This is a genomic window from Variovorax sp. YR750 (assembly GCF_900109805.1).
GTDB classification, from domain to species: Bacteria; Pseudomonadota; Gammaproteobacteria; order Burkholderiales; family Burkholderiaceae_C; genus Variovorax; species Variovorax gossypii.
In genome coordinates this window covers 1-114,255 of record NZ_FOBJ01000019.1, presented here as the reverse complement: position 1 = coordinate 114,255, position 114,255 = coordinate 1, and the positions used below count along the sequence as shown (strand labels likewise).

Here is a 114,255-nt window from a genome sequence, read left to right as displayed (position 1 = left end):
TTGCACGCTGCCGCTGCCGATGATCGAGTTGGAGGCGCCATGGCGCCTGCGCACCACCGCGCGCATGCGCGCCAGCAGTTCGGGCAGCTCGAAGGGCTTGAGCAGGTAGTCGTCGGCGCCGAGGTCGAGCCCTTCCACCCGCTGCCCGAGGCCGTCGCGCGCCGTGAGGATCAGGATCGGCGTGTCGTTGCCAAGGCCGCGCGCGTGGCGCAGCACCTCGACGCCGTCGAGCCCGGGCAGGCCCAGGTCGAGCAGCACGCAGGTGTAGTCGCCATCGGCCAGCGCGCTGCGCGCGAGCAGGCCGTCGCGAACCCAGTCCACCGCCCAGCCCGATCTCTCGAGGCCGCGGACCAGGCTGTTCCCGATCATTTCGTCGTCTTCGACAAGCAGCACGCGCACGCCGGCTCCCGTTGGTTCTTCGCTTGGTTGAGGCGCCGGGAAGTTAGCGCACGACCGTTAGCTCAACGTTAAAGCGAGCCGGCGCAACGGGCTCAGGGCAGCGGCCCGGTGTTGGCCGTGTCCAGCGGCAGCCGCGACACTTCTTCCAGCAGCAGCGCCAGCTGCCGCGCCGCAGCATCGATCACCGCCTGACCGTGCCCGGCCGTGGCGGCCGCCGCGTTGCCGGCGGCGCCGTGGGGGTTGTAGTCCTCGATGGACCAGCCGAGCTTGGCGCTCCTGCCGTTGCCGAGGATCGCGTAGCCGGCCGCGCGCTGCTCGGAGGTGGAGGGGAAATTCCGCGCCTCGTCCATGCGCACCAGCTGCGGCGCCAGCGCCAGCATCATCGAAGTCTCGATCTCGCCCGCGTGCACGCCGAAGCGGTGTTCGTGCGCGCTGAACTGCGCGCCCGCATCGCCCAGCGGCAGGTTGAACCAGCTCACGCTGTAGACGATGAGCCCGTGCGCCGCGCGCAGCTCGCGCGCCACGATGTCCATCGCGCCCACGTGGCCGCCGTGCGCATTGAAGAGCACCAGCTTCTTCACGCCCGCGCGCGCCACGCCGGCGCCGATCTCGCTCCACACGCGGATCAGCGTTTCGGCCGACAGCGTGAGCGTGCCCGCGAAGCGCGCGTGCTCGGGGCTCAGGCCGATCTGCTGGGTCGGCAAAAACAGCACCGGCAGCGCGGCCGGCAGCAGCGGCAGCGAGGCGGCGACGATGCCGTCGGCCAGCACCGTGTCGACGGCCAGCGGCAGGTGCGGGCCGTGCTGCTCGGTCGCGCCCAGCGGCAGCACCGCGACGGTAGCCGCCGGATCGAGCGACGCGAAATCGCGCGTGGTCAGCCCCGACCAGAAACGGGGAAGCGACGAAGGCGAAGGCGATGGGGCCTGGGGAGCGTTCATCACGCGATCTTAGGCCGGGCCCGGGTCGGGCGGACACCGGGCTCCTGGGCATCTGTCCGACAAAAGCGATCGGCGCAGGCGCCTAAAACGCGAATCTGTTCACACATACAACCGAATCCTCAGTCTTTTGTTTGCCCTTGTTAACAATGATGTCTAGAGTAATTCCAAATTTGAGAATTTGAGTTCTGAGGCTGCCGTTCTGTCACTCGGCAACCCCGGTCCTTGCGGCGGCGTCATGGGTTGCCCGGGATCGCATTTCGGATTTCCAAGGGAGCAAGGTGTTCATCCAGAAGAAAACTGGAGGCACGGTCATGGCTGCGCGCAAACCTGCGCTTGCCTGTTCGTTGCTTCGTCTGATCGCGCGGAACGCGCAAAGAATTCCCCCACTGCCACTGGCATGCACGCTGGCCCTCGCTGCGCCGGCGGCGCTTGCGCAGCCGGCGCCCAGCAACCCGCCTCCGGCCATCGGGCAGAGCGCAGCGTCCTCGTATGACGCAAGCCGGCACGACGCGCTGATCGTCGCGCGCCGCGAAGGCCGCATCGACGCGACCGAGGCGTTGAACCAGCTGACGGCCTGGCTCGCATCGCCGCTCGACGACGACGCACGCCGTCGCGTGGCCTCCGATGCGGTCGCGATCGCCTCCGCCGACGGCCGGTATGCCCAGGCCGTCGCGCTGGGCCGCCAGGCGACGCCTGCGAAGCTGGCCGACTACGCCCTGGCTCCTCTCGCGCTGGCCGCGCGGCGCGCCCACGATTCCGGCCTGCAGGGCGAAGTCGTCGGCGTGTGGCGCGCACGGCAGCCCGATGCCCGCGAGCCGCGCGTCCACGAAGCCTGGTGGCGCATCGAGAGCGGCGGCATCACCGGCGCAAAGGCGCTGTACCGCGCGCTGTCGCAGCCCGCGCCCACGCGAGTCGACGATCGCGTCGCGCTGCTGGAACTGCGCGGCGCCCTGGCGCGCGCCGACAAGGACCTGCTGCAGGCGCTCGGCGCCTACACCGAGGCCGGCGCGCTGCGGCCCGGGCGCCTCGACCTCCGGCGCGAGGCCGATTTCCTGCTCGCGGCCAGCGGCGCCGCGTCGAGCGCCTTCGAGAACGCGGAGGCCGCGGAGCGCGCCACGCCGGGCAGCTTCTCGCCGCTGGCGCTTTCCACCCTGCAGCAGGAGGCACTGGCGCAGCGGCTGCGCTGGGCGATCCGCGCGCGCGACCAGCGCCTGGGCGCGGAGCGCGTGGTTGCGCTCGACCGGGTGCTGGCCGACCAGGAAGCCGCGCTGGCCCGGCTCGACGCAGCCGCCCCGAAGGCAGAGCCCGGCGACGCCGATGCGTGGCGCACGGTGCGGGTGCGGCTGCAGTCCGACCGCCTGCTGGCGCTGGTCGAGCGCGGCCGGCCGGCCGACGCCATCGCGCTCCACGACACCCTGCGCGCCGCGGGCAACGAGCTGCCCGCCTACGGCCTGCAGGCAGCGGCCCGGGCGTTCGCGCAGGAGCGTCGCTCCATCGATGCCGTTCCGCTCTATGAAGCCGCCATGGCCAAGGGAGGCGCCGACATGCCGATGCCCGACGAAGTTCACTACGGACTGGTCTACGCCTACCTGGACGTGGGCCGCTTCGCCGACGCCGAAGCGCTGCTGGCCCGGCTGGAAGCCGCCACGCCCGCGCAGATGCGCCTCGCGCCCGAGGCGGGCCGACCGAACGGCGAGTACACCGAGGTCAGCGGCCTGCGCGGCCTGGTCCAGCTCTACTCCGACCGCCCCGCCCTCGCGCAGCGCAGCTTCTCGGTGCTGACGCGGGAAGCGCCGCTCAACGCCGGCTATGCCCAGGGCGCGGCCCTCACCGCGCGGCTGCGCGAGCACCCCGAGGCCGCGCTGGCGCGTTACGAGGCGCTGGCGGCCGACTCCCCCTACGACACCGGCGCGCGCATCGGCCATGTCGAGGCGCTGCTCGACGCGGACGAGTTCGCCGAGGCCCGCCGGCGCGCCGAATCGCTCGCGGCCGACCTGCCCGACTCGGTGCAAGTGCGCGAAATGGAGCGCAAGCGGCGCGCCCTCGTCGGCCCGAGGCTCGACGTGGACGCCGAGGCTTCCTCGGGCGGCGCGGCCATCGCCAGCCGCGAATGGCGCATCGACAGCCGGCTCAGCTCCGGGCTCATCGACGACCGCTGGCGCGTGTTCTACGAACAGTCGCTGGGCCGCGGAAGCACCGACATCGGCAACGCGAACTGGGCGCGCGGCGGCCTCGGCCTGGGCTGGCAGCAGGGGCGCTGGCTGGCCGAGGGCATCGTGCAGCACGCGAACGCGGGGCCCTACCGCAACAGCGTGGCCGGCCGGCTCGACTACCGCGCGGGCGACGCGTGGCGGCTGTCGGCCACCTACGACGGCGACAGCAAGGAGCTGCCGTGGAAGGCGCGCGTGGCCGGCATCGGCGCGCACGAGCTCGGCGCGAGCGTGGGCTACGTGGTCGACGAGTCGCGCCGCTTCGACCTGAAGTGGCAGCAGCTCGACTTCAGCGACGGCAATCGGCGCGACGGCCTGGACGCCAGCTGGCGCGAGCGCTGGATCAGCACGCCGGCCTTCCAGCTGGAGACCAGCCTCGGCGCCGGCGCGAGCCGCGGCCGCGCCGTCGAGGCGCCCTACTTCAATCCGTCGAGCGACTCCAGCGTGCAGCTCGGCGTACGCGCGCAGTGGCTCAACTGGAAACGCGACGACCGGCAGTTCTTCCAGGTCGTCGAGCTCGCCGGCGGCAGCTACCGGCAGGCCGGCTTCGGCAGCGGCCCGATGTGGAGCCTGCGCTACGAGCACCGCTGGAACTTCGGGCCGCGGCTCACGCTGCGCTACGGCGCGTTCGTCTCCGGCCATCCCTACGACGGCGTGCGCGAGCGACAGCGCGGCGTCTTCCTGAACCTCTCCACCCCCCTGCAGTGATGCGAACGACAAAGAAGAACACTCCCCTCGCCTTCCTGCGCGCGGCGCTGCCGTGGCTGATGCTGCTGGCCTTCTCGCTGCCGGCCCTCGCGCAGCCGCTGCCGGCCGCCGACGCCGACGACGGCCTGGGCTTTCGCGTGATCTCGTTCCACGACATCCGCTCCAACGTGCGCGAGAGCTTCGAGACCTCGCCCGACGAGACCGCCATGGACGAGCACACCTTCGCCGGCGTGCTCGCCTGGCTGCAGTACAACGACTACCACCCGGTGAGCCTGCAGCAGATCGTCGACGCGCGCTCGGGCGGCAAGCCGCTGCCGCCCAGGCCGGTGCTGCTGACCTTCGACGACGGCTACCGCAGCGCCTACACCAAGGTCTTTCCGCTGCTCAGGCGCTACAACTACCCGGCGGTGATGGCGCTGGTGACGAGCTGGCTCGAAGTGCCCGAAGGCCGGCAGGTGCACTGGGGCGACAAGCCCGCACCGCGCGAGAACTTCCTGCTGTGGAGCGAGGCCGCCGAGATGGCGCGCTCGGGCCTCGTCGAATTCGCGAGCCACAGCGACGCCATGCACACCGGCATCGTCGCCAATCCGCAGGGCAACCTGCTGCCGGCCGCGGCCACGCACCGCTACGACCCGCAGACCGGCCGCTACGAGGACGACGAGGCCTACGTGCGGCGCATCGAGGCCGACCTGCGCCGCAGCCGCGAGCTCATCGAGAAGCGCACCGGCGCGAAGGTGCGCGCGATGGTGTGGCCCTACGGTGCCTACAACGCGGCCACGCTCGCGGCATCGCAGCGCGCGGGCATGCCCATCACCTTCACGCTCGACGACGGCCCGAACTCGGCCGCCGTGCCGCTCTCGCGCATCCGCCGCGCGCTGGCGGCCTACGACAACGAGGCGCCCTCGTTCGACCGCATGCTGCGCAGCCCCGCGGGCGGCGAGGTGCGTCCGGTCAACCGCGTGATGCACGTGGACCTCGACTACGTGTACGACCCCGACCCGGCCCAGCAGGAGCGCAACCTCTCGATGCTGATCGACCGCGTGGCCACCGTGCGCCCGCGCGCGGTGTTCCTGCAGGCCTATGCCGACCCCGACGGCGACGGCGTGGCCGACGCGCTGTACTTCCCCAACCGCCACCTGCCGGTGCGCGCCGACCTGTTCGCCCGCGCGGCCTGGCAGCTGCGCAGCCGCGCCGGCGTGAAGGTCTACGCCTGGATGCCGGTGACGGCCTTCAGGCTGCCGGCGTCGAACCCGCTCGCCACGCACACGGTGATGGCGCAGGACGGCGCGGTGCACGCCGACCGCTACCACCGCCTCACCCCCTTCGACCCCGCGGTGCGCACGCTGGTCGGCGACATCTACGAGGACCTGGGCCGCCACGCCTTCTTCGAGGGCCTGCTGTTCCACGACGACGCGATGCTCTCCGACGACGAGGACGCGAGCCCCGCCGCGCTCGCCACCTACGCGAAATGGGGCCTGCCGCCCGACCTGGCCGCAATCCGCGCCGACCCGGCCTTGATGGCGCGCTGGACCACGGCCAAGACGCGCCACCTGATCGAGTTCACGCAGGAACTCGCCGCGCGCACCAGCGCCTGGCGGCCCGCGCTGGAGACCGCGCGCAACCTCTACGCCCGGCCCGTGCTCGAGCCCCAGGCCGAGCAGTGGTTCGCGCAGAACTACGCAGCCTCGCTCGCGGCCTACGACTACGTCGCGCTGATGGCGATGCCGCGCATGGAACGCGAGACCGACGCCGACGGCTGGCTCGCGCGCCTGGCCCGGCGCGCCGCCGACACGCCGCGCGGCCTCGACGGCACGGTGTTCGAGCTGCAGGCGCGCGACTGGCGCACCGGCAAGCCCGTGCCCGACGCCGAACTCGCGCGGCAGTGGACGCTGCTGCAGCGCGCCGGCGTGCGCCACCTTGGCTACTACCCCGACGACTTCCTCAACGACCAGCCTTCGCTGGAGACCGTGCGCCGCGCGATCTCGGTGCGCACGCTGCTGCCGCGGGCTCTGCGCGCAACCTCCAACGCCCAGGTACCAGCGCAGACCACGCCGAAGGAACGTTCGCAATGAGCCCCACCACCCAGTTCCTCGCGCAGACGCTGCCCTCGCTGCTGTTCGGCTTCGTCTTCTACTACCCGTTCTTCATGGCCTACGTGTGGATGGCGGGCGGCCTCTCGCATGCGATGGTGTTCGAGCGCAAGCGCGACGTCGACGTCAATCCGTTGGAGCTGCTGCCCTCGCGCCCGCTGGTCACGGTGGTGGTGCCCTGCTTCAACGAGGCGCCGCACCTGCGCGAGGTGATCGAGCAGCTCATGCGCACGCGCTACCCCTACTGCGAGGTCATCGCGGTGAACGACGGCAGCACCGACGGCACCGGCGAACTGCTCGACCAGATGACGCAGGAGTACGGCCGCCTGCGCGTGATCCACAACGCGAGCAACCAGGGCAAGGCCGTCGGCCTGAACACCGCCTGCCAGCTCGCGCGCGGCGAGTACATCCTGGGCATCGACGGCGACGCGCTGATCGACGAGGACGCCATCGCCTGGATGCTGCTGCCGATGCTGGCTTCGGAGCGCATCGGCGCGGTCACCGGCAATCCGCGCATCCGCACCCGCACCACGCTGCTCGGGCGCATGCAGGTGGGCGAGTTCTCCTCGATCATCGGCCTCATCAAGCGCTCGCAGCAGCTGGTGGGCACGCTGTTCACGGTCTCGGGCGTGATCGCCATGTTCCGCCGCCGCGCGGTGATCGACGTGGGCTTCTGGAGTCCCGACGTGCTCACCGAGGACATCGACATGAGCTGGAAGCTGCAGATCGCCGGCTGGCAGCTGCGCTTCGAGCCGCGCGCGCTGTGCTGGATATTGATGCCCGAGACCTTGCGCGGTCTCTGGAAGCAGCGCCTGCGCTGGGCCATCGGCGGCATCCAGACCATGCTGCGCTGCACCTCGCACATCCTGCGGCCGCGCCACTGGCGCATGTGGCCCGTGTACTTCGAGTACATGACGAGCATCTTCTGGGCCTACGCCATGGCCCTGGTGCTCATCATCAGCCTGGTGCGGCCCTTCCTGCCGTACGACTCGTCGTGGCACTCGGCGCTGCTGCCGCACTGGCAGGGAACGCTGCTGGCCATGACCTGCATCCTGCAGATGCTGCTGAGCCTGTGGATCGACCGCCGCTACGACCGCGACCTGATGCGCTACTTCGCCGGAACGATCTGGTATCCGATCGCCTTCTGGACCATCACGATGGCCACCACCGTCATCGCCTTTCCCAAAGCCCTGATACGCCGCCGGGGCAAACGCGCGGTGTGGACAAGCCCCGACCGAGGAGTTTCCGATGTCCCATGAGTCCGTCTTCCCCTCCAGCTACCCGCCCGACGCGCACGACGACGCCGCGCCGCCGAGCCGCCGTCGCTCCTGGGGGCAGCCCGCGGTGGACGAGCCGATCATCGACGCCGCGCGCATTCCGCTGCGCGCCTTCGGCAGCGGCCGCTCGCCGCAGCGCGCGCTGGCCATGTACCTGTGGCTGCGGCTGCTGCGCCCCGCCATCACCATCGCGATCTGGTTCTGGGCGGTCTGGTACGCATGGCCCTACGTGCTGGGCGCGCGCTCGCAGCCCGAGGTGCTGCACCTGCTGAGCCTGTACGGCCTGGTGATCTGCGCGATCCTGGTGTCGATGCTGATGATGGCGCCGTGGCGCCGCCGCCAGCACCGTCGCGAGGCCCGCCCCGAGAAGGAAAAGTCGTCCCTGTCCGCGCTGGCCACCTACATCGAGGTGCCGCCCGCGCGGCTGTCCACCTGGCAGCGCACGCGCCAGCTGCTGGTGCACCACGACAACAACGGCCACCTGCGCGACGCCATCGACACCACGCCGGCCACCCTCGAGCCCGAGCCGCAGCAGCAGCCACGCGGCACCGACCGGCGCTGACGGCAACCGGCTGCTCCTGGCGCTGGAGCGGGATACCACGGCGGCGCACAGCCGCGTGCGTGCAGGGGGTTTGGCGGCGGTGCTTCAATCGCCGCCACTCCCATCCCACCAGCAAGGACTCTTTCATGGACCTCCAGCTCCAGGACCAGCACGTACTCATCACCGGCGGCAGCAAGGGCATCGGCCTGGCCTGCGCGCTGGGCTTCCTGCGCGAAGGCGCGCGCGTGAGCCTCGTCTCGCGCGACCTCGCCAACCTCGAGCGGGGCCGAAGCACGCTGGTCGCCGCGTTCGCGCAGGCGGAGGGCCGTGTCTCCATCCACGCAGCCGACCTCAAGGACCCGGCCGGCGCAGTCGCCGCCCTAGACGCCGCCGAGAAAGCCTTCGGCCCCGTCGACGTGCTCGTCAACTCCGCCGGCGCCGCGCGCCGCACACCGCCCGACGAGCTGACGGCGTCGTCATGGCACGACGCGATGGACGCCAAGTACTTCACCTACATCCACATGATCGACCCGGTGGTCAAGCGCATGGGCCAGCGCGGACGCGGCGCCATCGTCAACGTCATCGGCCAGGGCGGCAAGGTCGCCAGCCCCGTCCACATGGCCGGCGGCGCCGCCAACGCCGCCCTCATGCTCGTGAGCGCCGGCATGGCCGCCGCCTACGCCGCCAAGGGCGTGCGCGTGAACGCAGTGAACCCCGGCCTCACCCTCACCGAGCGCCTGCAGGAAGGCATGAAGGCCGACGCGAAGCTGCAAGGCATCGGCACAGACGAAGCGCTGGAGCGAGCCAAGGCCCGCCTGCCCCTGGGCCGCATCGCCACCCCGGAGGAAGTGGCCAACACAGTGCTGTTCCTCGCGTCGCCGAAAGCGAGCTACGTGACCGGCGCCATCGTGGCGATGGACGGTGCGGTGACGCCGATGATCTGAGGAAGCAAGGCACGGCTCCATCGAACGCCGCAGCCCTCACCCCAACCCTCTCCCAGAGGGAGAGGGAGAAAAACAAGGCCGAGCGAAGCAAAGGCCCGTTCGTCTCCCCTCCCCTCTGGCTGCGCCGAGGAGCGCAGCGTTTCGCGGACAAGGGCTCGCAGCTGTCTGAGCGAAGCGAGTTCTGCGAGACCCCGCGAAACGCGAGCACCGCAGGTTGCCCGTAGCGAAGCGAAGGGTCGCAGACAGTGGGGTCGCCTTTCTTTTGCCTACTTTTCTTTGGCGAAGCAAAGAAAAGTAGGCCGCCCGCCGGGGCGAGTCCCGGCCCCGGAAACCAAACCTCAAGCCACAGCCAACAAAGCCTCGAACTTCAGAGCAAGAAAATCGACAAACGCCCGAACCCGAGCCGGCACAAACCTTCCACTAGGCAACAACGCATGCAACGGATAAGGCTCAGTCTCCCAATCCGCCAGCAACCGCACGAGCCTCCCTTCCCGAATGTCATTGCGCACATCCAAAGCAGACTTCAAGGAAATCCCATACCCCGCCACAGTCCACTCCCGCGCCAGCGAAGCGTCATCCACGCTGCGGTTCCCATTCACCCGCACCTCCGTCCACTGCCCGTTCTGCGCAAACCGCCAGACCCGGTGCCGCCGCCCCGACCGATTGAAGATCAGGCAGTTGTGATGCACCAGGTCCTGAGGCACCCGAGGCGCCGGATGCCGCCGCAAATAGTCGGGTGAAGCAGTCAGCAGCGGATTGGTCAGCGCAAAAGCCCTCGCCACCAGCCGCGAATCGGCCAGCGCCCCATACCGCAGCGCCACGTCGACCTCGTCGCGCATCACATCCAGCGGCCGATCCCCCACCGACAGCGACAACTGCACGCCCGGATGCAGCGCCAGGAACTCGTCGAACCAAGGCAGCAGCGTGCTGCGCGTGAGGTCCGACGGCGAGGCCACGCGCAATGTGCCGACCAGCTCCCCGCGATCCGCCGTGACCAGCGACTCCCCCTCGTCCAGCAGCTCGAAGGCGCGCACCGCGTAGTCGAGCAGCGTCTGCCCCTGCGGCGTGAGGCGCATCGCGCGGGTGGAGCGCTCGAAGAGCCGCGCGCCGAGCTGCGCCTCCAGCCGCTTGAGCGTGGCGCTGGCCGCGGCCGGCGTGATGCCCAGCGCATGCGCCGCCGCCGTCAGCGTGCCGGCGCGCGCCGTGTGCACAAGCACCTGCAGGTCTGAGATATTTTCAATCTTCATTTGAAACTGTTGCTGATTTCGGCTTACTTATCAAATCAGCCTTGCGATCCTACAGTTCAGTCATCGTTACTGAAAGGTGCATTCGCCATGAAAGCCGTCGGCTACTACCAGCCCCTCCCCATCGACAACCCCGAATCGCTGCAGGACATCGAGCTGCCGGCCCCCGTGCCCGGCGCGCGCGACCTGCTGGTGCGCGTGAAGGCGGTGTCGGTCAACCCGGTGGACACCAAGGTCCGCAAGAACGCCGCGCCCGAGGCCGGCCAGGCCAAGGTGCTGGGCTGGGACGCGGTCGGTACCGTCGAGGCCGTCGGCTCCGGCGTGAAGAACTTCAGGACCGGCGACCGCGTGTACTACTCAGGTTCGATCATCCGCCCCGGCAGCAACGCCGAACTGCACGCGGTGGACGAGCGCATCGCGGCGCTGGCGCCGAAGAGCCTCGACGACTCGCAGGCCGCCGCGCTGCCGCTGACCACCATCACCGCCTACGAGCTGCTGTTCGACCGCCTGCGCGTGCCCAAGGGCGGCGGCGAGGGACAGACGCTGCTGGTCACCGGCGGCGCGGGCGGCGTGGGTTCCATCCTCATCCAGCTCGCGCGCCAGCTGACCAAGCTGCGCGTGGTCGCCACCGCCTCGCGCGCCGAAACCCGCGCATGGTGCCTGGAGCTGGGCGCGCACACGGTCATCGACCATTCGAAGCCGCTCGCGGCCGAGCTCAGGGCCGCCGGTATCAATGAGGTCGACATGGTCGCCAGCCTCACGCAGACCGACCAGCACTACGCGCAGATCATCGAGAGCCTCAAGCCCCAGGGCCAGCTCGCGGTGATCGACGACATGAAGGTGCTCGACGCGATGCCGCTGAAGACCAAGTGCATCTCGCTGCACTGGGAAATGATGTTCGCGCGCTCGCGCTTCGAGACGCCCGACATCGCCGAGCAAGGCGCGCTGCTGGCCGAGGTGGCCGCGCTGGTCGACGCGGGCCGCATCCGCACCACCGCGAACGCGAGCTTCGGCACCATCAACGCCGCCAACCTGCGCAAGGCCCACGCGCTCATCGAGAGCGGCAAGGCGCAGGGCAAGGTGGTGCTGGCGGGGTTCTGAGCGCCCGCGCTAGCTGGACTGCCACGGCAGTCCGCGCATGCGCTCGCGCTTTTCCTCTTCGTCGAAGTGCGCGAGCGATGGCTTGATGAGATCGCTGCGCGCCACGATGCCGACGAGAGCGAGCGACTGCGCGTCCTTCACCACCGGCAGCCGCTCCAGCCTGTGGCGCGCCAGCCGCGTGGCGACGGCGCGGCAGTTCTCGCCCGGCAGCGCGAAGTAGAGCGGCGCGTCGGCGCAGGCATCGCCCACCGTGGCGATCGGGTCGCTCGTGCCGCGCGCGGCGAGCATCGCGCGATCGGCCACGCCGATCACCGTGCCGTTGCGCAGCACCGGGAACGCGCGATGCGCCTGCCCTTCGCCGAAATGCTCGAACAGCGCCTGCGTCACCGGCATGGCCGCGTCGATGCTGCGCACCTCGCGCGTCATCACTTCTTCCACCGAATGCCGCTCCAGCGGATCGATGCCGTACTCGCGGTAGATGTGATAGCCGCGGCGCGCGATCTTCTCGGTGAGGATCGAGCGGCGCATCGTCAGCACGGTGAAGCCGTAGGCCACGGCCGATGTGGCCAGCAGCGGCAGCAGCGCGTTGCTGTCGTGCGTGAGCCCGAAGGCGAAGATGGTGGCGGTGAGCGGCGCGCGCATCACGCCGCCCAGCGTGGCCGCCATGCAGACCAGCGGCCAGAGCATCGGATCGTTGCCGGGCAGCACGTGCGACAGCACCACGCCGAGGCCGGCGCCCATCATCAGCAGCGGCGCAAGCACGCCGCCCGAGGTGCCGGAGCCCAGCGAGATGGCCCAGATGACGGCCTTCACCGCCAGCAGCGCGAGCACCACGCCGAGCGCGAGGTGGTTGTGCAACAGGTCGCCGATCACGTCGTAGCCCACGCCCAGCGCGCGCGGCTGCAGCCAGCCGCCGATGCCCACGGCCAGGCCGCCGATGGCGGGCCACCACATCCAGTGCAGCGGTAGCTTGCCGAACCAGTCTTCCACCTTGTAGAGCGAGATCGAGAGCGACGCCGACAGCGCGCCGCACAGCACGCCCGCGATCACGCACGACAGCATGGCGAGCGGGCCGGGCACGGCCGTCTGCAGCGGGAAGAGCGGGCCCGGGTCCATCAGCAGCGGCCGCGCGAAGCCCGCCACCGCGCAGGCCACGGCCACCGGCAGCAGGCTGCGCGGGCGCAGCTCGAACAGCAGCAGCTCGACGGCCAGCAGCACCGCAGCCACCGGCGTGCCGAACACGGCCGTCATGCCGGCGGTGGCGCCCGCCACCAGCAGCGCCTTGCGCTCTGCGGCAGTGAGACGGAAGTGCTGCGCGATCAGCGAGCCGATGGCGCCGCCGGTCATGATGATCGGCCCCTCGGCGCCGAAGGGCCCGCCGCTGCCGATGACGATGCCCGACGAGAGCGGCTTGAGCAGCGCCACCTTCGGCGACATGCGGCTCTTGCCGAACAGGATCGCCTCGATGGCCTCGGGAATGCCGTGGCCGCGGATCTTGTCGGAGCCGTAGCGCGCCACCAGCCCGACGATGAGCCCGCCGATCACCGGCACCACGATGACCCATGCGCCCAGCGTGTGCGTGGCCGGCGAGCGCTCTGCCAGAGAGAAGGTCTGGAAGAAGAACAGGTTGGTGAAGAAGCGGATCAGGTCGAGCAGCACGCGCGCGGCCACGGTGCTGATGGCGCCGATGAAGGCGGCCATGACGGTGATGCGCATGAGCCGCGTGTTGAGCGCGAAGTCGCCGCGCGGCGGGTGGGAGGAAGCCTTGGTCGTCATGGTGCTCACGGGGCGTCGGGAAGATCGATCTGCGGCACGTCGAACACGCCCTTGAGCGAGCGCAGTTCCGCGCGGTGGAGTTCGGCCAGCCTCGACAGCAGCTTCTCGCCCTCGGCGAGCAGGTGCACCTCGACCTGCCGGCGGTCGGTTTCGCTGGGCCGGCGCTGCACGAGCCCGAGCGCCTCGCAGCGCGTGACCAGCGCGACCGCGCCGTGCGGCTGCAGCTGCAGGCGCTCGGCGATCTCGCCCACCGAGGCCCAGTCGCGCCCGGGCACGCCCTTGATGTGCAGCAGCACCAGGTACTGCTGCGGCGTGAGGCCCTCGCCCTGCGCGGCGCGTTCGGAAAAGCGCTCGAAGCGGCGCATCTGGTAGCGGAACTGGGAGAGCGCCTCGAAGTCCTTCTTGGCGAGCTTGCGGGGTGTGGGAGCCATGGCGGTGCGGTCGACGGAACGGCCGCGAATATATCACGTCATGACATATTTGCCGTGCGACACAATCGATGGCATGACTGCCGACATCATCGAATCCGACACGCCCCGCCTGCGTCTGCGCCAGTGGCGCGACAGCGACCTGGCACCCTTCTTCGAGCTCGCGGGCGATCCGCAGGTGATGGAATTTTTGCTGCCGCTGCCCACGCGCGCCGACAGCGACGCGGCGGTCGCGCGCACGCGCTCGCGCATCGCCGAGAACGGCTGGGGCTTCTGGGCGGTCGAGCACAAGGACTCGGGCGAGTTCATGGGCTTCACCGGGCTCAATTCACCGGCGGCCGAGCTGCCCTTCTCGCCCTGCGTGGAGATCGGATGGCGTTTCGCACGCAAGTGGTGGGGCCATGGCTACGCCAGCGAGGCGGCACGCGCCGCGCTGCAGGTGGGCTTCGGGCAGCTGGGGCTTCGGGAGATCGTCGCCTTCACCGCATGGAACAACACCCGCTCCAGCGCGGTGATGGAGCGCATCGGCATGAAGGAAGACGTGGACGGCGCCTTCGACCACCCGCTGGTGCCCGAGGGGCACGCACTGCGGCGGCACCGGCTCTACCGCATCGCGCGCCCGCAGGGCTGAAGAAAGGAAGGAGCGCTACTTGGCCTTCGACACGCGCCACACGGCGTTGCCCACGTCGTCCGCCACGATCAGCGCACCGCTCTTGTCCAGCGCCACGCCCACCGGCCGGCCCTGCGCCTTCTCGTCGGCCGTCAGGAAGCCGGTCAGCACGTCGACGGGCGGCCCGCTGGGCTTGCCGCCGATGAAGGGCACGAATACCACCTTGTAGCCCGACTTGGGCTTGCGGTTCCACGAGCCGTGCTCGCCGATGAAGACGCCGCTGGCGAACTGCTCGGGCATGCCGCCCGGGCGCGAGAAGGCCAGGCCGAGCGGCGCGACGTGCGAGCCCAGCGCGTAGTCGGGCGCGATCGCCTTGGCGACCATCTCCGGGTTCTGCGGCGTGACGCGCGCGTCGACCACGCCGCCGTAGTAGCTCCAGGGCCAGCCGTAGAAGGCGCCGTCCTTCACCGAGGTGAGGTAGTCGGGCACGAGGTCGCTGCCGATCTCGTCGCGCTCGTTCACCACGGTCCACAGCACCTGGGTGTCGGGCTCCCAGCCCATGCCGTTGGGGTTGCGCAGGCCGCTGGCGAAGAGGCGCTTCTCACCCGACTTCGTGTCGACTTCCCAGATGGCGGCCCGGCCCGCCTCGGCCGGCAGCCCGTTCTCGCCGATATTGCTGTTGGAGCCCACCGTCACGTAGAGCTTGCTGCCGTCGGCGTTGGCGATCACGTTCTTGGTCCAGTGGTGGTTGATGCCGGCGGGCAGCTGCGTCACCAGCGTCGGGCTGGCGCCGATCGAGGTCTGGCCCTCGGTGTAGGGCACCTTCACCAGTGCGTCGGCATTGGCGATGAAGAGCTCGTTGCCGACCAGCGCCATGCCGTAGGGCGAGCGCAGGTTGCTCATGAACACCTGCCTGACCTCGGCCAGGCCGTCGCCGTTGGCGTCGCGCAGCAGGGTGATGCGGTCGGCGCTGGGCACGCCCGCGCCGGCGCGGCCCATGACCTTGCCCATGACCCAGTTGCGGATCTTGGCGACGGGGCCGCTGCCGCCGTCGTTGCTGTCGGCGGGCCTGGGCGGCTTGTTGCTCTCGGCCACCAGGATGTCGCCGTTGGGCAGCGTGTAGACCCAGCGCGGGTGGTCGAGGCCGCGCGCCAGCGCCGTCACCTTCAGGCCCTCGGCGGGCACGGGCGCGGCGGTGTCGGTCCAGCCGACGGCGGTGGCGACGTTGACGGTGGGAATCAGCGTCCTGTTCGGCTCGGCCAGCTGCGGCCGAGGGCCGGTCGTCAGCTCGGGGGCGAGCTTGGCGGCCTCGCCGCAGCCGGCGGCGAGCAGCACGGCGGCCAATGCCGCGACCGCGGTGCGCGGCCATGAAGGCCCCATGCGGGTGGGTACTTGCTGCGGTCGATTCATGCGTGATCCTTCGCGCGGCCGACTGCCGCATGCGGCGCATCATCCCAAGGCGGGCGGGCCCGGGAGTGTCGGTCGTGGGCGCTTTCTGGCGTGGGCGCACCTCATTCGCGCATCGCCGCTACCATCGCCGGATGACCGACGACCTGTTCCGCGCCGACGCCTACCTGCGCAGCTGCGACGCCCGCGTGGCGCGCATCGACGATGCCGGCATCGTGCTCGACCGCACCGTGTTCTATCCGCAGGGCGGCGGGCAGGCCGGAGACAGCGGCGTGCTGGCCCTGGCCGGCGGACGCGAGATCGTCATCGCCGACACCCGCAAGGCCAAGGACGCGGAAGGCCGCCCGACCGACGAGTTCATCCATGTGCCGGCGCCCGGCCAGGAAGACCTGCTGGCGGCGCTGAAGCCCGGCGACACCGTCACCGCCCGCCTCGACTGGGAGCGCCGCCACCGGCTGATGCGCTTCCACACGGCCACCCATCTCCTGTGCCACCTGGTGCCGCAGCCTGTGAACGGCTGCTCCATCACCCCCGAGTACGCACGGCTCGACTTCCACATGACCGACCCGCTGGACAAGGACTCGCTGACGGCCGGCCTGGCCCGGCTGGTCGAGGCGGCCCACCCGCTGACCGTGGGCGCCATCACCGACGAGGAGCTCGACGCCAACCCGGCGCTGGTGAAGAGCATGAGCGTGCAGCCGCCGCGCGGCTCGGGCACGGTGCGCACCATCCGCATCGGCGGAACCGGCCCGGACGACGCGCAGATCGACCTGCAGCCCTGCGGCGGCACGCATGTTGCAAACACCGCGGAAATCGGCGCGGTGGTGGTCACCAAGATAGAAAAGAAGAGCGCCAGCAGCCGGCGCGTGGTGCTGGGCTGGGCCCCGCAGGCAACCGCGGCGGCCTGAAGCGCCCGGAACTTCGCCCCCACCGATTGCTCCGACTGACGGCATGATCTTTCCGCGCATCCAATTCGCTACGCTTCTGATAGCAACAGCTGCAGCCAGCATGCCGGCCGCGGCGCAATCGACTCCCGAGCTGGCATCGAAGCCGGGCGCGGTGGTCACCACCCCCCATGTGCGCGCCGAACTCATCGCCCACGCCCCGGACGGCGTGACGCCCGGTGCCCCGGTATGGGTCGGCCTGCAGATCGCGCACCAGCCCGAGTGGCACACCTACTGGAAGAACGCCGGCGATTCGGGCCTGCCCACCGAGATGACGTGGACCCTGCCGGCCGGCGTGTCCACCGGCGAGGTCGCCTGGCCGGCGCCGAAGAAGATCCCGGTCGGCACCCTCGCGAACTACGGCTACGAGAACACCGTGCTGCTGCCGGTACCGCTGGAGGTGTCCACGCTCTACAAGCCGCCGGTGGCGCTGGGCGGCACCCCGGCGATGGACATCCAGCTCAAGGCTTCCTGGCTGGTCTGCCGCAAGGAATGCATTCCCGAGGAAGGCACCTTCACGCTGGCGCTGCCGCTGCAGGGCTCGACCGCGCTGCACAAGGCCGAGTTCGATACCGCCTTCGCCGCCCGGCCCGCGCCGCTGGCCAAGCCGGGCGCCATCGAGGTCGAGGGCCACAGCCTGAAGGTGCGGCTCGAGGGCCTGCCGGCCGCCGCGCAGGGCAAGACACTGGAGTTCTTCCCCGAGACCCCCGAGGTGATCCGCACCGCGGCCGTCTCCGGCAAGGACTGGACCCAATCCTGGCAGGGCGACACCTGGACCGCCACGATGCCGCTGGCCGACCAGCGCAGCGCGAGCCCCACGGCGATGCCGGTGGTGGTGACGCTGGCCGAGGCCGACCGGCAGGCCGGCCAGCCGGTGGCATGGCGCGCCGAGGCCCCCGTCTCGGGCACCTGGCCCACGGCCGCCGCGCCGCGTGCCGCCGAGGTGTCGCCGGCCCTGCAGGCGGCGCTCGCGGCCAACGCTGCGAATGCCGCGGCCGCGAAGTCCGGCGACCTGCCCGCCCCCTCTTCCACCACCTTCCTGGCCGCGCTGCTGGGCGCGCTGTTCGGCGGCCTGCTGCTGAACCTGATGCCCTGCGTGTTCCCGATCCTCGCGATCAAGGTGCTGGGCTTCGCGCGGCAGGCGGGCAACGCCAGCGCGCACCGCAAGGCCGGGCTGGCCTATACGGGCGGCGTGATGCTGTCCTTCCTTGCGCTGGGCGGCGGCATGCTCGCGCTGCGCGCGGCGGGTGCGGGGCTGGGCTGGGGCTTCCAGCTGCAGTCGCCGGGCGTGGTGGCTGCACTGGCGGCGCTCTTCACGCTGATCGGGCTGAACCTCGCGGGCGTGTTCGAGTTCGGCCGCGCCGCGCCTTCCTCGGTGTGCAGCGCGCAGGCCAAGCATCCGCTGGCCAACGACTTTCTTTCCGGCGTGCTCGCCGTGGTCATCGCATCGCCCTGCTCCGCGCCGTTCATGGGCGCCTCGCTCGGCTTCGCCATCGGCCTGCCGGCGGCCCAGGCGCTGCTGCTGTTCGCGGCGCTGGGCTTCGGGCTGGCGCTGCCGTATCTCGTGGCCGGCTTCGTGCCCGCCGTGGCCTATCTGCTGCCCAAGCCCGGACCGTGGATGGGCACGCTGCGCCGCCTGCTCGCCTTCCCGATGTTCGCCACCGTGGCGTGGCTGGTGTGGGTGCTCGGCCAGCAAAGCGGCATCGACGGCGCGGGCACGCTGCTGGCGCTGCTGGTGTGCCTGGCCGCCATCGTCTGGGCGCTCACGCTGCGCGGGCGCGCGCGGGTCGTGATCGCGGGCGTGCTGATCGCATTCACCGCCGTGCTCACTGCCGCCATCGGCCGCAACGTGCTGCAGGCGGTGGAGCCCGCCAAGCTGGCATCGGCCGCGCCGGGCGCCGCCGGCCAGCGCTGGCAGCCATGGTCCGCCGAACGCGTGGCGCAGTTGTCTGACGCGGGCCGTCCCGTGTTCATCGACTTCACCGCCGCCTGGTGCGTGACCTGCCAGTACAACAAGAAGAGCACCCTGTCCGACGCGCAGGTGCTGGCCGACTTCGACGCCAAGAAGGTCGCCACGCTGCGCGCCGACTGGACCCGCCGCGACCCCGCCATCACCGCCGCGCTCACCGCGCTGGGACGCAGCGGCGTGCCGGTGTACGTGCTGCAGGCGCCGGGCAAGCCGCCGGTCGTGCTGACGGAGATACTGGGCAAGGACGAGGTCCGCGCCGCGCTTGCCGCGCTTTGACCACCGGCGTGACATGGGTTGTCACATGCACTTGAAGAAACCGTTCTAAGCTGCAGTTGTTGTTTGGAATTTTGTTTTGGAGTTCAAGCTGGCCATGTCTCTCTCGCCAACCGCAGACTCGCGTTCCTTCCGCGCCGCGCGCAATGCCCGCGCCGCCCTGAGCCGGGCCTCCCGCCGTGCCGTCGTCGCAGCAGCCGTGGCGCTCGGCGCCACCTTCCTGATGGGCAACAACGCCGCGGCCGCACCCACCGTGGGCCAGCAGGCGCCCGACTTCGTCGCGGTCGACACCAACGGCGCCAAGCACAAGCTGTCCGACTTCGCGGGCAAGTTCGTGGTGCTCGAATGGACCAACCCCGGCTGCCCCTTCGTGCGCAAGCACTACGGCAGCGGCAACATGCCCGCCACGCAGAAGGCCGCGACCGACAAGGGCGTGGTGTGGCTCGCCATCAATTCCACCGAGCGCGCCGCGTCCGACTACCTCAAGCCCGACGCGCTCGACGCCTGGATGAAGTCGCAGAAGGCCGCGCCCACCGCCGTGCTGATGGACGAGGACGGCCTCATCGGCCAGGTCTACGGCGCGCGCACCACGCCGCACATCTTCATCATCGACCCCAAGGGCACGCTGGTGTACGCGGGCGGCATCGACAGCATCGCCTCGGCGCGCGTGGACGACATCAAGACCGCGACCAACTACGTGAACCAGGCCCTGGGCGAGGCCTTCGGCGGCAAGCCGATCTCGGCCGCCGCCACGCGGCCCTACGGCTGCTCGATCAAGTACAAGACCTGACGCAGGACGCCCCGCGCCGGATGAGCGAAGTTCGAGGAACGGCCGGCTACGGCGCCAATGCCGGGGCGCTCGCGCAGCAGTACGAGAGCCTTCGCTTCGAGGACGTCCACCGCGAAGTGCTGCACCTGTTTCCAAGCACGCCGGGCCGCGTGCTGGACATCGGTGCCGGTTCCGGGCGCGACGCCGCGGCGCTCGCCGCGCTGGGCCACCGGGTGGTGGCGGTGGAGCCCACGCCCGAGTTGCGCGCCGAAGGCATGCGCCGCCACGCCGCGCTGCCCATCGAATGGATCGACGACCACCTGCCCGGGCTGGCTCGCACGCTGGCACTCGGCGTGCGGCATGACCTGATCCTCCTGACCGCCGTGTGGATGCACCTGGACGCCGCCGAGCGCGCTGCCGCCATGGAAGCTCTCGCGGGGCTGGTGGCCGAAGGCGGCCAGGTCGCGATGTCGCTGCGCCATGGTCCCGTGCCCGAGGGCCGGCGCATGTTCGAAGTCTCGGCGCCCGAAACGATCGAACTCGCGGCCCGACACGGACTGCTGCCGCGCTTTCTCGGCGAACGCGAGGACATGCTGGGCCGCGCCGACGTGCGCTGGAGCTTCCTGGTCCTGCAGCGCCCCGCGTGACAGTGACAGCTACCTGACCGGCGCAGTCAGGTTGCGGTCGGGGAGCCCGGCCTACCCTTGGGGCGCACACATCGCCAGTACAGCCCAAGGGGACAACAAGATGAATCCTGCGCCCAGCGCCGCGCAACCGGGCACTGCCGCCCGCGCCTCCACCACCGCCTCCTCCTCCAAGTTCGCCACCGTCCTGCGCGTGACCGGCGGCAACTTCATGGAGATGTTCGACTTCTTCCTGTTCGGCTTCTACGCCACGCAGATCTCGAAGGCATTCTTCCCGGCCGGCAACGAGTACGCCTCGCTGATGCTGACCTTCATGACCTTCGGCGCCGGCTTCCTGATGCGTCCGCTGGGCGCGATCTTCCTGGGCGCGTACGTCGACCGCGTCGGCCGCCGCAAGGGCCTGATCGTCACGCTCGCACTGATGGCGCTCGGCACGCTGCTGATCGCCTGCGTGCCCGCCTACGCGACCATCGGCCTGGCGGCGCCGCTGCTGGTGCTCATCGGCCGGCTGCTGCAGGGCTTCTCGGCCGGCGTGGAGCTCGGCGGCGTGTCGGTGTACCTGTCGGAGATGGCGACGCCGGGCCACAAGGGCTTCTACGTGAGCTGGCAGTCGGCCAGCCAGCAGGTGGCCATCGTCGTGGCGGCGGCCATCGGCTACTGGCTCAACGTGACCTTCTCGCCGCAGGAGATCGGCGACTTCTACTGGCGCATTCCCTTCTTCGTGGGCTGCCTGATCGTGCCGGTGCTGTTCATCATCCGTCGCTCGCTGCAGGAGACCGAGGAGTTCATGGCGCGCAAGCACCGCCCCGACGCGCGCGAGATCTTCCGCTCGATGGTCGCCAACTGGGGCCTCGTGATCGCCGGGATGATGCTGGTGTCGATGACCACCGTGTCGTTCTACCTGATCACCGTCTACACGCCCACCTTCGGCAAGGCCGTGCTGCACCTGAGCACCACCGACGCGCTGATCGTCACGCTGTGCGTGGCCATCTCCAACTTCATCTGGCTGCCGATCATGGGCGCGCTGTCCGACCGCGTGGGCCGCAAGCCGCTGCTGATCGTGTTCACGGTGCTGACCATCCTCACCGCCTACCCGGCCCTCAAGTGGCTGGTGGGCGCGCCCAGCTTCGCGCGCATGCTCGAAGTGGAGCTGTGGCTGTCGTTCCTCTATGCCAGCTACAACGGCGCGATGGTGGTCGCGCTCACCGAGGTGATGCCGGTGAACGTGCGCACCGCCGGCTTCTCGCTCGCCTACAGCCTCGCCACCGCGATCTTCGGCGGCTTCACGCCGGCCATCGCGACAGGGCTGATCGAGATGACCGGCGACAAAGGCGCGCCAGGCCTGTGGATGACCGCCGCCGCCGTCTGCGGGCTGATCGCCACGCTGGTGCTGTACCGGCGCAATGTGAATCCGGCCGACGCGGGACGCGTGCCGGCGGTCTGAGCGACAGCTACCAGCTGCCCGAGGCGCCGCCTCCGCTGCTGGAGCCACCGCCGCCGGACGACGAGCTGTCCGACGACGAACTGCTGCTGCTCGAAGAACTGCTCGACGAGCCGCTGCTCCAGCCGCTGTCGGAACTGTCGCCGTCGCCGCTGCCCGAGCCGAAGATCGGGAAGACGAACATGAACAGCAGCGCGAGAACGGTCGCGATCGCAGTGGGAATCCAGGTCTCGTCAGGCAACGGACCTGGCTCCGTGATCACGACCACCGCGCCGACCACGCCCAGCAAGACGATCCACCGGACCGCGAAGCCGAGCGCGCTGCCGTCCCGCCAGGTGTTGCGGATGCCGAAGACGATGACCGCGACCAGCAGGCTCGCGCCGCCGATGGCCAGCGCCCAGAGGAAGCCCGGCCAGAACACATCGCCGCCGACCATGAAGGCAATGCAGACCAGCGCGGCGATCACCGCGGCGATGCCGCCGAGCACATAGGCCACTTCCTTCACACGTCCGCACAGATAGCCAAGGCCGTACAGGAAGAGCGCCGGAATGGCCAGGAACCCCGCCATGAACGGATTCAGCAGCATGGCGGCCCCGCCCAGCGGACCCGCGCCGACAAGGCCGAGCACGAGCCGCCAGTCGCGCGGCTTGCGAGGCGTTTCGGGTTCGATCTCATGCAGCGCCTCGGCCCAGGGCTCGGGGCGCTGGATGCGCCGTCCGCGCTTGCCCGAACGCTTGCCGCGCGAAGGAGGCCGCGAGGTGCGGCGCCGCGTGCCGACGAGAGGCCCCGCGCCGAGGCCATGCCATGCTCCCACGCCGATGCTCCACAGCATGACGCCAAGGAAGGCCTTCCCCTCGGGCGTGATGCCTCCGCCGGATGCCGTCGGCTCGCGCACGGCTTCCTCGTCCACCGGCAGCGGCGTGGACGCTGCGTCCGACGCGAGCGTGTCGGGCCATGGCTGCGCCGCCGATGGCACGTCGATCAGCTGCGACAGTGCCCGCACCGCAGCCTGCACGCCGCCCGCATAGTCGCCACCGCGAAAGCGCGGCGCCATCTGCCGGTCGATGATCGCGGCCGCCTGGATGTCGGTGATGGTGCCTTCGAGGCCCTTGCCGACCTCGATGCGCATCTTCCGGTCCTTCAGCGCAACGAGCACCAGCACGCCGTCGTCCTCGTCCTTGCGGCCCAGCTTCCACTTCGCGAACACACGCGTGGCGTACTGCTCGATCGCCTCCTGACCCGTGGTCGGCACGATCAGCACCGCGAGCTGCGCCTGCGTGCTGCTCTCGAGGGCGGTGATGTCCTGTCGCAGTGCCTCGGCATCGCTCGCGCCCAGCGTGTTCGTGAGATCGACCACCCGCGTCTTCATCGGCGGCACGGGCACCAGGGCTGTCCTGGTTTGTGCGAACACCGGGCATGAGCCCAGCGCGATGCACAGCAGGATGAGAGCGGAACAGAGCCACTCCCGGGCCCTCGATTGCCTCCTGCCGGCGCTCGACGCGGCGGAAGCTGATTCTGTAGAAAGCATGAGGCAGGATAGCGCCTGCCCCACCCACCCTCGCCGCCCTGGCTCGATTTCAGCCCGGCTGCGCGAGGGCCACGGTCTTCGGCTCCAGGAAGGCCTCCATGCCGAAGAGCCCGAACTCCCTGCCGATGCCCGACTGCTTCACGCCGCCGAAAGGCGCGCTCAGCTCGGGCGTGACGCGGTTGACCAGCACCGTGCCGACGCGCAGCCGCGAAGCCACGTCCAGCGCGCGCTGCTGCTGCGAAGAGAAGACGTAGGCCTGCAGGCCGTACGGCGAGTCGTTCGCGATCTCCACCGCTTCGTCCTCGCCGTCGTAGCCGATCACCGAGAGCACGGGTCCGAAGATCTCCTCGCGCGCGATGTCCATGTCGTTGCGTACTCCCGCGAACACGGTGGGCCGCACGAACCAGCCCTTGTCGAAGCCGTCCGGGCGCCCCTCGCCTCCGGCCACGAGCGTCGCGCCCTGTTCGAGCCCGCGGCGGATGAAACGCTGCACGCGCTCGAACTGCGCCTTGCTCGCGAGCGGCCCGACCGCGGTGGCGGGATCGCGTGGATCGCCAACGCGCATGGCTGCCGCTGCCACGCGCAGGCGTTCGATGGCTTCCGTCATGCGCGCGTTCGGAATCAGCAGACGCGTACCGGCCACGCAGGCCTGGCCGTTGTTCATGAAGGCCGCGCCCAGTGCCATGGGCAGCACCGTGGCCAGGTCGGCGTCGTCCAGCACCACGGTGGCCGACTTGCCGGAGAGCGCGAGGCTCACGCGCTTCAGCGTTTCCAGGCCCGCGCGTGCGATGAGCTTGCCGGTGGCCGTGGACCCGGTGAACGAGATCCTGGCGATTGCAGGATGAGTGGCGATCTCGTCGCCCACGTCGCCGCCGCGCCCGAGCAGCACGTTGACGGCGCCTGCCGGCAGGCCGGCCTCATGCAGCGCCTCGGTCACGACCCGCGCCTGCAGCGGGCTGAACTCGCTGGGCTTTATCACCGACGCGCAGCCCGCGGCGATGGCCGAGGCCAGCTTGCTGCAGATGCTGCCGGCGGTGCTGTTCCAGGGCGCGATGAGGCCCGCGACGCCGACCGGCTCCATGCGCACGACGGCATCGCCCATGCGCCGTTCGAAGTCGTAGCCCTCCAGCATGCGTGCCGTGTCGGCGAAGCATTGCGAGGCGTAGTTGCTGACCCATCGCGAGCGGGCCAGCGGGCCGCCGTACTCCTCGATCGTGGCTTCGCAGATCTGCTCGGTGCGCGCCAGCACGGCGGCTTCGAGGCGCCTGAGCATGTCGATGCGCTGCGCCTTGGTGCTGCCCGCCAGCGCCGGCTGCGCCCGGCTCGCAGCCTCGATCGCGCGCTTCGCATCGTCGCGATTCGCCAGCGTCACGGTGCCGATCGGCTGCCCGGTGGCCGGGCTGAGTATCTCCAGCCGCTCGCTGCCCTGCACGGGCACGAAGGCGCCGTCGATGTAGGCCTGTTGGATGTTCCACATGGTCGTCGCTCCTGCGCTCAGGGCCTTGTCGACTCAGCCGCGCGCGGCGTCGATCACCGCCTTCGCGAAGGCCTCGGGCGCTTCCTGCGGCAGGTTGTGGCCGATGCCGCCGCTGACCAGCCGATGCTCGTAGCGACCCGAGAACTTCTTCGCATAGGCGCTGGGTTCCGGGTGCGGCGCGCCGTTGGCATCGCCTTCGAGCGTGATGGTCGGCACGCCGATCACCGGAGCCTTGGCGAGCCGGTCCTCGAGCGCCTGGTACTTGGCCTCGCCCTCCACCAGGCCGAGGCGCCAGCGGTAGTTGTGGACCGTGATGGCCACGTGGTCGGGGTTGTCGAGCGCCACGGCGCTGCGATCGAAGGTGGCGGCGTCGAAGTTCCACTTGGGCGACGCGGTCTGCCAGATGAGCTTGGCGAAGTCGTGGCGGTTCTTCTCGTAGCCCGCGCGGCCGCGCTCGGTCGCGAAGTAGTACTGGTACCACCACTGCAGCTCGGCCTGCGGCGGCAGCGGCACCTTGCCGGCCTCCTGGCTGCCGATCAGGTAGCCGCTGACCGAGACCAGCGCCTTCACGCGCTGCGGCCACAGCGCGGCCATGATGCAGGCGGTGCGCGCGCCCCAGTCGCAGCCGGCGACGGTGGCGACCTGGATCTTCAGCGCATCCATCAGCGCGATGATGTCGACGGCGACCACCGACTGCTGCCCGTTGCGCGGCGTGTCGGCCGACAGGAAGCGCGTGGTGCCGTAGCCGCGCAGGTACGGCACGATGACGCGGAAGCCCGCCGCCGCGAGCGCCGGTGCCACGTCGACGAACATGTGGATGTCGTAGGGCCAGCCGTGCAGCAGGATCACGGGCGCGCCGTTGGCCGGGCCCGCTTCGTAGTAGCCGATGTTGAGCGTGCCGGCATCGATGCTCTTGAGCGGTTCGAGACGCCGGGGCGCGCCGGCGGCCTGGGCGAAGGCCGGCGTGAGCGCTGCGAGCTGGGTGGCCGCGGCGCCGAGGGCGGCGGCTGCGAGGAAGGTTCTGCGGGGCAGTTGGAGCGACGATGTCATTGGGCTGTCCTGATCGATTGGTTCGTGGTGGAAGGGCTGACAGGTGCGAATGTCGCCCCTCGAACCGCCATTCGCCCGGCCCTGCGTATCGCTCTGTATCTGGCGCAGTTTTTTCAACAAAACATTTCGATGTCCGCCCCGTGCATGCCCCGCTCCGGGAACTTTCGGGTACGGCCGGCGCCGCTGGTTCACACCAGCCGCAGCCCCCCGTCGCACTCGATGACAGTGCCCGTGGTGTAGCCGTTCTCGATCAGGAACTGGATCGCATGCGCCACGTCCTGCGGCCTTCCCACACGGCCGACGGGCAGCGTCTCGACCTGCTGGCGGAACAGGTCGTCCTTCATCGCGGCGGGCACGCGGTTCCACCAGGGCGTGTCGACGAGGCCGGGCGACACCGCATTCACGCGGCTCGGCGCCAGCTCGCGCGCCAGGCTGCCCACCATCGCCTCGATCGCACCGTTGATCGCGGCCAGCCCCGCGGTGCCGGGCAGCGAGTTGCGCGCGGAGATCGCCGTCACGAAGGTCAGGCTGCCGCCCTTGCGCAGCACGCGCGCGCCGGCCTGCGCCGCCTCGAGCTGCGGCCAGAACTTGGCCTCGAAGCCGCGGCGCAGCGACTGCAGGTCGAGCTGCGCGAACTCGCCCGCGCCCTCGCCGCCGCTGAGCGTGAGCACAAGGTGGTCGACGGGCCCTGTGCTCTCGAAGAAGGCGTCGAGCTCGCCGCGGTTGCAGGCGTCGAAGGCCGCGCCGCTCACATTCGGGCCGAGCCCGCCGATCGCCTCCTGCAGCTTGGCGTTGTCGCGCCCCGTCGCGATCACGCGCGCGCCGGTCGCCGCCATGCGCCGCACGGTCTCGAGCCCCACGCCCGACGAGCCGCCGACCACCACCACGGTCTGTTGTTGTTCCTTCTGGGTCATGTCGATTCCTTTGAATGCTGCTGAAAGAGCCCTCAGGTTAGGGAGCGCGGCACTATCATTCAAATCGTTTGGAACCATGGAATACATCAATGAAAGTGATTTCAGGCGGCTCGACCTGAACCTGCTGCTGGTGTTCCACGCGCTGCTGCACGAACGCAGCGTCACGCGCGCGGCACAGCGCCTGTTCATCGGCCAGCCTGCGCTGAGCGGAGCGCTCAAGCGCCTGCGCGCCGCGCTGGGCGACGAGCTGTTCGTGCGCACCTCGCACGGCATGACGCCGACGCCGCGCGCGCTCGAACTCGCGCGCGTCATCGAGCCGCTGCTGCTGTCGCTGCAGCAGGCGCTGCATGCGCGGCCGGCGTTCGACCCGGCGAAGGCCGAGCGCGTGTTCCGCATCGGCTTGAGCGATGCGCTCGAAGTGGCGCTGATGCCGCGGCTCATGCAGCGGCTTGCCGAAGAGGCCCCGGGCGTGCGGCTCATCGCGCGCGAGGCCGACCGCACGAACGCGCCTGCAATGCTCGACGCGGCAGAGATCGAACTGGCGGTGGGCGTCTTCATCGACTGCGCCACCTGGCACCGGCAGCGCGCGCTCTTCGGCTGGAGCTTTGTCTGTGTCTACAACCCCGAACTCGTGAAGGTACGTGGAAAGAAAATCACGCTCGCCGAGTACCTGCGCCACCCGCACCTGCTCACCTCGTTCAGCGCCGACCTCAGCGGCCTCGTCGACGAACTGCTGCGCGAACGGGGGCACTCGCGCAAGGTCGTCTTCTCGAGCCGCAACTTCGCGACCAGCCCCTTCATCGTGCGGCAGATGCCCGCCATCACCACCGTGCCCACGTTCGCTGCCGCCACCTGGCGCGACGCGCTCGGGCTGGCGGTGAGCCCCTTGCCTTTCGAAACACCGGCTTACGAGGTCTCGCTGCTGTGGACGGCCGCGCGCGATGCCGATCCGGCCCTGCAGTGGCTCATCGGGCTCATGGCGGACACGTTCGGCGGCAAGCCCGTGCGCTGAGTTGATCCACAGCGCACTGCGCATTGACCGGAAGCGCAGCCTCCCGCACGCCCCGGGTGGAAACACCGATGATGTCGCGCCGTCGCATGCCTATCCTGCGGAGGCGCTTCCGGGCGCCTTCCAGGGAACCCACGGCATGAACGCACTCCACTTCAGCACGTTGCTCGAACACCCCGCCGACCGGCAGGCCTGCTGGGGCCGGATCAACACTTCCTACTTCGGCGCGCTGAGCGTGCAATGCCTGGACGCAGGCACCTTCGACGCGCGCATGGACGCCTACGAGCTCGGCCCGCTGGGCATGTTCATGATCGAGGCGCCCTCGCACCGCGTGGCGCGCCCCGACACGCGCAGCGAGATCGCGCTCGACGAGCACTACAAGCTGGTGCTGCAGCTCGAGGGCCACGGCCACATCTCGCAGCGCGACCGCGAGTTCCACCTGCACCCCGGCGACTGGAGCCTGTATGACCCGCGCGTGCCCTACGCCATCACCAACCCGGAGCGCTCGCGCCTGCTGGCCATCACCATCCCGCGGCAGCAGTTCAAGGGCATGAAGATTCCCGACCTGCACACCTGCGAGGCGCACACGCCCGCGATGCAGGGGCTCTACGCGGTGCTCGGATCCTTCCTCACCTCGCTGGCCGACCAGCTGCCCTCGCTGCCCAACGCGGTCGGCCGCTCGGTAAGCGACACGGTGCTGGGCCTGCTTGCATCCACGCTGGCCACGCACTCCGACGAGCAGTTCGGCGCCCACCCGGTGCCGGGCGTGCTCAAGGCGCGCGTGAAGCAGTTCGTGCACACGCACCTCGCCGACCCGGCCCTGTCGCTGGACCTCATCGCGCAGCAGTTGCGCTGCTCCAAGCGCTACCTGCACCGCGTGTTCGAGGACGAGGACCAGACGCTCGACCGCTTCATCTGGCAGATGCGCCTGGAGCGCTGCGGCGAGGCGCTGCGCAACGCCGCGGGCCGCCGCGCGTCGGTGTCGGAGATCGCCTTCGCCTGGGGCTTCAACAGCAGCGCGCATTTCTGCCGCGCGTTCAAGGCGCAGTACGGCGTGTCGCCGCGCGAGTTTCAGCGGCGCGAGGCGGAGAAGCCTGCCGCGTCGGCAATGCTGACGCACTAGGGCGCGACCGGGAGCGAGCCTTCGGGCTCCCCGGGCCCCTGAACCCCGCGGAAGTGCGCCTCCGTGGACGGGATAACCCCCTGCCGCAATCAGAATCTTCCGATGGCAGCCGTGCCGACGGGTCAGTCAAATCCGTGGCGCAGCGCTGCATGCAGCCTGCGATCCACAAGACCCCAGGAGGCAATCCATGTTCTTCAAGAAAGCCCGCGCGCTCATCCAGGCGCTGCGGATCGTTCCCTTGTTGTGCGCGTCGCTGTGCTTCGCCGGAACCCCGGCCGGCCAATGGAAAGACGGAATCTTCGTCGCATCGTGGCCCTTTCTCCTGAACACCTACACGTACAAGGTGTGGCTGCCTTCCGGCTACGGCGCCAGCGTTCTTTCGGGAGCGAAGATGCCCGTTCTCCTGCTGCTGCACGGCTGCACCTCGAACCCGGAGAACATGGCGGAGGTCAGCCGCATGAACGACATCGCGGACAGGGAAGGCTTCATCGTCGTCTATCCCAAGGAGCCGGTCGTGCGCAACCCGATGGGATGCTGGAACTTCTACAACCCCGAGAACCAGGCGCGCAACTCGGGCGAAGCCGGCGCGATCCACGGGATCCTGCAGGAGGTGATGACTTCCTACAGGAGCGTCGCGGACCGCCAGCGCGTGTATGTCGCGGGCATCTCCGCGGGAGGAGGCATGACGGCCATCATGGCCGCCTGCTATCCGGATGTCTTCGCCGCCGCGGCGATCCATTCCGGAGGGATGTACAAGGCCGCCACCGGCCCCGTCAGCGACATCGCGGTACTGCCGTTCGGCAGCATCTTCGACCCCGACGTGCGAGGCCAGGACGCCTGGGAATGCGGCGGCAAGCTCCGCCGCCAGGTGCCGATGCTCGTCTTCCACGGCACCACGGACATCGTGGTCAATCCGAAGAACGGCAGGCAGGCCGCCCAGCAGTTCGTCCAGACCAACGACCTCGCCGACGATGCCAGGGACAATGACTCCGTGCCCTACCAGAATCCGGCAGGCCAGGTTTCGTACGACGACGGATACAAGCGCAACAAGCCGAGCACCACGGAATCGATCGCCGAGACTCCGGAGAAGCGTGCCTACAAAAAGGAGACCTACATGAGCAGCGACAACAGCAAGGTCCTGGTCCAGATGTACACCATCGAAGGAATGAACCATGCCTGGAGCGGCGGCAAGCCGGGCATGGCCTTCAGCGACCCCAGGGGGCCCGATGCTTCGCAGATCAGCTGGGACTTCTTCAAGGCATATACGCTGGATGGCAACATCACCTCCAGGTAGGCTCGCGTCCTCTCCCGAGTAGCGACCTGCCACTTCCATGGCCCAGGACCCACCACTGCCGGACATCCCCTTCCACGCGATCGTCGAGCAGTCGCTCGCCGGGATCTACATACTGCAGGACGAGTGCTTCGCCTATGCCAACTCCACCTGGGCGGCATTGATCGGATACACGCCCGCGGAGATCATCGGCGTCCACCTGTCGCGCGCGGTTCCCGCCGACTTCCTTCCCGAGGTGCTGAGGCTGTATCACCTGAGGCTGGCCGGCACTCCGCCGAGCCTCCGGTTCGTCACGCGCGGCCTGCATCGCGACGGGCACACGGTGTACATCGAGGTACACGGCTCGCGCATGATGTTTCGTGGCCGGCCCGCGGTCATGGGCGTCGGCGTGGACGTCACCCAGCAGCTGCGCAACGAGCAGGAGCTTCGCGCATCGCAGGAGCAGCTGCGGGACCTCGCCGCGCACACGACCAGGAAGCTGGAGGAGCAGCGACAGGACATCGCCCGCGACATGCACGACGTGCTGGGCGGCATGCTCACGTCGATCAAGATGGATGCTTCGCGGGTGCTGAAGCGCACCGAAAGCGAAGAGACGCGCGAGCTGGTCAGAGGCATTCTGGGGCTGACGCAGGAGACCATCGATGCGGTGAAGCGCATGTCCGAGGCCCTGCGCCCGAGCGCGCTCGATCATCTGGACCTGTCGGTCGCGGTGCAGCGCGATCTGCAGGAGTTTTCCCAGCGCCACGGCATTGCCCACCAGGTCCACTCGCAGGAGATGTCCGTGCGCCTTTCGCCGAGACGGGCGCTTGCGGTCTACCGGGTCTTCAGCGAAGCGCTGACCAACGTGGCGCGGCACTCCCAGGCCGGATCGATCGAGGTTCACCTGGCTTCCATCGGAGACGAAGTCGTGCTCTCGATGAAGGACGACGGCCAGGGCTTCGACCCCGCATCGCTGCCCAGGCCCGCGCTCGGTCTGCTCGGCATGAGCGAAAGGGCGAGGGAGATCGAAGGCTCCCTGCGCATCGATTCCACGCCCGGCCGGGGAACGCGGCTGGAGCTGCGGGCTCCCCTGCTCTGAAAGCCGAAGGCAGCCGGATGATCGACCTGCTGATCGTTGACGACCACGCGATATTCCGCTTGGGCCTGCAACGGCTGATGCTGGACGAAAGCGACATCCGCGTGGCCGGCCAGGCCAGCAACTTCGCGCAGGCGCTCGAGCTGCTCCAGCAGTGCCGCTTCAGCCTGGTTCTGCTGGACATCAACCTCGAGGGCCGCAGCGGTCTCGACCTGCTCGCGTCGCTGCGGATCAGGTGGCCCCGGCTTCCCGTGCTCGTGCTGTCGATGTATCCGGAGACCCAGTACGCGCTGGTGGCCATCCGCGAAGGCGCGAACGGCTATGTCGCCAAGGACTCTGAGCCGACGGAACTCATGGGGGCGATACGCCTGGTGGCCGGAGGCGGCCAGTACGTGAGCAGCGGACTCGCGTCGCAGATTCACCAGCAGGGCCGGGGCATCGACATGCGCCCACCCCACCAGCGGCTGACAACGCGCGAGCACCAGATCATGCTGATGCTGCTCAAGGGGATGTCGCTGACGCACATCGGCGAGGAGATGCTGATCAGCGTGAAGACCGTCAGCACCCATCGCGCGCATCTGCTGGAAAAGCTGGGTGTTTCGAGCACTGCCGAACTTGTCCTCTATGCCGTGCGGAATGGCCTGATCCATTGACCGCGACGCGGTACGCGGTGCCGCACATGACGAAAGCGTAATCGCGGCGTCGGCTTCTCCGGCAGGCAGACTTCCTAGAGTCGGTTCCACCAACTCAACAGGAAGGAACCTTTCGTGAAACGCACCCTGCTCGCCCTCGGCACCCTCGCCTTCTTCTCCACCGCCTTCGCGCAACAGCCACACGCCCACAGCGCCGAAGCCGAGGCCGACTTCGACAGCAAGCCGCAGGCGACCGCCGAAGCGAAGAAGAACAGCAAGCAACCCGGCGCGGTGCGCATCAAGGACGGAGGCACCGCGCGCGGCGAGGGCTCTGCCGTGCCGGCACCCAGCAAGACGGAGAAGGCCGGCGAAGCCCGCGCCGAGGCGCGCGAAGCCAGGCCGCACAGCCTGCCCAAGCCGGGTGGCACGCCGAAGTAAGGAAAGTCTTCAGGCCGCCGCGAGATAGCTGCTGTGCAGTATCTCCGGCCGGCTGCGCAGTTCCTCCGACGAACCCGCGAAGGCCATGCGACCGCGCTCCAGCACGTAGGCCCGGCTCGACACCGCGAGCGCCACCGTCGTGAACTGCTCGATCAGCAGCACGCCCACGCCTTCGCGCGCGACCTGCTGCACCACCTCCACCAGCCGCTTCACCACCGTGGGCGCGAGTCCCAGCGATAGCTCGTCGATGGCCAGGTAGCGCGGCTTGCCGATGAGCGCCTGCGCGATGCAGACCATCTGCTTCTGCCCGCCCGAGAGCGAGCGCGCGGGCAGCGCGAGCTTCACGCGCAGTTCGGGAAACACCGCGAGCACCTGTTCCACTGCGTCGGCCACGCGTGCCGCCGGCAACGCAGTGGCGGCTGCGCGCAGGTTGTCGAGCACCGAGAGATCGCCGAGCACGCGATGCCCCTCAGGCACCACCGCCACGCCGAGCGCGCGCACGCGCTCGGGCCGCTGGCCGTGCAGCGCATTTCCTTCGACCTCGATCCGGCCGCCGGTCAACGGCAGCGCACCGCCGATGGCCATCACCGTGCTCGACTTGCCCGCGCCGTTGGCGCCCAGCAGCGCCGTCACCTCGCCGGGAGGCACCTGCAGGTCGATGCCGTGCAGCACGGCCTTGCCGCCGCGCTGCAGGCGCAGATCGTTCACGCTGAGCATGATGTGCTTGTCACTCCGTTCCGAGATAGGCCTTGCGCACGGCCGGGTCGTCGAGCACCTCGCGCGTGGGCCCCAGCGCGAGGCGGCGGCCGAAGTCGAGCACCAGGGTCTGCGTGCAGGTGGAGGCGATCAGGTCGACGTCGTGGTCGATCAGCAGCACCTGCGCGCCGCAGAAGGCGTGCACCGAGCCGATCACGCGGCGCAGCGCGCCGGCTTCCTGCTCGGTGAGGCCCGCGCCGGGCTCGTCGAGCAGCAGCAACTTGGGCGCGCCGACCAGCGACTTGGCGATCTCGAGCATGCGGCGCTGGAACAGGTTGAGCCGATGGCCCAGCACCGTGGCCGCGTCGAGCAGGCCGGTGTGCGCCAGCGCGCGCGTGACCTGCGCCACCGCATCGCCGCGCGCATGCGGCACATGGTCGAGCAAGGCACGCACGTTGTCCCACACGCTCAGGTCTTCCACCACCTGCTCGGTCTGGAACGAGCGGCGCAGGCCGAAGCGCACGCGCTCGATGGGCTTCAGGCCCAGCAGGTCGGCACCGTCCACCGCGACCGTGCCGCTGCGCGGCAGCACCAGGCCGCTGAGCACGTTGACCAGCGTGGTCTTGCCCGCGCCGTTGGGGCCGATGAGGCCGCACACCGGCGCGTCGAGTTCGGCAGTGAGCGCGTCGATGGCCTTGACGCCGCCGAAGGCGACGGTGAGATCGCTGATGCGGATCATGGCGCTGCGTCCTTGCCCGCACCCGGGAGCCGTTTGCGGACCGCGTCGATCAACCCCGCCAGTTGCCCTGCAATGCCGCTCGGCGCGGTGATGAGCGCATGCAGCAGCGCCACACCGAAGAAGATCATCGCCAGATAACCGTTGACGCCGAAGTCCGTCAGCAACGCAGGCACCGCCCGCAGCAGCAGCCCCGCAATCAGCGCGCCGGCCCAGTGATAGACACCGCCCACCACCGTGAGCGCGAACAGCATCACCGAATCGCCCGCGGTGAAGGCACGCCCATCGAGCTGGCCCACGCCGCCCGCGAGCAAGGCACCCGCCACGCCGGCGCAGAAGCCGGCCAGACCGAAAGCCCAGGTCTGGTAGCGCAGGATGTTCACGCCGGCCGCCACGGCCGCCGCCTCGCCGCGACGGATCAGCGCCCACGAACGCCCGGCGCGCGTGCGCCGGTGCAGCTCGATCAGCGCCAGCACCGCCGCCAGCCACACGGCCACGTAGCGGAAGTACGCCGCGTCGGACAACGCCAGCGCGGGCCGGGGCATCATGAGCCGCTCGCTGCCGAACACGCGGCCCAGCCAGCCGGCGCCGCCGTCAGGAAAGCCCGTGACGTTGATGACCACCTGAAAGCCGCCCGCCATCATCATCGTGACGAGCGCCAGGTACAGCCCCTTGAGCCGCAGCGCCGGCAGCCCCGCGAGCATGCCCACCACGCACGACAGCGTCCCGCCCGCGAGCACCGACAGCTCGAAGGGCCAACCCAGCCCGTGGCCCGCGCGCAGCGCGATCCAGCCGCCCGCACCGAGCAGCGCGTACTGGCACAGCGACACCAACCCGAGCTGCCCGTAGAGCAGTGCCACGCCGGCTGCCGCGATCGACAGTGCGAGCGATGACGTGAGCGTCTTGATCCAGTAGGCATTGGCCAGCCATGGCACGACAAGGCCGATGAGCAGCACGCAGCCCACCATCACCGCCAGCGAAATGCGCGCGCGGCGCGAGGCTTCGGCGAGCGAGGCGGGCAGCAGTTCCTGCACCGGCATCGCTACTGCAATGGTCGAAGAAGCGCTGTTCATGCCTGCTGAGTCCCCGTGCGATAGAACACGATCATCGCCAGCGCGATGAGGAACGGCGTGGCCGTGCGGAACGAGGCGAAGCCCGGCACCGTGATCGCCAGCGCCTCCAGCACGCCGATGGCGATGCCGCCCGCCACGGTGGCCGGCAGCGAATGCAGCCGCCCGATGATGGCCGCCGCGAACGCGGGAATCACCAGGAAGGTCAGCAGCGTGGCCTGCAGCCGCACGATGTTCGCGAGCAGCAGGCCGCACACGCCGGCGAAGGCGCCGCTGAGCACCCAGGCCACCGTGTCCACGCCCAGCACGCGAATGCCGAGCAGCGCGCTCAGGTCGCGATCGTTGGCCAGCGCGCGCATCTTCAGGCCCACGCGCGTCTTCGACAGCAGCAGGCCGACCCCGCCCATCATCAGCACGGCCAGCGCGAGCCCCAGCGCGCGCGTGTGGGTGAGCCGCACGTCGACCTCGCCGAGCACGAAGTCGATGGCGCCCGCGTCGGTCGGCAGCACCAGCCGGCGCGGCTGCTCGCCCCAGTACCACTCGGTGAAACCGACCACCACCAGCGCGAAGCCCAGCGTGGCGATGCTGCGGATGGTCGGGTCGCGGTGCGAGAGGCGCGGCGCCAGCAGGCGGCCGTAGGCCAGCGAGAGCAGCATCGCCGTGACGATGGCCGCGCACCACGCAAGGCCCTGCGGCCAGTCGGCCTCGAGCATCGACCAGGCCACGTAGGCGCCGATCGCGCCGATGGCACCGAACGCGAAGTTCAGCACGCCCGACGAGCGGTAGAGCACCACCAGCCCCACGCCAGAGAGCGCATAGACCGCGCCCAGGCCCAGGCCGGAGATGACGAAGGGCAGGTATTCCTCCATGGCAGGGCGCGCCTACTTCAGGCCCATCTTCTGCTCGTCGGCGCGGATGTCGACCAGCTCCGGGTCTTCCGCCGTCAGGCAGCCACCGGGCGCGAAGCGCCAGCCGTTGCCGTCGGGGCTGGCGACCGGGCCGCTGTTGTTGGCGTTGTGGCGGTTGCCGCTGCCCACGTAGAAGGGCTTGCAGAGGATGTCGCTCTTGAAGTCGCTCACCTTGCGCAGCGCGTCGGTCACGCTCGCGCGGTCGATCTTCTTCGGGTCCATCTTCAGCAGTGCCTGCGTGACGATGCGCGCGGCCAGGTAGCCGGCCTGCGAGAAGGTGTCGCGCGGGTCGCTCTTCGCGCCGTACTTGTCCATCACCGCGAGCCAGTTCCTGTTGTCGGGGCCGGCCGATTCGAGCGGGTTGAATTCGAGGTTGACGTCGAAGTTGCCCTTCCAGTAAGGCCCGATGGCCTTGGGCACGTCGGCGTTGTAGGCCGGCGCGGCCGACACGAAGCGGATCTTCTTGCCGATGTTCTGCTGCTCGGCGGCGGCCAGCATGGGCACCAGGATGCCCTTGGGCACGTTCATGATGATGGTGTCGGGCTTCTTGGCGGCAGCCTGCAGCATGGTCGATGTCGCGTCGGCCGAGCCGGGGTCGATGGCGATGGTCTCGACCTCCACGCCGTTCTTCCTGCCCCACTCCTTCGGGCCTTCGCAGGCCCAGTTGCCCAGGCTGGGGATGTTCGGAATGATGCAGACCATCTTCTTCGCCTTGTACTTCTGCGCGGCGTACATCGCGGCGATGGTGGCCGACACGCGCGGCCCCGCGTTCACCGGCACGTAGTTGCGCGCGTTGAAGCACTCGCGCGGCACGCCGGTGCCGGCGATGACCATCACGCCCTCGTCGGCGTACATCTTGGCGTTGGCGCCGCACTCCACGAAGCTGGTGCTGCCCGCGAGCGCGACCACCTTGCGGTCCTTCACGAGCTTGGAGGCGACCTGCGCGGCGGTCTCGGGGTTCCACTGGTCGTCGACCACGATGTAGTCGACCGGGCGGCCGTTGATGCCGCCGTTGGCGTTCACGCACTTGAAGTACGCGGCCGCCGCCTGACCCGAGGCGCTGAAGTCGTCGGGGCCGGTCTTGCCGACCACCGCACCGATGGGAATGGGCTCGCCCGTGGCGGGCTTGCCGGTGTTGAGGCCGCAGTCGGGGCCCGACTGTGCCCATGCACCGCCCGCGCCTGCGATGCCCACAGCGCCGACCGCGAAGGTCAGCGCAATCTTCTTCTGGATCTTCTTCATGATGGATGTCTCCTTTTCTTGTGACCGGAACCCGGCGGCTACACCGCCATGCACACGCTCTTGAGCTCGGTGAAGCTCTCGACCGCCGCGCGCCCCAGGTCGCGCCCGTAGCCCGACTGCTTCACGCCGCCCAGCGGCAGCGCGTTGTCGAGCACGTTGTGCGCGTTGACCCAGACCACGCCCGCCTGCAGGCGCGGCACGATGCGGTGCACGGCCGAGAGGCTGTTCGACCACACGCTGGCGGCCAGGCCGTAGGCGCTGTCGTTGGCCATGCGGATGGCGTCTTCCACGTCGTCGAAGGGCACGACCGTCGCGACCGGGCCGAAGACTTCCTCGCGCACGATGCGCATCGAGGGCTTCGCGTCGACGAAGACGGTGGGCTTCACGAAGCAGCCGCCGTCGAACGCGCGGCCGCCGCCGGTCACGAGCGTCGCGCCCTCAGCCACCGCGCCGTCGATGTGCGCCATCACGCGGTCCATGTGGCGGCGCGACACCAGCGGGCCGAACTGCGCCTGCGGATCGAAGCCCGAGCCGATGTGCAGCCCCTCGGCCACCTGAGCCAGCTGCGACACCACCTTGTCGAAGATGCCGCGCTGCACGTACACGCGCGAGCCAGCGGTGCACACCTGCCCCTGGTGGAAGAAGATGCCGTTGGCCGCACCCTGCGCCGCCGCGGCAGGGTCGGCGTCGTCCAGCACGATCAACGGCGACTTGCCGCCGAGCTCCAGCGTGAAGCGCGCCATGTTGTCGACGGCGGCATGGCCGATCATCCGGCCCACGCCGGTCGATCCGGTGAAGCTGATCTTGCGGATGTCCGGATGCGCGGCGAGCGCCGCGCCGGCCGTGGCGCCGCGTCCGCACACCACGTTGAGCGCGCCCGGCGGAAAGCCCGCCTCCATCGCCAGCTCGGCCAACCGCAGCGCGGTGAGCGGTGTTTCTTCCGAAGGCTTGAGCACCACGGTGCAGCCGGCCGCGAGCGCGGGCGCGACCTTCCACAGTGCAATGGCGAGCGGAAAGTTCCACGGCACGATGGCGCCCACCACGCCCACCGGCTCGCGCCGCGTGTACGTCACCCACTGCGGGCCCGGAATGCCGATGGAGTTGTCCAGCGTCTGGCCCTCGAGCTTGGTGGCCCAGCCCGCCATGTAGCGCACGAACTCCGCGCCGGCGCCCACGTCGACCATGCGCGCGATGCCGCGCAGCTTGCCGCTTTGCAGCGTCTCGAGCGCGCTGAGTTCGTCGGCATGCGATTCGATCAGCGTCGACAGCGTGTAGAGCATGCGCTCGCGGTCGGCCGGGCGCAGCGCGCGCCACGCGGCGCTCTCGAAGGTGCGGCGCGCGCTGGCGACTGCCGCGTTCACGTCGGCCGCGTCGCTGTCGGGCGCCTCGGCCACGGTCATCTCGGTGGCGGGGTCGACCACGGGGAGGTAGCTGCCGCTCACGGGCGCTGCTTCGCGGCCGTCGATGTGGTTGCCGCGCCGGCGCTGCGCCAGCAGGCCCACCTGGCCGAGGTGTTCGATCGACAGGTCTCGCAGATTCATGAAGAGGCTCCGGGGCGATGCGTTGAGGAGGAGGAAGAAAGAAGTGCCGTCACTGCATGGCACGCGCCACGAGCAGCGTGTCGGTGAACTGCTCGAAGCGCCGCACCTTGCCGCCCTGCACCTGCCACACGTGGGTGACGCGCGCGTGCATGGTCTTGCCCGTGGCGCGGTTGCGGCCTTGGTAGTCGCCGATGCCGACCACGGTGTCGCCGCCGTCGACCAGCCGCTCGAGCACGAAGCGGTAGCCCTCCCACTCGGCGCCCAGCACCTTGAAGACCTTCTCGATCACCTGCGCCGGGCCGACGTGCGTGCCGGCGCACGGAAAGCCGGCCATCTCGGTCCACCGCACGTCGTCGGCGATGTCGGCGAACATGGCTTCGAGGTCCTGGCGGTCGGAGGCGGCGTAGTGGTCGGCGACGATCTGGTGGGGCGTGCGCATGGGGTGAAGCTCCTGGGTGTGACAGCGAAAAAAGAAGGGAAGAGATCAGACCGGCCCGAACTCGGGCGGATAGAAGGTTTGCGAGGCCTTGCGCATGAAGGCGCCCGCGGGGTTGTTGGCGACTTCGCCGGCGCCGGTGACGCCGAGGAACTTGCCGGTCGAACGGCCTTGCGCGAAGTCGAAGAAGAACACCGACGCGACCGGGATCAGGAACTCGCGGAAGGTGAAGACGTACTGCCCGTCGTCGAACTTCCAGTAGCTCGCCAGGTCCACGTCGCCGTGGCCGCGCTGCACGCCGACCAGGCACTGCCACGCGTAGCGCTCCGAGCTCAGGTAGGTGTGCTCGTAGGTGTGGTTGGGGCTGTAGGTCTGCCAGGTGCGCAGGCCGATGAGGTCGCGCGTGGCGTGCGGTTCGATGCCCGATGCGGCAGCGCCGCCTTCGAGCGTGCCGGGCCAGAAGTCCTGCGGCACGCGCGGCTGGCCCGCTGCCTCCCCGGCGCTGACGATGCGGCAGCGGATGGCGAGCACGCGGCGCGTGCGCGTGTTGAGCACCACGGTCAGTGCCTCGGTGGGGCGGCTGGCCTGGGTGATGTCGAGAAAGAAGGTGTCGGGCGCGACCTCGATGGCCTCGTACCAGTCGCCCTGCGCCTGCCCGCCGCGCGCGCCCTCCTCCTGCCAATCGATCGTGTGCTGCGTGCGCGGCTTCAGCGTGAGGCGAAAGTCGGGCAATACCAGCACCAGCGTCTGGCCTGCGAGCGCGTCGGTGGGCGGCAGGCGGTTGGTGGCGATGCCGAGCGCGAACTGGTCGTAGGTCTTCCAGTCGGCGGGCTTGGTGGTGTCGGTGCTCATGGTTTTCTTCTCAGGCTTCGTGCGCGAAGGCGATGGTGGGAAGGTCCACGGCGGAAGCGCCGCCATCGACCATCAGCGAACTGCCGGAGACCATCGCGGCCAGCGGCGAGGCGAGGAACATCACGGCGTTCGCGACGTCCTCGGGGCTGGCGGCGCGGCCCATGGGCACGTCGCGCGTGACGAGGTCGTAGGCCGCGTCGGCATCGGCCAGCCGGTACTTGTCGACGAGCACCTGCATCTGCTCGTCGGCCATCTCGGTGCGCACCCAGCCGGGGCACACCGCGTTCACGCGCACGCCCTGCCTGCCGTAGTCGCGCGCCAGCGAACGCACGAGGCCGATGAGCGCGTGCTTCATCGTCACGTAGCCGACCACGCCCGGCCCCGCGAAGTGGCCGGCGAGCGAAGACAGCACGACGATGTTGCCGCGCCGCTCGATCAGCTCCGGCAGCAGCTCGCGCGCGCAGACGAAGGCGGTATCGAGGTTCAGGCGCGTCGAGAGCGCCCACGATGCGTCGTCGGTGGAGAGCGCATCTCCCACGCCGTGGCCGCCCGCATTGGCGACGAGCACGTCGACGCGGCCGAACTTCTCGCGTGCCTGGGCCAGTGCGCGCCGCACGTCGTCGGTGCTGGCGGCATCGCCGGCCACAGCGAGGCCGCCGAGCTTCGATGCAACGGCCTCGAGCTGCGCGACGCGCCGCCCCATCAGCACCACGCGGCCGCCCGCCGCGACGAACTGCGCGGCCACCGCCGCGCCGATGCCGGTGCCGCCGCCCGTGATGAACGCGACCTTGCCGGCCATGGAATTTCCTGTGGAACTCATTCGCTCTGTCTCCTTGTTCTCGTCCGGATCGACTCTAGGATTCGGCGCGCGTTTGCGATTGACCGAAGGCGCAGAGTCAGTTGCCCGACAGCGCAAAGTCGGCGCAGCGCTCGGCCAGCATCACCGTGGGCGCGTTGGTGTTGCCGCTGACGAGCGAGGGCATCACGGAGGCATCGCACACGCGCAGCTTCTTCATGCCGTGCACGCGCATGCACGCATCGACCACGGCCATGCCGTCGCTGCCCATGCGGCAGGTGCCGCTCGGGTGGTAGACGGTCTTGGCGCGCTGGCGCACGTAGGTCTCGATGGCGTCGTCGGCCAGGTCTTCGGCGGCGGAGGGCGCGAGCTCTTCCGACACCAGCTCGCGCAGCGCCGGCGCGCGCAGGATGCGGCGCGCGAGCTTCACGCCGCGCACCAGCGTGGCGACGTCTTCCTGTGCCTGCAGGTAGCCGCCGTCGAACAGGATCGGCGCCATCGGATCGGCGCTGCGCAGCCGCACGCTGCCGCGCGACTTCGGGCGCAGGAAGCAGGGGTTGATCGAGATGCCGTGGCCGGCCAGCGGCTCGCGGTCGACGTCGCCCACCAGCACCGGCAGCACGTGGAACTGCAGGTCGGGGCGGCCCTCGCCGGTGGTGTCGACGAAGCCGCCGCTCTCGACCACGTTCGAGGTGAGCAGGCCGGTGTTGAAGAGCGTCCACTGCAGGCCGTGCTTCAGCGCGGTGAGGCCGCGGTCGTTGCCCAGCAGGCTGATCGGCTCGCGGGTGCGGCCGTAGACCGACACCTCCAAGTGGTCCTGGAAGTTCTCGCCCACGCCGGGCAGGTCGCGCGCCACCGGGATGCCGAGCGACTGCAGCTGCGCGCCGGGGCCGATGCCCGAGAGCATCAGCAGCTTGGGCGAGGCCAGCGCGCCGGCCGAAAGAATCACTTCCTCGCGAGCCGTGGCCACGATGTCCTCGCCGGTGCCGCCCGCGCCCGTGCGGTAGGCCACGCCGGTGGCGGCGCCATCCTGCGTCAGCACGCGCGTCACGTGGGCGCCGGTGACCACGGTGAGCTTCGGGTTGCCGCCCACGGCCGCAAGGTAGGTGGCGGCGGTGCTGGCGCGCCGGCCTTCGAAGGTGGTCGTTTGATAGAAGCCCACGCCCGCCTGTTCGGCGCCGTTGAAGTCGTCGTTGTAGGCCAGGCCGCTCTGCTGCGCGGCGCGCAGGAAGGCCAGGCTCAGCGGGTGGCGAAAGCGCGTGTCGCTCACCTTCAGCGGTCCGTTGGTGCCGTGCAGGTCGCAGGCGAAGCGCGCGTTCGACTCGGCCTTGCGGAACCACGGCAGCACGTCGCGCCAGCCCCAGCCTTCGCAGCCCTGCGCCTGCCAGCCGTCGTAGTCGGCGGGCGTGCCGCGGATGTAGACCATGGCGTTGACCGAGCTGCCGCCACCCAGGGTGCGGCCCTGCGGCACGAACATCCTGCGGCCGGCTGCGGCGCTCTGCGGCTCGCTCTCGTAGGCCCAGGTACGCTCGGTGCCGATCACGCGCACGAAGGTGGCGGGCATGTGGATGAAGCGGTCGTCGTCGGGCGGGCCGGCCTCCAGCAGCAGCACGCTGCGGCCCGCCTGCACCAGCCTGTGCGCCAGCACGCAGCCGGCCGAGCCGGCTCCCACCACCACGAAGTCGAAAACCTGTTGCGCCATGTTCGTCCGGATTTGTTGTTCCGGGCGGATGCTCGGCGCTGCGGCGCGCCGTGGATCACCGGGGCGGCCTGGTGCAACTCAAAATGCGCTGTCGGTCAATGCGGGGGCGCCTGCGACAATCGGGAAATGCCTTTCGCCCCATTGCAAAACGACACTTTCCTGCGGGCCTGCTGGCGCCAGGCCACCGACCACACGCCCGTCTGGCTGATGCGCCAGGCCGGCCGCTACCTGCCGGAGTACGTGGCCACCCGCGCGAAGGCGGGCAGCTTCATGGGGCTGGCCACCAACACCGGCTACGCCACCGAGGTCACGCTGCAGCCGCTGGAGCGCTATCCGCTCGACGCGGCCATCCTGTTCTCCGACATCCTGACCGTGCCTGACGCCATGGGCCTGGGCCTGTCCTTCGAGGCCGGCGAGGGCCCGCGCTTCGCGCGCCCGGTGCGCGACGAGGCGGCTGTGGCCGCGCTCGAAGTGCCCGACATGGAGAAGCTGCGCTACGTGTTCGACGCCGTGGCCTCGATCCGCAAGGCGCTGAACGGCCGCGTGCCGCTGATCGGCTTCTCGGGCAGCCCGTGGACGCTGGCCTGCTACATGGTGGAAGGCGCGGGCTCCAGCGACTACCGCCTCGTGAAGAGCATGCTCTACGGCCGCCCCGACCTCATGCACCGCGTGCTGGCCGTGAACGCCGACTCGGTGGCCGCGTATCTCAACGCCCAGATCGACGCCGGCGCGCAGGCCGTGATGATCTTCGACAGCTGGGGCGGCGTGCTGGCCGACGGCGCGTTCCAGGAATTCAGCCTCGCCTACACAGCCCGCGTGCTGGCCGGCCTGAAGCGCGACGGCGCCGACGGACAGCCGGTGCCGCGCATCGTGTTCACCAAGGGCGGTGGCCTCTGGCTCGACGCCATGCGCGAACTCGACTGCCAGGTGCTGGGCGTGGACTGGACCGTGAACCTAGCCGCCGCGCGAAAGCAGATCGCCGAGGGCACGGACGGCAAGGCCAAGGCGCTGCAGGGCAACATCGATCCCAACGTGCTGTTCGCGCCGCCCGACCGGATCGAGGCCGAGGTGGCGAAGGTGCTCGACGCCTTCGGCAAGCCCCACGCCGACCGCTCCACCCAAGGCCCGACGCACATCTTCAACCTGGGCCACGGCATCAGCCAGTTCACGCCGCCGGAGCACGTCGCGGCGCTGGTGCAGGCGGTGCACGCCCACTCGCGTGCGATGCGCGGCTGACACCACACCTGTTATCGGCAAGAACGGGTTCGGGCGGCCGCGGCGCCCCCTGGAAGTTGGTACGCCAGCGTTTGTCAAGCGCAAAAACGGCATATGGTTCCGTACTTATGCACAAAACACGTGCTGCACTGCGCAAGATTTCGAAGCGGGCCGCCTTCTTTGCTCCCAAAGAGATAGCAACGCTAAGTTGTTGATTTATATAGGATTTGAACTTTGCTTTTTTTCCGGGCAATCCAGCCAGAGCCTTGATTTTCAAGGCTTGGCAGCGAGTCCAGCATGCTTGTCAACAAAGTTATCCACAGGAACTCTGGATGGCCTCCAAAGCGCTGAAAAATCAACGACTTAAGCGCTCTTGCTCCAAGTCTCATTAACAAACCCCTCCAAGAAGGACCGCCCATCTCCACCGCCCGCCTGCCCCTCGACGAGGCTCCCCAGCCGACGGACGGCGCCCCGCCCGCCCTGCCCTGGCGGCTCGACATCGCCGTGCAGACGCCCGCGCACGCCGCGCTCGGCGACCTGCTGAGCTACGCCGGCGCCGAGCCCCTGCCGCCCGGCACGCTGGTGCGGGTGCCGCTGGGCAAGCGCGAGGTGCTGGGCGTGGTCTGGAACGAGCCGGTCTCGCTGGAAGGCGCCGAGCCCGACATGGCGCTCAAGCCCGTGGGCGCGGCGCTCGACGCGCTGGCGCCGCTGGGCGAAGGCTGGCGCGACCTCGTGGCCTTCGCGGCGCGCTACTACCAGCGCTCGATCGGCGAGATCGCGCTGGCCGCCCTGCCGCCGCAGCTGCGCGACCTGTCGACGGCGCAGCTGGCGCGTCGCCTCAAGCGCAAGAGCGCGGCCGGGCCGGTGGCCGAGACGGCCGAATCCGCGAACCCGGTCGCGCTGAGCGCCGAGCAGACGGCCGTGCTGGCGCGCATCGAGGCCTCAAACGAAACGGGCACGGGCACCTTCCTGCTGGTCGGCAGCACCGGCAGCGGCAAGACCGAGGTGTACCTGCGCTGCGTGGCCGACCTGCTCGCGCGCGAGCCCGAAGCCCAGGCGCTGGTGATGGTGCCCGAGATCAACCTCACGCCGCAGCTCGAGGCCCGCTTCAAGGCCCGCTTCGGCGAAGAAGCGGTGGTATCGCTGCACAGCGGCATGACCAACCCGCAGCGCCTGGCGAGCTGGCTGGCGGCGCACAGCGGCGCGGCGCGCATCGTGCTGGGCACGCGCATGGCGGTGTTCGCGTCGATCCCGGCGCTCAAGCTCATCGTGGTCGACGAGGAGCACGACCCGAGCTACAAGCAGCAGGAAGGCGCGCGCTACTCCGCGCGCGACCTCGCCGTGTGGCGCGGCCAGCGCGAGAAGGCCCGGGTGATCCTGGGCTCGGCCACGCCCTCTCTCGAGAGCTGGCACCAGAGCCGCCCCGCCGAGGGCGAAGACCCGGGCGGGCGCTACGTGCGGCTGGCCATGCCCTCGCGCATCGGCGCGGGCGAGCTGCCCGCGGTGCGGCTGGTCGACATGAACCTGCAGCCGCCGAAGACGGTGATCTCGGGCGCGCTGCTGGACGCCATCGGCCAGCGCATCGCGCGCGGCGAGCAGAGCATGATCTTCCTGAACCGGCGCGGCTATGCGCCGGTGCTGGCCTGCGGCGACTGCGGCTGGAAGAGCGAGTGCCCGCACTGCAGCGCGTACCGCGTGTTCCACAAGATCGACCGCACGCTGCGCTGCCACCACTGCGGCTTCACCGAGCGCGTGCCGCGCGCCTGCCCGGCCTGCGGCAACCCCGACATCGCGCCGGTGGGCCGCGGCACCGAGCGGCTCGAGGAGCACCTTGCCGAGCTGTTCTCTTCCGTGAAGCGGCCCGACGGCGGCGCGGTGCGCATCGCCCGCATCGACGCCGACAGCACCAAGAAGCAGGGTTCGCTCGAATCGCAGCTCGCCGCGGTGCACGCGGGCGAGGTCGACGTGCTGGTCGGCACGCAGATGATCGCCAAGGGCCACGACTTCCGCCGCATCACGCTGGTGGCGGCGGTGAACCCCGACGGCGCGCTGTTCTCCAGCGACTTCCGCGCGCCGGAGCGGCTGTTCAGCCTGCTGATGCAGTCGGCCGGCCGCGCGGGCCGCGACGCCGCATACCTTGCCGCGCAAGGTGCGAAGGCCGAGATGTGGGTGCAGACGCACCACGCGCCGCACCCGCTCTTCATGGCGCTGCGCAAGCACGACTACGTCGCCTTCGCGCAGCAGCAACTCGACGAGCGCCGCGCCGCCGGCATGCCGCCCTTCGCATTCCAGGCACTGCTGCGGGCCGACGCACGCGAGCAGTCGGTGGCGCAGGGCTTCCTGAACACGGCGGCCGACCAGGCCGAGGCGCTGCCGGGCGCGGACCTGGTCACGCGCTATCCGGCGGTGCCGCTGGCGATCCAGCGCGTGGCCAATGTGGAGCGTGCGCAGATGCTGATCGAGAGCCCCTCGCGTGCCGCGCTGCAACGGCTGCTTTCGGGCTGGCAGCCGCTGCTGCACGAACTGCGGCGCGCGCCGGAGGGCAAGGGAGTGATCCGCTGGCTGGTCGACGTGGACCCGCACAGCATCTGAGCGGAGTCCGTGCGGTCGGGGCGGCTGCCCCGAGAGCGCGGTTTCAGTGGTAGCCGGTGGGCTCCTTGCCCATGTCCACGTAGCGCAGCTCGTTGTGCCTGCGCCGCGCGATGCTCACGGGCCATGCGAACACGACGAGGCTCAGCGCCCCGAGCGCGATCGCGGTGGCGGTGCCGAACTTGCCGGCATGCCAGAACCAGCCGACCGCGGAGAGCCAGGTCAGCCACAGAAGGATGCGAACCAGTATTGCCATCGCGCGCCCCATTCACATCTTTGACTTGTGAACACTGTAGCAGCGCAATTGCAAACCCAAGCATTCATCTGAAGTAGTAGCGGATAGCTATGTCTTACGACATGCCCAGGACTACCGCAAATTTGTGAAAAAAGAGTTGACGGCGCCCCCCGGCGCTGTTCAAGCTGTAAAGACGCGAACCCGCCGTGGATCGCGCACTCCAAACTGCCTCGCTCACTGCTTGCAAAGGTAGGTCGCCGTGAAACCGCCGTCTCGTTCTGGTTGGTCCCTCTCGCTGGCATCGTGCCTGGTCGCCCTTTCCTTCGCCGTGCCGCCGGCTTCGTCGGCGGCCGAACTGGAACTGCAGGGCAGTCGCCTCGTGGTGTCGGGCATGCTCGACGGGACCATGATCAAGGAGTTCACCGAGCAGCTGGGCAGCGGAACAATCAGCACCGTGGTCTTCGAGGACTCGTTCGGCGGCACCGCCGAAGCGGCCGGCGCCTTCGCCGACGCCATCCGCGCGAGCGGCGTGCAGACCGAGGTGCGGGGCCAGTGCATGGCGGCCTGCGCCTATGCATTCCTGGCCGGCAGGACGCACCGCTTCGGCTACGGGCTGCAGGTCAACGGCGTCCTGCTGCCGGTGGCGCAGCGCCCCACGGCCGCCGAACTGGCGGTGCGCTGGCGCGGCGACGACGCCCACAAGACGCTCAGCGATTTCATGCCAACCTCGGCCAAGCCGGTGGAAGCCAGCGTTCCGCCCGCGAAAGACAACGCCAGGGACGGCGCCAGAGACAACTGGCAGCCCGACCACGGCGTGCTCTTCACCGCGAGCCCCACGCTCTTCGGCCGCGTCTACAACACCTACTACTGCGACGGCACCCAGGGCCGCGACTTCTCGAAGTGCGAGCGCCTCGCCGATGCCGACCCGTACAAGCTCGGGGTGCTGACGCCCTAGCCTCTTACCCTTACCTGAGCGCGCTCACCGCCAGCGGAAAGCTCAGGAAGGCGATCACCGTCGTCCACAGGATGATGCGCGCGATGCGCCCGTTGTCCGCGCCGAAGCGCTCGGCCAGCATCGAGACGTTGCTCGCGCTCGGCAGTGCCGCGACCAGCACGATCGTCACCAGCGCCGCATGCGACAGCGGCAGCCCCAGCGCGATGGCGCCGAGCCCCAGGCTCCACACCAGCAGCGGGTGAGCGAGCAGCTTCACCGCCACCACCGGCAGCACGTCGCCCCACGGAGCCTTGGCCGCCGGCATGCGGCCGGTGGCGCCCATGGCCTCGGCCACCGCCGCGCTGGCGTCGTGCTCGCGCGCCAGCAGTGCCGAGCGGGCCAGTACCGCGCCGATGGTGAAGAGCGCCACCGGCGAGGCGGCATCGGCCAGCATGGCGATGGTGCGCTCGACGGGCCCCGGCAGCGCCCAGCGCGCGGCCGACAGCAGCACGCCCAGCAGGATCGACCACGGCATCGGGTTGACCACGATGCCGCGCAGCGCCTTGCGCGCCGCCAGCATGGCGCCGTGTCGTCCGGCGCCTCCGGCCCCGTCGAGCCGCGACAGCGCGATGCACAGCGAGGAAGTGACGACGAGATCGAACGCGATCGTGATGATGATCGGCCCCGCCGCCTGCGCGCCGAGGATGGCCACCAGCAGCGGCACGCCCATGAAGCCGGTGTTCGGAAACGCGGCCACCAGCGCGCCGAAAGCCGCGTCGTTCCAGCCCACGCGCGAATTCCGCGTGAACGCGACCACGCCCGCCACCACCGCCAGCGCGCAGATGCCCCATATCAGTGCAACGCTGCCGTCGAGCAGCTGCCCGATGGGCGTGCCCGCGCCGAAGCGCAGCAGCATGCACGGCAGCGCGAAATACAGCACGAAGGTGTTGAGGCCGGGAATGGCGTCCAGCGGCAGGATGCGGGCGCGGGCCGCGCCGTAGCCGGCCGCGATCAACGCGAAGAAAGGGAAAGTAACAAGGAATACAGGCAGCACCGGTGCATTGTCGTTTGGCGCCCGAGGGGCCGCATCGGAGTGCCCGGCCTACAAACCCGGCGGGGGCCGCACCCGTATCATTGGCCGCTTTGCTTTTGCGCCAGCCGTTCCCAACGGCGTTCTTCACGGCCTCTTCAGGTTCTCTTTTTCTCCCATGTCTCACGGACTCAATCCCGCACAGCTCGAAGCGGTCAACTACATGAGCGGTCCCTGCCTGGTGCTTGCCGGTGCGGGCTCGGGCAAGACGCGCGTGATCACGCACAAGATCGGCCGGCTCATCCAGTCGGGCATCGAGCCGCAGCGCATCGCGGCCATCACCTTCACCAACAAGGCGGCCGCCGAGATGCGCGAGCGCGCGAAGCACCTCATCGGCAAGGACGCGCGCAAGGTCGTGGTGTGCACCTTCCACGCGCTGGGCGTGCGCATGATGCGCGAGGACGGCAGCGTGCTCGGCCTGAAGAAGGCGTTCAGCATCCTCGACGCCGACGACGTGACGAAGATCCTGAAGGACGCAGGCGGCACTTCCGACATCGCCACCGCGCGCATCTGGCAGTGGACCATCAGCAAGTGGAAGAACATGGGGCTGAACTCCGCGCAGGCCGAGGCCCAGGCCGCCGACGACAACGAACGCATCACCGCGAAGATCATGGCCCGCTACGAGGAGCGGCTGCTGGCCTACCAGAGCGTGGACTTCGACGACCTCATCGGCATGCCGCTGAAGCTGCTCTACGAATTCCCGGAAGTGCGCGCCAAGTGGCAGGCAATGATGGGCCACATCCTGGTCGACGAATACCAGGACACCAACGCCACGCAGTACGACGTGCTCAGGGCCCTGGCCGGCGAGCGCGGCCACTTCACCGCGGTGGGCGACGACGACCAGTCCATCTACGGCTGGCGCGGCGCCACGCTGGACAACCTGCGCAAGCTGCCGGTCGACTATCCGAAGCTCAAGGTCATCAAGCTGGAGCAGAACTACCGCTCCACCAGCGCCATCCTGCGCGCGGCCAACAACGTGATCGGGCCCAACCCCAAGCTCTTTCCGAAGACGCTGTTCTCCGAGCTCGGCGAGGGCGAGCCGGTGCGCATCGTCGACGCCGACAGCGAGGTGCACGAAGCCGAGCGCGCGGTGGCGCGCATCGTCAGCATCCGCGCGGGCGAGGCCACCACGCAGGGCAAGCAGTACAAGGAATTCCGCGACTTCGCCATCCTCTACCGCGCCAACCACCAGGCGCGCGTGTTCGAGCAGGCGCTGCGCAAGGCGCAGATCCCGTACAAGGTCTCGGGCGGCCAGAGCTTCTTCGACCGCGCCGAGATCAAGGACCTGTGCGGCTGGTTCCGCCTGTGGGTCAACAACGACGACGATCCGGCGTTCCTGCGCGCCATCACCACGCCCAAGCGCGGCATCGGCCACACCACGCTGGCGAGCCTGGGCACCTTCGCGAGCCAGTACAAGCTGAGCCTGTTCGAGGCGCTGTTCAGCCCTTCGCTGCCCAGCGTGATGCCCAAGCGCACGCTGGAAGGCATCCACGAGTTCGGCCGCTACATCAACGACCTCGAATACCGCGCGCGCCGCACCATGGGCGCGGAAGACTCGCGCACCTTCATGCTCGACTGGCTGAAGGAGATCGACTACGAGAAGCACCTGTACGACGGCGAGGACAGCGAAGCCGCCGCCGCATCGCGCTGGACCAACGTGCTGGAATTCGTCGACTGGATGTCGCAGCGCGCCGGCGGCACGCTCGACGACACCTCGGGTGCCGACAGCGGCGGCATCGAGACCGAGCGCAAGAGCCTGCTCGAGGTGGCGCAGACCATCTCGCTGCTGTCGACCATCAGCGAGCGCGAGCAGGACCAGGACGTGGTCACGCTCTCCACGCTTCACGCATCCAAGGGCCTCGAGTGGCCGCACGTCATGCTCATCGGCGTGAGCGAGGGCCTGCTGCCCTTCAAGCTCGACGACGACAACGGCCGCCAGCAGAAGGTGAGCGAGGACACGCTGCAGCGCCTGCAGGAAGAGCGCCGCCTGATGTACGTGGGCATCACGCGCGCGCAGCGCAGCCTGGCCGTGAGCTGGACCAAGAAGCGCAAGCAGGGCCGCGAGATGGTGCCCTGCATACCGAGCCGCTTCATCGCCGAGATGGGCCTGGACAAGGCCACCACCAAGGAAGACCCGCGCGAGAAGCTCAAGGCGCTGCGCGCCGAGTTCGCGCGCAAGGCGCAGGACAGCGCCGCGAAGGCCGCCGCGGCAGCCTCGGCACCATGAAGATGACGACGACGAAGACGAAGCCAATGAAGAAGACCGCCGCGACCACCGCCCTGCTGGCCGCCGCCCTGGCCGTTCTCTCGGGCTGCGCCTCGATGCGCGGCGGCAGCGCCGACTGCCCCACCGACGCGCGCGACCTGCCTCTGGAATCGCTCTACGGCAACTGGGAGGCGCGCTTCGACAACCTGCCCGCCGTGGCCGTCGTGCAGCTCGGCAAGCACCCCGACTACGACGGCGTGCGCGGCACCATCACGCGCAACGGCGCGAACCCCGCGAAGGCCACGGTCGCGCAGCTCGCGGGCGACGTGGACGACGAAGGCGCGCTTTCCATCGACGAGTCGCAGGACGGCCGCGCCATCAGCGGCGTGTGGTCGGGCAAGCTGCAGACCGGCTCGTGCGGGCGCGAGTTCAGGGGCACGTGGCGCAATGCCGCCGACGAGAGCACGCATCCGTTCGTGCTCAGCAAGACAGTGGCACAGGAAGGAAAGAAGCCATGACCAAGATGAAGACCATCCCGCGATCCCGCTTCAGGCTCGGCACGCTCGCAGCCGTGGCGGCGTGCCTGGGCGGCACGGCCGGCGCGGTGCACGCACAGGCCGTGGACAAGCCCGCGAGCCCGCTGGCCGACTCGCAGCTCACCTGGCAGCAGTGCGCCGCGCTTGGCGCCAACAACGATGCGCGCCTGGCCTGCTTCGACCGCTGGGCGCAGCAGCAGACGCTGCCCGCGGCGGCGGTGCCGCCGGCGCCTCCCGTGCTCGCGAGCACGCAGCCGCCGGTGGACGGCACGGTTCCCGCCACGCGCGTGGTATCGGTGGCCACCACCGAAGGCTGTCGCGACCGCCAGTACTCGGCGCTCTCGCGCTTCTGGGAACTCGAGAACGCCACCGACTGCGGCACCTTCGGCTTCCGCGGCTATCGTCCGCTGAACGTGTCGGCCTCGGCCGCCACCAAGAAGCCCGAGACGCCGACCTCGCCCTCGGCCGGCCACACCGCCGACCCGGTGGCCTACCAGGCCAACGAGATGCGCATCGGCCTGTCGGTGCGCACCAAGCTCGCGCAGGGCATGCTCACGCAGAACGATCCGGTGAAGAAGGACTCGCTGTGGTTCGCCTACAGCCAGCAGTCGACCTGGCAGCTGTTCAACGGCGCCATCTCGCGGCCCTTCCGCACCACCGACCACGAACCGGAGCTGATGTACGTCTACCCGACCGACTTCAAGCTGCCGGGCGGATGGCGCTGGCGCTATTCGGGACTGGGCATCGTGCACCAGTCGAACGGCCAGAGCCTGCCGCTGTCGCGCAGCTGGAACCGCGTGTACCTGATGGGCGGCGCCGAACTCGACGACCGCTTCACCGTCACCGGCCGCATCTGGAAGCGCATCTCCGAGAGCGCCGCGAAGGACGACAACCCCGACATCGCCGACTACTACGGCCGCGCCGAGATCACCGGCCGCTGGAACCTCAACCGCGACAACCAGCTCGCCGTGACCGTGCGCAACAACCTGCGCGACAGCGGCCGCGGCTCGATCCGCCTCGAATGGCTCAAGGCGATCGGCGATCCGACCAAGAGCAACCTGCGCTTCCACACGCAGCTGTTCTCGGGCTATGGCGACACGCTGGTGGACTACAACCGCAAGCGCACAGTGCTCAGCATCGGCCTGAGCCTTGTGGACTTCTGATTTCTTTCACGCGAAGACCAACCTCATGAGTGCAGACCTCTCTCCCGTCGACCTGTCCCCAGTTGACGATATGCAGCGCGAGATCATCGCGGCGCTGCACGTCGCGCCCGTCTTCGATGCAGCCCGCGAGCTGGAGCGGCGCGTTGACTTTCTCGCCGGCTACCTGAAGCAGACCGGCCTGAAGACGCTGGTGCTGGGCATCAGCGGCGGCGTCGATTCGCTGACCGCCGGCTGCCTCGCGCAGCGCGCGGTCGAGAAGCTGCGCGCCACGGGCTACGACGCCACCTTCATCGCGATGCGCCTGCCCTACGGTGTGCAGAAGGACGAAGCCGAGGCGCAGGCCTCGCTCAAGGTGATGAAGCCCGACCGCACCATCACCGTCGACATCCGCCCCGCCGCCGACGGCATGCTCGCGGCGTTGAAGGCGGGCGACCTGACGTTCCGCGACGCCGCGCACGAAGACTTCGTGCTGGGCAACATCAAGGCGCGCCAGCGCATGATCGCGCAGTTCGCGGTGGCCGGCGCGCACGACGGCATCGTCATCGGCACCGACCACGCGGCCGAGGCGCTGATGGGCTTCTTCACCAAGTTCGGCGACGGCGCGGCCGACATCACGCCGCTCACTGGCCTCAACAAGCGCCGCGTGCGCGCAGTGGCGCAGCTGCTGGGCGCACCCGACGCGCTGGTCTACAAGGTGCCCACCGCCGACCTCGAGTCGCTGGTGCCGGGCAAGCCCGACGAGGATGCCTTCGGCGTCACCTACGAGCAGATCGACGACTTCCTCGAAGGCAAGCCGGTGTCGGCCGAGGCGCGCCGCATCATTCTTTCCACACACCGCAAGAGCGCGCACAAGCGCGCGCTGCCCGTCGAGCCCTTCTGAGGGCAGCGACACACCCGGTCAGCGCGCGACCACCCTCACCTTCCAGCGCCTGGCCCCGAGCTCGGAGGCATAGGGCACGGGAATGCTGGCCTCGAAGCCGTTGTTCCGGATCACGGCGTCGTACAGCGTCCAGCGGACCTGCGTGCCGTCCGGCGCCTCGTGCACCACCTGCATCGAAGGGGCGCCAATGTTGGTGCCCACGTGGGCGTAGCGCGCGTCCACCGTCATCGGCAAGTGGGGCGGAAAGGGCTCGCTGCCCGGCAGGTCACGCCACTCGTCATGCATTAGCAGGCTGGGTCTCGGCGACTAAGAGGGCAGAGGTTGGCGGGGATTCCACCACCATGCCGCCTCGAGCATCGCGGCCTATGGGTTCTTGATGGCTGAACGCCTGATCGTCGACAAGTCTGTCGGCAAAAGACTTCATCGAACGCCAAGTGCCTGCCCTCCCCGAGGATTACATCCCCCGCGGCAGTCCTGCGCGCACAGCGCCACGTGGCGATGTCGATCACGACACTGCGCCCCGACTGAGATACCGGCTGCTCGCTCGTCTCGGTCAATGCCCTGCTGCTTAAGGGCAAGCGCAAAGCTACTCTTTTGACACAGTAAGAATAGGCAATACGGACCGACGAAACCCTGGCTGTCGCTCGGCTCATCGAGCGTCTATGGCGAAAAATTCAAGAAGCAGTGGACCAGACAGCTTCCCCGCTGTTGCCCGTTAGGAAGAGCACGACCTTGACAGCCCAAGCTGGGCCACGTTTTAGGCTAGCAACGGCGATCCAGCGATGATCTACAGTCCGCTTTCGATCACAGCGGTCGTCCATTGCCGGGCATATCGCTGGCAGCTCTCAGTCTTCAGGGGTCATAGCAGCTGGATTCTTAACTGCCCGGTAGAAGTCGTCGGACCGCGGGCGCGTGTCAGGCTCCAGTATTGAGGTCGGCCGGCCCGTGGGCATCTGAGTACCCCTCCGGATCATCTACCCAGCGTTGCAACGCGGCACGAGGCCATCCGCAGGCGCGTCCACCCAAGTGCACAGGAGCTGGGAACTTGCCCTCAGCAATCCTGCGATATAGGGTCGCGCGGCTCAGCGCGGTGATGCGTATCACATCGTGCATGCGAAAGAACTCGGGCCCTTCCACGCTCGAAAGGTCAACACGGCGGTGACTGGAATGGGGTCCAAAATGCATGACAACTCCTTGAAGCTGGTTCGAGCCTTCAAGCAGCTAGCTGAGTACCGACGGCGAATCTCTGACTTGAAGAATCCGGGCAGCAGCAGCACCGGCGCCGAAACCAGCAGCAAACCCATCCTGACTTGATCAGCATTGCGGCCGTATCGAGGGCCTCTTAAGACTCGTCTTCCGCGTGGATGCACGTTGAGCATGCGACGACTCACGACTTCTGACAACTAACAACTTTCACAGTAGACAACCTCTACCTTTCGGCATCAGTGGCCACACTCCCAGACGACGACACCGCACCAGGGCTGCAGCCGAATGCAAGACCAGCGTTATTGCGCATCCGCTCGCACTCATACGTGCGCTGCGTAAGACTCACCAGAAACAGACGCGGACCGCGCCTCGAACAAGAACCGTTTTTGCCAAGCGACTTACCTGGAACGCCAGCCGCATGAGAGTGCGACGGCGCTCAAAGGCACACCCAATCCACCCTCGTTGCGCGGCATGTGGTGCATAAATGCCGATGGAAATTTCCGCTCATACGGCAAGGCCGCCGCCATCGCCGCGTCACGTGCAGGCAGTCAGGTCGCGGCTGGGCTCACCGATTGGCATCACCGACTTGGCCTGTGTCCGGCAGACGCGGCACGGTCGGCCCGTCATGTAGCGAGGCCAGACAGGCATCGATGGTCGAAACGTGAGCAAGTCGCACAGCGTCGGGCGGCATGGCGCGCGGGCATTGTGTTTCGTCATTGCGGCCTGCGAGAAGCAATTCGGGCAAATGAAACAATGCTTGCTGTCGCGGTCGGCGAGACCCACACGCCGGCCCCCAAGAGCGCCCTCAGCGAAGTCGTAGCACCCGCCAACGCGCAGAACCATTTCCCGACGTCAAGCTTCGTCGGCCGCTGCGTAAGTTCCTCGCTCACCGAAAGTGCGCTCCAGGTGACTTGACATCTGTACGTTGCTGCGTTCGACTTCGTTCCGCATCCTTCCAGCGCTCCGCCATGCGCCGCCCGTCGGTCTGCACAGCCGGCATGCGCTCGATGAAGCGCTCCACGCGTTCGGCCAACTCGACCTGACCCTGCCTTCTCAGCGTATCAGCGGCCGCCTGCCAGTCTGCCACCACCTCCTGCCGCGTGCGCCGCATCTCATCTCTGCCGGCATCGAGGGTGTCTCGCTTTGTCTGTAGAGCCCGCAGCACGGCCCCTAGCTTGGCCCGCATGAAACTCGAAGTCTTCGGTGACCGCCGACCTGCCCGCTCGGCCGGCGCCAGTCGCCCGAACGCGCGAAGCGCACGCAGGCGATGATGGATGGTGTCCATCAGCGGCTTGCGGATCTGCCCGCGCACCTGCCGCGGCGTCGCGTTGGCCGCCACGCCCTGCTCCCGCATCAGCGCGGCGAACTGCTCACGCCATTGGCGCAGCATCTCCTTGCGGATGTAGAGACGCTTGCCGGGCTCGAACTCGTGCTCGCACTTGACCACGAGATGCACATGCGGGTGTGGCTGGTCGGTGTGCAGCACCGTGGCGTACCGGTACTGGAGCGCAAAGTTCTCCCGCGCGAACACGCGCGCCGCCGCAAGCACCTTTCCCGGCGGCGTGCCCGGCGGCATCGACAGCACGATATTGTGGGCGAGCTTCGGGCGGATGTCCTTCTGGCCTGGAGCCGGCTTGGGCCTGTACTGGCTCCTGCACAGGTCCAACTGCCAGTCGGTGACGATCTCTTTGGGGGCACCATGGCCCCGCATGGCGGGCCCTTCATCGGTCTCGAGGGGCAGTTTCCCATGCCGGCTGATGTAGCGCAGGTGCGCTTCGACACCACCGGTGTCACGCCCGCCGCCGGAGACCTTCACCAACACCTCGGGCGTGCGTCCCACCGTACGCCGGATCTGCGCGATCTCGCCAGTCCCGAAGCGCAGCGTACCACTGGGTCCGCGTCGGCCGTAGCTCACGATGTCCAGCGCCATGTCGCGTACGCCATTGGTCGATTGATGGCCGCCGCGTGCCAGCCGCAGCGTCTGCTTAGGCACGGAGCACCTCGCGGCTGTGGGTCCCCCAGCTGATCAGGTTGCGCTGCACGATAGCGGTGGCGGCCACGCGCGCCTGTGCTACCTCCCGTCGGGCCAGCGCGAGTGCATCAATGATCTCGCAGGCCTGCGGCTGCGTGACGGTGTTCGGCAAGCCGAACATACGGAACTGCCGTCCGAACGCGGCCAGCTGAGCGCAGGTCGCCTTGATCTGAGCGAGTTCTTTCAGTGGCAGCACCATGGGTCCGTGCACATGGTTGTGAATCAGCATGGCGAGATAGCTGCCTGGCTTCATGCCCCGGGCTTCGGCCCGCTCAGCAATCAGGACGCGGTCGCCCGCAAGAAGCCGCAGGGTGATGCGATCTTCGGAAAGACGGCCGATGTCCGGAGCGCTCGGGGTATGTGTGGAGGACGACACCGTGGTCGAGGGCACATTGGTGCGCAGAACCTCGTCGACGAGCTTGGCGAGCAAGCCGGCCTCAGTCAGTTGATGATGTGCCGCGAGCGCAGCAAACCGTGTCCGCGTTTCGGCCGACACCCGGGCCCCAATCACGCTCGATCGAGAGGTCTTGGTCATCGCAACGCCATGGCTGTTAACAATGTCTGACGGCAGTCTATCCTGCCCTCATAGCCGCACAAGGACTCTGCCCCCCGGAGTCTCCGCGTGGCGCCACAAACATCACTTCGAGGCTAGTTGACGCTGACCTACCTCCCGCTCGCACAGAAGCGCTGCACGAGACACATCCACGATCTCTTCACCGTTTTCAACAGAGGAAGCCGCAATTACTGGCAGGCGCTTGTGGTGCATCTGTGTTCGGCATGCCGAACACCTAGGAAGGGACAATCCGGCATGAAGCAATAAATGCGCGAGCGATCCGCTCGACCGTGCATCCGCTTCGCGGCACGACGGCGTCGCCGCGAGCCGTCTACTCCCGCAGCGTGAACACCACCGACAGGTACGAAACCGGAGGAACCTCGATCGCCTCGATGCCGTGCAGCGCAGTCGCATCGAACAGCAGCGCGTCCCCTGCCCTCACCTCCACTACCTTGGCGCTGTAGCGGTAGCGCACCTCCCCGGAAAGGAAGTACAGGAACTTCAACCCAGGATGCTGGAAAGTCACGTAGGGATCGGCGCCCGGAAGCAGCGTGACCAGATACGGCTCGACGAAGATGTTGCCCGACAGCAGGTGGCCCAGCAGCTCGTAGCGGTAGTCCGCCACCGCGCCGATGCGGTCGACCAGTACACCGTGTCCTGCCCGCACATGGCAGAAATCCGTGCGCCGCGCCTGATCGCTGAAGAAGCGCGAGACCGGCACGTGCAGGCCTTGCGCGAGTCGCTCCAGCGTCTCCACCGAAGGCGAGACCAGCCCGCGCTCAATGCGCGAGAGCATCGAAGCAGAAATTCCCACCGCCAAGGCCAGCTGCCCCGCAGACATTCCTGCCGCCATACGCAGCGCTCTCACCTGCGCCCCCCTGTTTGCCAGTGACAGGCTGCGTGCCGCAGGTGCTGGATGCTGCGGCCTCGTAGGTAACGCAGAAGCGGGAAGCCGCACTGCTCGCACGCTCGGCAGCGGCGACGGGAGCAATGTCAAAGACATTTAGTTCACCTCGCTATGGTAATCATATCCCGTGTTATTTTATCCCGTGGTGCTTTATCCACGTAATACTGACCATCTCGAAATGGTCAACAGGGTTTCAGCTACCAGGAAAAAAGTGCCGGAGCTCGTACTTTTTGGCGAAGCGGTACGTCAGCGCAGAAAGGAACTCGGCTATTCTCAAGAGGCATTCGGCGACGCGTGTGAAATCGACCGCAGCTACATTGGCGGCATAGAGCGAGGCGAACATAATCTCGCGCTCATCAACATCCTCAAGATCATTGCAACCCTGGAAATGCAGCCTTCTGAGTTCTTTCAGGCGCTTGACAGACCGCGCAAGAAGCTGAGATCGAACTGAGTGTTAATTTGAGGGTGCGGATGAAAACTTGGACTGGTTTATGTGGCAAGTTCAAGGCTCACCTGATATTCGAAAGGGCTGAGAGAGCCAAGAGAGATCTCAATCCGCTTCTCGCTGTACCAGCGTCGGCGCCGCTCCGGCCCAATCACCTCCGCCGCGATCTCGTTGTTCGTGTTATTGAGCCGGCATGAATAAACTTGAATCAGGCCGCATGGCGGACTAGCTTGTGTTCGAAGTAGCTCCTGATGCGTTCGGGCTTGCGCAGCAGGCTGCTCAAGTTCCTTGCGGCGGCCTTGACCAACTGCAACTTCCTGCGGGCAGAGGCGCGCTTCTTGACGGCTTGCTTGAGATCGGCGTTGGGATTGAGCCCCAGGCTGTAGCTCGATAGGTAGAACACCTCGATCTCGTGCTTGTGTTCGGCAAGCCATGCCTTCGCGGGCTTGCTGTGATGCACGCGACGTGGTCCAGGACCAGATAGATCTTGGCGGCCCGCGTCCTTGATGAGGCGGCGCATGAAATCGATCAGGATGTCGGAGTTGTTGGTGACCGTGGAGATGACCGACAGACCGTGGCGCTTGTTGTTCACCCGAATCACGGGGGTCTCACCCTTGGGTGCGTAGCTGCGTGCGCGAACGTCGTCGCTGCGCAGCCCCGTCTCGTCACCCCAGTGGATCTCGGCATCCGAGACCTTGGCGCACGCGGCGATCACGGGGTATTCCTCCTCAAGCCACTTCTTCATCACCGCGGGCGACTGCTCGTAAGCTTTCTTCATGGGCTTCTGAGGTGCGAAGCCCCAGCGCGCCAGGTAAAGACCCATCGTGCGCACCGGAAGTCGTACGCCAAAGCGTTGCTCGATGAGTTCACCAACGCCACGCGCGTCCACAACGCATAGGCCATCTTCAGCTGATCGGGCGTCTTGTCGGTGAGCAGCTTGCGCGCTGCCGCCTCCTGAGCCGCGTCCAGGCGCCGTCCGTCGCCAAGCTTGCGGCCTCCAGGGGCGTCTCGCAATGCCTTGACTCCGGCCGCCTCATGACGCTTGCAGATGTCGAACACGCCCGTGCGGCTCAGTCCGGTCTGCATCGCAATTGGCGCAGTCTCTGCCAAGCCGGGCGTTCCAGAACATCAGTCGGCGCGAGGGAACCAGCGATACACTGAACGACCGCTTTGCGGCTGTGCGGGTGCGCCACGCTGGCGGCAATGTTGGCAAGGCCCGGTTGCATCCCGAGCAATGGCTGCTCATCGAGTGGCCGGTTCATGAGACCGAACGGAGCAAGTACTTCCTGTCTACCCTGCCAGATGACACGCCGATCAGCGCTGGCGCATCGAGCGCGACTACCAGGATCTGAAGCGAGACTTCGGCCTCGGCCATTACGAGGTCGAGGTTGGCGGGGCTTCCATCACCATGCCGCCTTGAGCATCGCGGCCTACGGGTTCCTGATGGCCGAACGCCTCGTCGCTGAAAAGCCTGTCGGTGGCAAAAGAACTTCATCGAACGCCAAGTGCCTGCCCTTCCCGAGGATTACGTCCCCCGCGGCAGTCCTGCGCGCGCAGCGCCACGTGGCGACGTCGATCACGACACTGCGCCATCGACTGAGCTACCAGCTGATCGCTCGTCTCGGGCAGTGCCCTGCTGTGGAAAGTCAGCGTAGAGCTACTCGTGTGACACAGTAAGATTAGGTCGGTCCCGCCCTATGACGGCCCGCAAAGCCATGGATATCGACCGCGCCATCAAATTGCGGGATTGAGGCATGCTTCTCGCTGCTCCGTTGCGCGATAATCTAGGTTAGGTCGCACGAAGTGCTTTACTTTTGCATCGCACGACCTTGAATGGTCTGGTGTACCCAAAGGTGTGCCCAGAGAACAGGACCAGTGAGCGAAAGCAAATGCTGGCGAGGGTTGCGCAGAATTATTCGATTCCGCCCCAGCCACCAGTATTCGCAAGGCGCTACAGCTATAAAGGTTGTAGCGCCTTTTGCTTTTCATTCCCATGCTGGGAATTCACTTCAATCCTCGGCGCGTTGAAACGCGTGAACGGTCGTAGATCTTCGCGGTCGTTTTCACATCGGCGTGCAGTTCCGGGAGGCCGCCGTACTGGGCCTTGTGCTGCGTGGTGTAGTACGCGCGCAGGTCATGGAATGTGAAGCGGCGGGGGATGATCTTGCCCTCAAGAGCCTTGGCCATCGCTCTCTGCCAGGTCGAAGCAAACCCGTCATCCGTGTAGGGATTCTCGTCCCGCGTCGTGAAGACGTGCAGGCACTCTTCCGGCCGCGGCAGCGCTCGCAGTCGCCGCACCAGATCCTCCATCCCTTCGGTGATCGTGATGCTCTCCACGCGTTTCGTGCCGCCATGCTGCTTCGCACGCATCAGGCGGATGGTGTTCGCCTCGCTGTCGATCTGAGGCAGCGTGAGGTGCAGAAATTCGATGCGACGTGAACCACGCCAAGACCCAACAGGAGAACGTCAATGTTTACGAAGCTCGCCTCAAGGTGCTGGACGAGCGCCGCGGTGCTGTTGCTGCTGATCGTGACCGGGTGCGCAACCAGTACGCCGACTACATCGCCCGTGATCGGGGCCAAGCCAGTAGCGACCCCGCTGCCTGCCAGCGTCTCGCGGATCGATCCGCAGTCCTCTCAGCCATGGCTGTACGAAGTAGAGACCTTCTTGAAAGAGGCCGACTCGTTGTTGAAGGGCGAGACAACGAAGTGCAGCTTCTGCTCGGCACCGTGAAGAACGATCGGATGTTGCTGACCCAGCCGTAACGCGGCCCGCATTCCACGAAGCCTTCCCCCAGCCTTTGGGCTGGGGCTTTTTCTTTTTGGTGGTCGGCTATGCGAAGATGTTCGCGACTGCGTTCAAGTAGCCAATCACCAAGGCAACAAGCACCAGAAAAATCACGGTAGCTCTTGCCATGCCTGGTTGCGCTGCAGGTGGCACAGCATGCGCATCGGCGCGTATGGTGGCGAACAACCGCATCACTGCTTCGCTTGCGGTCTGGATGTCGTTGACGTAGTAGTTCTCCGCTATATCAGCGCTGCTTGCTGCGTCTTCTGACTCGAATTCAGTTGGAGATTCAACCAAATCATGGGGGAGATAGAGGGGAATTTCTGCGACCTCTGACTGATCTGCGATGTACTTCCCAAGATCGGTGACTTGGAGTGTTCTCCTATTGCAATGGACAACGCCCGGCGCCGATGAAAACCATCCGACCTTATGCTGTACCGTACCGTGGTGACAGAAGTAGACGGTTGCTTGCTGGGCAAGAAGAATGGTCTGAGCAATGCTGATCCCGACAGCGCTCACGACAGATTCAGATCGAGACGTTTGCGCAATGATCTTGCAGGCTACTTCAGCGGCGATCGCGGAACATTCCTCGACTAACTTGCGCTGCGCCGGCTTGTCATGAGTGATGTTCTCAATGAAATCCTCTGGAACGGAATGCCCATCTAGGACGATCAGTCCGTCTGGATTGCGAGAGAGGTAGTCGCATCCGATCCTGGCAAGGACCTGCGCCTGGTTGGTCGGCGCTCGTGTCCTCGTTCGAATGCTGAGCCACAAGATCGTTGAACGGTGTGCCGCGATTCGGAGCCGCAGGGCGATCTCCTGTTCCGATGGCGCGCGGGAATTGAAAGCGACCAAGAGTCGACTAATCAGCTTGGCCGGAATGAAGATCGATCCGACGGGCAGCCGCAACTTGGGCGTCGCATTGACCTGCTCAAGGAAGACATCCGGGACGTGCCGCGGCGAAAAACGTGCGAGTTCGGGGAACATCTGCGTGATCGACCCGAGCGGCTCGTGCGTGTTGATGATCTCGACGGTTCCTGAGAGATCGCAATGCTCAACGATTGCCTGCAGAGACGGCAGCTGGTTCCAGACGTGATGCGCGAAGTTGGCGTCGCCGGAAAGCAGGGCAACCCCGGGCTCAGGCGGTGCGCTGATGGGGTGATGGTGAAGTTGCTCTGCTAGCTGCTCGAGATGCTCATGTCTAACCGCCCAATGGTCATCGACTATCTTTAGAAATAGCCGCTGCGCCGGGAGGATCAGCGCAGACAGAGGAAAGCCGCGCGCCAGGTGGCCGATACCGACGATGAACCCTTCGAAGAACACGAAGGTCGTCTTGTCTCCACCGAGTACCACGGAATACTTGGCTGAGTAGGGGCGTCCGTCCAGTGGAGACACGATCTCGAAGGAACTGGTCTGGATGGCGTCGAAGAGGTACCGACGGAGAGTGCGAGGGACATGAAAATCAGAGGCAAGCTGAATGCTTCTGATGCTCTCGTGTAGGTGGGGCAGCGAATAGCGCAGAGCTAGGGCGGCGAGGTGGCCCTGCGTGAGGTCAGTCTCGGTTGCGAATGGAAGATTCAGGTGCGGCATATGGCTTCTGACAAGTCATCGTACCTTGAAGGTCTAGTTGCTTCTGGGAATTGTCTTGGCACACCGTCGACCATAGAATCGGCACGCTCGGGTTCTTGCCCGACCGTGCGATCGCTACGACGCACCCGCCGGTAAACACAATGTCCGGCGCCCGCTCTGACACTTGAGTGCATCGGGGACTTCCAGGTTCAACCTTCGGAGTTCCCTATGCGGGCATCCCAGTTCAAGATTCAATTCCTTCGCCGCAGGGCGTTTGCTGCTCAAGACGGCCTCTGCTACTACTGCCTGCAGCCCATGGGGCGGCATGTCACAGCCGAGCACCTGGTGGCGCGCGCCGACGGCGGCAGAAACACCCGCAGCAACATCGTCGCGGCCTGCAGGCGATGCAGCGCCAGCCGGCATGCTCTCTTTCCCGCCGAGGCGCCTGATCCTGAGACCTACCAAGCCTTTGTGCTGCTGATGCGCAAGGCCGGCCTGTGGCCCATCGAGCGCCCATGAAAAAGCCGCCTCGAGGGCGGCTTTGGGAATGTGGTCGTGAACTCTTACGCGGTCCACGCTACGGCAAATTCTTTTGCATGAAGTCATTGTTGTTTTTCTCGTCGTAGTGACTTCGACGCGCTGGCGTGAGATTCAGCTTGCCTGGCCAGGCACTGCTCAGGAGTTCTGAGCGTGGCGCGATTTTATCAGGCGGACGCGTGCCGGATCTCGACCGGCCCGATACCGCTGTAGACCGTGGTGCCGTCCTTCAACGAAGTGACCGTCCAGCGTTCGGCACCGTGGCCCGGCGTGACCTTGTACTCGCCCAGCGCCAGCGGCTGGGTGCGCTCCTCGCGCGCGGTGCTGCTGTACCAGGCTGGCGTGTAGAGGGGGGGCGTTTGGGAAGATGTCAGCTTGGCTCATGGGGGGATTGTCGCGCCCGGCTTTTGCCACTTCTCAGCGATGGCGCGGGCGATGACCTGCAGCGCCTCTTCGACGGAAGATGCAAACTTCACCGAGCAGGCAAGCATGAGGTTCAATGGGAGCCCGAGGTCTCCTATTGCCCCGGAGCCCAGCGCCCTTGGCTGCGGCCTCCTTCTCGGCGAACTAGTATTGGTCGCGTTCCTAAGGGGTCTGCTCGCGGGCATACCAAGCAGGTGCATACGTCCGCCGCGGCGAGCAGGGGACGAGCAGAGCACCTGCTAGGTATTTGCGAGCGGCCTTTGAGGCCTGCCGGCTCATGGACAATGAGTTCATGAAATCCATCCGATGCATTCTCTCGACTCTGATGCTTGCGGCGACTGGTCTAGCTCAGGCGGAGCAAGCCATGGCCGGCATAGGCGTAGCCACTTGCGACGTTTGGCTCGACGCAAGGAAGACGCCGCAGCAGGATAGAGAGGTTGTCATCGAAGGATTGATGCTCGCGTGGGTTCAAGGCTTTCTTTCGAGCAAGAACGCCACCGGGGCAAAAGGCCGCTCGGTCCTGGATGTACCGTCCCCCGAGACCATCAAGAGGGTGATCGACAAGATCTGTGGGGACAATCCGGATTGGAAGATCTACATAGTCGCAGATACCTTTGCGACCGTCCTCATCGACCAGTATCGAGGCGGTGGCCGCAAATAGTCTGGCTGGAGAGAGAAGAATGAAAAAACTTACTTCGGCACTTTTGATTCTTTGCTGCTCATCGACTATGGCCATCGAGATCCGCGGTGCAACCTCTTGCAGCGATTGGGCTCGCAGCAGGCAGAGCGCAAATCCAGCGGCTGGGCCAAATCAGCTCTGGATGCTGGCATACCTCTCGGGCCTGGCCTCCGCGCTTCACAAAGATGGCCTGAAGGGAACCAGCAACGCCTCGATTTTCCTGATCGCCGACGACTACTGTCGCAAGAACCCTTCGGACCATCTCGACGACGCTGGCAATGAAGTCTTCCGTGAGCTGTTGAAGAAAAACAATCTCTGACAGCTACACCGGCAGGCGAACTCGCCGAGCGCCGCCGCTACTCCTTCAACGGATTGCGGCTGTCCTTTCGGCTTCAGGTGGGGAGCTTGCATTCAGGTCGCCCATGAAAAAGCCGCCTCGAGGGCGGCTTTGGGAATATGGTCGTGAACTCTTACGCGGTCCACGCTACGGCAAATTCTTTTGCATGAAGTCATTATTGTTTTTCTCGTCGTAGTGACTTCGACGTGCTGGCGTGAGATTCAGCTTGCCTGGCCAGGCACTGCTCAGGAGTTCTGAGCGTGGCGCGATTTTATCAGGCGGACGCGTGCCGGATCTCGACCGGCCCGATGCCGCTGTAGACCGTGGTGCCGTTCTTCAGGGAGGTGGCTGTCCAGCGCTCGCCCGGCGTGGCCATGTTCTCGCTGGGCGCGTTGCTCTTTGCGTTACTCCTACGGCGCCATCGCGCGCTTGTCGCTCCGGAGCCTGACACCCTCTTTCTCTGCAAACTCGTATTGCCCGCGCTCCTGCGGCGTCTGCTCGCGCGCGTAGTCGCGATACCACCACGCCAGCCCCAGCGTGATCATGGTCAGGCCGGCGTCGATGGTCTGCGGGCCGCCGGGCGCGGAGTTCGGTGCGACGTGGACACGGCAGACGCTGCGGCCATAGCGGTCGGTCTTTCGGCAGTCGAGGGCGACGTCTTTCATGTAGACCAGGTCGGACATCGCTTCCTTGGCCCGCTGGCCGAACGGCTGCTTCTTCTCGGGGCATCGATGTCGTTGAAGCGCACCTTGACCTGCTCGTAGGCACCGGGTTCACCGCAGCGCGCGGTGATGGTGTCGCAGTCGCTGATGCCCACCGCGAGTCAGGTGCGGGCATCGGCTGCGGCGATTAAGGGGAGGACGAGAAGGGCGCCCAGTAGGTAATTCCGAGTGGTCTGTGTCAATGGCCGGTCAGCGGACAATCGACTCATGAAATCCATTCAATACATTCTTCTTGCGGTGGTGTTGGCTGCGACTGGTTCGGCTCAAGCGGAGAAGGCCATGGGCGGCATTGGCGTGGCGAAATGCGATGTCTGGCTGACAGCCCGGAAGCAGCCGCGGCCGGAGAGCGAGGCTGTCGTTGAGCAGGTCGTACTCGCCTGGGTTCAAGGCTATCTGTCAAGTAAGAATGCCGATGGAGTGGAAGACAGGATGCTTTTGGATGTGCCCAGTCACGGGGTGATCAACAGAGTCTTGGATCATGTGTGTGGAGAGAACCCGGGACTGGCGATCTACCTAGTCGCAGACGATTTTGCGCGCCTTCTGATGAAGCAGTATCGAGAAAAGAAGCACAAGTAGCTTGGTTTCATTGCAGCGCGACCTCGGTGCCGTCGCCACTGGACCAATACCGCTATAGATGATCTCGTTTGTCTTCAGCGACGTGACCGTCCAGCGCTCGGCGCCATGTCTTGGCGTGACCTTGTTAGTCGCCCAGTGCCAGCGGCAAGAGGCGCACCTCGCGCTCGGTGTCGCTGTACCAAGTTGGGGTGTAAAGGGTGGCGGGTTCAGCGGGGAAGAATTCGGCTTGGCTCATAGAGGGATTGTCGCAACCTGGCGCCCTCCATCGAACGAGAGGCGCCGAGCGCGCATGCCAGCCCAGTGACATCGACTTGCGCGACTACTGTCCGAACGGCTGCGAAGCGAGCGTCATGCTGCTCTTCGGACTGCTTCTCGCGCTGGTTCGATAGCTCGTGGCTTACCAGAAGACACCACCAAGCTTGCTTCCAGTAGTCGTTGTAGTCCACATCGCTAAAGCAAAGCTAGCCGCGAAACGGATTCGCCGTCACTTGGGCCTCGAGCACGTCGACTTGCTCGACCTCGACGAGCTTCCCCTTGACCCAGCAGTTCCTTGTGCGACGCCTACGGCGTTCCGACCTGCTTGTAGGTCACATCGTAGCGATTCAGGCAGGTCATTGCAGCTGCGATCTCCGGCCCAAGCGTGGTGCTCATGCTGCGCGCTTTCATTCGGGCGATGGTGATGACTCCATCGTCGCGCAAGTCCGCCGTCAGCAGCTTGTTGGTCAAAGATATGGCGTCCAGGCGGTAGCCCGATGCACGCTTCACGAGCCTTGCCTGCGAAAAGGCGGCGTAGTTCATCACCGTATCCCAGCCGTCGAACATGCAGTCGGCGAGCAGTGCCTGCTTGCTCGGGTCGTAGCGTCCTTCAACGATCGTTTCGAATGTCTCGGCATTGATGGCTGTCGGGTAATACACACATCCCGAGGCCGAAACCAATGCGATGGCACAGGCGCAGATCTTCAAACGAAAACTCATTCTTCCTTCACTCCTGGTTATAGCGGGCGAGCATAGCGTGGAGTTGTCGGCCCTCGATGGGCTTCGGGCCAAGACTAGCAGGAGGGAGTGCTGGCCGCTGCTGCAGCACCGCAGGTCAGTGACAAGCTTTTTGACTATCCACGCCAATGAAAGGTTGCCCGCAAGTGGCGCACTGCAGTCGCATCGAAGATGGAGAGGGCAGAGGTGTCGGAGAAATCAAAGCGAGCTAGATGCGGCTGCGTTCTGTGGGAACGGCGCTCGGCAAGCCCGCATGCAGCGGGACCTCAAAAGCGAGCAGTATTCCCACCGATGTGGCTGAACCCGCATGAATGCTGAGTTGTTTATCGGATTGAAAATCCGCGTGTCGGTGGTTAAGAAGTCCTTGCATCTCAAGGGCTCAGCTTGAGAGGCGGCTCAAGCGGCATCGCTGAATTCCATCGCCTCTCCTTCAAGGCCGCGAATCCGCACGAATCTCGTATCTATCCATCTGAGCGAGATTCGCTGCCTTTCGATGACGCGTCTGCCCCGCAAGACGCCCGCGCTGAAAGCAAGTCTTCTTCCGCAGGTCAGACCGGCACACACCGTGTCTCCACCCACGACGGTGTCATGCCAGAAAAGTGCCGATGCCGCTATGGAGATCGGCTGCGGCACGCCTCGACCCGACCCGCAAAGAATCTCAACCCACCACCCCCGCCAGACAAAACATGGTGCGCCTCGTATTCCTGAACGCAGGCCGAACTCGCGAACTCCAGGGTGTTGCACGCACGGCCAGCCACTGCGGACTGCCCAGGGTCTCGGCACCCACGAGGTCGTAGCACGCGTAGTACCGCGGCGAGCCCGTCGCGTCGATGTAGCGGGCCGCGCGAACGTTCCCGGGCACCGCTGCCAGTCCGGGCAGGTGTTCCTGCGTGTACCAGGCATTGAAGTCGTCCTCGAACCCGGGAAGCACGTCCGTCTCCACGACATAGCGGTGCGAAGCGGCCTGGCCGGCCGACGCGCCTTGCACCTCCTGCAGGCAGGCGAGCCGCAGCCACTTGGCGGCAGGCTCCGGAGAGGCGAGCACCGGCGGCGCAATTCCCGTCGCGTAGAGATAGACCAGTGCGCCATCCACCGCCTTCCATGACTGCACCTCAGGCGACAGCGTGCGGGCCAGCATGGACGCTTGGTCGATCGAAGATGTACCGGACTTGAGCAGCCACAGATCCTGCATTCGAGACTCCTCGTTCAATGCGCGACGTTCAGGGCAACGAGCAGCCGTGACACCATGTTGTAGGCCGCCACCGTCGCCACGACCTCCACCACGCCCTTGGGGTCGAAGTGCTGCTGGAGCCGGCTCATGAGTTCTTCCGGAACCACCACCTGGCGGGTCATGGCGTCCGTGAGTTCGAGCACTAGGCGCTCCAGCGGCGCAAACTCTTCGGACAGCACGTCCTGCCGGACAGCGTCGATCTTCCCGTCGCTGACCCCTGCTGCCCGCGCATGCGGTACATGCGCGTCGTATTCGAACCGGGCTCCGTTGAGCACGGCGACCCGAAGGATCATCAGCTCGCGAAGGTCGGCCGGTACATCGGTCTGGTTGCGAACCGCGGTGAGCATGCGTTCCCAGCCCGAGGCGATCGGGCCGCTGTTGAGGAGCACCTGGTAGAGCAGCGATACGCGGCCGCGCTGCGCCATGATGCGTGACTCGATCTCGGCCAGCTCGGGCCGCGTGCCGGGCTGCACGAGGGGAACGCGGATTGAGGTGCTCGTCATCATTCGGCCTTGATGTTCTTGGCGCGGATCAGCTTCGCCCACTTCTCGCTGTCCCGCTTCTGAATGGCCGCCAGCTCCTGGGGTGTGGATCCGACGGGCTCCGTTCCGGTCTTCAGCAGCTTCTCGCGCACGCCAGGGTTGGCCAGCGTGTTGCGCACCGCCTTGCTCAGTGCCTCGATGACTTCGGGCGGCGTCTTTGCCGGCGCGAAAAGCGCATACCAGTTGTTGGTGTCGACGCCGCGGATGCCTTGCTCCTCCAGCGTCTTCACGTCGGGCAATGCCGGGTGCCGTTTGTTCGATGCCACGCCCAGCGCCTTGAGGCGTCCGCCTTGCAGATGTCCGAGCAGGCCGGGCACGTCGCCGAAGAATCCGCCGATCTGGCCGCCCATCAGGTCCGTGATGGCCGGCGCCGCGCCCTTGTAGGGAACGTGCAGCAGCTTGGCGCCGCTCGAATCGGCCAGCTGCTCTATCGCCAGATGCGGAATGCTTCCGGTGCCCGATGAGCCCATCGGCACGGGCTCGGCGCGCTTCTTCGTGGCCGCCACGAAATCCGCCGCGTCCCTGGCCGGGTTGCTCTGCTGGGTCACGAGCAACTCGACGTTGTTGACGACCAGCGAGACCGGCGCGAAGTCGCGCTGCATGTCGTAGGGGAGCTTCTCGTACAGCGAAGGGTTGACCGCTGCCGCGCCGACGCTGGTGAACCACAGCGTGCCGCCGTCCGGGGCCGATTTCATGACGTCGACCGCACCGATCGCGCCGTTGGCGCCGGGCTTGTTGTCGACGATGACCGTGCGGCCCAGCTCCTTGCCGAGCTGCTCGGAGAGAACGCGTGCGACCGAGTCGACGGGCCCTCCTGAAGTGAAGGAAACGACGATTCGCGTCGTCTTCGGTTCGGCGCGGACGGCGGCGGGCACCAGCGCGAGGGTGAACGTTGCCATCAGCAGGATGCGTTGGATGATCATGAATGTCTCCGTCTTCTTTCTATGGTCTTCAATCGGGTAGTCCGACCTGGCTCTCACTCAGTCGCAGCGCGCGGTCATGCCGCCGTCGACGATCAGCTCGGTGCCGGTGATGAACCGGGCCTCGTCGCTCGCGAGGAACAGCACCGCGCTCGCCGTGTCCCGGCCGTCGCCCATGAACCCGAGCGGAATGCGCTTCTGGCGCTGGGCCAGGAGCGCGTCGACGTTGCCGCCCGCGCGTTGCCCGGCCAGTCGCGCCTCGACCATCGGCGTGTGCAGCTGCCCGGGCACGACGCTGTTGACCCGCACCCCTCGGGCCGCGTGCTGGACCGCGATCACGCGCGACATCTGGATGACGCCGGCCTTGGTCGCGGCGTACGCCACCTGCGCGCTGCCGGTCCAGCGCAGGCCCGATGTCGAGGAGATATTGACGATCGAGCCCGCCCCCTTCTCCAGCATCGTGGGGAGCGCGTGCTTGCAGGTCAGGAACACGCTCTTGAGGTTGGTGTCGACCTGCAGGTCCCATGTCTCCTCGGCCAGCTCTACCGGCCCGCCGGCGGCGGACCCACCGACGTTGTTGACGAGGATGTCGATCGTTCCGTGGATGTCCAGGCAGGCGGCGACCATGGCCGCCACGCTGTCGCTGCTGGTGACGTCGCAGACCCACGGCGTGATCGACGCGCGGGTGGCGCCTGCCAGCTCGAGCGTCTCGTCGAGCCGGGCGCGGTCGCGGTCGACGGCGAGGACCCTTGCGCCTTCCTCCGCGAGGCGCACCGCGATGGCACGGCCATTGCCCCAGCCGGCGCCTATGCACCCGGCACCGGTCACGATGGCCACCTTGTTCTCGAAGCGAAGGCTCACAGCTCGTCTCCAAATCGGTAAAGGCGCTCGGGGTTGCCGACCAGCAGCGCATGGCGCGCGGCTTCGGTGGGAGCGACGCCGGCGATGAGGTCGACCAGCTGCCGCTCGTCGGGCATGGGCCCCGCGTGGTTCGGGTGCGGCCAGTCGTTGCCCCACACGATGCGGTCGCCGAACTCGGCGACCAGCTTGCGCGCGAAGGGCTGCGCGTCGGCATAAGGCGGGCCCTGCCGCGTGATGCGGTCCATGCCGCTCACCTTGACCCAGAAGCGCTCGTCGGCCATCAGCTTCAGCAGCGCGCGGAAGTCCGGCTGGTCGAGGCCCAGCGCCGCATCGATGCGCCCGATGTGGTCGATCACCACCGGCGTGGGCGAGCGAAGCAGCGCGGGCGCCAGGTTCGTCAGCAGCGCCGGGTCGCCGTGGATCTGCAGGTGCCAACCCAGCGGTGCGAAACGGCCCGCCAACGCCAGGACATCCTCCATGTCCGCGTGCCGGCCGAGGTGGCCCATGAAGTTGAAGCGGACGCCGCGAAAGCCCGCGGTGTCGAGCCGCCGCAGTTCCGCATCGCCGACGTCGGTCGGCAGCAGGGCGATCGCGCGGTAGCTCGATGGGCGCGACGCCACGGCGTCCTCGGCGGCCCGGTTGTCGAAGCCGTGGCAGGTCGACTGCACGACCACGCAGCGCTGCAGGCCGAGGTGGTCGTTCAATGCGTACAGGGCTTCCTTCGGCGCATCCGTCGCGGGAATGAAGGCGGCGTCCGGGGCGTAGGGGAAGCGCGCGCCGGGCCCGAACACATGGCAGTGGGCGTTGCAGGAACCCGGGGGGAGAGGGAAAGTCATGGAGGCAGTTTTCCCGTGAAGGGCGGCATGCGTAAGGACATGCTGCCTATATCAGCTATGCTGAATCTCTATGGAGTTGCGCCAGCTGCTGTATTTCGTCACCGTGGTCGATGCGGGGAGCTTCAGCCGTGGCGCAGTGGTGCTCAATCTGGCGCAGCCCAGCCTGAGCAGGCAGATCGCCCTGCTGGAGGCCGACCTCGGCCAGCGCCTGCTGGTGAGAACCGGCCGCGGCGTGGCCACGACGGACGCGGGCGAAGCCCTGCTCGTTCACGCGCGCGCGATGCTCGACATCTCGCGTCGTGCCCGCGACGAGCTGCAGGAGCTCGACGAGAGCCCCGGTGGCCGCATCGTCGTCGGCATGCCGCCTCGCGTGGCGCTGGGCCTGAGCGCGCCGCTGATCCGGCAGTTTCGCGAGAGGTTTCCGCGCGCCGTCATCACGGTCCTCGAAGGCCTGAGCGCCGCGCTGCGCGAATCCCTGATTGCGGGGCGACTCGATCTGGCGCTACTGTTCGACCCCGCAGCCTCACCCCAGCTGAGCTTCCAGTCCCTGATGCGCGAGAAGCTGCTGCTCGTGGCACCACCCGGGAGCAAGCTGCCGGCGCGCGTCGGCCTGGCGGCGCTTGCGAACTATCCGATGGTGCTGCCCAGCGCGCCGAACGCGATCCGGCACCTGCTCGACGCCGTCCTCGGCCCGCGCCACATCGCGCTGCAGGTGCTCGCGGAGGTCGGCGCGGTCCACACCGTGCTCGCACTCGTCGGAACCGGGGTCGGCTGCACGATTCTTCCGGAGAGCGCCCTGGGCGCACCCGGCGGCGAAGCATTGCCGCGCGCGGCCATCGGGCCGCCCGGCATCTGGAACGAACTGGTGCTCGCGACGCCGACAGCGCGTCCGGCGACCCGGCTGGTGCGCGGCACGGCGCAGATTCTTCAGGAGCTGGACTTTCGGCGCCGGCAGACAGATCGATCATGAAACGGCGGTGGAGGCGCACGCCGAAGCCGGGCCATCGCCGCAAGACGACGGCCAATGACTCGGGACCGCCTCAGTGCGGAACTTGTTCGCGCAGAGCACGGCGCAGGGAATCGATCGTGCTCTCCGCGGCCTCGAGGCGCCGATGCAGTTCCTCGTTGACCAGGCGGATCAGCACGCCGAGTTCGGAGCGCGTCGGATAGACCTCTTCGCAATCATCAACCTGCAACGGAACGACGAGCTTCTCGAGGCACGTGTACGCGCCGTGCACGTTGCGAATGCTCGCGATGTCATCGCCTGCTTGCAGTGCGAATGATTCGGGGCTTTGTTGAAGAGGCGGTGATGCCGAAGTTGCACCCGGCGGCGCGGCGGGTTCTTCGGCGGAATGGGGATGCGAGGGCGCATACGTGAATGCGCGAGCGGATCTAGCCATGAATGGCCTCCAGAGGTTGCGATTTGCAAAAACCGTCGCGCTCGCTGCTAAACGAGGCGGCAGCTCGGACGGGTTAGCAGACCGGGCAACCTCTTGCGAGAAACCGGCAGGGCGCGAGCCCTCCCATCCGAGCCGCCAAAACTGGAGGCATGAACGACAAAGCCGCAGATCCTGCGGAAAACTGCGGCTTGCGTCGCAGAGGTTGCTTCGGGCTGCTAAACCCGATCACGCTTTGTTTCGACGTGACGGGCGCAAGTATAGACATCGGCCCTTCGCCATCGGTCGCAGCGAACGCGTGACATTTGGGAACGTTCTTCACCGTAGCGATGTGCGCCGCTCCGCAGGCCCGGGCGTTGGTGGTGCATCAGAGGCTGTTTTCCGTCCTCCAGGAGATGAAAGAAATGACTTTTTCCCGATCCACGCTCAAGCTGGTTGCCGCAGGTTTCATTGCCGCCGGTGCCTTGTCCGTCGCGGCATCCGCCAATGCCGGCACAAGCTGGTCCGTCGGCATCAACGTGCCCGGCGTGGTCGTGACCGAGCCCGCACCGGTCTACTACGAACCGGCTCCTGTCTACTCGCGGCCGGCTCCGACCTATTACCAGCCCGCCCCTGTGTATTCCACTCCGGCGCCTGTCTACTACGAGCCCAGCTGGGAGGAGCGCCGTGCCCAGCGCTGGGAAGAGCGTCGCGCGGAGCGCCGTGAATGGCGCCGCCGGCAATGGGAGCGCGAGCAGCACCGCCGCTACTACGAAGATCGCGACTGAGCGACGCGGGCACCCGGGCAACGTCGATCGGTGCGAAGGCGCCGAGGCGTTGCCGGACCGTGGCGACCCTTGCGCAACACCGCGCAATTCCTTCGCCGGGCACGCTCGCCCGGCGAAGTGCCTGCCGATGGACGGCAGCGCTTCTTTCTTCCTTTCATGACAACCCCGCCAGCATTCAGCCGATGCATTGCCGCAGCGGCTGCGATCGCGCGCGCGGCACCACTTCGGTGAATGGCCGGCGCATGCCGGCCGCTGTGTTGTCGTTGCCGTGACCGTTCGCGGCTATATCGTTACCGCGTGTTGACCGCGCAGCCGCTCGAGCGGCCTTCGGCGTCGCGCGCCGAAGAACGACATCCATCGCACTCCTGAAAGACCGGGCCCGCGAACTCCCTGACAAACGGGGATCGCGCGATGCCTCGGCTTGCCTGCGCACCCCCGTGCTGTCAATCCCTCCCGCCTCGGAACCGATGTAGGACTTCATGCCGGTTTGCGCTCACAAATTAGATGGGAAGTTTGCACATCTTGTTTCTCACCGAAGCAGAAAGGACTCAGCTTAGGACGTACCTTTATTGCGTTGCAGCATGAAAAACAAGGCGCGCTGCAAATCCGTGGACCGGTGGAGGACTGGGATCGGGTCTCTTTCTTTCAACACCTGAGGGCGCACCGCACCGGCGCGCCATCGACGTTTTCAAGGGGTGGCTATGCGACTGTCCAGACCAATTTCATCTTCGTCCGATCCGGGTTGCCGCGTTCGGGCCACGCGCGGCCGAAGCCGGCAGCGGGGCGCCTTCGTTCCGAAGCTCGCGGGCTATGCGCTGCTGGCGTTCGTGCTGTGGCTCATGATCTCGACCCTCGTCGCGCCGCTGCTGTCGGCCCAGGCGACACGGGCGGTGCTGCAGGCGCCGGTGGGGCTCATCACCTCGCCGATCAGCGGCGTGGTGACGCAGATGGCGGTGCACTCGCGCGACACGGTGGCGCCGGGCTCGCTGGTGGCGACGGTGCGCAATCCGACGGTGAGCCAGGAGATCCTCACCACGCTCACGACGCAGCGCCTTGCGTTGCAGAGCCAGCTGTCGCAGCTGGGCAACCAGTTCAAGGCCGACAGCCAGGAGATGAGGTCCGTGGGCCAGCAGGCGCAGGTGCACCGGCAGGCCTCGCTGGCCCAGACCTGGGACTCGTGGGAAATAGCCCAGCGCCAGCGCGACGTCGCGCACAGCGTCGTGGCCGAACAAGAGAACAAGGTTCGCACCAGCGAGGCGCTGCTGAAGGAAGGTGCCATCAGCGAGCAGGTGATGAACGCGGCCGAGGCTCAGCTGAGCACCGCCCGCGCCAACGCGGCGGTGGCCGAGCAGGCCTTCGCCGGACAGGCGCAGACCGTGGTGAGCGCGGGGCAGGGCGCCTTCGTGGGCACCGGGGGCAACAACCTGTTCCAGACGCTCACGAGCCGGCGCGAAGCGCTTCGCAACAGCATCGACCGGGCCCAGCAGGACGGCTCCGCCATCGTCAAGCAGCTCAAGCAGATCACGCAGCTCGAGGAAGACGAGCGCCACCGCGTCGAGAAGCTCGCCGCCTACCAGGTCACGGCGACGCAGCCGGGGCTGGTGCATACCGTGCTGATGCCCGAGGGCGCGTATGTCACGGCGGGCGCTTCGCTGGTGCGCGTCACCGATTGCAGCCGGATCGGCGTCGTCGCGGTGTTTCCCGCGCGGCTGGCCAAGCGCCTGAGCATCGGCTCGGTGCTCGACGTGAAGATCGGCGAGAACACGGCCGCGATGCCCGCGCGCGTCGAGCAGCTGCTGCCCGTGGCCTCCGACGCGCTGCAGAGCACGTACAGCGTGCCCTTCCCCTATGCCGAGCAGGGCTCCATCTACGCCGTGGCGCGCATCGACGACGGCCAGTCGCAACAGTCCCCGGCCCGCCAGCAGACTCTCTGCGTGCCGGGCAAGGTGGTCTCGGCCAGCCTCAGGACCTGAGTGCGATCCCTTCGCTCATCTCCATTCCCCCGAGAGCACGCAATGCCGATCTCTGCGATCTCTGTCTTCTCCCGCGCGCGGGTGCGATGCGCTGCCGTATCTGCGGCGCTGGCCTGCGCCGCGGCTGCAACTGCGGCGCCGCAGGCCGGCGCCACGCAGCAGGCGCTCGCGCGCGAGAGCTGCGAGGGGCTGCGTCGCGCGGTCTCGCACGACCAGGCGGGCGTCGCTTCCGGGCCGCTGTTCCTGGCGAGCTACAGGCCGGCCGATGCCGGACGCGGCGAGCCGCCGTTCGAGCCCGCGCTGGCGGGCGCCGGCTTCACCTACGACAACGCCGTGGCCGGCATCGCGCTGCTGGCCTGCGGCGAGCGTGCCGCAGCAAGGCGCATCGGCGATGCCGTGGTGCGCGCCGTCGCGCATGACCAGGGCTTTTCCGACGGGCGCGTGCGCAACGCCTACCGCGCCGGACCGGTGGCCGAGGAAAAGCCCGCGCTGCCCGGTCGCTGGGACGCGCAGCGAAAGCAATGGATTGCCGACGCCTACCAGGTCAGCACCGCCACCGGCAACGTGGCCTGGGCCGCGCTGCTCATGCTGAACCTGTTCCAGGCCGAGCCGTCATCGGCCTCGGCCTCGGCCTATCTGGAGACCGCGCGCAAGCTGCTGGCCTGGACCGAGCAGAACACGCGCGCCAGGAACGGCCAGGACGGCTACAACGGCGGGCGCTACGGTTGGGACAACGCACAGCGCGCGCAGACCTGGAAATCCACCGAGCACAACATCGACATCGCAATGGCGGCCGCCTGGGCGGCGCGCGCCGGCGGCCAGCGGGACGCACCGGAGCATCGGCAGGCACGCACCGCGCTCGATTTCGTGAGCCGCATGTGGAGCCCCCAGGAGCAGCGCTTCTACATCGGCACCAAGGAAGACGGCGCGACCCTCTCCACCGAGAGCTCCGGCCTGGATGCGCAACTGTGGCCGCTGCTGGCCGCGCCCGAGGGCTCGTGTGCCTGGACCAGGGGGCTCGAATGGGTGGAGAAGCACCATCGCTTCGAAGCCGGCTACGGCTTCTCGCGCAACCCCGACGGCATCTGGACCGAGGGCAGCGCACAAGCCGCCGCCACGCTGGTGGCGCGCAAGGGTTCGGCGCCCGAGGCCCTGTGGCAGCTGCTCGCATCGCAGCGCGCCGGCAACGGGCTGTACTACGCGACGCCGGCTTCCCGCATTTCCACCGGCCTGGCCATCGGCCCCGACTCGGCCGGCGCGGACTTCTATTACTACCACTGGCCGCACCTTGGCGCGACTGCCTGGATTGCCCTGGCCGCCACGGGTTTCAACCCCTTCACCGGCAAGACCGCCGCATCGGAAGCCACTCCATCATGTCCAGCCTGATCGCCACACCGGAATTCCAGTTCAACGCACTGATCGCGGGGATCGCGCTGCTCCTGATGAGCCGGGCCAGCGTCGAACGCATCTCGCATCGCATGCTGTTCGGCGCGCTGACCGCGCTGCTCCTGCTGCGCTATGCGGTCTGGCGCGTGGTCGCCACCATGCCGCCATCGGACCTCGGCTTCGGAACGCTCTTTGCCTGGGTGTTCCTCTGCTTCGAGCTGACGGCCATCGTCTACACGCTGATGTCCATCCACATGCTGGTGAGACGCCGCGACAACCGGCCGCAGGCCGACCGGGGCGAAGCCGCGCTGCGTGCCCGCGGCGAGCAGGTGCCGGCGGTGGACGTGTTCATCTGCACGTACAACGAAGAGCTGGCGGTGCTGGAGAAGACCATCATCGCCGCCCAGGCCATCGACTATCCGCAACTGAAGGTCTGGGTGCTCGACGACACCCGGCGCGACTGGCTGCGCGACTACTGCGAACGCAGGGGCGTGCACTACGCGCGGCGGCCCGACAACAGCCACGCGAAGGCCGGCAACCTCAACAACGGGCTGCGCCTGTCGGCCGACGTGACGAACGCGCCCTTCATCCTCGTGCTCGACGCGGACTTCGCGCCGCAGCGCGAGATCGTCTATCGCATGCTCGGGCTGTTCGAGGACCGTCGCGTCGGGCTGGTGCAGACGCCGCAGTTCTATTACAACGCCGACCCCATCCAGCACAACCTGCGCGCCGCCGACAGCTGGGTCGACGAGCAGCGCGTGTTCTTCGACGTGCTGCAGCCGGCGAAGGACGCGGCCGATTCCGCCTTCTGCGTGGGCACCTCGTTCATCGTGCGGCGAGACCTGATCACCGCCGCGGGCGGCTTCCCTGTCGGCAGCGTGTGCGAGGACATCCACACCACCTATCTGCTGCTGCGGCGCGGCCACGTCACGCGCTGGCTGGGCGAGCGGCTGTCGAACGGGCTGTCGGCCGAGAGCATCGTCGACTACATCAACCAGCGCAGCCGCTGGTGCCTGGGCACGGTGCAGCTCGCGCTGCTGCCCGACGGGCCGCTGCGCGGCGCGGGCTACAGCCTCTCGGCGCGGCTGCACTTCCTGCACGGGCTGCTGCATTGGCTGGGCAAGCCCTTCATGGCGCTGATCATGCTGGCGCCGGTGCTGTACTGGTATGCCGGCGTTTCGGCCTTCCACGCCACGCCGCAGGCCTTTGCCGCCTACGGCCTGCCGCCGCTCATGATGTTCTGGGCCTACAGCTACTGGATCAGCCAGCGCCGCTGCCTGCCCGTGTTCAGCGAGGTCAGCCAGCTGGTGGCCGCGATGGCCGTCACCGGCACGCTGGTCAGCGCGATGCTGCGGCCCTTCGGCCACCCGTTCAAGGTGACGGCGAAGGGGCTCGACCGCTCCAGGACGGTCGTGCACTGGAAGCTGGTCGCCGTCTTCGGCGGCCTGTTCGTGGCGCTGCAGGGCGGCGGAGCATCGGCGGCCCTGGGCGGCGCGGCGCTGACGCCCGGCGACGAACTCAACCTCGTGTGGACCGGCATCGCGCTGGTGCTGTGCCTGGGGGCGCTCATGGCCTGCGTCGACCTGCCGCGGCCGGAGCAGGAGGAGCGCTTCCCGTGGCGCGCCCGCACCCGGGTCCGGACCGCAGCGGGAGAGGGCGACTCGCGCTTCGTCAACATCGCGGCCGATGGTGCGCTGCTCGAGGGCGGCAGCCTCTTCAAGCGCCTGCGCGTCGGCCAGCCGCTGGAGGTCTACGTCGATCCCGTGGGCTGGCTCCCAGCCCTTCTCGCGGGGCGCAGCTCCGCCGGCGCCGAGCTGCGGTTCGCTGGCACCGAGGCGCAGCGCGAGCATCTGGTAAGCCATGTGTTCAACGTGGTGCCTAGCCATGTCGCCGTCCAGGTCCGGCCGTGGCGGGCCGCTTCGGCCCTGTTCGCGAGCGCGGGCTTCCGCTCGCCCGACGCAGGCTTCGTGCGCCTCAGTCTGCGGCTGATATTGCTGGTGCTGGCTGCGTGCGTCCTGCTGGTGGTGAGCGGGTGCAATCTCACGCCGCCGATGAAGCAGCCCGATCTGACGATGCCGTCGCAATGGCCGGCCGGTGCGGCCAGGCCGGCCGCGGAGCCGGTGGACTGGCGCGGCTTCGTGCAGGACGACGAACTGCGCGGCCTGATTTCCACCGCGCTGTCCCGCAACCGCGACCTGCGCGTCTACGCGGCGAAGGCGCGCGAGGCGCGGGCCGTGTATGCCGCGAGCCGCGCATCGCTGTTCCCGCCGCTGGGGCTGTCGGCCCACGCCCAGCGCGCGCAGACCACGCCGCAGGGCTCGCTCAGCCCGGTGGGCAACCTGCCGTCGGACGGAAGCGTTTCCAACAGCTTTGACGTCCAGGCCGGCGTGACCTCGTACGAGCTCGATTTCTTCGGCCGCCAGCAGAGCGGCGCGCAGCAGGGTGGCTCGCTGGCCGATGCCGGCGACAGGGACTACGCGGCAGCGCGCATGAACCTGGTGGGCGAGGTGTCGAATGCCTATCTCACGCTGCGCGCGGACCGCGCCCTACTGAGCCTGGCCGATTCCAACGCGGCCGGGCTGGCCGCCAATGCCGACATGATCGGCCGCGCCAAGGCGGTCGGCGGCGCCGCGCAGCTGGATGTGTACCGCGCGCAGTCGCTGCTGCAGAACGCCCGCGTGCGGCAGGAGGAATACCGCATGCGCGTCGCGCAGGACCTGCAGGGGCTGAACGTGCTGGTGGGCGAATCCGTGCCGCCGGACACGGGCGCCGCACGGCCCTGGCCGCAGCGCTCCACCGCGCAGGTCGCGCCCGGCATGCCGTCGAGTCTGCTGCAGCGCCGGCCCGACCTGCTGGCGGCCTATGCGCGCGTCGAAGCCGCCAACTCGGGAGTCGGCGCGGCCAAGGCGGCCATGCTGCCGACCATCTCGCTGACCGCGCTCACCGGCGGCGTGAGCAGGGAACTGTCGACACTGCTCAGCGGCAGCAATAGCAGCTGGGCGGGCGTGCTGGGCGTGTCGCTGCCCCTGTTCGACTGGGGCCGCCGGTCCGCCAACGTCACGGCCAGCGAAGAGCGGCTGGCCGCGGCGATGGCTTCATACGAATCCGCGGCGCAAGTGGCTCTTCGCGAAACCGCAAACGCGCTGATCGCCGACGACCACCTGACGCCGCAGCTCGAGGCGCAGCAGGCACGCGTGCAGGCGCTGGAGAAGGTGGCGAGCATTTCGCGTACGCGCTTTCGCAGCGGCATGGAGGACTACTTCTCCAGCCAGGACGCGCAGCGCGAGCTCTATGCCGAGCAGCAGCAGCTGATCGAGCTGCAGCTCAAGGCCGCGGTGAACATGGTCAACCTGTACAAGGCCATCGGCGGTGGATGGGGCGCTGCGTAGGCCTCGGTGCTCTCAGGCCGCTTCCCGCATCCGCTTGATGTCGCGCAGCGGCGGTGCACCGAACAGGCGGGCGTATTCCCGGCTGAACTGCGAAGCGCTCTCGTAGCCCACGCGTATCCCCGCGGTGCCGGCATCGATGCCCTGGTTGAGCATCAGCTGCCGGGCCTCCTGCAGGCGCAGCTGCTTCAGGTACTGCATGGGGCTCATGCCCGCCACGGCACGGAAGTGCTGCCGGAACGTCGACGGACTCATGTGCACCGAGGCGGCCAGGTCGTCTGCGAGCACGGGCCGCGTGAAATTCATCTTGAGCCAGGCCATGCTCTGTGCCACCTGCTGGCTTGGGGTGCCGACGGCGACCAGGCGCTGCAACTGCGGGCCATGGCGTCCGGCGAGCAGGCGAACGACGATTTCCTGCTGGAGCAGCGGAGCGATCTGGGGAATCAGCCTGGGCTCGGCGAGCAGTTCGACGAGCCGCGTCACCGTGCCCAGCAGCGTCGGGTCGAGATCGCCGAGCGACATGGCTCTATAGCTGCAGTCCCTTGACGGCTGGGGCAGCGCCATCTCGGCCGCCGCCTGCACGATGGCGCGCGAGTCGAGCCTGAGCATCAGGCCCAGAAAGGGCTTCGCGCTGCTGGCCTGCGTGACATGGGTGACCACCGGAAGATCGAGCGTGGTCAGCAGCGACTGGCCCGCGCAATAGTCGAAAACCTCTTCGCCGAGCGCAACCCGCTTCTTTCCGCTGACGGTGATTCCCACGCCGAAGCCATAGATGCAATGCACGGGTTCGGTCGCGGCGCTGCGCCGGTGCAGCGTGAGTTCCGGAATGGCGGTGATGCAGTCGCCGTCATTTTCTGCAAAGCGCCCGACCGCCTTGGCCAGGTCGCTCAGGACTGCCGATCCGTCTTGCTGCGTCAGCGGTGGCGCTTCCATTTGAATCCTTTCGCGGGTGCCCGAACAAAGTCTAGCTCGCGCATTTCGCCCGATCCGCGTTTCTGCCGCAGTTCCGTCGTTTCAGGCAAGAACACGCGTGCTTTCGGCAAACGGGTCGGTGGGCCTCGGGCAGACACTGGCAGTCACCGAAAGGAACATCCCCATGACCGACAGGAAAATCTGGCTCATCACCGGCGCGGGCCGGGGGCTGGGCACCGACATCGCCAGGGCGGCCCTGGCCGCGGGCCATGCCGTGGTGGCCACCGGCCGCGATCCGGCGAAGGTCGCCGAGGCCATCGGCGATCACGCCAACCTGTTGAGCATCAAGCTCGACGTCACCCGTCCCGAGGACGCCCAGGCAGCGGTGGAGGCCGCCGTCGCGAGGTTCGGGCGCATCGACGTCCTGGTCAACAACGCGGGCAACTTCTACGCAGGCTTCTTCGAGGAACTGAGCCCGCAGCAGGTCCGCAGCCAGATCGAGACGCTGCTGTTCGGCCCGATGAACGTCGCGCGCGCCGTGCTGCCGGCGATGCGCAGGCAGCGCTCGGGGCTGCTGCTCACCATCTCCTCGACCGCCGGGATTGCCGGTGGCATGTTCTGCACCGCGTATGCCGCGGCGAAGTTCGGCGTCGAAGGATGGATCGAGTCGCTGGCCCCCGAGATCGCCCCGTTCGGCATCCGCACCATGCTGGTGGAGCCGGGCTTCTTTCGCACCGAACTGCTCACCGCCGGCTCCACCACTTTCGCCGAGCCGAGCATCGACGACTACGCCGAGCGCACGAGGGAGACCGTTGCCGCCTGGAGCGGCATGAGCGGCAAGCAGGGCGGCGACCCCGCCAGGCTCGCCGACGCCATCGTGCGGCTTGCCGGACTCGAAGAGCCCCCGGCCCGATTCGCCGCAGGCGCCGACGCCGTGCAGACCTTCGAGGCCAAGGCCAAGGCGCTGCTTGCACAGGCTGACGCGCATCTCGGCCTGTCCACGTCGCTCGCCCATAAGGACGCGTAGTCGCGACCGCGGGCCATCGAATCAGGCAACCCGATCGACAGGATGAAACAGAAATGACCCACGACAGAAAACAGCAAAACGGCATCGCATCCGTACGGCGCTCCCTTGCCGCCTCCCTCGTCGCAGCGCTCGGCATCGGCGTGAGCATCGCGTGGCCGGCACGCGCCGTCGCCAGCCAGGCGCTCGCGCAGAAGTACGCGTGCGTCGCATGCCACCAGCCCGCGACCAAGGTGGTGGGCCCATCGTGGAAGGACATCGGCGCGAAGTACGGCGACGGCAAGGGCACGGCCGCACAGCTGGCAGCAAGCATCAAGGCCGGCAGCTCGGGCAAGTGGGGCGCGATGCCGATGCCGCCGCAAGCCCAGGTCCCCGATGCCGACCTGCAATCGCTCGCGCAATGGGTGCTCGACGGCGCCAAGTGAATCCGATCCAACCATCCATCCACGGAGAACCGAACATGAGCGCGCTCCACGTCAACGGCCGGGAACACACGGTCGACGCCGACCCCGGCACCCCCATCCTCTGGGCCCTGCGCGACACGCTGGGCATGACCGGCACCAAGTTCGGCTGCGGCGCCGCGCTGTGCGGCGCTTGCACCGTGCATCTGGACGACCAGGCCATCCGCTCGTGCATCACGCCGATCTCCGCGGCCGAGGGCAAGAAGATCACCACCATCGAGGCAACGACCGACGGCAGCGACCGCGTCGGTGCCGCCGTGCACGCCGCATGGGTCAGGCACGACGTGGCGCAGTGCGGCTACTGCCAGAGCGGCCAGATCATGAGCGCGACGGCGTTTCTCAAGTCGCTGCCCCGGGGCAAGCAGCCCAGCGCGGACGAGATCGATTCGGCCATGGTCGGCAACATCTGCCGCTGCGGCACCTACGCCCGCATTCGCGCCGCCGTGGCCGATGCGGCCAAGACCCTCGCCTGAAGGAGCCGCCATGCTGCCCAACATCGCAAACTTCGCCGACATCGATTACCGCGAGCTGCCGCGCGCCATGCAGCGCCTGATGGCCCGGGGCCTGACCGGCGAAACCACCGGCGAAACCGCCACGCTGCCTCGCCGCAGTTTCCTGAAGATGGCCGGGGCCGGCGGCTTCGCGCTCGGCGCCTTTCCGCACCTGGCGATGGCGCAGGCAGACGGCGCAGCGCAGGCGGCGACTGGCGCCCTCAAACCGACGCAACAGCCATCGGCCTTCGTGCAGATCACACGCAACGGCGAAGTCACCGTCACCATCAACCGGCTGGAATTCGGCCAAGGCGTGCAGACCGGCTTGCCGATGATCCTGGCCGAGGAGCTCGATGCCGACTGGGCCCTGGTGCGCAGCCGCAATGGCTCGAGCGACGCGGCCTACGTCGACCCGCTCTTCGGCATCCACCTGACCGGCGGCTCCAACTCGATCAAGAACAGCTTCACGCAGTACCGCGAGCTGGGCGCGCGCGCCCGGGCCATGCTGCTGTCGGCAGCGGCTGCGCGCTGGAAGGTCGACGCGGCCACGCTGCGCACGCAGGCCGGCACGGTGCTGGGCCCGGGCGGGCGCAGGCTGGGCTATGGCGAACTGGCCGAAGCCGCGATGGCGCTGCCGGTGCCCGAGAAGGTCGCGCTGAAGAATCCCAAGGACTTCCGCCTCATCGGCCGGCCCACCACGCGCCTGGATGCGCGCGCCAAGAGCAGCGGCCGGCAGGACTTCGGCATCGACGTGCGGCACCCGGGCCAGCTCACGGCGGTGGTGGCGCATCCGCCGGTGTTCGGCGCCCGCCTGGCCTCGGTGGACGACAGTGCGGCGCGTGCCGTCAAGGGCGTGAAGGCCGTGCTGCGCGTGCCGCTGGACCGCGGCGCCGAAGGCGTGGCCGTGGTGGCCGATGGCTACTGGCCGGCCAAGCTGGGCCGCGACGCACTGAAGCTGCAGTGGGACACGGCCGCGGTCGAGAAGGTCGACACCGAAAAGCAGCTGGCCCAGTACCGCGAACTGGCGGGTCGCCCCGGCCCGCGCAAGTTCGACGCCGACATGACACCGCTGGCCACCGCGCCCCGGCAACTGGAGGCCGAATTCGTCTTCCCCTACCTGGCCCATGCGCCCATGGAGCCGGAGAACTGCACCGTCAAGCTGTCGAACGGGCGCGCCGAGCTGTGGGTCGGCACCCAGTGCGCCGGGCTGGACGCCGCTGCCGCCGCGCGCGCGCTGGACCTCAAGCCCGAGCAGGTGATCGTGCACGTGCAGATGGCGGGCGGCGGCTTCGGCCGGCGTTTCGTGGGCACGAGCGACTTCGTGGTCGAGGCCTGCGAGATCGCCAAGGCCGCGCGCGCCGCCGGCCTGAGCGCGCCGGTGCGCCTGCTGTGGAGCCGCGAGGACGACATCAAGGGCGGCTACTACCGCCCCATGCACCTGCACCGCTCGCGCATCGGCTTCGACGAGCGCGGCAAGGTACTGGCCTGGGACCACGTCATCGTGGGCCAGTCCATCACCACGGGCACGGTGTTCGGGCAATTCCAGGTGAAGGACGGCATCGACGCCACGGCCACCGAGGGCATGCGCGACCCGTATCCGCTGCCGATGCGCCTGGCGGTGCATCACCCCCAGGTCAACGTGCCCGTGCTGTGGTGGCGCAGCGTGGGTTCCACCCACACCGCCTTCGTCATGGAGACCTTGATCGACGAGATCGCCCGCAGCACGAAGCAGGACCCGGTGGCCTACCGGATGCAGCTCTTCGGCGACAAGCACCCGCGCCATCGCGCCGCGCTGCAACTGGCCGTGGACAAGAGCGGCTACGGCAAGAAGCAGCTGCCGGACGGCCGTGCCTGGGGCGTCGCCGTGCACGAGTCATTCGAATCCGTGGTGGCCTACGTGGTGGAAGCCTCGGTCAAGGACGGCCAGCCGGTGCTGCATCGCGTCACCGGCGGCGTGCACTGCAACCTGGCCGTCAACCCGCGCAGCGTGGAGGCGCAGGTGCAGGGCGCGGCAGTGATGGGGCTGTCGATGTGCCTGTCGGGGGGCGCCATCACGTTGAAAGACGGCGTCGTGCAGCAGGGCAACTTCGGTGACTTCACCGTGGCGCGCATCACCAACGTGCCGGAGTTCGACGTCCACATCGTGCCCAGCGCCGATGCGCCCACCGGCATGGGCGAACCCGGCCTGCCGCCGCTGGCGCCCGCGTTCGCCAACGCCATTGCACGATTGACGGGCAAGCCCTTGCGCCAGCTTCCCTTCAACCTGGCCTGACGACGGTGCCTTCAGGCCCCCTCAGTCGAGCACCAGCTGCGTCTGCGTGACGACAGCACACAGCTTGCCGTCCGCATTGGTGATGGTGGTTTGCCAAACCTGCGTCGTGCGTCCGCGATGCAGCGCCACGCTGGTGCCGGTGACCGTCGTGCCGACGCGCGCGCCGGCGATGAACTTGGTGCTCGAGTCGGTCGTCGTCGTCCGCTTGCCCTCGGACAGGTTGACGATGGTGCCGACCGCGCCGAGCGTGTCTGCGAATGCCATGTAGGCGCCGCCATGGAGGATGCCGCCGGCGGTGCACAGATCGGGCCGCACCTCCATGTGCGCGACCACGCGCTCGGGTGCGAGCTCGGTCAGCCGCACGCCCATGAGGCCGGGGAAGATCGTGTCCAGCAGTTTCTGCATCGTGGCGATGTCGGGCATGAATGTCTCCTTGGTTCTCGTGGAAGTTCGATGCCGATGAAGGCTCAGCCCGCCGCCGTCGCGCGTCGCAGCGCCGCGCGCGCGAGCAGGCGCGTCGAGTCCAGCGTCGGCAGCGCCGAATTGCCGTCGTTCAGCACCAGCGGCAGCTCGGTACATCCCAGCACCACGGCATCGCAGCCGCGCGACTTCAGGCCGTCGATCATCCGTTGCAGCAACGCGGTCGACTCGGGCTTGATCACGCCGCGCACCAGCTCGTCCATGATGATGCGGCCCATCGCCGAGCGCTCTTCGGCGTCCGGCCGCACGGCCTCCAGTCCTGCCGACGACAGCGCCTGCGGATAGACCTCGCTGTTCACCAGCCAGTGCGTGCCCAGCACGCCCACGCTGCGAAAGCCGCGCGACACGGCTTCGGCCGCGACCACCTCGGCGATGTGCAGCCACGGCAGCGGCGATTGCGGAAGAACCAGATGCATCGCCTGGTGGATGGTGTTGTCGGGGCAGATGAGGAAGTCGGCGCCGGCCGCCGCGAGCTTGCGCGCCGACGACAGCATCAGCTGCGCGACGCCGTCGATGTCGTTGTCATCGAGGCAATCCACGTACGCCGCGAGCGAATGCGTGTGCATCGAGACCTCGGGGTGCGCATGAGCCTGGCCCATGTAGCCGGCGCCTTCGACGCACAGCGTGCGATAGCAGAGCGCAGCGCCTTCGGCCGAACAGCCGACGATGCCGATGTGAAGTGGCATGAAGCAAATCTCCGTCAGGGAAAGCAGCGGAGGATGTTCTCACGACCTCCGCGACACCGCCATGCCCGCCTGGCGGTCGAGCCGCAGCGTCATCAGCGTCGCAATGGCCATCAGCAGGCCGACCACGTACCAGGCATGCCGGAAGTCCGCGAGCTCCACCGCCGGCGCGCCGCGCAATGCCTGCGAGGCGCCGAGCACCATCGCGCCCAGCGCCACGCCGAGCGCGAGCGACACCTGCTGCAGCATCGTGCCGAGCGTGCTCGCGCCGGCGCGTATCTCGTCGGGCACGTCGGCGAATGCCAGCGTGCTGATGGCGGTGAAGTTCATCGAGCGCGCCATGCCCGCCACGAACAGCAGCACGCACATCAGCGGCAGCGGGTCGCCGGGCGACAGCAGCCCGCAGCCGAAGAGCGTGGCCGCGCAGATCGCGCCGTTCACCGTGAGCACATTGCGGAAGCCGTAGCGCCGCAGCACCGCCGTGGTGGCGCTCTTCATCGCGAGGTTGCCGGCCATGTACACGAGCAGCATCGAGCCCGCATGGAAGGCGCTCATGCCGAAGCCGATCTGGAACATCAGCGGCAGCAGGAAGGGCGAGGCGTTGATCGCGATGCGAGAGACGAAGCCAGCCGTGGCGGTGGCCAGCGCGTAGGTCGGCACCGCCAGCGCGCGCAGGTCGAGCAGGGGCGTCGCCACGCGCCGCGCATGCCGCACGGCGGCCAATGCCGTCACGACACCGGCCGCCAGCAGCCCGAGCGTGACGGCCGAGCCCGGCTGCGGCCCGCCCAGCCGCGTGAGGCCTTCGACCAGCGCGGCCAGCGCGATGGCGGTGAGCACGAAGCCGGTCGCGTCGAAGCGAACCGGGGCCGCGTCGGCGCGGCGCGGAAAGAGCCGCATCACCAGCCACAGGCCCACGAGGCCCAGCGGCACGTTCAGCAAAAAGATCCAGCGCCACGAGGCATGCGTGGCGATGAGTCCTCCCAGCGGCGGACCGATCACCGGCGCGATGAGCCCTGGCCAGGTGATGGTGCCGATGGCCTCTATCAGCCGGTGCTTCGGCGTTTCGCGCAGCACCACGAGCCGGCCCACCGGCGACATGAAGGCCGCCGCCGCGCCCTGCAGCACGCGCGCCGCCACGAACACCTCGAAGCTCGGCGCGAGCCCGCAGGCGAGCGATGCCAGGGTGAAGGTGCCGACCGCCAGCGCGAACACCCGCCGCGCCCCGAAACGCCCCGCGCACCAGCCCGCCGCCGGCACCAGCGCGGCCATCGCGATCAGGTAGACCGTGACGCCCAGGCTGGCGTCGAGCGCCCCGATGCCGAAGCCGGCCCCGATGGCCGGCAGCGCGGTGACGATGACCGTGGCGTCCAGCGTTTCCATGAAGAAGGCGGCAGCCACGGTGAGGGCGATGCGCTTCGAGGCGCCTTCCGTGGCCGCCTCCGGCCGGGCGTTGTCGTTCATGTGCCGAGTCTGACACCGCCCGGCGCCTAGGGTTTACCCGGTGTTGGCGAGCCGGGGGATCGGACGGACGCGGTCCGCGTCATCCGGATCGTCGGCGGGGCAGGCTCGGCAAGGTCATGAAAAACCTCATGAAATCAACGACTTAAGGCCGGCTCGGGCACGCGTCGCCCGTGGCATGTCGATTGCTGAACCACCGGCCGGCCGCGCGCCTCCGATTCGGGGCCTGGCCACGAACTGGAGACAAACCGATGAGTCACCCCGTGGAACACACCACCGCCCCCAAGCCCTTCTACAAATCCCTGTACTTCCAGGTCATCACGGCCATCGTGCTCGGGGTGCTGCTGGGGCATTTCTATCCCGACACCGGCGCTTCCATGAAGCCGCTGGGCGACGGCTTCATCAAGCTGATCAAGATGATCATCGCGCCGATCATCTTCTGCACGGTGGTGGTCGGCATCGCCGGCATGGAAGACATGAAGAAGGTCGGCAAGACCGGCGGCATGGCGCTGCTCTACTTCGAGATCGTCAGCAGCATCGCGCTGATCGTGGGACTGGTGCTGGTCAACGTGCTCAAGCCCGGCGCGGGCATGAATGTCGACGTGACCCAGCTCGACACCAAGAGCATCGCGGCCTACACCGGCCCGGGCAAGATGCAGAGCACCACCGACTTCCTGCTCAACATCATTCCGAACACGGTGGTCGACGCCTTCGCCAAGGGCGAGATCCTGCAGGTGCTGATGATCGCGGTGCTGTTCGGCTTCGCGCTGCACCGCTTCGGCGGCCGCGGCACGCTGGTGTTCGACGTGATCGAGAAGGGCTCGCACGTGCTCTTCGTGATCGTGGGCTACATCATGAAGGTCGCGCCCATCGGCGCCTTCGGCGCCATGGCTTTCACCATCGGCAAGTACGGCGTGAGCTCGCTGCTGCAACTGGGCCAGCTGATGGCCACCTTCTACGCCACCTGCCTGCTGTTCATCTTCGTGGTGCTGGGGCTCATCGCACGCTTCCACGGCTTCAGCATCTGGAAGTTCATCAAGTACATCAAGGAAGAGCTGCTGATCGTGCTGGGCACCTCGTCCAGCGAATCGGTGCTGCCGCGCATGATGGCCAAGATGGAGAACCTGGGCGCGAAGAAGTCGGTGGTCGGCCTCGTCATTCCGACCGGCTATTCGTTCAACCTCGACGGCACTTCCATCTACCTGACGATGGCGGCGGTGTTCATCGCGCAGGCCACCAACACCGACATGACGCTCACGCAGCAGCTCACGCTGCTGGCGGTGCTGCTGCTCACCTCGAAGGGCGCTGCGGGCGTCACGGGCAGCGGCTTCATCGTGCTGGCGGCCACGCTGTCGGCGGTGGGCCATGTGCCGGTGGCGGGCCTGGCGCTGATCCTGGGCATCGACCGTTTCATGTCTGAAGCCCGCGCGCTGACCAACCTGATCGGCAACGGCGTGGCCACCATCGTGGTCGCCAAGTGGACGGGCGACCTCGACACCGTGCGCATGAACCAGCACCTGAACCAGGAAAGCCCGGCCGAGGCCAACGAGCCCGAACTCGTGCTCGACGCCACCGAGACGCACATGCCCGTCAGCTCCGCGCGGCAGGCTTCCTGATCCTCCCTCCGGCCCCGCCGCGGGGCCATCGGGCTGCCACTAATGCGGGCGGCCCGGCCTTGTGCAATAACGGGCCCATGAATTCAAGGGAGCCGGCCCGGCGTTTCGATTCAACTTCCGACCAGGCGACAAGAGGATGGCGCGGCCTGCCCCGATGGGGCGGGGCGCTGGCCCTGGTGGCCGTGGCCGCCTTCGCCGGCCACCAGGTCGCCATGCAGACTGGCCTGGCGCGCCTGCGCGAGGCGGCCGACCACCGGCTCGACATGCTCGCCACCGGCCTCGACGCCGACCTGGCCCGCTTCGACTACCTCCCCGCGCTGCTGGAGATGACGCCCCTCGTGCCGGCGCTGCTCGGCACGCCGGCGGACACGCGGCTGCGCGACTCGGTCAACCGCTATCTCGACGGCGTCAATGCCGCGGCGGGGGCCGAGATGCTCTACGTGCTCGACGCCTCCGGCACCTCGCTGGCCGCGTCCGACTGGGACAAGCCCGGCACCACCGTGGGCCAGGACCTCTCGTTCCGGCCCTACGTGATCGACGCGCTGGGGCAGGGCCGGGGCCGCTTCTACGGCGTGGGCATCACCAGCAAGAAGCCGGGCTATTACCTTTCCTATGCCTTGCGCCGCGGCCAGACCTCGCGCGGCGTGGTGGCCGTGAAGATCAACCTGGAGGAGGCCGAGCGCGCGTGGCGCAAGCTGCCGGGCGACGTGGCGCTGATCGACCAGCGCGGCGTGGTCATTCTTTCCACGCGCGACGACATCAAGTTCAGGCCGCTGCTGCCGCTCGATGCCCTGCAGCGCGCCGAGGTGCTGCGCTCACGTCCCTATGGCGAGGCCGCGCTCCAGCCGCTGCAATGGACGCAGAAGGAAGCGCTGGACCGCGACGTGCAGGTGATCTCGCTCGACGGCGTCGACCAGCTCGCCTCCGCCCGCACCCTGCGCGGCGCGCCATGGCAGCTGGTGGTGCTCGACAACCTCGCGCCGTTGCATGTGGCGGCGCGCAACGCCGCCATCACCGCCAGCCTTGCGATGACGGTGCTGCTGCTGGTGGCCGTGGCGCTGTGGCAGCGCCGTCGCGCGGTGCGCCAGAAGCTGGCCAACCAGGCCGCGCTGCAGGCGGCGCACGACACGCTCGAATCGACCGTGGCGGCGCGCACCGCGCAGCTTCGCGCCGCGCAGGGCGAGCTGGTGCATGCCGGCAAGATGGCCGCGCTGGGGCAGATGTCGGCGGGCGTGGTGCACGAGCTCAACCAGCCGCTCACGGCGATGCGCACGCTGTCGGAAAGCGCCGCGATCCTGCTCGACAAGAACCGCCTCGACGACGTGCGCGGCAACCTCGAGCGCATCCGCGGCATGGTCGACCGGCTCGCCCGCCTGACCTCGCAGCTGCGCACCTTCGCCTACAAGAGCGAGCTGCCGCTAGCGCCCGTGCTGCTGTCGCACGCGATCGCCGACGCGCAGGTGATCGTTGCCGAGGCTTCGAGGAAGCAGCGCGTCGCCATCGAGGTCGACGTGCAGCCGCCCGCGTTGAGCGTCATGGCCGAGGAGGCCGCGCTGGGCAGCGTGCTCGCCAACCTGATGCGCAACGCCATCGACGCCATGCAGGACGCGCCGGTGCGCACGCTGCGCCTTCAGGCGCGGCCGAAGGAGGGCCGCGTGGTGCTGTCGGTGACCGACACCGGCCCGGGCATCCGCCCCGACATCCTGCAGCGCCTGTTCGAACCCTTCGTCACCGGCAAGGCTGCCGGCTCGGGGCTGGGACTGGGTCTCGTGATCTCGGCACAATTGGTGCGGTCCATGGACGGCACGCTGCGCGCGGCCAACCTGGACGGCGGCGGGGCCTGCTTCGTCATCGACCTGCCGGCGGCCATCGCCGTGATGCACGACAGCAGCAGCAACCCGCCGGTTCCCGACGCCCTTTCCATTGCACAACAGGAGTGATCCCCAAGTGAGCGAAGCCCCTGCCATCCGGGTGATGCTGATCGAGGACGACGAAGACGTCCGCGTGAGCACCACCCAGGTGCTGACCCTGGCCGGTTTCGAAGTCGAGTCCTTTCCCAGCGCCGAGCGCGCGAGGGCCCATATTTCATTCGGCGTGCCGGCCGTCGTCATCAGCGACGTGCGCCTGCCCGGCCTGAGCGGCACCGAGTGGCTGCCCGAGCTGCGCGGCGTCGACCCCGAGCTGCCGGTGATCCTCGTCACCGGCCACGGCCACATCGCGATGGCCGTGCAGGCCATGCGCGAGGGCGCCTACGACTTCATCGAGAAGCCCTTCAGCTCTGAGCGGCTGGTGGCCATCGTGCGCCACGCCATCGAGCGCCGGCAGCTCAGCCTGCAGGTGCGCGCGCTGCGCGACGCGCTGGAGAACTGGCAGGGCATCCAGTCGGTGCTCATCGGCCGTTCGGCGCAGATGCAGCAGGTGCGCCAGACCGTGAAAACGCTGGCCGAGACATCGGCCGATGTGCTGGTGTACGGCGAGACCGGCACCGGCAAGGAGCTGGTCGCGCGCTGCCTGCACGACCACAGCGCGCGCCGGCGCCAGCATTTCGTGCCGCTGAACTGCGGCGGCCTGCCCGAGTCGCTGGCCGAGAGCGAGCTCTTCGGCCACGAGGCCGGTGCCTTCACCGGTGCCAGCCGCATGCGCGTGGGCAAGTTCGAGTACGCCAGCGGCGGCACGCTGTTCCTCGACGAGATCGAGAGCATGCCGATGGCGGTGCAGATCAAGCTGCTGCGCGCGCTGCAGGAGCGCAGCATCGAGCGCATCGGCTCGAACAAGACCATTCCCTTCGACTGCCGCGTGGTGGCCGCGAGCAAGGACGACCTGAAGGCCATGAGCGACCAGCAGAAGTTCAGGGCCGACCTGTACTACCGCCTGGGCGTGGCCTTCATCGAGCTGCCGCCGCTGCGCGAGCGGCGCGAGGATATTCCGCTGCTGTTCGAGCACTTCACGCTGCAGGCCGCGAGCCGCTACGACCGGCCCGCGCCGCTCCTGAGCAACGCGCAGCTGGCCGACCTGATGGCCTACGCCTGGCCCGGCAACGTGCGCGAGCTGCGCAACGTGGCCGACCGCTTCGTGCTGGGTCTGCTCGGCGAGCGCCTCACGCAGACGCACGGCGGCGCCGGTGGTGGCGCCCAGGGCGTGCCAGCCTTGCCCCGCGGGCTGCCGCAGCAGGTGGAGTCGTTCGAGCGCGCCGTGATCGTCGAGGAGCTCCGACGCCAGCGCGGCGACCAGCCGGCCACCGCCGCGGCGCTGGGCATCGCGCGCCAGACGCTGCACGACAAAGTGCGCAAGCTGGGCCTGACAGTGGACGAGTTCAAGTAGGGCTGTCGACAGCCGCTTCCCGCGGCCGGCCCCTCTTCAGTTCAGGCCTGGAAGTGGTAGCCGGGTGCCTCGCACGGCGTGCAGCGGCAGCGAGCCTCCGGCAACAATGTGACGAGATAGGGCTCAACGAACCGTTCGCGCGACAGCGAGTGCCCCAGGAGCTCATACCGGTAGCCCGCCACGGCCCCGATGCGGTCGACCACCAGCCCCTGCCCTGCCCCGCAGGCATGGCAGAAGTCCGTGCGCCGCGCCTTGGCCCCGAAAAAAGCGCGACACTGGCACGTCTTAACCCCTGCGTGTCCGCGCTGAAGAAGAAGTGAGCCAGTGTTGGAGTGCCTCCCTACGAGCTCCGCCCCAGTTCCCAACGTGCTGCGGCAGCCGTGAGGCACCAACGACCTGCCCGTGTGACGTGCTTGTCATGCGGCGCATGCACGTCGTCAGACTGATCTCGCTGAGCGACTGTAGCGGCTTGCGGCCGGGGAGTACGAGGCCCGAGCCCTCGATCCGATCCAGTGCCTCCATCAGCTGGATTGCTTGCTTAGACAGCGGTACGCTGTGCTCCTTCTTCGCTTTCATGAGCTCGACAGGGATGATCCACAGCTGCGCATCGAGGTCGATTTCGGCCCACCGGCCGCGCACTTCGCCCGGCAGCACGGCCTGGTCCAACGCCAGGGCACTGCATCCCTCCACGCCGCGCAAGTCAACCATGAACGCGCCCGCTTGGTCGACGGTCGCACAGGGTGGTGCGTCACCTTCTTGAGCTTTCGCGCACGGCCCATTATCTGGTCGACGTGGCCGCGCCAGCGCGCCGCGTTCGCGCCTTCCCGATAGCCGCGTACCAGAGCCCACTCCAGAACAGCTTCGTTGCGATCACGTGGCCGCTAGACGGTTTCGGTCTTCATGATTCAGATCACCTCCAGCACCGTCGGCACACGCGATAGCTCGACGTCCTGTACCCGCAGTTCGCCGATCGTCGACATCACGTACAGGTCGACCGTGCTGGTCTATTGCGCTCGATGCTTGGCGTTCCTCCACTTCGAGACATGCTTTTGGTTCAGCCGACGAGGAGATTCGCAAGACGCTGTCCGGCGAATCGGCAGTGCGAGGAAGAACGAACGCATCGGCACGGGTTCTGAAAGCCAAATCCTAGACAGAAATTAGGTTCAATGAGAGGTCGCTCAATTAGTTGCTTGCCATACCGCCAGCCAACATCAAGAAGCTCGGTGGTGTAGACCAGAATACTTGGCATATTCGATCGGCAGGTTGCAACGCTTGCCTCGAAGCAAGGGGACTTTTCTCGCGACGAACGCCCCCCGATCGAGATCCGGCAAAGGTATGCCACTGCAGCGCGTCAGCATCGCTTTCGAATCAAACTTCGAGCTGAGCAGTGCGGTGGAAAGAGCCCGCCTCCTCCACGCCCATCTCGCTCGCCCTTACCGTCGCAAACTCCGTGCAAACAGGCATCGCCAACGCGCTGTCCGCAGCCAGGTCATCAAGCAGATCCGCCCACAACTGAATCATCTGGCGCCGTTGATTCAGAAAAGTGGCGCGGTCATAGGCGCTTCCCAACTCCTCATCGGAGCCGTGTGCCAAATGCCGCTCGATTACCTCACGATCCCACCCCAACAGTTCGCGGATCAGCGTCCGGGCCGTGGCGCGAAACCCGTGGCCCGTGATCTGCTCTTTCGTGTCATAGCCCAATGTACGCAGCGCACTGTTGATGGTGTTGTCGCTCATGTACCGCGTCTTCTCGGAACGCTTCGACATGCTGCGGAAGATCGGCCCGCTAGGACCGGTCAGCGGATGGATATCGCGCAGAATTTCGACCGCCTGGGTCGGCAGCGGCACGAGGTGTGCCGGCGTGCGTACGTCTCGCTTCTTCCACTCCCTCAACTTCATCTTCTCGGGTGGGCAACGCCAAAGCGCCTGATTGAGATCTACATCTTCCCAATGCGCCAAGCGCAGCTGACCAGGCCGCTGGAACAACAAGGGCGATAGCTGCAAGGCCGCACGCGTGATGACATTGCCGTTGTACGCGCGCATGTCACGAAGCAACTGGCCGAGCTTCTGCGGATCCGTGATGGCCGCATAGTGTCGAGTGCGAGGTGGCGGCAGGCCGCCCGTGCGACCGTTCACGAAGTTCCGAGCCGGATCTAGCGCGCCCACGTCGACAGCGTACTGGAACACATGCTGCACCGCTTCGCGCACTCGCTGCGCCGTCTCCAGATTGCCGCGCTCCTTGATGCGGTGCAGACATCGGACCACCTCGGTCGGCAAGATGGCCTCGATGGCGAGCGCACCGATCCAGGGAAAGACGTGCAGTTCTAGGTGGCGCATAACTTTTCCGGCATAGCCGGCCGACCATTCGCGGTCCTTCCACGCCTGCACATGCCAGGCCCGGGCGGTCAGTTCGAAGGTATTGAGGCGTGCGACACGAGCACGCTCGACCTCTACGCGCCGGGCCTCCCGGGGATCGACACCATCGGCGCGCTTCTCGGCTTCTAGGCGCGCTTTCCGGCGCGCCGTCGCGAGTGTCACCGCCGGGTAGTGACCGATACTGAGCTTGGCTTCTTTGCCGTGCCGCTTGTAACGATAGACCCACACTTTGCCGGTCGGTCGCACGCGAAGGTAAAGGCCCTCGCCGTCCGCCAGCAAATATTCCCTGTCACGCGGCGCTGCCGCCCTGATCTGAAGTTCGTTGAGTTGCCCCATGGTGTACCCAAAATCGACTGCGGTTGAAAAGCAGTCTGGGGTACACCGTGGGGTACACGCAAGAACAGGACTATGTGAGATCGGATGATGCCGCCTGAGCCGCCTTTTCAGGCTAAGTCCTTGATGTACAAGGACTTTTAAGCTGTCTTGGGTTCTACCGAGAAAGAAAGATGGTGGCCTGGGGCGGAATCGAACCACCGACACGCGGATTTTCAATCCGCTGCTCTACCAACTGAGCTACCGGGCCGTTGCTGTGTGCAGCCTCAAATTATACAGCGCTTCTTCGCCCTCTTGAAAGATCAACGCCAAGTTGTTTGAGTTTTCTGTAGAGATGGGTGCGCTCGAGGCCGGTTTTCTCGGCGACGCGGGTCATCGAGCCGTTCTCCATCGCGAGGTGGAACTCGAAGTACGCCTTCTCGAATCCGTCGCGCGCGTCGCGCAGCGGGCGGTCGAGGTCGAAGCTCTGGGTCGATTGCGGGCCGGCATCGGCCACGGGCACCGAGGCCAGCGACGCCATCAGCAGGCTGTCGCCCGTCGTCGTGATGGCTGCCGACTGGCTGCCGGTGACCGGCGCGGGCACCACGCCCGCGGCGGCACGGCGTGCGTTCTCGCGGGCCAGGCCCTGCTCCACCGCCTTGAGCAGCTTCTGCATGGTGATGGGCTTTTCGAGGAAGGCGAACGCGCCGATGCGCGTGGCGTCGACCGCGGTGTCGATGGTGGCGTGGCCACTCATCATGATGACGGGCATGGTCAGGAGGCCCGCGGTGGACCACTCCTTGAGCAGCGTGACGCCGTCGGTATCGGGCATCCAGATGTCGAGCAGCACGAGGTCGGGCCGTGCGCGCTGGCGTGCAGCGCGAGCTTCGGCTGCGTTCTCCGCGAGCTCCACGTTGTGGCCTTCGTCATTGAGAATTTCGAAGAGCAGGTCCCGGATGCCCAGCTCGTCATCGACCACGAGAATGTTTGCCATGAGTGATGCTTGTTGTGTGCGCTGGTGTCTGCAATGTTTGTCGAGTCGCTGGCCGATCCGTCGCCTGTGCGACGGACATTCGTTCGTGCGTGCGGCTCAGGCGGCGGAAGACTTCGACGAATCTTCGGTGTGAGCGACCGCTGCCTGCGGCTCGCCTGCCAGCGCGAATGATAGCGAGACTTGTGCCCCCGCTACAGCCCCATCGACGACGCGGTTGGAAAGCTCGATGCGCGCACCATGCTCGTCGGCGATCTTCTTGACGACCGCCAGCCCTAAACCGGTACCTTTTGTTTTCGTGGTGACGTAGGGCTCGAACGCGCGCTTGAGGATGTTCTCGGCGAAGCCCGGTCCGGTGTCCTGCACGGTCAGTCGCACGCGCTGGCCGGAGTCGCCGAGCCGCGTGCGGATGGTGACCTCGCCGACCTTGCCCGTGCCGCTGGCGGCGGCCTCGGCGGCGTCCTGCGCGTTTTGCAACAGGTTGTGTATGACCTGGCGGATCTGCTGCGCGTCGCCACGGATGGGCGGGCAGCGTTCGTCGAGTTCGGAGCGCAGCGTGATCGGCAGGTTCTCCGCGCTATAGAGCTGGAGCACGTCGGTCAGCAGTGCGTTCAGGTCCACCGGCTTCAGGTCGGCAGCGGGCAGGCGCGCGTAGTCGCGGAATTCGTTCACCAGCCGCTTCATCGCATCGACCTGGTCGACGATGGTCTTCACCGACTTCACGAGCACGGCCTGCTCGGGCGGCTGGACCTTGCCGGAGAGCTTCATCTCGAGCCGCTCGGCCGAGAGCTGGATCGGCGTGAGCGGATTCTTGATCTCGTGCGCGAGCCGGCGCGCCACTTCGCCCCAGGCCTGCGCGCGCTGGGCCGAGACGATCTCGGAAATGTCGTCGAACACCAGCAGCCGCGCGGCACCGGGCAGTTCGGCGCCACGCGCGACGATGTTGATGGCACCGTCCTGCTGCGGCAGGTCGGCACCGGAGGCATGCAGCTCGAAGGCATGCTGCCAGTGGTCGAGGCCGTGCTGCATGCGCTCGACGAGAAAGTCCTCGAACTGCTGCTGCACCTTGGCACCGAACTCCGCCAGCCCAGGCACTTCGACGAGCAGCCGGCCTTCGTAGGCCGCGAGCGGCGCGCGCAGCACGCGGGTCGCGCCCGGGTTGGTGGACAGCACGGTGCCCTTGGCATCGAGCACGATCACGCCCGAGGTCAGGTTGTCGAGGATGGTCTGCAGGTTGGCCCGCGCCGCGTCGAGCTGGCCCATGGTCTTCTCGACCGCGCCACGCGCATCGGCCAGCTGTTGTGTCATGACGGCGAAGGAGCGCGTAAGGCCGCCCAGCTCGTCCTTGCCCTGCAGCACGGCGGTGGGCCTCAGGTCGCCGGCGGCCACCTGCCGCACGCCGTCGGCCAGCACGAGCAGCGGGCGCGCGAGTTGGTTGCCGAAGAGCACGGCCAGCAGCACCGCGCCGAACACGGCGAGGAACAGGCTCAGCGTGAGCGTGCCGATGTACATGCGGCGTAGCCCCTCGCGCGCGATCGCACGCTCCTGGTACTCGCGGTTGGCCTCCTGCACGTCCAGCGCGTTCTTGACCACCGCCGGCGGCAGCGGCCGCGTGACCTGCAGATAGCGCGGCGCGGTGTCGAAGTCGAAACCCGGCCTTTGCACCATGGCGAGCGCACGCACGCTCGCGACCGGCGGAGTGGCGCCAGCCGCGGTGGTTTCGTCAAGCCCCTCGACGTGCGCGACGGCGCGCTCGGGGCGCACCTGGCGAAACTGCTGCACGGTCGGGCGCTCGGGATTGAGCTGGAAGCGCGAGGTGCCTGCACTGGCCACCAGCTGGCCGCTGCCGGTCCAGAGAATGACGTCGCTGGCCTCGAGCTGGTCCCGGATGCGCTCGAGCACCAGGCCCGCGCTGGCGTCGGGCACCTGCGCCAGCTGCGCGCTGGCGCTGCGCGTCTTGACGGCAAGATCGTCGGACAGCGAATCGAGCGTGGCGCGTCCGAGGTTCAGGCCGGCGTCGAGCGCGCCTTCCACCTTGACGTCGAACCAGCTCTCGATCGACCGCGCGACGAACTGGTACGACACCACGTAGACCAGCGCGCCCGGCACCACCCCCACCAGCGCGAAGATGGCCGCGAGCTTGATGAGCAGCCGGCTGCCGAACTTGCCCTGTCGCAGGCGCCGCAGCAGGCGAAAGGCCACCCAGCCGATCACCAGCACCAGCAGAACCGCCACCACGACGTTGATGCCGAACAGGCGCACGTAGTAGCGCTCGTACAGCGCGCGATTGTTGGTGGCCTGGGCCAGCAGGAACATCAGCACGAGGCCGATGGCCGTGACCAGCGCGGCTCCGACACCGATGGCCCAGCGCCGGGCCCGCGCGCGGCTCGCGGCCGACGAGGCCGACGAGGCCGACGTGCCGCCGCGCTCCGGCGTGCTCACTTCTGCTTCTCCACCGCGAGACGCGCGGTGCGCTCGACGGCGATGTTCCAGTCGGACTGGCCGACCACGCCGATCTGGAAGGGGCGCGGCAGCTGCGAGGTGTCGAGCCTGAACCGGAACGTGACCTGGTGCTGCGGATCGTCGCCGATCTCGGCCACGTCGCCCATGCGCAGGCGGCCGACTCGCTTGATGGCATCGAGCGCATCGCCGAGGGTGTCGAAGTTCTGGTTCAGCGAGATGCCCAGGCCGGCCGCGCCGGTCATCGGCGCCGCCGACACGTTGAGCCGCCAGCGCCGCGTGAGCGGCTGGTAGGCCAGCCGCATGTGGCGCGTGACCTGCGCGACCTTGCGGTCGGTCCAGTACCAGCGCTCCTGGAAGAGTTCGGCCTCGGCCACGAAATAGACGGCGATGCCCTTGTCGAGCACCTCCTCGACCAGCGAGGGCAGCTCGAACTGCACCGCGGCACTGAAGTAGATGCCGTCGTCGGACTGCTCCAGCCGCATCTGGGTGATCGACGCGCCGTTGCGGCCCTGTGCGGAGACCGGAGCCGGCAGGAAGGCCATCCACATCGCCCAGATCCAGAGCAGGACGGGCAGCGACAGGATCAGCCGGCGCCGTCGCTCAACGCGGACGCTTTTCAAGCAGGGCGTAGAAGAAGCCGTCGTGGTCACCAGAGGCATTGTCCGGGACGCTGCGGGCATTCGACCCGCTTTGGGGCAGCAAATGGCCCGGCGATGGCAGCAATCGTGCGTCGGTGTTGTGTACAAGAAACGCATCAATTTGTTGCGAACCCTCTTCGCGGAACACGGAGCAAGTGCAGTACAGAAGCCGCCCGCCGGGCCGCACCAGCGGCCACAGGGCCGCCAGAAGCGCGGCCTGCTGGGCGGCGAGCTGGGCGGTGTCGCTTTCGCGGCGCAGCCAGCGCACGTCGGGATGGCGCCGCACGATGCCCGAGGCGGTGCATGGCGCGTCGAGCAGGATGGCGTCGAAGGGCGTGCCGTCCCACCACTGGGCCGGCCGGGCCGCATCGGCGACGAGCACCCTGGCCTGGAGCCCGAGGCGGGCCAGGGTTTCGTCGATGCGGCGGCTGCGCGTTGCATCGACTTCTAGCGCGGTGACGTCGATGGCGCCGGGGCTCGCCATCTCGAGCAGATGGGCGGTCTTGCCGCCGGGAGCGGCGCAGGCGTCGAGCACGCGCAGCGGCGCGGCCGTCTCGCCGGGCTTCGCTGGCTGCAGCAGGCCGTCGAGCAGCAGCGGCGCGGCCATCTGCGCGGCGGCGTCCTGCACCGAGCAAGCGCCATCGACAAAACCAGGCAGCTGCTGCACGGGGCGGGCGCGAGCCAGCTGCAGGCCGCTGGGCCCCACGCGCGTCGCGCCCAGGCCGACGGCCTCCAGCTCGGCGAGATAGGAAGCAGCGGTCGTCTTCTGGGCATTGACCCGCAGCGTCATCGGCGCCTGCGCGTTGTCGGCACCGAGCACGCGTTGCCACTCGCGCGGATGGTCGCGCCTGAGGCGCTCGATCCACCAGCGCGGATGGTTCCATTGCGCGACGGGTTCGGTGTCGGTGGCGGCCACGAGCTCGTCGCGCTCCCGCAGGAAGCGCCGCAGGCAAGCGTTGATGAAGCTGGCCTGCGCCCGCGTGGCCGGGTTGCGCTTGGCGGCCTCGACGGCCTGGTCGACCAGCGTGAAAGGTTCGTAGGGCGCGTGCGTGGCGTCCCAGGCAAGCGCCAGCGCGGTGCACAGCAATGCATCGGGCAGGGGCGGCGGGGTGCGCTTGGCCAGATGGCGGCGCAGGGCCTCGGCGCGGCCGAGCCAGCGCAGCACCTGGAAGCCGAGCGCCTGCACGCCCGGCCGCAGCGCGGGCTCGACGGCTTCGAAGGCCACCGAGCCCGAGGTGCCGGCCCGGATCGACGCCAGCGCCGTCGCAGTCAGCTGCAGCTGGCGCCAGAGCGGAGGTTGTTGCAGCGGCGGCGTATCGCCATGGCCCCTGCGGGAAGGATCGGAAGGTAGTTCTGACAAGTTGGAGGCGATGGTAACGGGCCGGCCAAAGGCCGGACTTCGCGCATGGAAAGAAGAAGAAACGGAGAGAAACGGTGGTCGAAGCGCGCCGCAAGCTCTATTCAGAGCAGCGGAGCTGCCGGACGCAGACGCACGGCCCATGCCACCAGTACCGCCGGAAACTGCGCGATCGCGGCGTTGTATTGCGCCACCGCCAGGTTGAACTGGCTGCGCGCGATCTCGGCCGCGGCCGAGGGCTCGGGCCAGCCGATCGGCTCGGCGGCGCCGGACACCACGGTCGTTGTCGTGCCGGGCTGCAGCGGTACGGGCCGCGACAGCGTGCCGTCGGCATCGAACACCGTCACCTGGTCGGGGTGCTGGCGCTGCCAGGCTCCGATCCAGACCTGCAGCGCGGTGGCCAGCGCGGCCATGCCGCCGACATCGAGCGGTCGCAGCCGGGTCGCTCCCAGCAGGGTGGCGAGCTGCGCGGTTGCCGCCTGCAGCGGTGCGACCGAAGACAGCAGCTCGCCCGTGGGCGCGGCCTCGGGTTGCGGCCCCGCCGCGATGCTGGCCTGCACGAAATCCAGCTGCTTGCCCAGCGCCGCATCGAGCTGGCCATAGGCCTGCAGCACGGCCGCGCGCAGACGCACCAGCCGGTTGTAGGCACCGACAAACCAGAACAGCAGGATCGCGATCACGATCCAGCCGGCCATCGATTCGGGCAACAGACTCATCGACGACTAAACCTCATGGAAACACAAAGAAAAACGCCCCCCAACCGGGGGCGGTCGGGGGGCGTGATGTACCGGTCATGGCCGGTGATGCTAACCAGTTATTCGGTCGCAGCGCCTTCGCTGGCTTCCGTCGTGCTGGCAGCCGCATCGGCTTCACCGGAGCCAGCCAGTTCGGCTGCTTCCGATTCGGCGATGGCGCGGCGCTCGGCCTCGTCCATGGCGTCCTTGACCTTGCGTGCCTGGTGGTACGCCATGCCGGTGCCCGCGGGGATCAGGCGACCGACGATGACGTTTTCCTTCAGGCCGCGCAGCTCGTCGCGCTTGCCCATGATCGCGGCTTCGGTCAGCACGCGCGTCGTTTCCTGGAACGAAGCAGCCGAGATGAACGAGTCGGTCGACAGCGATGCCTTCGTGATACCCAGCAGCAGGTTGGTGAACGTCGCGGGGATCTTGCCTTCGGCGCGCAGGGCGTCGTTGGTGTTGAGCATTTCGCTGCGTTCGACCTGTTCGCCGGAGATGTAGCTCGTGTCGCCGATGTTGTCGACCACGACGCGGCGCAGCATCTGGCGAACGATCACCTCGATGTGCTTGTCGTTGATCTTCACGCCCTGCAGGCGGTACACGTCCTGCACTTCGTCCACGATGTAGCGCGCCAGTTCTTCCGAACCCAGCAGGCGCAGGATGTCCTGCGGGTCCGCCGGGCCGTCGACCACGGATTCGCCCTTGTTCACCACCTGGCCTTCGTGCACCAGGATGTTCTTTTCCTTCGGCACGAGGTCTTCCCAGACCGTGCCTTCCGGATCGGTGATCTGCAGGCGGATCTTGCCCTTCGTTTCCTTGCCGAACGACACGGTGCCGGTCATTTCGGCCAGCATGCCCTTGTCCTTCGGCGAACGGGCTTCGAACAGCTCGGCAACGCGCGGCAGACCGCCGGTGATGTCGCGGGTCTTCTGGCCTTCGACCGGAATACGCGCCAGCACTTCGCCGGGGCCCACGTCCTGGCCGTCACGCACCTGCACCAGCGCGCCGATCGGGAAGCCGATCGTCACCGAGTGGTCGGTGCCCGGGATCTTCACTTCGGCGCCGGAGGCGTCGATGAGCTTCACCTGCGGACGAACGACCTTGGCGGCGCCGCGGCGCTTCGGGTCGATCACGACCAGGGTCGACAGACCGGTCACTTCGTCCACCTGCTTGGCGACCGTGAGGCCTTCCTCGACGTTCTCGAACTGCGTCTTGCCGGCGAATTCCGTGATGATCGGGCGGGTCAGCGGGTCCCAGTTGGCCAGGACATGGCCAGCCTTGATCTGCTGGTCGGCCTTGACCGTCAGGGTCGCGCCGTACGGCACCTTGTGGCGCTCGCGCTCGCGGCCGTGCTCGTCGTGGATGATGATTTCACCCGAACGCGAGATCACGACCAGCTCGCCCTTGCTGTTGGTCACGTAGCGCATCGTGGCGTTGAAGCCGATCGAGCCGTTCGACTTGGCTTCCACGCTCGAGGCGATGGCGGCGCGCGAAGCGGCACCACCGATGTGGAAGGTACGCATCGTCAGCTGCGTGCCCGGTTCGCCGATGGACTGGGCGGCGATCACACCGACGGCTTCGCCGATGTTGATCAGGCCGCCGCGGCCCAGGTCGCGGCCGTAGCAGGTCGAGCAGATGCCGAAGCGGGTTTCGCAGGTCAGCGCGGTACGCACCTTGACCTCGTCCACGCCCTGCGCCTCGAGCTCCTCGATGGTGTCCTCGTCGAACATCTCGCCGGCCTTCAGCAGCACCGCGCGGTTCTCGGGGTGCAGCACGTCGTCGGCAGCGGTACGGCCGAGGATACGGTCGCGCAGCGATTCGATGACTTCACCGCCTTCGACGATGGCGCGCATCAGGTAGCCGCCGTGCGTGCCGCAGTCCTGCTCGGTGACGACCAGATCCTGCGTCACGTCGACCAGACGACGGGTCAGGTAGCCCGAGTTCGCCGTCTTCAGCGCCGTGTCGGCCAGACCCTTACGGGCACCGTGGGTGGAGATGAAGTACTCCAGCACGTTCAGGCCTTCGCGGAAGTTCGCGGTAATGGGCGTCTCGATGATCGAGCCGTCAGGCTTGGCCATCAGGCCGCGCATGCCGGCCACCTGGCGAATCTGGGCCGCGGAACCGCGGGCACCCGAGTCGGCCATCATGTAGATCGAGTTGAAGGACTCCTGCTCGACTTCCTTGCCGTTGCGGTCGATGACCTTCTGCTTCGACAGCTTGGCCATCATCACCTTCGACACTTCGTCGCCGGCCTTGCCCCAGATGTCCACCACCTTGTTGTAGCGTTCGCCGGAGGTCACGAGACCCGAGACGTACTGCTGCTCGATCTCCTTCACTTCCTTGGCCGAGCGCTCGATGATGCCGTGCTTCTCCGAAGGCACCAGCATGTCGTCGATGGCGATCGAGATGCCGGCCTTGGTCGCCAGGCGGAAGCCGTTCTGCAGCAGCTTGTCTGCGAAGACAACGGTTTCCTTCAGGCCGCACTTGCGGAACGAGACGTTGATGAGCTTGGAGATCTCCTTCTTCTTCAGCGCCTTGTTGATGTTCGAGAACGGCAGGCCCTTCGGCAGGATCTCGGACAGCAGCGCGCGGCCCACGGTGGTGTCCACGAGCGAGGTCGACGGCGTGAATTCGCCGGTTTCCTTGTTCTTGGTGTACTCCGTGATACGCACTGCCACCTTGGCGGTGAGTTCGACTTCGTTGGCGTCGAGCGCGCGCTGGACCTCACCGATGTCGGAGAAGACCAGGCCTTCGCCCTTGCCGTTGATGCGGTCGCGGGTCGTGTAGTACAGACCCAGCACCACGTCCTGCGAAGGAACGATCGACGGTTCGCCCGAAGCCGGGAACAGCACGTTGTTGGAGGCCAGCATCAGCGTGCGGGCTTCCATCTGCGCTTCCACCGACAGCGGCACGTGGACGGCCATCTGGTCGCCGTCGAAGTCGGCGTTGAATGCCGCGCAGACGAGCGGGTGCAGCTGGATGGCCTTGCCTTCGATCAGGATCGGCTCGAAGGCCTGGATGCCCAGACGGTGCAGCGTAGGAGCGCGGTTCAGCATGACCGGGTGCTCCTTGATGACCTCTTCCAGGATGTCCCAGACCACCGGCGTGCCCGATTCGACTTCCTTCTTGGCAGCCTTGATCGTGGTCGCGATGCCCATGGCTTCGAGGCGCGAGAAGATGAAGGGCTTGAACAGCTCGAGCGCCATCAGCTTCGGCAGGCCGCACTGATGCAGCTTGAGCGTCGGGCCCACCACGATGACCGAACGGCCCGAGTAGTCGACGCGCTTGCCCAGCAGGTTCTGGCGGAAGCGACCGCTCTTGCCCTTGATCATGTCGGCCAGCGACTTCAGTGCGCGCTTGTTGGCGCCCGTCATGGCCTTGCCGCGGCGGCCGTTGTCCAGCAGCGAGTCGACGGCTTCCTGCAGCATCCGCTTCTCGTTGCGCGCGATGATTTCCGGAGCCTTCAGCTCCAGCAGGCGGCGCAGACGCGAGTTGCGGTTGATGACGCGGCGGTACAGGTCGTTCAGGTCGGAGGTCGCGAAGCGGCCGCCGTCCAGCGGCACCAGCGGACGCAGGTCCGGCGGCAGCACGGGCAGCACGTCGAGCACCATCCACTCGGGCTTGATGCCCGACTTGCGGAAGGCTTCCAGCACCTTCAGGCGCTTGGAGTTCTTCTTGACCTTGACTTCGGAGCCGGTCAGGTCGCCGCGCAGGCGTTCGATCTCGCTGTCGAGCTCGATGCCTTCCAGCAGGTCCTTGATGCCTTCGGCGCCCATCTTGGCGACGAACTCGTCACCGTATTCCTTGCGCTTCGCGTCGTAGTCGTCCTCGGACATGATGCCGAACTTCTTCAGCGGGGTCATGCCGGGGTCGGTGATCACGTAGGCTTCGAAGTACAGCACGCGCTCGATGTCGCGCAGCGTCATGTCGAGCACGAGGCCCAGACGCGACGGCAGCGACTTCAGGAACCAGATGTGGGCGCAGGGCGCGGCCAGGTCGATGTGACCCATGCGCTCGCGACGCACCTTGGTCTGCGTGACTTCGACGCCACACTTCTCGCAGATCACGCCGCGGTGCTTCAGGCGCTTGTACTTGCCGCACAGGCACTCGTAGTCCTTGATGGGGCCGAAGATCTTCGCGCAGAAGAGACCGTCGCGCTCGGGCTTGAACGTGCGGTAGTTGATCGTCTCGGGCTTCTTCACCTCGCCGAAGGACCACGAACGGATCTTCTCGGGCGAAGCCATACCGATCTTGATGGCATCGAAATGCTCATCGGGCGTGAATTGCTTGAACAGGTCGAGTAGCGATTTCATAAGACTCTTTCCCTTTTCAAATTAGGAACGCTCGAGCTCGATGTCGAGACCCAGCGAACGGATTTCCTTGACCAGCACGTTGAACGATTCCGGCATGCCGGCTTCGATCGAGTGCTCGCCCTTGACGATGCTTTCGTACACCTTGGTACGGCCTTGCACGTCGTCGGACTTCACGGTCAGCATTTCCTGCAGGACGTAGGAAGCGCCGTAGGCTTCGAGCGCCCACACTTCCATTTCCCCGAAACGCTGGCCGCCGAACTGCGCCTTGCCGCCCAGAGGCTGCTGCGTGACCAGCGAGTACGGGCCGGTCGAGCGGGCGTGCATCTTGTCGTCCACCAGGTGATGCAGCTTCAGGAAGTGCATGTAGCCGACGGTGACGGGACGCTCGAACTGGTCGCCGGTGCGGCCGTCGAACAGGTAGGCCTGCGTGCGGCTGTCGGTCAGGCCCTTGGCCTTGGCGATGTCGTCCGGGTAGGCCAGCTTCAGCATGCCGCGGATTTCCTCTTCCGAGGCACCGTCGAACACCGGCGTCGCGAAAGTCGCGCCGTTTTGCAGGTTGCCTGCCATCTCGAGCAGTTCGGTGTCGCTCAGCGAGGCGATGTCTTCCTTGCGGCCCGAACCGTTGTACAACTGCTCCATGAACTTGCGCAGCTCGGCCACCTTGGCCTCCTGCTGCAGCAGGTCACCGATGCGCTGGCCCACGCCCTTGCCGGCCCAGCCCAGATGCACTTCGAGAACCTGGCCCACGTTCATCCGCGAGGGCACGCCCAGCGGGTTCAGGCAGATGTCGCACGGCGTGCCGTCGGCCATGTGAGGCATGTCTTCGACCGGAACGATCTTCGACACCACGCCCTTGTTGCCGTGGCGGCCGGCCATCTTGTCGCCGGGCTGCAGGCGGCGCTTGACGGCCAGGTACACCTTGACCATCTTGAGCACGCCGGCGGGCAGCTCGTCGCCCTGCGTGAGCTTCTTGCGCTTTTCTTCGAACGCGAGGTCGAAGCTGTGGCGCGTCTGCTCCAGCGAGTTCTTGATCGACTCGAGCTGCGTCGCCACTTCGTCTTCCGCCGGGCGGATGTCGAACCAGTGGAACTTCTCGACCGACGACAGGTAGGCCTTGTCGAGCTTGGTGCCCTTGGCCAGCTTGTTCGGGCCGCCGTTGGCGACCTTGCCGGTCAGCAGCTTCTCGATACGGTCGAACGCATCGGCTTCGACGATGCGAAGCTGGTCGTTCAGGTCGAGGCGGAAGCGCTTCAGCTCGTCGTCGATGATCTGCTGGGCGCGCTTGTCGCGCTGGATGCCTTCGCGGGTGAACACCTGCACGTCGATCACGGTGCCTTGCGAGCCCTGGTCCACGCGCAGCGAGGTGTCCTTCACGTCGGAAGCCTTCTCGCCGAAGATGGCGCGAAGCAGCTTCTCTTCAGGCGTCAGCGTGGTCTCGCCCTTCGGCGTGACCTTGCCCACCAGCGTGTCGCCCGGCTGCACTTCGGCGCCGACATAGATGATGCCGGACTCGTCGAGGCGGTTGAGCTGCTGCTCGGCCAGGTTCGGGATGTCGCGCGTGATTTCTTCGGCGCCCAGCTTCGTGTCGCGAGCCATCACCACCAGTTCCTCGATGTGGATCGAGGTGTAGCGGTCTTCGGCGACGACGCGTTCCGAGATCAGGATCGAGTCTTCGAAGTTGTAGCCGTTCCAGGGCATGAACGCGATCAGCATGTTCTGGCCGAGGGCCAGTTCGCCGAGGTCGGTCGATGCGCCGTCGGCCACCACGTCGCCCTTGGCGATCTTGTCGCCGCGCTTGACGATGGGGCGCTGGTGGATGTTGGTGTTCTGGTTCGAACGCTGATACTTGATCAGGTTGTAGATGTCCACACCGACTTCACCGGCAGCCGCTTCGGCGTCGTTCACGCGCACCACGACACGGGTCGCGTCGACGTAGTCGACGATACCGCCGCGGGTGGCCGTGACCACGGTGCCCGAGTCGACCGCGGAAACGCGCTCGATACCGGTACCGACCATCGGCTTCTCGGGACGCAGCACGGGCACGGCCTGACGCTGCATGTTGGCGCCCATCAGCGCGCGGTTCGCGTCGTCGTGCTCGAGGAACGGCACGAGCGATGCGGCCACCGACACGATCTGCGCGGGCGACACGTCCATGTACTGGATGCGCTCGGCCCCGACCAGGATCGATTCGCCGGCTTCACGAGCCGAGACCAGGTCGCCGGTCAGCACGCCGTCCTTGTCCAGGGCCGCGTTGGCCTGGGCGATGACGTACTTGCCTTCCTCGATGGCCGACAGGTAGTCGATCTCGTTGGTGACCTTGCTGTCCACCACGCGACGGTACGGCGTCTCGATGAAGCCGTATTCGTTCAGGCGGGCGTACAGGGCCAGCGAGTTGATCAGACCGATGTTCGGGCCTTCAGGCGTTTCGATCGGGCACACGCGGCCGTAGTGGGTCACGTGCACGTCGCGCACTTCGAAGCCTGCACGTTCGCGCGTCAGACCGCCCGGGCCAAGGGCCGACACGCGGCGCTTGTGGGTGATTTCGGACAGCGGGTTCGTCTGGTCCATGAACTGCGACAGCTGCGAAGCACCGAAGAATTCCTTCAGCGCGGCCGAGATCGGCTTGCTGTTGATCAGGTCGTGCGGCATCAGCGGCTCTTGCTCCGCCTGGCCCAGACGCTCCTTCACGGCCTTCTCGATACGTGCCAGGCCGGTGCGGTACTGGTTCTCGGCCAGTTCGCCGACGCAACGCACGCGGCGGTTGCCCAGGTGGTCGATGTCGTCGACTTCGCCGTTGCCGTTGCGCAGGTCCACGAGGATCTTGACCACGGCCAGGATGTCCTCGTTGGTCAGCACCATCGGGCCGGTCGATTCGTCGCGGCCGACCTTGGCGTTGAACTTCATGCGGCCGACGCGCGACAGGTCGTACGTGTCCGGGTTGTAGAACAGGCGCTGGAACAGGGCCTGCACGGCGTCTTCCGTCGGCGGCTCGCCGGGGCGCATCATGCGGTAGATGGCCACGCGCGCGGCGAACTCGTCCACGGTTTCGTCGATGCGCAGGGTCTGCGAGATGTACGCGCCCTGGTCGAGTTCGTTCGTGTAGATGACCTGCACGTCCTGCACGCCGGCCGTGCGCAGCTTCTTCAGCAGCGCTTCGGTCAGCTCGTCGTTGGCCTTGGCCAGGATCTCGCCGGAGTCGGCGTCGACGATGTTGCGGGCGATCACGCGGCCGATCAGGAAGTCTTCCGGCACGCTGATGTGCGTGGTGCCGCCCTGCTCGAGCTCACGCGTGTGGCGCGCGGTGACGCGCTTGTCCTTGGCGACCACGACCTTGCCCGACTTGTCGGTGATGTCGAAGCGCGCGACTTCGCCGCGCAGGCGCTCGGAGACGAACTCCATCTGCGCGCCGCTGTCCATCAGGCGGAAGTTGTCGTTCACGAAGAAGTTCGCGAGGATCGATTCCGGGTTCAGGCCGATGGCCTTCAACAGGATCGTGACCGGCATCTTGCGGCGACGGTCCACGCGGAAGTACAGCATGTCCTTCGGGTCGAACTCGAAGTCGAGCCACGAACCGCGGTAGGGAATCACGCGGGCCGAGAACAGCAGCTTGCCCGAGCTGTGCGTCTTGCCCTTGTCGTGCTCGAAGAACACGCCGGGCGAGCGGTGCAGCTGCGACACGATCACGCGCTCGGTACCGTTGATGATGAACGAACCCTTGTCCGTCATGAGCGGCACTTCGCCCATGTAGACCTCTTGTTCCTTCACTTCCTTGACCACCTTCGACTGCGAGGTCGACGACTCGCGGTCATAGATGATGAGCTGCACCTTGGCGCGCACGGCCGACGCGAAGGTCAGGCCGCGGGTCTGGCATTCGCGCACGTCGAACGCCGGCTTCGCCAGGTTGTACTCGAGGAACTTCATCTCGACGAAACCGTTGTGCGAGACGATCGGGAAGGCGGCGTCGAACGCGGCCTGCAGGCCTTCGACGGTACGTTGTTTCGGCGGGATGCCGGCTTGCAGGAACGCGGTGTACGCGTCTTTCTGCATCTGCAGCAGGTAGGGGATTTCGACGACGCTGTCGCGATTGCCGAAACTTTTTCGGATGCGCTTGCGTTCGGTGTAACTGTACGCGGACGATTGGGCCATGAGAGCTCCGGTGCTTGAGATCTTCAGCGACTTGTCAGCAGTGCCTGGGCACCACTGCTTGGCGGCTGGCCACTACCAGCCGTTGGCGGACAGCGATGCGTTGCACATCGCCCGAACCAAGGGGTCTTCTGCAGTCGGGGTCAGAAGACACTCAAAAAACATCTCGCTCTGGCTTTTCCGGAGCCCTTCGGGTCTCCGGGAAAGCCGGCAACGAGCCGGCTTTTGAGTGCGCTCTGAAAGCGGCAAAGGCTGGAGGGCCTTTGCAGGCACCTCCAGCCCTCCAGGGGGTCTGAATTACTTCAGTTCCACCTTGGCGCCGGCGTCTTCCAGCTTCTTCTTGGCGGCTTCAGCGTCAGCCTTCGACAGGCCTTCCTTGACAGCCTTGGGAGCGGCTTCCACCAGGTCCTTGGCTTCCTTGAGGCCCAGGCCGGTGATTTCGCGCACTGCCTTGATCGCCGAAACCTTGTTCGCGCCGGCATCGACCAGCACGACGTTGAATTCGGTCTTCTCTTCGACTGCAGCAGCAGCGGCACCGCCACCACCAGCAGCCGGAGCGGCCATTGCAGCGGCGCTCACGCCGAACTTCTCTTCGATGGCCTTGACCAGGTCGTTGAGTTCCAGGACCGTCATGCTGTCGAGCGCGGTCAGAAATGCGTCTTTATCGAATGCCATTTTTGTTTCCTAACAATTGGGTTGAATGTTTCAAACGCAGACAGCTCAAGCTGCCTGTGCTTCTGCCGGGGCATCGGCGGGTGCAGCTTCGCCACCACCGCGCTTCTCGGCCAGCGCCGCGAGCACGCGGGCGGTACGAGAGATCGGGGATTGCATCAAGCCCAGCAGTTGCGCCAGCAGCACTTCCTTCGAAGGGATGTTGGCCAGTTGCTTCACGCCCTCGACGTCCAGGGCCTTGCCACCGAAAGCGCCACCGCGAATGACCAACTTGTCGTTGGTCTTCGCGAAATCGGCCACCACCTTGGCGGCGGCCACAGCGTCTTCGGAGAAGCCATAGATCAGCGGACCGGTCATCTGGTCGCCGACGACTTCAAACGGGCTACCAGCGACAGCACGGCGGGCCAGGGTGTTCTTCAGAACACTCAGGCTCACACCCTTGCTGCGCGCTTCGTTGCGCAGTTTGGTCATATCGGCCACCGTGATGCCACGGTATTCCGCCATCACGAGCGTTTGAGCTTTTGCGGCGAGGCTGGTCACGTCATTGATGACCGCTTCTTTCTCACTGCGATTCAGACTCAAGGTCTACTCCTTTAAATGCGATCTTCGGCCGGAGCCTGGGATCGCGCTTCATGCAGCGACCAACTGTCAGGAACAAAAAATCGACTTCCTTGATTCCTTGCAGTGGGGTCGCCATCTGCGCTGGATACCGGACAGGGAGGTCCGGCGTTTAAGTGCAGCACCCTGCACACCAGCGGTCTTGGATGGCCCGCGGCAACCGAAGCCGCCGCGACCCACCACATCCGCCCCGCCCTTTCGGGTGAGGCAGATCCTTCTTAGCTCGCCGAGATGGTTTGCGTGTCCACGCGGACACCCAGACCCATGGTCGACGAAACAGCCACCTTGCGCAGGTACACGCCCTTGCTGGTCGCGGGCTTGGCCTTGACCAGAGCGTCGATCAGCGCGGCGAGGTTGCCTTGCAGCTTGTCGTTGTCGAACGAGCGACGGCCGATCGTGCCGTGCACGATGCCTGCCTTGTCGACGCGGAACTGAACCTGGCCGGCCTTGGCGTTCTTCACGGCCGTGGCGACGTCCGGGGTCACGGTGCCGACCTTCGGGTTCGGCATCAGGCCGCGGGGACCGAGGATCTGACCGAGCGTACCGACGACGCGCATCGCGTCAGGGGCAGCGATCACGACGTCGAAAGGCATGTCGCCAGCCTTGACCATGGCAGCCAGGTCGTCCATGCCGACGATGTCGGCACCGGCAGCCTTGGCTTCCTCAGCCTTGGCGCCCTGGGCGAACACGGCGACGCGCTTGGTCTTGCCGGTGCCGTTGGGCAGCACGACGGCGCCACGCACGACCTGGTCCGACTTCTTCGCATCGATGCCGAGCTGCACGGCCACGTCGATCGATTCGTCGAACTTGGCGGTAGCGGCTTCCTTGACGATGTTGATCGCGTCAGCCAGGGGGTACAGCTTGGTGCTGTCGACCTTGCCTTCGAGCGACTTCTGCTTCTTGGTGATCTTGGACATTTACACGCCCTCCACATTCACGCCCATCGAACGGGCCGTACCAGCGATGGTGCGAACCGCGGCGTCCATGTCGGCAGCGGTCAGGTCCTTCATCTTGGTCTTTGCGATCTCTTCGAGCTGTGCACGCGTGATCTTGCCGACCTTGTCGGTATGCGGACGTGCGGAGCCCTTCTCGAGCTTGATCGCCTTCTTGATCAGCACGCCGGCCGGCGGCGACTTGATGATGAAGGTGAAGCTCTTGTCGGCGAACGCGGTGATGACCACCGGCAGCGCCAGACCCGGCTCGTAGCTCTGCGTCTGCGCGTTGAACGCCTTGCAGAACTCCATGATGTTCAGACCGCGCTGACCGAGTGCGGGACCGATCGGCGGGGACGGGTTGGCCTTACCAGCTGGCACTTGCAGCTTGATGAAGCCGACGATTTTTTTCGCCATGCTTTTTGCTCCTTGCGGGTGATATCGCCTTGGCTTGCGGCCGAGGCTCCCCGGGGTTAAACGACTCTTCGATCAAAGCCGCGCGCCGAGTCGGACAACGCGCAGCCAGGAGTGGTTCGGACCTCTCGGTCCGGGGCTCAGGTCTTTTCGACCTGGCTGAATTCGAGTTCCACAGGCGTCGCGCGGCCGAAGATCATGACCGACACGCTGACCTTGCTCTTCTCGTAGTTGACTTCCTCGACGGTGCCGTTGAAGTCGGTGAACGGACCCTCCTTGACGCGCACGAACTCACCGACGGTGAATTCGATCTTGTGGCGCGGCTTCTCGGTGCCCTGCTGCATCTGGCTGACGATGTCCTCGACCTCTTTCTGCGAGATCGGGGCCGGACGGTTCTTGGCGCCGCCCACGAAGCCCGTCACCTTGTTGGTGTGCTTCACCAGATGCCAGCTTTCGTCGTCCATGATCATCTCGACCAGCACATAGCCGGGGAAGAAACGGCGCTCGGTGGTGCGCTTCTGGCCGTTCTTGATCTCGACCACTTCTTCGGTCGGAACCAGGATGCGGCCGAACTTGTCCTGCATGCCGGCGCGGTTGATGCGCTCGGTGATGTTGCGCTCGACGGCCTTTTCCATGCCCGAATAGGCATGCACCACGTACCAACGCAGATCAGGGTTGGCGGCAGGAGCCAGCACGGAGGTGTTTTCTTCCTCCGGCGCGCTCGGCGTGGTTTCAACTGCGTCGTCGATCATTTATTTTCTCCAGCCCAGAATGAGGTCGAAAAACACCCATTCGAGCGTCTTGTCGGTGAGCCAGAGGAAGACGGACATGATCGCCACGAAGGCGAACACATAAGCCGTCATCTGCATCGCTTCCTTGCGGGTCGGCCAGACGACCTTCCTGACCTCGCGCCACGAATCACGACCGAACGCCCACAGTTGGCGGCCATTCTCCGAACTGCCGAACGCAGCCACTGCCGCGGCCAAACCGACCAGCAGCGCAGCCCATTGCACCAGCGAGCCCTGACGCGCCAGCAGATAGAACGCCACGATGGCGCCCACTGCCAACACCACCGCCGCGGCCAGTTTGGCCTTGTCGGCGCCGGTGCTCACGGTTTCGATTTGAGAAGTGGCCATGTTCGGCTGATTTCCTGTGACCCGAAGGCCTTCAATTCAATGCGTCTCTTGAGACGCCGAAGCCCGTCGGGACGCGACGGGCTTTTCGGAGTGCCACCTAAGTGGCAGGGGCAGTAGGAATCGAACCTACAACCTTCGGTTTTGGAGACCGACGCTCTGCCAATTGAGCTATACCCCTCCGGTACTCTTCGCGCTCGGCTTACAGGTCGAGGATCTTCGCCACGACGCCCGAACCCACGGTACGGCCGCCTTCGCGGATAGCGAAGCGCAGGCCTTCTTCCATGGCGATCGGA

General features: G+C 67.4%; 98 protein-coding genes, 2 tRNA genes and 5 pseudogenes (1 of these 105 only partly in view). 46 read left to right on the top strand and 59 right to left on the bottom strand.

Features of this window, described 5'->3' with window-relative positions; genetic code table 11:
- Nucleotides 1-399 carry the 5' portion of a response regulator gene (locus BMY35_RS31900; protein WP_093207196.1) on the bottom strand. The gene continues 264 nt to the left of window position 1, outside the view, so only the first 399 of its 663 coding nucleotides appear in the window; its start codon is at nt 397-399; the stop codon falls past the left edge of the window.
- Nucleotides 400-491: 92 nt separating this feature from the next.
- On the bottom strand, nt 492-1,337 hold the full coding sequence (locus tag BMY35_RS31895) for a creatininase family protein (RefSeq protein WP_093207193.1): 846 nt from the start codon (nt 1,335-1,337) through the stop codon (nt 492-494).
- Between the two features lie 311 nt (nt 1,338-1,648).
- Between BMY35_RS31895 and pgaA the strand changes: the two genes are divergently transcribed.
- The 5 genes from pgaA (at nt 1,649) to BMY35_RS31870 (ending at nt 9,107) form a co-directional block, all read left to right on the top strand.
- Nucleotides 1,649-4,255, top strand: a complete 2,607-nt coding sequence (gene pgaA / locus BMY35_RS31890; RefSeq protein WP_093207191.1) for a poly-beta-1,6 N-acetyl-D-glucosamine export porin PgaA — start codon at nt 1,649-1,651, stop codon at nt 4,253-4,255.
- Nucleotides 4,255-6,327, top strand: coding sequence for a poly-beta-1,6-N-acetyl-D-glucosamine N-deacetylase PgaB (gene pgaB / locus BMY35_RS31885; protein WP_093207188.1), 2,073 nt, complete (start codon nt 4,255-4,257; stop codon nt 6,325-6,327). Before pgaA ends, pgaB begins: the two co-directional genes overlap by 1 nt.
- Nucleotides 6,324-7,604 (top strand): poly-beta-1,6-N-acetyl-D-glucosamine synthase, encoded by a 1,281-nt coding sequence (pgaC, locus tag BMY35_RS31880; protein ID WP_093207186.1) that lies wholly within the window; start codon nt 6,324-6,326, stop codon nt 7,602-7,604. Before pgaB ends, pgaC begins: the two co-directional genes overlap by 4 nt.
- Complete coding sequence (gene pgaD, locus BMY35_RS31875; RefSeq protein WP_093207183.1) at nt 7,594-8,184, top strand: poly-beta-1,6-N-acetyl-D-glucosamine biosynthesis protein PgaD; 591 nt, start codon at nt 7,594-7,596, stop codon at nt 8,182-8,184. Before pgaC ends, pgaD begins: the two co-directional genes overlap by 11 nt.
- 125 nt (nt 8,185-8,309) lie before the next feature.
- Nucleotides 8,310-9,107, top strand: a complete 798-nt coding sequence (locus BMY35_RS31870) for an SDR family oxidoreductase (RefSeq protein WP_093207181.1) — start codon at nt 8,310-8,312, stop codon at nt 9,105-9,107.
- A gap of 338 nt (nt 9,108-9,445) precedes the next feature.
- Here the strand turns inward: BMY35_RS31870 and BMY35_RS31860 are convergent, their stop codons facing one another.
- The gene (locus tag BMY35_RS31860) at nt 9,446-10,354 is read right to left on the bottom strand and encodes a LysR family transcriptional regulator (RefSeq protein ID WP_093207178.1); all 909 of its coding nucleotides are present in this window, start codon (nt 10,352-10,354) and stop codon (nt 9,446-9,448) included.
- Between the two features lie 87 nt (nt 10,355-10,441).
- Between BMY35_RS31860 and BMY35_RS31855 the strand changes: the two genes are divergently transcribed.
- Entirely contained in the window at nt 10,442-11,452 is a 1,011-nt protein-coding gene (locus BMY35_RS31855) for a zinc-binding alcohol dehydrogenase family protein (RefSeq protein WP_093207176.1), read from the top strand.
- A gap of 9 nt (nt 11,453-11,461) precedes the next feature.
- Here the strand turns inward: BMY35_RS31855 and BMY35_RS31850 are convergent, their stop codons facing one another.
- Together BMY35_RS31850 and BMY35_RS31845 are read right to left on the bottom strand one after the other, a co-directional pair.
- Nucleotides 11,462-13,228, bottom strand: a complete 1,767-nt coding sequence (locus tag BMY35_RS31850) for a chloride channel protein (protein WP_093207466.1) — start codon at nt 13,226-13,228, stop codon at nt 11,462-11,464.
- 5 nt (nt 13,229-13,233) lie between these two features.
- Nucleotides 13,234-13,659 carry a MarR family winged helix-turn-helix transcriptional regulator gene (locus BMY35_RS31845; protein ID WP_093207173.1) on the bottom strand — a complete coding sequence of 142 codons (426 nt, stop codon included), beginning with the start codon at nt 13,657-13,659 and terminating at the stop codon, nt 13,234-13,236.
- Between the two features lie 73 nt (nt 13,660-13,732).
- Here BMY35_RS31845 and BMY35_RS31840 point away from each other — a divergent pair, with 73 nt between their 5' ends.
- Nucleotides 13,733-14,287, top strand: a complete 555-nt coding sequence (locus BMY35_RS31840) for a GNAT family N-acetyltransferase (protein WP_093207170.1) — start codon at nt 13,733-13,735, stop codon at nt 14,285-14,287.
- Between the two features lie 15 nt (nt 14,288-14,302).
- Here BMY35_RS31840 and BMY35_RS31835 read toward each other — a convergent pair whose 3' ends face one another.
- On the bottom strand, nt 14,303-15,676 hold the full coding sequence (locus tag BMY35_RS31835) for a PQQ-dependent sugar dehydrogenase (RefSeq protein ID WP_177213757.1): 1,374 nt from the start codon (nt 15,674-15,676) through the stop codon (nt 14,303-14,305).
- A gap of 131 nt (nt 15,677-15,807) precedes the next feature.
- Here BMY35_RS31835 and BMY35_RS31830 point away from each other — a divergent pair, with 131 nt between their 5' ends.
- From BMY35_RS31830 to BMY35_RS31810, 5 genes are all read left to right on the top strand, one after another.
- A complete protein-coding gene (locus BMY35_RS31830; RefSeq protein WP_093207464.1) occupies nt 15,808-16,581 on the top strand; it encodes an alanyl-tRNA editing protein in 774 nt (257 codons plus the stop codon).
- A 43-nt stretch (nt 16,582-16,624) separates the two neighbouring features.
- A complete protein-coding gene (locus BMY35_RS31825) occupies nt 16,625-18,862 on the top strand; it encodes a protein-disulfide reductase DsbD family protein (protein WP_177213756.1) in 2,238 nt (745 codons plus the stop codon).
- A 94-nt stretch (nt 18,863-18,956) separates the two neighbouring features.
- The gene (locus BMY35_RS31820) at nt 18,957-19,649 is read left to right on the top strand and encodes a redoxin domain-containing protein (RefSeq protein ID WP_177213755.1); all 693 of its coding nucleotides are present in this window, start codon (nt 18,957-18,959) and stop codon (nt 19,647-19,649) included.
- Between the two features lie 20 nt (nt 19,650-19,669).
- Nucleotides 19,670-20,275: a class I SAM-dependent methyltransferase gene (locus BMY35_RS31815; protein WP_093207165.1), complete on the top strand. Its 606-nt coding sequence runs from the start codon at nt 19,670-19,672 to the stop codon at nt 20,273-20,275.
- Between the two features lie 100 nt (nt 20,276-20,375).
- On the top strand, nt 20,376-21,716 hold the full coding sequence (locus BMY35_RS31810) for an MFS transporter (protein WP_093207163.1): 1,341 nt from the start codon (nt 20,376-20,378) through the stop codon (nt 21,714-21,716).
- 7 nt (nt 21,717-21,723) lie between these two features.
- Here the strand turns inward: BMY35_RS31810 and BMY35_RS38440 are convergent, their stop codons facing one another.
- The 4 genes from BMY35_RS38440 to BMY35_RS31790 all read right to left on the bottom strand — a co-directional run bounded on the left by BMY35_RS38440 (nt 21,724) and on the right by BMY35_RS31790 (nt 26,682).
- Nucleotides 21,724-23,097 carry a TPM domain-containing protein gene (locus tag BMY35_RS38440; protein ID WP_256230191.1) on the bottom strand — a complete coding sequence of 458 codons (1,374 nt, stop codon included), beginning with the start codon at nt 23,095-23,097 and terminating at the stop codon, nt 21,724-21,726.
- A gap of 193 nt (nt 23,098-23,290) precedes the next feature.
- Nucleotides 23,291-24,718: an aldehyde dehydrogenase family protein gene (locus BMY35_RS31800; RefSeq protein ID WP_093207158.1), complete on the bottom strand. Its 1,428-nt coding sequence runs from the start codon at nt 24,716-24,718 to the stop codon at nt 23,291-23,293.
- Nucleotides 24,719-24,751: 33 nt separating this feature from the next.
- Nucleotides 24,752-25,768: an alpha/beta fold hydrolase gene (locus BMY35_RS31795; protein WP_093207155.1), complete on the bottom strand. Its 1,017-nt coding sequence runs from the start codon at nt 25,766-25,768 to the stop codon at nt 24,752-24,754.
- Between the two features lie 188 nt (nt 25,769-25,956).
- Entirely contained in the window at nt 25,957-26,682 is a 726-nt protein-coding gene (locus tag BMY35_RS31790; RefSeq protein ID WP_093207153.1) for an SDR family oxidoreductase, read from the bottom strand.
- 76 nt (nt 26,683-26,758) lie between these two features.
- On the opposite strand from BMY35_RS31790, the gene BMY35_RS31785 reads away from it, so the two are divergent.
- The 6 genes from BMY35_RS31785 (at nt 26,759) to BMY35_RS31760 (ending at nt 32,250) form a co-directional block, all read left to right on the top strand.
- Nucleotides 26,759-27,694: a LysR family transcriptional regulator gene (locus BMY35_RS31785; protein ID WP_093207150.1), complete on the top strand. Its 936-nt coding sequence runs from the start codon at nt 26,759-26,761 to the stop codon at nt 27,692-27,694.
- Between the two features lie 136 nt (nt 27,695-27,830).
- Entirely contained in the window at nt 27,831-28,814 is a 984-nt protein-coding gene (locus BMY35_RS31780) for an AraC-like ligand-binding domain-containing protein (RefSeq protein WP_093207458.1), read from the top strand.
- Nucleotides 28,815-29,001: 187 nt separating this feature from the next.
- Entirely contained in the window at nt 29,002-30,108 is a 1,107-nt protein-coding gene (locus BMY35_RS31775; protein WP_093207148.1) for an extracellular catalytic domain type 1 short-chain-length polyhydroxyalkanoate depolymerase, read from the top strand.
- Nucleotides 30,109-30,145: 37 nt separating this feature from the next.
- Nucleotides 30,146-31,183, top strand: a complete 1,038-nt coding sequence (locus BMY35_RS31770) for a PAS domain-containing sensor histidine kinase (protein ID WP_093207145.1) — start codon at nt 30,146-30,148, stop codon at nt 31,181-31,183.
- Nucleotides 31,184-31,200: 17 nt separating this feature from the next.
- The gene (locus BMY35_RS31765; protein WP_093207143.1) at nt 31,201-31,833 is read left to right on the top strand and encodes a response regulator; all 633 of its coding nucleotides are present in this window, start codon (nt 31,201-31,203) and stop codon (nt 31,831-31,833) included.
- Between the two features lie 114 nt (nt 31,834-31,947).
- Entirely contained in the window at nt 31,948-32,250 is a 303-nt protein-coding gene (locus BMY35_RS31760; RefSeq protein WP_093207140.1) for a hypothetical protein, read from the top strand.
- 9 nt (nt 32,251-32,259) lie between these two features.
- Here the strand turns inward: BMY35_RS31760 and BMY35_RS31755 are convergent, their stop codons facing one another.
- The 10 genes and pseudogenes from BMY35_RS31755 to BMY35_RS31710 all read right to left on the bottom strand — a co-directional run.
- Entirely contained in the window at nt 32,260-32,970 is a 711-nt protein-coding gene (locus BMY35_RS31755; RefSeq protein WP_143080783.1) for an ABC transporter ATP-binding protein, read from the bottom strand.
- 7 nt (nt 32,971-32,977) lie between these two features.
- The gene (locus tag BMY35_RS31750; RefSeq protein ID WP_093207135.1) at nt 32,978-33,685 is read right to left on the bottom strand and encodes an ABC transporter ATP-binding protein; all 708 of its coding nucleotides are present in this window, start codon (nt 33,683-33,685) and stop codon (nt 32,978-32,980) included.
- Entirely contained in the window at nt 33,682-34,755 is a 1,074-nt protein-coding gene (locus BMY35_RS31745; RefSeq protein ID WP_371287218.1) for a branched-chain amino acid ABC transporter permease, read from the bottom strand. Before BMY35_RS31745 ends, BMY35_RS31750 begins: the two co-directional genes overlap by 4 nt.
- A complete protein-coding gene (locus BMY35_RS31740; protein WP_093207130.1) occupies nt 34,752-35,621 on the bottom strand; it encodes a branched-chain amino acid ABC transporter permease in 870 nt (289 codons plus the stop codon). Before BMY35_RS31740 ends, BMY35_RS31745 begins: the two co-directional genes overlap by 4 nt.
- 12 nt (nt 35,622-35,633) lie before the next feature.
- A complete protein-coding gene (locus BMY35_RS31735) occupies nt 35,634-36,902 on the bottom strand; it encodes an ABC transporter substrate-binding protein (protein ID WP_093207127.1) in 1,269 nt (422 codons plus the stop codon).
- A gap of 38 nt (nt 36,903-36,940) precedes the next feature.
- Nucleotides 36,941-38,443, bottom strand: coding sequence for an aldehyde dehydrogenase family protein (locus BMY35_RS31730; protein ID WP_093207125.1), 1,503 nt, complete (start codon nt 38,441-38,443; stop codon nt 36,941-36,943).
- A 49-nt stretch (nt 38,444-38,492) separates the two neighbouring features.
- Nucleotides 38,493-38,882, bottom strand: a complete 390-nt coding sequence (locus BMY35_RS31725; RefSeq protein WP_093207122.1) for a nuclear transport factor 2 family protein — start codon at nt 38,880-38,882, stop codon at nt 38,493-38,495.
- Between the two features lie 45 nt (nt 38,883-38,927).
- Nucleotides 38,928-39,731, bottom strand: coding sequence for a MoaF C-terminal domain-containing protein (locus BMY35_RS31720; protein ID WP_093207119.1), 804 nt, complete (start codon nt 39,729-39,731; stop codon nt 38,928-38,930).
- Nucleotides 39,732-39,741: 10 nt separating this feature from the next.
- A complete protein-coding gene (locus BMY35_RS31715) occupies nt 39,742-40,551 on the bottom strand; it encodes an SDR family NAD(P)-dependent oxidoreductase (protein WP_177213754.1) in 810 nt (269 codons plus the stop codon).
- A gap of 85 nt (nt 40,552-40,636) precedes the next feature.
- Nucleotides 40,637-42,229 (bottom strand): annotated as a pseudogene (locus tag BMY35_RS31710) (GMC family oxidoreductase); the annotation flags it as partial.
- A 126-nt stretch (nt 42,230-42,355) separates the two neighbouring features.
- Here BMY35_RS31710 and hemE point away from each other — a divergent pair.
- Together hemE and BMY35_RS31700 are read left to right on the top strand one after the other, a co-directional pair.
- Nucleotides 42,356-43,465, top strand: coding sequence for a uroporphyrinogen decarboxylase (gene hemE / locus BMY35_RS31705; protein WP_093207112.1), 1,110 nt, complete (start codon nt 42,356-42,358; stop codon nt 43,463-43,465).
- Nucleotides 43,466-43,948: 483 nt separating this feature from the next.
- Nucleotides 43,949-46,036, top strand: coding sequence for a primosomal protein N' (locus BMY35_RS31700; protein ID WP_093207109.1), 2,088 nt, complete (start codon nt 43,949-43,951; stop codon nt 46,034-46,036).
- Between the two features lie 43 nt (nt 46,037-46,079).
- Here the strand turns inward: BMY35_RS31700 and BMY35_RS31695 are convergent, their stop codons facing one another.
- Entirely contained in the window at nt 46,080-46,289 is a 210-nt protein-coding gene (locus BMY35_RS31695) for a hypothetical protein (RefSeq protein WP_093207455.1), read from the bottom strand.
- 238 nt (nt 46,290-46,527) lie between these two features.
- On the opposite strand from BMY35_RS31695, the gene BMY35_RS31690 reads away from it, so the two are divergent.
- Nucleotides 46,528-47,223 carry a hypothetical protein gene (locus BMY35_RS31690; protein WP_256230182.1) on the top strand — a complete coding sequence of 232 codons (696 nt, stop codon included), beginning with the start codon at nt 46,528-46,530 and terminating at the stop codon, nt 47,221-47,223.
- A gap of 10 nt (nt 47,224-47,233) precedes the next feature.
- Here BMY35_RS31690 and BMY35_RS31685 read toward each other — a convergent pair whose 3' ends face one another.
- The gene (locus BMY35_RS31685; protein ID WP_093207107.1) at nt 47,234-48,256 is read right to left on the bottom strand and encodes an AEC family transporter; all 1,023 of its coding nucleotides are present in this window, start codon (nt 48,254-48,256) and stop codon (nt 47,234-47,236) included.
- Nucleotides 48,257-48,410: 154 nt separating this feature from the next.
- Here BMY35_RS31685 and BMY35_RS31680 point away from each other — a divergent pair, with 154 nt between their 5' ends.
- From BMY35_RS31680 to nadE, 4 genes are read left to right on the top strand one after another with little or no spacing between them, the layout of a single operon-like run.
- Nucleotides 48,411-50,519, top strand: a complete 2,109-nt coding sequence (locus BMY35_RS31680; RefSeq protein ID WP_093207104.1) for an ATP-dependent helicase — start codon at nt 48,411-48,413, stop codon at nt 50,517-50,519.
- Nucleotides 50,520-50,545: 26 nt separating this feature from the next.
- Nucleotides 50,546-51,016 (top strand): hypothetical protein, encoded by a 471-nt coding sequence (locus tag BMY35_RS31675; protein ID WP_093207450.1) that lies wholly within the window; start codon nt 50,546-50,548, stop codon nt 51,014-51,016.
- Nucleotides 51,013-52,197, top strand: a complete 1,185-nt coding sequence (locus BMY35_RS31670; protein ID WP_176947370.1) for a phospholipase A — start codon at nt 51,013-51,015, stop codon at nt 52,195-52,197. Before BMY35_RS31675 ends, BMY35_RS31670 begins: the two co-directional genes overlap by 4 nt.
- Nucleotides 52,198-52,222: 25 nt before the next feature.
- Entirely contained in the window at nt 52,223-53,077 is an 855-nt protein-coding gene (gene nadE, locus BMY35_RS31665; protein ID WP_093207101.1) for an ammonia-dependent NAD(+) synthetase, read from the top strand.
- A gap of 18 nt (nt 53,078-53,095) precedes the next feature.
- On the opposite strand, the gene BMY35_RS31660 is transcribed toward nadE, so the two are convergent.
- Nucleotides 53,096-53,362, bottom strand: coding sequence for a hypothetical protein (locus BMY35_RS31660; RefSeq protein ID WP_093207099.1), 267 nt, complete (start codon nt 53,360-53,362; stop codon nt 53,096-53,098).
- A gap of 25 nt (nt 53,363-53,387) precedes the next feature.
- On the opposite strand from BMY35_RS31660, the pseudogene BMY35_RS31655 reads away from it, so the two are divergent.
- Nucleotides 53,388-53,675, top strand: a pseudogene (locus BMY35_RS31655) (IS701 family transposase); the annotation flags it as partial.
- Between the two features lie 317 nt (nt 53,676-53,992).
- On the opposite strand, the gene BMY35_RS31650 reads toward BMY35_RS31655, so the two are convergent.
- The 4 genes from BMY35_RS31650 to BMY35_RS31635 all read right to left on the bottom strand — a co-directional run bounded on the left by BMY35_RS31650 (nt 53,993) and on the right by BMY35_RS31635 (nt 57,763).
- On the bottom strand, nt 53,993-54,190 hold the full coding sequence (locus tag BMY35_RS31650; protein WP_338067628.1) for a helix-turn-helix transcriptional regulator: 198 nt from the start codon (nt 54,188-54,190) through the stop codon (nt 53,993-53,995).
- 979 nt (nt 54,191-55,169) lie between these two features.
- Nucleotides 55,170-56,213: a relaxase/mobilization nuclease domain-containing protein gene (locus tag BMY35_RS31645; RefSeq protein WP_093207094.1), complete on the bottom strand. Its 1,044-nt coding sequence runs from the start codon at nt 56,211-56,213 to the stop codon at nt 55,170-55,172.
- 55 nt (nt 56,214-56,268) lie between these two features.
- On the bottom strand, nt 56,269-56,850 hold the full coding sequence (locus tag BMY35_RS38950; RefSeq protein WP_240652084.1) for a hypothetical protein: 582 nt from the start codon (nt 56,848-56,850) through the stop codon (nt 56,269-56,271).
- A gap of 349 nt (nt 56,851-57,199) precedes the next feature.
- Nucleotides 57,200-57,763 carry a helix-turn-helix domain-containing protein gene (locus BMY35_RS31635; protein WP_256230254.1) on the bottom strand — a complete coding sequence of 188 codons (564 nt, stop codon included), beginning with the start codon at nt 57,761-57,763 and terminating at the stop codon, nt 57,200-57,202.
- Nucleotides 57,764-57,902: 139 nt separating this feature from the next.
- On the opposite strand from BMY35_RS31635, the gene BMY35_RS31630 reads away from it, so the two are divergent.
- Nucleotides 57,903-58,226 (top strand): helix-turn-helix domain-containing protein, encoded by a 324-nt coding sequence (locus BMY35_RS31630; protein WP_338067619.1) that lies wholly within the window; start codon nt 57,903-57,905, stop codon nt 58,224-58,226.
- Between the two features lie 202 nt (nt 58,227-58,428).
- Here the strand turns inward: BMY35_RS31630 and BMY35_RS31625 are convergent.
- Nucleotides 58,429-59,312 (bottom strand): annotated as a pseudogene (locus BMY35_RS31625) (IS630 family transposase); the annotation flags it as partial.
- Here BMY35_RS31625 and BMY35_RS38945 point away from each other — a divergent pair.
- Nucleotides 59,246-59,875, top strand: a pseudogene (locus BMY35_RS38945) (IS701 family transposase); the annotation flags it as partial. The pseudogenes BMY35_RS31625 and BMY35_RS38945 sit on opposite strands and share 67 nt — an antisense overlap.
- 349 nt (nt 59,876-60,224) lie before the next feature.
- On the opposite strand, the gene BMY35_RS38425 reads toward BMY35_RS38945, so the two are convergent.
- Nucleotides 60,225-60,590, bottom strand: a complete 366-nt coding sequence (locus BMY35_RS38425) for a site-specific integrase (protein WP_256230177.1) — start codon at nt 60,588-60,590, stop codon at nt 60,225-60,227.
- A 65-nt stretch (nt 60,591-60,655) separates the two neighbouring features.
- Between BMY35_RS38425 and BMY35_RS31610 the strand changes: the two genes are divergently transcribed.
- Nucleotides 60,656-60,985, top strand: a complete 330-nt coding sequence (locus tag BMY35_RS31610; protein ID WP_143080781.1) for a hypothetical protein — start codon at nt 60,656-60,658, stop codon at nt 60,983-60,985.
- A 67-nt stretch (nt 60,986-61,052) separates the two neighbouring features.
- On the opposite strand, the gene BMY35_RS31605 is transcribed toward BMY35_RS31610, so the two are convergent.
- Entirely contained in the window at nt 61,053-62,597 is a 1,545-nt protein-coding gene (locus tag BMY35_RS31605) for a hypothetical protein (RefSeq protein ID WP_093207083.1), read from the bottom strand.
- 207 nt (nt 62,598-62,804) lie between these two features.
- Here BMY35_RS31605 and BMY35_RS31600 point away from each other — a divergent pair, with 207 nt between their 5' ends.
- The 4 genes from BMY35_RS31600 to BMY35_RS37985 all read left to right on the top strand — a co-directional run bounded on the left by BMY35_RS31600 (nt 62,805) and on the right by BMY35_RS37985 (nt 64,534).
- Entirely contained in the window at nt 62,805-63,095 is a 291-nt protein-coding gene (locus tag BMY35_RS31600) for an HNH endonuclease (protein WP_093207080.1), read from the top strand.
- 237 nt (nt 63,096-63,332) lie between these two features.
- Nucleotides 63,333-63,461: a hypothetical protein gene (locus BMY35_RS38940; protein ID WP_256230174.1), complete on the top strand. Its 129-nt coding sequence runs from the start codon at nt 63,333-63,335 to the stop codon at nt 63,459-63,461.
- 367 nt (nt 63,462-63,828) lie between these two features.
- Complete coding sequence (locus tag BMY35_RS31590; protein ID WP_143080780.1) at nt 63,829-64,197, top strand: hypothetical protein; 369 nt, start codon at nt 63,829-63,831, stop codon at nt 64,195-64,197.
- 19 nt (nt 64,198-64,216) lie between these two features.
- Nucleotides 64,217-64,534 carry a hypothetical protein gene (locus BMY35_RS37985; protein ID WP_143080779.1) on the top strand — a complete coding sequence of 106 codons (318 nt, stop codon included), beginning with the start codon at nt 64,217-64,219 and terminating at the stop codon, nt 64,532-64,534.
- Nucleotides 64,535-64,962: 428 nt separating this feature from the next.
- On the opposite strand, the gene BMY35_RS31585 is transcribed toward BMY35_RS37985, so the two are convergent.
- The gene (locus BMY35_RS31585) at nt 64,963-65,235 is read right to left on the bottom strand and encodes a thermonuclease family protein (protein WP_371287217.1); all 273 of its coding nucleotides are present in this window, start codon (nt 65,233-65,235) and stop codon (nt 64,963-64,965) included.
- 246 nt (nt 65,236-65,481) lie between these two features.
- Here BMY35_RS31585 and BMY35_RS37980 point away from each other — a divergent pair, with 246 nt between their 5' ends.
- A complete protein-coding gene (locus BMY35_RS37980) occupies nt 65,482-65,850 on the top strand; it encodes a hypothetical protein (RefSeq protein ID WP_143080778.1) in 369 nt (122 codons plus the stop codon).
- 561 nt (nt 65,851-66,411) lie between these two features.
- Here BMY35_RS37980 and BMY35_RS31575 read toward each other — a convergent pair.
- The 6 genes from BMY35_RS31575 to BMY35_RS31550 form a co-directional block, all read right to left on the bottom strand.
- The gene (locus tag BMY35_RS31575; protein WP_143080777.1) at nt 66,412-66,825 is read right to left on the bottom strand and encodes a hypothetical protein; all 414 of its coding nucleotides are present in this window, start codon (nt 66,823-66,825) and stop codon (nt 66,412-66,414) included.
- A gap of 676 nt (nt 66,826-67,501) precedes the next feature.
- Entirely contained in the window at nt 67,502-68,035 is a 534-nt protein-coding gene (locus tag BMY35_RS31570) for a DUF4286 family protein (RefSeq protein ID WP_093207073.1), read from the bottom strand.
- A 14-nt stretch (nt 68,036-68,049) separates the two neighbouring features.
- Nucleotides 68,050-68,577, bottom strand: a complete 528-nt coding sequence (locus BMY35_RS31565) for a carboxymuconolactone decarboxylase family protein (protein WP_093207443.1) — start codon at nt 68,575-68,577, stop codon at nt 68,050-68,052.
- Nucleotides 68,577-69,539, bottom strand: a complete 963-nt coding sequence (locus BMY35_RS31560; RefSeq protein ID WP_093207070.1) for a Bug family tripartite tricarboxylate transporter substrate binding protein — start codon at nt 69,537-69,539, stop codon at nt 68,577-68,579. The genes BMY35_RS31565 and BMY35_RS31560 overlap by 1 nt, the downstream gene beginning before the upstream one ends.
- A gap of 57 nt (nt 69,540-69,596) precedes the next feature.
- Complete coding sequence (locus BMY35_RS31555) at nt 69,597-70,397, bottom strand: SDR family NAD(P)-dependent oxidoreductase (protein WP_093207067.1); 801 nt, start codon at nt 70,395-70,397, stop codon at nt 69,597-69,599.
- Entirely contained in the window at nt 70,394-71,233 is an 840-nt protein-coding gene (locus tag BMY35_RS31550; RefSeq protein ID WP_093207065.1) for an amidohydrolase family protein, read from the bottom strand. Before BMY35_RS31550 ends, BMY35_RS31555 begins: the two co-directional genes overlap by 4 nt.
- A gap of 70 nt (nt 71,234-71,303) precedes the next feature.
- Between BMY35_RS31550 and BMY35_RS31545 the strand changes: the two genes are divergently transcribed.
- The gene (locus BMY35_RS31545; protein WP_093207062.1) at nt 71,304-72,203 is read left to right on the top strand and encodes a LysR substrate-binding domain-containing protein; all 900 of its coding nucleotides are present in this window, start codon (nt 71,304-71,306) and stop codon (nt 72,201-72,203) included.
- Between the two features lie 70 nt (nt 72,204-72,273).
- Here BMY35_RS31545 and BMY35_RS38935 read toward each other — a convergent pair whose 3' ends face one another.
- The gene (locus BMY35_RS38935) at nt 72,274-72,633 is read right to left on the bottom strand and encodes a hypothetical protein (RefSeq protein ID WP_256230168.1); all 360 of its coding nucleotides are present in this window, start codon (nt 72,631-72,633) and stop codon (nt 72,274-72,276) included.
- Nucleotides 72,634-73,034: 401 nt separating this feature from the next.
- Here BMY35_RS38935 and BMY35_RS31535 point away from each other — a divergent pair, with 401 nt between their 5' ends.
- The 4 genes from BMY35_RS31535 to BMY35_RS31520 all read left to right on the top strand — a co-directional run bounded on the left by BMY35_RS31535 (nt 73,035) and on the right by BMY35_RS31520 (nt 80,145).
- Nucleotides 73,035-73,397 carry a hypothetical protein gene (locus tag BMY35_RS31535; protein WP_093207440.1) on the top strand — a complete coding sequence of 121 codons (363 nt, stop codon included), beginning with the start codon at nt 73,035-73,037 and terminating at the stop codon, nt 73,395-73,397.
- Nucleotides 73,398-74,098: 701 nt separating this feature from the next.
- Nucleotides 74,099-75,370 carry an HlyD family secretion protein gene (locus tag BMY35_RS31530; RefSeq protein WP_093207057.1) on the top strand — a complete coding sequence of 424 codons (1,272 nt, stop codon included), beginning with the start codon at nt 74,099-74,101 and terminating at the stop codon, nt 75,368-75,370.
- 42 nt (nt 75,371-75,412) lie between these two features.
- Nucleotides 75,413-76,756 (top strand): hypothetical protein, encoded by a 1,344-nt coding sequence (locus BMY35_RS31525; protein ID WP_093207055.1) that lies wholly within the window; start codon nt 75,413-75,415, stop codon nt 76,754-76,756.
- Nucleotides 76,744-80,145, top strand: a complete 3,402-nt coding sequence (locus BMY35_RS31520; RefSeq protein WP_093207052.1) for an efflux transporter outer membrane subunit — start codon at nt 76,744-76,746, stop codon at nt 80,143-80,145. Before BMY35_RS31525 ends, BMY35_RS31520 begins: the two co-directional genes overlap by 13 nt.
- A 12-nt stretch (nt 80,146-80,157) precedes the next feature.
- On the opposite strand, the gene BMY35_RS31515 is transcribed toward BMY35_RS31520, so the two are convergent.
- Entirely contained in the window at nt 80,158-81,075 is a 918-nt protein-coding gene (locus BMY35_RS31515) for an AraC family transcriptional regulator (protein WP_093207050.1), read from the bottom strand.
- A gap of 163 nt (nt 81,076-81,238) precedes the next feature.
- Between BMY35_RS31515 and BMY35_RS31510 the strand changes: the two genes are divergently transcribed.
- The 4 genes from BMY35_RS31510 to BMY35_RS31495 are packed head-to-tail and all read left to right on the top strand — an operon-like array spanning nt 81,239 to nt 85,302.
- Complete coding sequence (locus tag BMY35_RS31510) at nt 81,239-82,081, top strand: SDR family oxidoreductase (RefSeq protein ID WP_093207047.1); 843 nt, start codon at nt 81,239-81,241, stop codon at nt 82,079-82,081.
- 53 nt (nt 82,082-82,134) lie between these two features.
- Complete coding sequence (locus BMY35_RS31505; RefSeq protein WP_093207045.1) at nt 82,135-82,503, top strand: c-type cytochrome; 369 nt, start codon at nt 82,135-82,137, stop codon at nt 82,501-82,503.
- 35 nt (nt 82,504-82,538) lie between these two features.
- Nucleotides 82,539-83,012: a (2Fe-2S)-binding protein gene (locus BMY35_RS31500; protein WP_093207042.1), complete on the top strand. Its 474-nt coding sequence runs from the start codon at nt 82,539-82,541 to the stop codon at nt 83,010-83,012.
- Between the two features lie 10 nt (nt 83,013-83,022).
- A complete protein-coding gene (locus tag BMY35_RS31495; RefSeq protein ID WP_093207040.1) occupies nt 83,023-85,302 on the top strand; it encodes a xanthine dehydrogenase family protein molybdopterin-binding subunit in 2,280 nt (759 codons plus the stop codon).
- Between the two features lie 21 nt (nt 85,303-85,323).
- Here the strand turns inward: BMY35_RS31495 and BMY35_RS31490 are convergent, their stop codons facing one another.
- From BMY35_RS31490 to BMY35_RS31480, 3 genes are read right to left on the bottom strand one after another with little or no spacing between them, the layout of a single operon-like run.
- Nucleotides 85,324-85,725 carry a PaaI family thioesterase gene (locus BMY35_RS31490; protein ID WP_093207037.1) on the bottom strand — a complete coding sequence of 134 codons (402 nt, stop codon included), beginning with the start codon at nt 85,723-85,725 and terminating at the stop codon, nt 85,324-85,326.
- Between the two features lie 44 nt (nt 85,726-85,769).
- Nucleotides 85,770-86,468 (bottom strand): aspartate/glutamate racemase family protein, encoded by a 699-nt coding sequence (locus BMY35_RS31485; protein WP_093207035.1) that lies wholly within the window; start codon nt 86,466-86,468, stop codon nt 85,770-85,772.
- Nucleotides 86,469-86,507: 39 nt separating this feature from the next.
- A complete protein-coding gene (locus tag BMY35_RS31480; RefSeq protein ID WP_093207032.1) occupies nt 86,508-87,926 on the bottom strand; it encodes an MFS transporter in 1,419 nt (472 codons plus the stop codon).
- Nucleotides 87,927-88,174: 248 nt separating this feature from the next.
- Here BMY35_RS31480 and BMY35_RS31475 point away from each other — a divergent pair, with 248 nt between their 5' ends.
- The 3 genes from BMY35_RS31475 (at nt 88,175) to BMY35_RS31465 (ending at nt 92,860) form a co-directional block, all read left to right on the top strand.
- Nucleotides 88,175-89,539 (top strand): dicarboxylate/amino acid:cation symporter, encoded by a 1,365-nt coding sequence (locus BMY35_RS31475; protein WP_093207030.1) that lies wholly within the window; start codon nt 88,175-88,177, stop codon nt 89,537-89,539.
- A gap of 77 nt (nt 89,540-89,616) precedes the next feature.
- Nucleotides 89,617-91,479: a sensor histidine kinase gene (locus BMY35_RS31470; protein WP_093207027.1), complete on the top strand. Its 1,863-nt coding sequence runs from the start codon at nt 89,617-89,619 to the stop codon at nt 91,477-91,479.
- A 7-nt stretch (nt 91,480-91,486) separates the two neighbouring features.
- A complete protein-coding gene (locus tag BMY35_RS31465; protein ID WP_093207025.1) occupies nt 91,487-92,860 on the top strand; it encodes a sigma-54-dependent transcriptional regulator in 1,374 nt (457 codons plus the stop codon).
- A gap of 1,368 nt (nt 92,861-94,228) precedes the next feature.
- On the opposite strand, the gene BMY35_RS31450 is transcribed toward BMY35_RS31465, so the two are convergent.
- The 17 genes and pseudogenes from BMY35_RS31450 to BMY35_RS31370 all read right to left on the bottom strand — a co-directional run.
- Complete coding sequence (locus tag BMY35_RS31450; RefSeq protein ID WP_093207020.1) at nt 94,229-95,572, bottom strand: tyrosine-type recombinase/integrase; 1,344 nt, start codon at nt 95,570-95,572, stop codon at nt 94,229-94,231.
- 171 nt (nt 95,573-95,743) lie between these two features.
- Nucleotides 95,744-95,819, bottom strand: a tRNA-Phe gene (locus BMY35_RS31445).
- Nucleotides 95,820-95,840: 21 nt separating this feature from the next.
- Nucleotides 95,841-96,542 carry a response regulator gene (locus BMY35_RS31440; RefSeq protein WP_093207017.1) on the bottom strand — a complete coding sequence of 234 codons (702 nt, stop codon included), beginning with the start codon at nt 96,540-96,542 and terminating at the stop codon, nt 95,841-95,843.
- Nucleotides 96,543-96,638: 96 nt separating this feature from the next.
- Nucleotides 96,639-98,981 carry a sensor histidine kinase gene (locus BMY35_RS31435; protein ID WP_093207015.1) on the bottom strand — a complete coding sequence of 781 codons (2,343 nt, stop codon included), beginning with the start codon at nt 98,979-98,981 and terminating at the stop codon, nt 96,639-96,641.
- Nucleotides 98,978-99,622, bottom strand: a complete 645-nt coding sequence (locus tag BMY35_RS31430; protein ID WP_093207012.1) for a DUF4390 domain-containing protein — start codon at nt 99,620-99,622, stop codon at nt 98,978-98,980. Before BMY35_RS31430 ends, BMY35_RS31435 begins: the two co-directional genes overlap by 4 nt.
- Nucleotides 99,603-101,000 (bottom strand): 16S rRNA (cytosine(967)-C(5))-methyltransferase RsmB, encoded by a 1,398-nt coding sequence (gene rsmB / locus BMY35_RS31425; RefSeq protein WP_177213752.1) that lies wholly within the window; start codon nt 100,998-101,000, stop codon nt 99,603-99,605. The genes BMY35_RS31430 and rsmB overlap by 20 nt, the downstream gene beginning before the upstream one ends.
- A gap of 101 nt (nt 101,001-101,101) precedes the next feature.
- The gene (locus BMY35_RS31420) at nt 101,102-101,713 is read right to left on the bottom strand and encodes a LemA family protein (protein WP_093207009.1); all 612 of its coding nucleotides are present in this window, start codon (nt 101,711-101,713) and stop codon (nt 101,102-101,104) included.
- Nucleotides 101,714-101,811: 98 nt separating this feature from the next.
- A complete protein-coding gene (gene rpoC / locus BMY35_RS31415) occupies nt 101,812-106,047 on the bottom strand; it encodes a DNA-directed RNA polymerase subunit beta' (protein ID WP_093207007.1) in 4,236 nt (1,411 codons plus the stop codon).
- Nucleotides 106,048-106,068: 21 nt separating this feature from the next.
- A complete protein-coding gene (rpoB, locus tag BMY35_RS31410; protein ID WP_093207004.1) occupies nt 106,069-110,193 on the bottom strand; it encodes a DNA-directed RNA polymerase subunit beta in 4,125 nt (1,374 codons plus the stop codon).
- Between the two features lie 294 nt (nt 110,194-110,487).
- The gene (rplL, locus tag BMY35_RS31405) at nt 110,488-110,865 is read right to left on the bottom strand and encodes a 50S ribosomal protein L7/L12 (RefSeq protein ID WP_093207002.1); all 378 of its coding nucleotides are present in this window, start codon (nt 110,863-110,865) and stop codon (nt 110,488-110,490) included.
- A 45-nt stretch (nt 110,866-110,910) separates the two neighbouring features.
- Nucleotides 110,911-111,444, bottom strand: coding sequence for a 50S ribosomal protein L10 (gene rplJ / locus BMY35_RS31400; protein WP_019658335.1), 534 nt, complete (start codon nt 111,442-111,444; stop codon nt 110,911-110,913).
- A gap of 254 nt (nt 111,445-111,698) precedes the next feature.
- A complete protein-coding gene (rplA, locus tag BMY35_RS31395) occupies nt 111,699-112,397 on the bottom strand; it encodes a 50S ribosomal protein L1 (RefSeq protein WP_093206999.1) in 699 nt (232 codons plus the stop codon).
- Nucleotides 112,398-112,829 carry a 50S ribosomal protein L11 gene (gene rplK / locus BMY35_RS31390; RefSeq protein WP_093206996.1) on the bottom strand — a complete coding sequence of 144 codons (432 nt, stop codon included), beginning with the start codon at nt 112,827-112,829 and terminating at the stop codon, nt 112,398-112,400.
- A 137-nt stretch (nt 112,830-112,966) separates the two neighbouring features.
- Nucleotides 112,967-113,578 (bottom strand): transcription termination/antitermination protein NusG, encoded by a 612-nt coding sequence (gene nusG / locus BMY35_RS31385; RefSeq protein ID WP_093206992.1) that lies wholly within the window; start codon nt 113,576-113,578, stop codon nt 112,967-112,969.
- Nucleotides 113,579-113,962, bottom strand: a complete 384-nt coding sequence (secE, locus tag BMY35_RS31380) for a preprotein translocase subunit SecE (protein WP_019658339.1) — start codon at nt 113,960-113,962, stop codon at nt 113,579-113,581.
- Between the two features lie 102 nt (nt 113,963-114,064).
- Nucleotides 114,065-114,140, bottom strand: a tRNA-Trp gene (locus BMY35_RS31375).
- Between the two features lie 21 nt (nt 114,141-114,161).
- A pseudogene (locus BMY35_RS31370) lies at nt 114,162-114,255 on the bottom strand (elongation factor Tu); the annotation flags it as partial.

Coding starts and splice junctions, on each gene's coding strand:
- BMY35_RS31505 (WP_093207045.1), top strand. CDS start 82,135: ATGACCCACGACAGAAAACAGCAAAACGGCATCGCATCCGTACGGCGC.
- BMY35_RS31715 (WP_177213754.1), bottom strand. CDS start 40,551: ATGAGTTCCACAGGAAATTCCATGGCCGGCAAGGTCGCGTTCATCACG.
- BMY35_RS31485 (WP_093207035.1), bottom strand. CDS start 86,468: ATGCCACTTCACATCGGCATCGTCGGCTGTTCGGCCGAAGGCGCTGCG.
- BMY35_RS31515 (WP_093207050.1), bottom strand. CDS start 81,075: ATGGAAGCGCCACCGCTGACGCAGCAAGACGGATCGGCAGTCCTGAGC.
- BMY35_RS31570 (WP_093207073.1), bottom strand. CDS start 68,035: ATGCAGGATCTGTGGCTGCTCAAGTCCGGTACATCTTCGATCGACCAA.
- BMY35_RS31605 (WP_093207083.1), bottom strand. CDS start 62,597: ATGCCGCACCTGAATCTTCCATTCGCAACCGAGACTGACCTCACGCAG.
- BMY35_RS31800 (WP_093207158.1), bottom strand. CDS start 24,718: ATGTGGAACATCCAACAGGCCTACATCGACGGCGCCTTCGTGCCCGTG.
- BMY35_RS31585 (WP_371287217.1), bottom strand. CDS start 65,235: ATGTCCGACCTGGTCTACATGAAAGACGTCGCCCTCGACTGCCGAAAG.
- nusG (WP_093206992.1), bottom strand. CDS start 113,578: ATGATCGACGACGCAGTTGAAACCACGCCGAGCGCGCCGGAGGAAGAA.
- BMY35_RS31535 (WP_093207440.1), top strand. CDS start 73,035: ATGACTTTTTCCCGATCCACGCTCAAGCTGGTTGCCGCAGGTTTCATT.
- BMY35_RS31565 (WP_093207443.1), bottom strand. CDS start 68,577: ATGACGAGCACCTCAATCCGCGTTCCCCTCGTGCAGCCCGGCACGCGG.
- BMY35_RS31650 (WP_338067628.1), bottom strand. CDS start 54,190: ATGCACGATGTGATACGCATCACCGCGCTGAGCCGCGCGACCCTATAT.
- BMY35_RS38425 (WP_256230177.1), bottom strand. CDS start 60,590: ATGCGTGCGAAGCAGCATGGCGGCACGAAACGCGTGGAGAGCATCACG.
- hemE (WP_093207112.1), top strand. CDS start 42,356: ATGCCTTTCGCCCCATTGCAAAACGACACTTTCCTGCGGGCCTGCTGG.
- BMY35_RS31590 (WP_143080780.1), top strand. CDS start 63,829: ATGAAATCCATCCGATGCATTCTCTCGACTCTGATGCTTGCGGCGACT.
- BMY35_RS31775 (WP_093207148.1), top strand. CDS start 29,002: ATGTTCTTCAAGAAAGCCCGCGCGCTCATCCAGGCGCTGCGGATCGTT.
- pgaB (WP_093207188.1), top strand. CDS start 4,255: ATGCGAACGACAAAGAAGAACACTCCCCTCGCCTTCCTGCGCGCGGCG.
- BMY35_RS31530 (WP_093207057.1), top strand. CDS start 74,099: ATGCGACTGTCCAGACCAATTTCATCTTCGTCCGATCCGGGTTGCCGC.
- BMY35_RS31720 (WP_093207119.1), bottom strand. CDS start 39,731: ATGAGCACCGACACCACCAAGCCCGCCGACTGGAAGACCTACGACCAG.
- BMY35_RS31780 (WP_093207458.1), top strand. CDS start 27,831: ATGAACGCACTCCACTTCAGCACGTTGCTCGAACACCCCGCCGACCGG.
- BMY35_RS37980 (WP_143080778.1), top strand. CDS start 65,482: ATGAAATCCATTCAATACATTCTTCTTGCGGTGGTGTTGGCTGCGACT.
- BMY35_RS38950 (WP_240652084.1), bottom strand. CDS start 56,850: ATGACCAAGACCTCTCGATCGAGCGTGATTGGGGCCCGGGTGTCGGCC.
- BMY35_RS31480 (WP_093207032.1), bottom strand. CDS start 87,926: ATGAACGACAACGCCCGGCCGGAGGCGGCCACGGAAGGCGCCTCGAAG.
- rplK (WP_093206996.1), bottom strand. CDS start 112,829: ATGGCGAAAAAAATCGTCGGCTTCATCAAGCTGCAAGTGCCAGCTGGT.
- BMY35_RS31450 (WP_093207020.1), bottom strand. CDS start 95,572: ATGGGGCAACTCAACGAACTTCAGATCAGGGCGGCAGCGCCGCGTGAC.
- BMY35_RS31600 (WP_093207080.1), top strand. CDS start 62,805: ATGCGGGCATCCCAGTTCAAGATTCAATTCCTTCGCCGCAGGGCGTTT.
- BMY35_RS31840 (WP_093207170.1), top strand. CDS start 13,733: ATGACTGCCGACATCATCGAATCCGACACGCCCCGCCTGCGTCTGCGC.
- BMY35_RS31790 (WP_093207153.1), bottom strand. CDS start 26,682: ATGACCCAGAAGGAACAACAACAGACCGTGGTGGTGGTCGGCGGCTCG.
- BMY35_RS31830 (WP_093207464.1), top strand. CDS start 15,808: ATGACCGACGACCTGTTCCGCGCCGACGCCTACCTGCGCAGCTGCGAC.
- BMY35_RS31560 (WP_093207070.1), bottom strand. CDS start 69,539: ATGATCATCCAACGCATCCTGCTGATGGCAACGTTCACCCTCGCGCTG.
- BMY35_RS31670 (WP_176947370.1), top strand. CDS start 51,013: ATGACCAAGATGAAGACCATCCCGCGATCCCGCTTCAGGCTCGGCACG.
- BMY35_RS31815 (WP_093207165.1), top strand. CDS start 19,670: ATGAGCGAAGTTCGAGGAACGGCCGGCTACGGCGCCAATGCCGGGGCG.
- BMY35_RS38935 (WP_256230168.1), bottom strand. CDS start 72,633: ATGGCTAGATCCGCTCGCGCATTCACGTATGCGCCCTCGCATCCCCAT.
- BMY35_RS31770 (WP_093207145.1), top strand. CDS start 30,146: ATGGCCCAGGACCCACCACTGCCGGACATCCCCTTCCACGCGATCGTC.
- BMY35_RS31440 (WP_093207017.1), bottom strand. CDS start 96,542: ATGGCAAACATTCTCGTGGTCGATGACGAGCTGGGCATCCGGGACCTG.
- BMY35_RS31855 (WP_093207176.1), top strand. CDS start 10,442: ATGAAAGCCGTCGGCTACTACCAGCCCCTCCCCATCGACAACCCCGAA.
- BMY35_RS31475 (WP_093207030.1), top strand. CDS start 88,175: ATGAGTCACCCCGTGGAACACACCACCGCCCCCAAGCCCTTCTACAAA.
- rpoB (WP_093207004.1), bottom strand. CDS start 110,193: ATGGCCCAATCGTCCGCGTACAGTTACACCGAACGCAAGCGCATCCGA.
- BMY35_RS31765 (WP_093207143.1), top strand. CDS start 31,201: ATGATCGACCTGCTGATCGTTGACGACCACGCGATATTCCGCTTGGGC.
- BMY35_RS31510 (WP_093207047.1), top strand. CDS start 81,239: ATGACCGACAGGAAAATCTGGCTCATCACCGGCGCGGGCCGGGGGCTG.
- BMY35_RS31730 (WP_093207125.1), bottom strand. CDS start 38,443: ATGAATCTGCGAGACCTGTCGATCGAACACCTCGGCCAGGTGGGCCTG.
- BMY35_RS31895 (WP_093207193.1), bottom strand. CDS start 1,337: ATGAACGCTCCCCAGGCCCCATCGCCTTCGCCTTCGTCGCTTCCCCGT.
- BMY35_RS31495 (WP_093207040.1), top strand. CDS start 83,023: ATGCTGCCCAACATCGCAAACTTCGCCGACATCGATTACCGCGAGCTG.
- BMY35_RS31645 (WP_093207094.1), bottom strand. CDS start 56,213: ATGGCGCTGGACATCGTGAGCTACGGCCGACGCGGACCCAGTGGTACG.
- secE (WP_019658339.1), bottom strand. CDS start 113,962: ATGGCCACTTCTCAAATCGAAACCGTGAGCACCGGCGCCGACAAGGCC.
- BMY35_RS31825 (WP_177213756.1), top strand. CDS start 16,625: ATGATCTTTCCGCGCATCCAATTCGCTACGCTTCTGATAGCAACAGCT.
- BMY35_RS31525 (WP_093207055.1), top strand. CDS start 75,413: ATGCCGATCTCTGCGATCTCTGTCTTCTCCCGCGCGCGGGTGCGATGC.
- BMY35_RS31420 (WP_093207009.1), bottom strand. CDS start 101,713: ATGAGTCTGTTGCCCGAATCGATGGCCGGCTGGATCGTGATCGCGATC.
- BMY35_RS31860 (WP_093207178.1), bottom strand. CDS start 10,354: ATGAAGATTGAAAATATCTCAGACCTGCAGGTGCTTGTGCACACGGCG.
- BMY35_RS31870 (WP_093207181.1), top strand. CDS start 8,310: ATGGACCTCCAGCTCCAGGACCAGCACGTACTCATCACCGGCGGCAGC.
- BMY35_RS31520 (WP_093207052.1), top strand. CDS start 76,744: ATGTCCAGCCTGATCGCCACACCGGAATTCCAGTTCAACGCACTGATC.
- BMY35_RS31745 (WP_371287218.1), bottom strand. CDS start 34,755: ATGAACAGCGCTTCTTCGACCATTGCAGTAGCGATGCCGGTGCAGGAA.
- BMY35_RS31850 (WP_093207466.1), bottom strand. CDS start 13,228: ATGACGACCAAGGCTTCCTCCCACCCGCCGCGCGGCGACTTCGCGCTC.
- BMY35_RS31680 (WP_093207104.1), top strand. CDS start 48,411: ATGTCTCACGGACTCAATCCCGCACAGCTCGAAGCGGTCAACTACATG.
- BMY35_RS31795 (WP_093207155.1), bottom strand. CDS start 25,768: ATGACATCGTCGCTCCAACTGCCCCGCAGAACCTTCCTCGCAGCCGCC.
- BMY35_RS31695 (WP_093207455.1), bottom strand. CDS start 46,289: ATGGCAATACTGGTTCGCATCCTTCTGTGGCTGACCTGGCTCTCCGCG.
- BMY35_RS31725 (WP_093207122.1), bottom strand. CDS start 38,882: ATGCGCACGCCCCACCAGATCGTCGCCGACCACTACGCCGCCTCCGAC.
- pgaC (WP_093207186.1), top strand. CDS start 6,324: ATGAGCCCCACCACCCAGTTCCTCGCGCAGACGCTGCCCTCGCTGCTG.
- BMY35_RS31470 (WP_093207027.1), top strand. CDS start 89,617: ATGAATTCAAGGGAGCCGGCCCGGCGTTTCGATTCAACTTCCGACCAG.
- pgaA (WP_093207191.1), top strand. CDS start 1,649: ATGGCTGCGCGCAAACCTGCGCTTGCCTGTTCGTTGCTTCGTCTGATC.
- rplL (WP_093207002.1), bottom strand. CDS start 110,865: ATGGCATTCGATAAAGACGCATTTCTGACCGCGCTCGACAGCATGACG.
- BMY35_RS31740 (WP_093207130.1), bottom strand. CDS start 35,621: ATGGAGGAATACCTGCCCTTCGTCATCTCCGGCCTGGGCCTGGGCGCG.
- rpoC (WP_093207007.1), bottom strand. CDS start 106,047: ATGAAATCGCTACTCGACCTGTTCAAGCAATTCACGCCCGATGAGCAT.
- BMY35_RS31750 (WP_093207135.1), bottom strand. CDS start 33,685: ATGATCCGCATCAGCGATCTCACCGTCGCCTTCGGCGGCGTCAAGGCC.
- BMY35_RS31500 (WP_093207042.1), top strand. CDS start 82,539: ATGAGCGCGCTCCACGTCAACGGCCGGGAACACACGGTCGACGCCGAC.
- BMY35_RS31575 (WP_143080777.1), bottom strand. CDS start 66,825: ATGAGTTTTCGTTTGAAGATCTGCGCCTGTGCCATCGCATTGGTTTCG.
- BMY35_RS31785 (WP_093207150.1), top strand. CDS start 26,759: ATGGAATACATCAATGAAAGTGATTTCAGGCGGCTCGACCTGAACCTG.
- BMY35_RS31835 (WP_177213757.1), bottom strand. CDS start 15,676: ATGAATCGACCGCAGCAAGTACCCACCCGCATGGGGCCTTCATGGCCG.
- nadE (WP_093207101.1), top strand. CDS start 52,223: ATGAGTGCAGACCTCTCTCCCGTCGACCTGTCCCCAGTTGACGATATG.
- BMY35_RS31660 (WP_093207099.1), bottom strand. CDS start 53,362: ATGCATGACGAGTGGCGTGACCTGCCGGGCAGCGAGCCCTTTCCGCCC.
- BMY35_RS31550 (WP_093207065.1), bottom strand. CDS start 71,233: ATGACTTTCCCTCTCCCCCCGGGTTCCTGCAACGCCCACTGCCATGTG.
- rplA (WP_093206999.1), bottom strand. CDS start 112,397: ATGTCCAAGATCACCAAGAAGCAGAAGTCGCTCGAAGGCAAGGTCGAC.
- BMY35_RS31820 (WP_177213755.1), top strand. CDS start 18,957: ATGTCTCTCTCGCCAACCGCAGACTCGCGTTCCTTCCGCGCCGCGCGC.
- BMY35_RS37985 (WP_143080779.1), top strand. CDS start 64,217: ATGAAAAAACTTACTTCGGCACTTTTGATTCTTTGCTGCTCATCGACT.
- BMY35_RS31735 (WP_093207127.1), bottom strand. CDS start 36,902: ATGAAGAAGATCCAGAAGAAGATTGCGCTGACCTTCGCGGTCGGCGCT.
- BMY35_RS31490 (WP_093207037.1), bottom strand. CDS start 85,725: ATGCCCGACATCGCCACGATGCAGAAACTGCTGGACACGATCTTCCCC.
- BMY35_RS31545 (WP_093207062.1), top strand. CDS start 71,304: ATGGAGTTGCGCCAGCTGCTGTATTTCGTCACCGTGGTCGATGCGGGG.
- BMY35_RS31810 (WP_093207163.1), top strand. CDS start 20,376: ATGAATCCTGCGCCCAGCGCCGCGCAACCGGGCACTGCCGCCCGCGCC.
- BMY35_RS31845 (WP_093207173.1), bottom strand. CDS start 13,659: ATGGCTCCCACACCCCGCAAGCTCGCCAAGAAGGACTTCGAGGCGCTC.
- pgaD (WP_093207183.1), top strand. CDS start 7,594: ATGTCCCATGAGTCCGTCTTCCCCTCCAGCTACCCGCCCGACGCGCAC.
- BMY35_RS31675 (WP_093207450.1), top strand. CDS start 50,546: ATGAAGAAGACCGCCGCGACCACCGCCCTGCTGGCCGCCGCCCTGGCC.